This is a genomic window from Parafrankia soli (assembly GCF_001854695.1).
In the GTDB taxonomy this organism is placed as follows: Bacteria; Actinomycetota; Actinomycetes; order Frankiales; family Frankiaceae; genus Parafrankia; species Parafrankia soli.
Window position 1 is genome coordinate 57,672 of record NZ_MAXA01000058.1, and the last position, 84,364, is coordinate 142,035.

General features: G+C 73.0%; 78 protein-coding genes and 2 pseudogenes (1 of these 80 running past the window's edge). 44 read left to right on the forward strand and 36 right to left on the reverse strand.

Going from position 1 to position 84,364, the window contains the following annotated elements:
* A protein-coding gene (locus tag BBK14_RS07095) for a TetR/AcrR family transcriptional regulator (RefSeq protein WP_275078452.1) crosses the window boundary here: on the forward strand, positions 1-518 show its 3' portion. Its footprint begins 334 nt before the window's first position; only the last 518 of its 852 coding nucleotides appear in the window; its start codon lies off the left edge, out of view; its stop codon occupies positions 516-518.
* A 45-nt stretch (positions 519-563) separates the two neighbouring features.
* On the opposite strand, the gene BBK14_RS39720 is transcribed toward BBK14_RS07095, so the two are convergent.
* Positions 564-788 (reverse strand): hypothetical protein, encoded by a 225-nt coding sequence (locus BBK14_RS39720; RefSeq protein ID WP_241831248.1) that lies wholly within the window; start codon positions 786-788, stop codon positions 564-566.
* A gap of 13 nt (positions 789-801) precedes the next feature.
* Between BBK14_RS39720 and BBK14_RS39725 the strand changes: the two genes are divergently transcribed.
* From BBK14_RS39725 to hpnH, 9 genes are all read left to right on the forward strand, one after another.
* The gene (locus BBK14_RS39725; RefSeq protein WP_241831249.1) at positions 802-1,155 is read left to right on the forward strand and encodes a DUF192 domain-containing protein; all 354 of its coding nucleotides are present in this window, start codon (positions 802-804) and stop codon (positions 1,153-1,155) included.
* Positions 1,156-1,667: 512 nt separating this feature from the next.
* A complete protein-coding gene (locus BBK14_RS07105) occupies positions 1,668-2,396 on the forward strand; it encodes an SDR family NAD(P)-dependent oxidoreductase (RefSeq protein ID WP_083390780.1) in 729 nt (242 codons plus the stop codon).
* Between the two features lie 689 nt (positions 2,397-3,085).
* Complete coding sequence (hpnC, locus tag BBK14_RS07110; protein WP_071060381.1) at positions 3,086-4,231, forward strand: squalene synthase HpnC; 1,146 nt, start codon at positions 3,086-3,088, stop codon at positions 4,229-4,231.
* Positions 4,228-5,130 carry a presqualene diphosphate synthase HpnD gene (gene hpnD, locus BBK14_RS07115; RefSeq protein WP_071060382.1) on the forward strand — a complete coding sequence of 301 codons (903 nt, stop codon included), beginning with the start codon at positions 4,228-4,230 and terminating at the stop codon, positions 5,128-5,130. Before hpnC ends, hpnD begins: the two co-directional genes overlap by 4 nt.
* The gene (gene hpnE / locus BBK14_RS07120; protein WP_071060383.1) at positions 5,127-6,815 is read left to right on the forward strand and encodes a hydroxysqualene dehydroxylase HpnE; all 1,689 of its coding nucleotides are present in this window, start codon (positions 5,127-5,129) and stop codon (positions 6,813-6,815) included. The genes hpnD and hpnE overlap by 4 nt, the downstream gene beginning before the upstream one ends.
* Positions 6,812-7,828, forward strand: a complete 1,017-nt coding sequence (locus BBK14_RS07125; RefSeq protein WP_020463166.1) for a polyprenyl synthetase family protein — start codon at positions 6,812-6,814, stop codon at positions 7,826-7,828. Before hpnE ends, BBK14_RS07125 begins: the two co-directional genes overlap by 4 nt.
* 85 nt (positions 7,829-7,913) lie before the next feature.
* Positions 7,914-10,115, forward strand: a complete 2,202-nt coding sequence (locus tag BBK14_RS07130; protein ID WP_071060384.1) for a terpene cyclase/mutase family protein — start codon at positions 7,914-7,916, stop codon at positions 10,113-10,115.
* Positions 10,112-11,968: a 4-hydroxy-3-methylbut-2-enyl diphosphate reductase gene (gene ispH / locus BBK14_RS07135; RefSeq protein WP_071060385.1), complete on the forward strand. Its 1,857-nt coding sequence runs from the start codon at positions 10,112-10,114 to the stop codon at positions 11,966-11,968. Before BBK14_RS07130 ends, ispH begins: the two co-directional genes overlap by 4 nt.
* 555 nt (positions 11,969-12,523) lie before the next feature.
* Positions 12,524-13,531: an adenosyl-hopene transferase HpnH gene (gene hpnH, locus BBK14_RS07140; protein ID WP_018503788.1), complete on the forward strand. Its 1,008-nt coding sequence runs from the start codon at positions 12,524-12,526 to the stop codon at positions 13,529-13,531.
* 234 nt (positions 13,532-13,765) lie between these two features.
* Here the strand turns inward: hpnH and BBK14_RS07145 are convergent, their stop codons facing one another.
* From BBK14_RS07145 to BBK14_RS07160, 4 genes are all read right to left on the reverse strand, one after another.
* Positions 13,766-14,434, reverse strand: a complete 669-nt coding sequence (locus BBK14_RS07145) for a TetR/AcrR family transcriptional regulator (protein ID WP_020463162.1) — start codon at positions 14,432-14,434, stop codon at positions 13,766-13,768.
* Positions 14,435-14,441: 7 nt separating this feature from the next.
* Positions 14,442-16,181: an MDR family MFS transporter gene (locus BBK14_RS07150; protein WP_071060386.1), complete on the reverse strand. Its 1,740-nt coding sequence runs from the start codon at positions 16,179-16,181 to the stop codon at positions 14,442-14,444.
* 200 nt (positions 16,182-16,381) lie between these two features.
* Positions 16,382-17,026 (reverse strand): class F sortase, encoded by a 645-nt coding sequence (locus tag BBK14_RS07155; protein ID WP_241831250.1) that lies wholly within the window; start codon positions 17,024-17,026, stop codon positions 16,382-16,384.
* An 80-nt stretch (positions 17,027-17,106) separates the two neighbouring features.
* Positions 17,107-17,694: a hypothetical protein gene (locus tag BBK14_RS07160; protein WP_071060387.1), complete on the reverse strand. Its 588-nt coding sequence runs from the start codon at positions 17,692-17,694 to the stop codon at positions 17,107-17,109.
* A gap of 169 nt (positions 17,695-17,863) precedes the next feature.
* On the opposite strand from BBK14_RS07160, the gene BBK14_RS07165 reads away from it, so the two are divergent.
* The 4 genes and pseudogenes from BBK14_RS07165 to BBK14_RS07180 all read left to right on the forward strand — a co-directional run.
* On the forward strand, positions 17,864-18,388 hold the full coding sequence (locus BBK14_RS07165; RefSeq protein ID WP_071060388.1) for a hypothetical protein: 525 nt from the start codon (positions 17,864-17,866) through the stop codon (positions 18,386-18,388).
* A gap of 59 nt (positions 18,389-18,447) precedes the next feature.
* Complete coding sequence (locus tag BBK14_RS07170; RefSeq protein WP_071060389.1) at positions 18,448-19,932, forward strand: sensor histidine kinase; 1,485 nt, start codon at positions 18,448-18,450, stop codon at positions 19,930-19,932.
* A gap of 1 nt (position 19,933) precedes the next feature.
* Entirely contained in the window at positions 19,934-20,596 is a 663-nt protein-coding gene (locus BBK14_RS07175; RefSeq protein ID WP_020463156.1) for a response regulator transcription factor, read from the forward strand.
* A 115-nt stretch (positions 20,597-20,711) separates the two neighbouring features.
* Positions 20,712-21,800, forward strand: a pseudogene (locus BBK14_RS07180) (glycosyltransferase); the annotation flags it as partial.
* A gap of 57 nt (positions 21,801-21,857) precedes the next feature.
* Here the strand turns inward: BBK14_RS07180 and BBK14_RS39730 are convergent.
* Positions 21,858-22,709: an urease accessory protein UreD gene (locus BBK14_RS39730; RefSeq protein WP_241831251.1), complete on the reverse strand. Its 852-nt coding sequence runs from the start codon at positions 22,707-22,709 to the stop codon at positions 21,858-21,860.
* 23 nt (positions 22,710-22,732) lie between these two features.
* Entirely contained in the window at positions 22,733-23,470 is a 738-nt protein-coding gene (gene ureG / locus BBK14_RS07185; protein ID WP_020463153.1) for an urease accessory protein UreG, read from the reverse strand.
* 183 nt (positions 23,471-23,653) lie between these two features.
* Between ureG and BBK14_RS07190 the strand changes: the two genes are divergently transcribed.
* Together BBK14_RS07190 and BBK14_RS07195 are read left to right on the forward strand one after the other, a co-directional pair.
* Positions 23,654-24,880, forward strand: a complete 1,227-nt coding sequence (locus tag BBK14_RS07190; protein ID WP_241831253.1) for a TlpA disulfide reductase family protein — start codon at positions 23,654-23,656, stop codon at positions 24,878-24,880.
* Positions 24,877-25,497 (forward strand): TetR/AcrR family transcriptional regulator, encoded by a 621-nt coding sequence (locus BBK14_RS07195; RefSeq protein WP_071060391.1) that lies wholly within the window; start codon positions 24,877-24,879, stop codon positions 25,495-25,497. Before BBK14_RS07190 ends, BBK14_RS07195 begins: the two co-directional genes overlap by 4 nt.
* A 13-nt stretch (positions 25,498-25,510) precedes the next feature.
* Here the strand turns inward: BBK14_RS07195 and BBK14_RS07200 are convergent, their stop codons facing one another.
* Positions 25,511-26,206 (reverse strand): urease accessory protein UreF, encoded by a 696-nt coding sequence (locus BBK14_RS07200; RefSeq protein ID WP_071060392.1) that lies wholly within the window; start codon positions 26,204-26,206, stop codon positions 25,511-25,513.
* Between the two features lie 245 nt (positions 26,207-26,451).
* Here BBK14_RS07200 and BBK14_RS07205 point away from each other — a divergent pair, with 245 nt between their 5' ends.
* Positions 26,452-26,712: a hypothetical protein gene (locus BBK14_RS07205; protein WP_071060393.1), complete on the forward strand. Its 261-nt coding sequence runs from the start codon at positions 26,452-26,454 to the stop codon at positions 26,710-26,712.
* Positions 26,713-26,818: 106 nt separating this feature from the next.
* Positions 26,819-27,736, forward strand: a complete 918-nt coding sequence (locus tag BBK14_RS07210; RefSeq protein ID WP_071060394.1) for a phytanoyl-CoA dioxygenase family protein — start codon at positions 26,819-26,821, stop codon at positions 27,734-27,736.
* On the opposite strand, the gene BBK14_RS07215 is transcribed toward BBK14_RS07210, so the two are convergent.
* From BBK14_RS07215 to BBK14_RS07230, 4 genes are all read right to left on the reverse strand, one after another.
* Positions 27,717-28,061 carry a cell division protein SepF gene (locus BBK14_RS07215; RefSeq protein ID WP_071060395.1) on the reverse strand — a complete coding sequence of 115 codons (345 nt, stop codon included), beginning with the start codon at positions 28,059-28,061 and terminating at the stop codon, positions 27,717-27,719. The two genes, BBK14_RS07210 and BBK14_RS07215, sit on opposite strands and share 20 nt — an antisense overlap.
* 202 nt (positions 28,062-28,263) lie before the next feature.
* The gene (locus tag BBK14_RS07220; protein ID WP_071060396.1) at positions 28,264-29,991 is read right to left on the reverse strand and encodes an urease subunit alpha; all 1,728 of its coding nucleotides are present in this window, start codon (positions 29,989-29,991) and stop codon (positions 28,264-28,266) included.
* The gene (locus tag BBK14_RS07225; RefSeq protein ID WP_071060462.1) at positions 29,988-30,329 is read right to left on the reverse strand and encodes an urease subunit beta; all 342 of its coding nucleotides are present in this window, start codon (positions 30,327-30,329) and stop codon (positions 29,988-29,990) included. The genes BBK14_RS07220 and BBK14_RS07225 overlap by 4 nt, the downstream gene beginning before the upstream one ends.
* A gap of 14 nt (positions 30,330-30,343) precedes the next feature.
* A complete protein-coding gene (locus BBK14_RS07230; protein WP_026239939.1) occupies positions 30,344-30,646 on the reverse strand; it encodes an urease subunit gamma in 303 nt (100 codons plus the stop codon).
* A 477-nt stretch (positions 30,647-31,123) separates the two neighbouring features.
* Between BBK14_RS07230 and BBK14_RS07235 the strand changes: the two genes are divergently transcribed.
* The 5 genes from BBK14_RS07235 (at position 31,124) to BBK14_RS07255 (ending at position 36,830) form a co-directional block, all read left to right on the forward strand.
* Positions 31,124-32,152, forward strand: coding sequence for an ABC transporter substrate-binding protein (locus BBK14_RS07235; RefSeq protein WP_071060397.1), 1,029 nt, complete (start codon positions 31,124-31,126; stop codon positions 32,150-32,152).
* Positions 32,149-33,015 (forward strand): ABC transporter ATP-binding protein, encoded by an 867-nt coding sequence (locus BBK14_RS07240; RefSeq protein WP_071060398.1) that lies wholly within the window; start codon positions 32,149-32,151, stop codon positions 33,013-33,015. The genes BBK14_RS07235 and BBK14_RS07240 overlap by 4 nt, the downstream gene beginning before the upstream one ends.
* A complete protein-coding gene (locus BBK14_RS07245) occupies positions 33,012-33,776 on the forward strand; it encodes an ABC transporter permease (RefSeq protein ID WP_071060399.1) in 765 nt (254 codons plus the stop codon). Before BBK14_RS07240 ends, BBK14_RS07245 begins: the two co-directional genes overlap by 4 nt.
* A complete protein-coding gene (locus BBK14_RS07250; protein ID WP_071060400.1) occupies positions 33,773-34,627 on the forward strand; it encodes an ABC transporter permease in 855 nt (284 codons plus the stop codon). The genes BBK14_RS07245 and BBK14_RS07250 overlap by 4 nt, the downstream gene beginning before the upstream one ends.
* A gap of 280 nt (positions 34,628-34,907) precedes the next feature.
* On the forward strand, positions 34,908-36,830 hold the full coding sequence (locus tag BBK14_RS07255; RefSeq protein ID WP_071060401.1) for an adenine deaminase C-terminal domain-containing protein: 1,923 nt from the start codon (positions 34,908-34,910) through the stop codon (positions 36,828-36,830).
* Positions 36,831-36,838: 8 nt separating this feature from the next.
* Here BBK14_RS07255 and BBK14_RS07260 read toward each other — a convergent pair whose 3' ends face one another.
* Both BBK14_RS07260 and BBK14_RS07265 read right to left on the reverse strand, forming a co-directional pair.
* Positions 36,839-38,122, reverse strand: coding sequence for an ATP-binding protein (locus tag BBK14_RS07260; protein WP_071060465.1), 1,284 nt, complete (start codon positions 38,120-38,122; stop codon positions 36,839-36,841).
* Between the two features lie 56 nt (positions 38,123-38,178).
* Positions 38,179-39,240 (reverse strand): aromatic ring-hydroxylating oxygenase subunit alpha, encoded by a 1,062-nt coding sequence (locus BBK14_RS07265; RefSeq protein WP_071060402.1) that lies wholly within the window; start codon positions 39,238-39,240, stop codon positions 38,179-38,181.
* Between the two features lie 293 nt (positions 39,241-39,533).
* Here BBK14_RS07265 and BBK14_RS07270 point away from each other — a divergent pair, with 293 nt between their 5' ends.
* The 6 genes from BBK14_RS07270 (at position 39,534) to uraH (ending at position 46,830) form a co-directional block, all read left to right on the forward strand.
* Positions 39,534-40,433 (forward strand): FAD binding domain-containing protein, encoded by a 900-nt coding sequence (locus tag BBK14_RS07270; RefSeq protein ID WP_071060403.1) that lies wholly within the window; start codon positions 39,534-39,536, stop codon positions 40,431-40,433.
* The gene (locus BBK14_RS07275) at positions 40,430-40,954 is read left to right on the forward strand and encodes a (2Fe-2S)-binding protein (RefSeq protein ID WP_071060404.1); all 525 of its coding nucleotides are present in this window, start codon (positions 40,430-40,432) and stop codon (positions 40,952-40,954) included. Before BBK14_RS07270 ends, BBK14_RS07275 begins: the two co-directional genes overlap by 4 nt.
* Positions 40,951-43,323: a xanthine dehydrogenase subunit D gene (gene pucD / locus BBK14_RS07280; RefSeq protein WP_071060467.1), complete on the forward strand. Its 2,373-nt coding sequence runs from the start codon at positions 40,951-40,953 to the stop codon at positions 43,321-43,323. The genes BBK14_RS07275 and pucD overlap by 4 nt, the downstream gene beginning before the upstream one ends.
* A 4-nt stretch (positions 43,324-43,327) precedes the next feature.
* The gene (gene allB, locus BBK14_RS07285; protein ID WP_071060405.1) at positions 43,328-44,755 is read left to right on the forward strand and encodes an allantoinase AllB; all 1,428 of its coding nucleotides are present in this window, start codon (positions 43,328-43,330) and stop codon (positions 44,753-44,755) included.
* A 105-nt stretch (positions 44,756-44,860) separates the two neighbouring features.
* Positions 44,861-46,423, forward strand: coding sequence for an allantoicase (locus tag BBK14_RS07290; RefSeq protein ID WP_071060406.1), 1,563 nt, complete (start codon positions 44,861-44,863; stop codon positions 46,421-46,423).
* 80 nt (positions 46,424-46,503) lie between these two features.
* Positions 46,504-46,830, forward strand: a complete 327-nt coding sequence (gene uraH / locus BBK14_RS07295; RefSeq protein WP_020463131.1) for a hydroxyisourate hydrolase — start codon at positions 46,504-46,506, stop codon at positions 46,828-46,830.
* 33 nt (positions 46,831-46,863) lie between these two features.
* On the opposite strand, the gene BBK14_RS07300 is transcribed toward uraH, so the two are convergent.
* From BBK14_RS07300 to BBK14_RS39735, 4 genes and pseudogenes are all read right to left on the reverse strand, one after another.
* Entirely contained in the window at positions 46,864-48,120 is a 1,257-nt protein-coding gene (locus tag BBK14_RS07300; protein ID WP_241831255.1) for a DUF6986 family protein, read from the reverse strand.
* A gap of 466 nt (positions 48,121-48,586) precedes the next feature.
* Positions 48,587-49,914: pseudogene (tnpB, locus tag BBK14_RS07305) on the reverse strand (IS607 family element RNA-guided endonuclease TnpB).
* Complete coding sequence (locus BBK14_RS07310) at positions 49,911-50,483, reverse strand: IS607 family transposase (protein WP_071060408.1); 573 nt, start codon at positions 50,481-50,483, stop codon at positions 49,911-49,913. The pseudogene tnpB and the gene BBK14_RS07310 overlap by 4 nt, the downstream one beginning before the upstream one ends.
* A 998-nt stretch (positions 50,484-51,481) precedes the next feature.
* On the reverse strand, positions 51,482-51,697 hold the full coding sequence (locus BBK14_RS39735) for a hypothetical protein (protein WP_241831256.1): 216 nt from the start codon (positions 51,695-51,697) through the stop codon (positions 51,482-51,484).
* On the opposite strand from BBK14_RS39735, the gene BBK14_RS39740 reads away from it, so the two are divergent.
* On the forward strand, positions 51,692-52,027 hold the full coding sequence (locus tag BBK14_RS39740; protein ID WP_241831258.1) for a DUF222 domain-containing protein: 336 nt from the start codon (positions 51,692-51,694) through the stop codon (positions 52,025-52,027). The genes BBK14_RS39735 and BBK14_RS39740 overlap by 6 nt on opposite strands.
* Positions 52,028-52,087: 60 nt before the next feature.
* Here the strand turns inward: BBK14_RS39740 and BBK14_RS07320 are convergent, their stop codons facing one another.
* On the reverse strand, positions 52,088-53,509 hold the full coding sequence (locus BBK14_RS07320; protein ID WP_071060409.1) for an 8-oxoguanine deaminase: 1,422 nt from the start codon (positions 53,507-53,509) through the stop codon (positions 52,088-52,090).
* A 155-nt stretch (positions 53,510-53,664) separates the two neighbouring features.
* On the opposite strand from BBK14_RS07320, the gene BBK14_RS07325 reads away from it, so the two are divergent.
* Complete coding sequence (locus BBK14_RS07325; protein WP_071060469.1) at positions 53,665-54,609, forward strand: TrmH family RNA methyltransferase; 945 nt, start codon at positions 53,665-53,667, stop codon at positions 54,607-54,609.
* 7 nt (positions 54,610-54,616) lie between these two features.
* Here the strand turns inward: BBK14_RS07325 and BBK14_RS07330 are convergent, their stop codons facing one another.
* On the reverse strand, positions 54,617-54,991 hold the full coding sequence (locus BBK14_RS07330; protein WP_071060410.1) for a DUF2752 domain-containing protein: 375 nt from the start codon (positions 54,989-54,991) through the stop codon (positions 54,617-54,619).
* 369 nt (positions 54,992-55,360) lie between these two features.
* Between BBK14_RS07330 and speB the strand changes: the two genes are divergently transcribed.
* Positions 55,361-56,470 carry an agmatinase gene (gene speB, locus BBK14_RS07335; RefSeq protein ID WP_071060411.1) on the forward strand — a complete coding sequence of 370 codons (1,110 nt, stop codon included), beginning with the start codon at positions 55,361-55,363 and terminating at the stop codon, positions 56,468-56,470.
* Positions 56,471-56,472: 2 nt separating this feature from the next.
* On the opposite strand, the gene BBK14_RS07340 is transcribed toward speB, so the two are convergent.
* The gene (locus BBK14_RS07340) at positions 56,473-57,126 is read right to left on the reverse strand and encodes an ABC transporter ATP-binding protein (RefSeq protein ID WP_241831260.1); all 654 of its coding nucleotides are present in this window, start codon (positions 57,124-57,126) and stop codon (positions 56,473-56,475) included.
* Between the two features lie 323 nt (positions 57,127-57,449).
* On the reverse strand, positions 57,450-57,923 hold the full coding sequence (locus BBK14_RS07345) for a hypothetical protein (RefSeq protein WP_020463123.1): 474 nt from the start codon (positions 57,921-57,923) through the stop codon (positions 57,450-57,452).
* Between the two features lie 215 nt (positions 57,924-58,138).
* Between BBK14_RS07345 and BBK14_RS07350 the strand changes: the two genes are divergently transcribed.
* Both BBK14_RS07350 and BBK14_RS07355 read left to right on the forward strand, forming a co-directional pair.
* Complete coding sequence (locus BBK14_RS07350) at positions 58,139-59,551, forward strand: hypothetical protein (RefSeq protein WP_071060413.1); 1,413 nt, start codon at positions 58,139-58,141, stop codon at positions 59,549-59,551.
* 114 nt (positions 59,552-59,665) lie between these two features.
* Positions 59,666-61,009, forward strand: a complete 1,344-nt coding sequence (locus BBK14_RS07355) for an ABC transporter substrate-binding protein (protein WP_071060471.1) — start codon at positions 59,666-59,668, stop codon at positions 61,007-61,009.
* An 86-nt stretch (positions 61,010-61,095) separates the two neighbouring features.
* On the opposite strand, the gene BBK14_RS07360 is transcribed toward BBK14_RS07355, so the two are convergent.
* The 8 genes from BBK14_RS07360 to BBK14_RS07395 all read right to left on the reverse strand — a co-directional run bounded on the left by BBK14_RS07360 (position 61,096) and on the right by BBK14_RS07395 (position 69,574).
* Positions 61,096-62,025 (reverse strand): ABC transporter ATP-binding protein, encoded by a 930-nt coding sequence (locus tag BBK14_RS07360; protein ID WP_083390782.1) that lies wholly within the window; start codon positions 62,023-62,025, stop codon positions 61,096-61,098.
* A 40-nt stretch (positions 62,026-62,065) separates the two neighbouring features.
* A complete protein-coding gene (locus BBK14_RS07365; RefSeq protein ID WP_071060414.1) occupies positions 62,066-62,917 on the reverse strand; it encodes an ABC transporter ATP-binding protein in 852 nt (283 codons plus the stop codon).
* Complete coding sequence (locus BBK14_RS07370) at positions 62,914-65,139, reverse strand: ABC transporter permease (protein WP_071060415.1); 2,226 nt, start codon at positions 65,137-65,139, stop codon at positions 62,914-62,916. Before BBK14_RS07370 ends, BBK14_RS07365 begins: the two co-directional genes overlap by 4 nt.
* Positions 65,140-65,223: 84 nt before the next feature.
* Complete coding sequence (locus tag BBK14_RS07375) at positions 65,224-65,661, reverse strand: hypothetical protein (protein WP_020463117.1); 438 nt, start codon at positions 65,659-65,661, stop codon at positions 65,224-65,226.
* A gap of 379 nt (positions 65,662-66,040) precedes the next feature.
* The gene (locus BBK14_RS07380; RefSeq protein WP_071060416.1) at positions 66,041-66,427 is read right to left on the reverse strand and encodes a hypothetical protein; all 387 of its coding nucleotides are present in this window, start codon (positions 66,425-66,427) and stop codon (positions 66,041-66,043) included.
* Between the two features lie 206 nt (positions 66,428-66,633).
* The gene (locus BBK14_RS07385; protein ID WP_071060417.1) at positions 66,634-67,623 is read right to left on the reverse strand and encodes an NAD-dependent epimerase/dehydratase family protein; all 990 of its coding nucleotides are present in this window, start codon (positions 67,621-67,623) and stop codon (positions 66,634-66,636) included.
* Between the two features lie 10 nt (positions 67,624-67,633).
* Positions 67,634-69,106, reverse strand: a complete 1,473-nt coding sequence (locus BBK14_RS07390) for a helix-turn-helix domain-containing protein (protein ID WP_020463114.1) — start codon at positions 69,104-69,106, stop codon at positions 67,634-67,636.
* A 273-nt stretch (positions 69,107-69,379) separates the two neighbouring features.
* Positions 69,380-69,574, reverse strand: coding sequence for a hypothetical protein (locus tag BBK14_RS07395; protein ID WP_018504245.1), 195 nt, complete (start codon positions 69,572-69,574; stop codon positions 69,380-69,382).
* 554 nt (positions 69,575-70,128) lie between these two features.
* Between BBK14_RS07395 and BBK14_RS07400 the strand changes: the two genes are divergently transcribed.
* The 7 genes from BBK14_RS07400 to BBK14_RS07430 all read left to right on the forward strand — a co-directional run bounded on the left by BBK14_RS07400 (position 70,129) and on the right by BBK14_RS07430 (position 76,130).
* Positions 70,129-71,511, forward strand: a complete 1,383-nt coding sequence (locus tag BBK14_RS07400; protein ID WP_071060473.1) for a nicotinate phosphoribosyltransferase — start codon at positions 70,129-70,131, stop codon at positions 71,509-71,511.
* Positions 71,512-71,611: 100 nt separating this feature from the next.
* On the forward strand, positions 71,612-72,358 hold the full coding sequence (locus tag BBK14_RS07405) for an NUDIX hydrolase (protein WP_083390784.1): 747 nt from the start codon (positions 71,612-71,614) through the stop codon (positions 72,356-72,358).
* A gap of 671 nt (positions 72,359-73,029) precedes the next feature.
* On the forward strand, positions 73,030-73,320 hold the full coding sequence (clpS, locus tag BBK14_RS07410; protein ID WP_071060418.1) for an ATP-dependent Clp protease adapter ClpS: 291 nt from the start codon (positions 73,030-73,032) through the stop codon (positions 73,318-73,320).
* A gap of 50 nt (positions 73,321-73,370) precedes the next feature.
* Positions 73,371-73,904: a DUF2017 domain-containing protein gene (locus tag BBK14_RS07415; protein WP_071060419.1), complete on the forward strand. Its 534-nt coding sequence runs from the start codon at positions 73,371-73,373 to the stop codon at positions 73,902-73,904.
* Between the two features lie 150 nt (positions 73,905-74,054).
* On the forward strand, positions 74,055-74,459 hold the full coding sequence (locus BBK14_RS07420; protein WP_041256606.1) for a M67 family metallopeptidase: 405 nt from the start codon (positions 74,055-74,057) through the stop codon (positions 74,457-74,459).
* A gap of 272 nt (positions 74,460-74,731) precedes the next feature.
* A complete protein-coding gene (locus BBK14_RS07425) occupies positions 74,732-75,160 on the forward strand; it encodes a MoaD/ThiS family protein (protein ID WP_071060420.1) in 429 nt (142 codons plus the stop codon).
* A gap of 22 nt (positions 75,161-75,182) precedes the next feature.
* A complete protein-coding gene (locus BBK14_RS07430) occupies positions 75,183-76,130 on the forward strand; it encodes a PLP-dependent cysteine synthase family protein (RefSeq protein WP_071060421.1) in 948 nt (315 codons plus the stop codon).
* A 108-nt stretch (positions 76,131-76,238) separates the two neighbouring features.
* On the opposite strand, the gene rdgB is transcribed toward BBK14_RS07430, so the two are convergent.
* The 4 genes from rdgB to murI form a co-directional block, all read right to left on the reverse strand.
* Positions 76,239-76,868, reverse strand: coding sequence for an RdgB/HAM1 family non-canonical purine NTP pyrophosphatase (gene rdgB / locus BBK14_RS07435; RefSeq protein WP_020463106.1), 630 nt, complete (start codon positions 76,866-76,868; stop codon positions 76,239-76,241).
* Positions 76,869-76,873: 5 nt separating this feature from the next.
* Positions 76,874-77,656 carry a ribonuclease PH gene (rph, locus tag BBK14_RS07440; protein WP_071060425.1) on the reverse strand — a complete coding sequence of 261 codons (783 nt, stop codon included), beginning with the start codon at positions 77,654-77,656 and terminating at the stop codon, positions 76,874-76,876.
* Between the two features lie 80 nt (positions 77,657-77,736).
* Positions 77,737-78,483, reverse strand: a complete 747-nt coding sequence (locus tag BBK14_RS07445) for an MBL fold metallo-hydrolase (RefSeq protein ID WP_071060429.1) — start codon at positions 78,481-78,483, stop codon at positions 77,737-77,739.
* Complete coding sequence (gene murI, locus BBK14_RS07450) at positions 78,480-79,310, reverse strand: glutamate racemase (protein WP_071060432.1); 831 nt, start codon at positions 79,308-79,310, stop codon at positions 78,480-78,482. The genes BBK14_RS07445 and murI overlap by 4 nt, the downstream gene beginning before the upstream one ends.
* Before the next feature lie 713 nt (positions 79,311-80,023).
* Here murI and BBK14_RS07455 point away from each other — a divergent pair.
* On the forward strand, positions 80,024-80,485 hold the full coding sequence (locus BBK14_RS07455) for a hypothetical protein (protein WP_083390785.1): 462 nt from the start codon (positions 80,024-80,026) through the stop codon (positions 80,483-80,485).
* Positions 80,486-80,595: 110 nt separating this feature from the next.
* Here BBK14_RS07455 and BBK14_RS07460 read toward each other — a convergent pair whose 3' ends face one another.
* Complete coding sequence (locus tag BBK14_RS07460) at positions 80,596-81,816, reverse strand: transcriptional regulator (protein WP_071060433.1); 1,221 nt, start codon at positions 81,814-81,816, stop codon at positions 80,596-80,598.
* Positions 81,817-82,090: 274 nt separating this feature from the next.
* A complete protein-coding gene (locus tag BBK14_RS07465) occupies positions 82,091-82,945 on the reverse strand; it encodes a TIGR03619 family F420-dependent LLM class oxidoreductase (protein WP_071060435.1) in 855 nt (284 codons plus the stop codon).
* 70 nt (positions 82,946-83,015) lie between these two features.
* On the opposite strand from BBK14_RS07465, the gene BBK14_RS07470 reads away from it, so the two are divergent.
* Complete coding sequence (locus BBK14_RS07470) at positions 83,016-83,921, forward strand: VOC family protein (RefSeq protein ID WP_071060438.1); 906 nt, start codon at positions 83,016-83,018, stop codon at positions 83,919-83,921.
* A gap of 119 nt (positions 83,922-84,040) precedes the next feature.
* Positions 84,041-84,364, forward strand: a 324-nt coding sequence (locus tag BBK14_RS07475) for a DUF4277 domain-containing protein (protein ID WP_241831261.1), incomplete at its 3' end; no start/stop codon positions are given.

An 84,364-nucleotide genomic window follows, 5' to 3' on the forward strand; every position in this document is an offset into this window, starting at 1 on the left:
ACATCACCTCCCAGCAGGAGGTGATCGTCCGGGCGATCGCCGGGCCGGATCCCACCCCGGCTCGGATGCTGCGGGCCCGCTGCGCGGTCGGGTGCATCCAGAGCGGGGTCCTCGGCACCGCCGTCGAGCGGGTCCGGGGCGCCGCGGGCGGGCCCGAGGCCGCCGGTGCCGGGCGTGCCACCAGCGTCACCACCACCGGCGTGGGGATCGCGCGTGGCATCCGGGCCCTGAGCAGCTTTACTGGATGCGGCGGCGCGGCTGTTCCGGACGGCGCGGCGGACCCGGCATCGCAGCCGGGCACTCCCGCGGCGGACGGCATCCAGACAGTCGGCGACGCCCGCCCGGTGCGCACCGCGACTGACACCCGTGCACGAGACAGGGGTGTCCGCGCTCCGGGCGGCGTCGGTGCGCTGTCCCCACTCGCGCCGCTGCTGCCGACAGAACTTCAGCGTGTGATCGTGGAGGCTGCTCTTGCCGCGCTCGGATCCGAGCAGCCCGTGGACCCGCCCGCGCGGTGACGGGAGGCGGGACGACGCGCCCGGAGGGCACGTCGTCCCCCCGCGTCACAACCCCGGCGGGACGTCGGCCGGCGGAAGATCGGCCGGCGGGACGTCGGCTGGCCGGATGTCGGCCGGACGACAGGCGGCCGGTGTGCTGGCGGTGGTCGCCCTGGCGGCCTCCGTGGCGGCGTGCGCCGGGCTCACGGGTGCCGGGAGCGTGCCGGTGCCCGAGCCCCCCGGGGTGGCTGCCCGGAACGCGGCGGGCGCGGGAGCACCGGGGGCGGTCACCGAGACCGTCACCGTGCGGGTTCGCGACCGGACGGTCACGGCAGAAGTCGCCGACAGTGACGACGAGCGGCGCCGTGGCCTGATGTATCGAACCTGGCTTCCGCCCGACCACGGCATGATCTTTGATTTTGGCGGTGAGACGACGTCCGGCTTCTACATGTTCCGGACGTTGCTGCCTCTTTCGATCATGTTTGTCCGAGACGGTAGGGTTGTCAGCGTGCGGGAGATGACGCCGTGTTCGGGCGACGATCCGTCGGCCTGCCCGGTCTACTATCCGGGCGGGGCATACACACACGCAGTGGAGGCACCGGCACACACCTTCGCCGGAGTCGCCATCGGTGATCCGGTGGCGATCGGTTCGGACTGACGGCAGGGTGTAGCCGATGGTCGGCAGATGTGGTGGCTCCCGCGGGCGTGAGCTACGTCTCGATGTCCGGTAGATGTCAATGCTGTGTCATTCCACGCCGAAAACCAGGGTGGAATTGACTGGTGGCTTCGGTGAGGTGAATCCGCATCTGGTCTGCCGCTGGTCTCAGGAATGTGTGGTAAGGGAGCAAGGTCCGATGTCGTCCATCTGACGATGGACGACCCGGCCTCGGGACGATGAAATGGTGGAGCCGCTCGAAGCGAGCCGGCGGTGGGCGGGAGCGCAGGTCTGATCCCGTCACACGTGGAACGCCGATGGTGGAGGGCGACATAAACGGAAGCAGTAGGTGACGTGAAACCTGTGCCGGAACGGGACCACGGGGGGGACCGTGTGACCCGAGGTGGTGGGCCGTGAACACCCGGCCCCGCGCAGCTGCCCGCGAGGGGGGCCTGACCGTCGTGTCCAGCGGTGCGCGATCCGCCTCGCCGGGGGGATGGCCGCCACGGACAGCCGTGGTGACCGGAGCCAGCTCCGGCATCGGCCGGGAGGCGGCGCTCCTGCTCGCCGACCAGAATTGCCGATCGCTCCTGGTCGGGCGGAACGGCCCGGCCCTGGACGAGGTGGCGGCCGCTACGCAGGGCCATCGGATCGCCGTGGACCTCGCACGTCCCGGCTCCGAGGTCACGGTGGCCTCCCGCGCCGCGGAGCTGCTCGGCGACGTGGACCTGGTGATCTGCTCGGCGGGCCTGGGGGCCGCGGGGCCGTTCGACGTGATGCCCCCGTCCGCCATCAATGATCTCGTCGCCGTGAACATCCTGGCCCCGATGATGCTGGTCCGGGCGATGCTGCCGGCGATGCTCGACCGCGGGGAGGGGCGAATCCTCCTGGTCGGCAGTGTCGCCGGTGCGCTCGGCGTGCGGGGTGAGGTCGTGTACTCGGCGACGAAGGCGGCGATGATCGGCTTCGCTGATGCGCTTCGCTCCGAAGTATCCGGACGTGGCATCAGCGTGACGTTGTGTTTACCGGGAGTGGTCGACACTCCCTTCTTCCACCGGCGTGGCGCACCGTATGTGCGCCGGTGGCCGCGTCCCATCCCGGCCGGTCTGGTGGCGCAGCGCATGATCGCTGCCGCCGGTCGGGGAGACGCCGAAGTATGGGTGCCACGGTGGTTGTCCGCGGCCGCGCGCGTGCACGGCGCGGCTCCTTCTCTGTACCGCCGCCTGGCCGGTGTCTTCGGATGAGCCCGAGGCCGGCCCGGGAGGTGAGTGAGCAGGTCGACTACTGAGTCGCCGCCGGTGGCACCCCCACCGGCGGCGAGGCGGCAGCCGCGGCGCGGCCCGTCGCCGCCGTCTCACCGGCGGCGGGGGCGGGTCCGTCCGCGGACCGGGAGGTGTGTCCGTTGCCCCGGGCACCCGACTCCGGGAATGCCGCCCGCCGCGCCCCTGACCATGGCGTGCTCTGCCCGGGTGGACCACCGCTCGGGTTCGCGCTCCGCCTGACCGACATGCTGACCAGGTCGCCGTCGAACACAACCTGGGAGGTCCCCGGAGGTGCCTGTCGAGTGGCTCGTCGCGTCGTCACCTGATCGAGTGGGTGCGTCGGCGGCGGGGAGCCGGCGGCGGGATCCGGAGCGGAGCCGGGATGGGCCACCGAACCGGGTGACCCGGTCACGCTACCGAGACCGGACTCCGTCACAACGACCGGGCTCCGCCATCGGGACCGGGCCTTCTCCGGCCCTCGCGGCGGCAACCCGGCCGGTGCCCATCCGGCCGGTGCCCGCCCGGTCACCGGAGGCGGCTGGCGGCGACACGGCGCGTACCGGCGGCAGCACGCGCCATGACCGGCACGTGCCACCACCGCACGGACGACGCACACGACGCACACCGCACCGCGCACCCGGAGCGCAGACCGCCACGTTAAGGAGAGGCGTATGACCGCAATCGACGCCCGAACCGGCCCACCGCGACCGTCTGCCCACCCCGGCACGACCGACCTCACCACGCCCACCGAGCAGGTGTTGCTGGCCGCGCCCGCCGAGAACTTCCCGGTCGCCTCGCGGCTGCTGCCCGCCGCGACCCGGGATCACCTCAACGCGCTGTACGTCTTCGGACGTCTCGTTGACGACATCGGTGACGAGGCCCCCGGCGACCGTCTGGCGCTGCTCGACGAGCTTGCCGCCGACCTTGAGCTGATCTGGTCGGGCGGCGAGCCGAAGCTGCCCGTCCACCGTCGGCTCGCGCACACCGTGCGGGCCTGCGACCTGCCGGCCGAGCCGTTCCGGCGGCTCGTGCAGGCCAACCGGCAGGACCAGATCGTCACCAGGTACGACACCTACGAGGACCTCGTGCAGTACTGCACCCTCTCGGCGGATCCGATCGGCCGCATGGTGCTCGGGGTGTTCGGTCTGGCGACTCCGGCGCGGATCGCGCTGTCCGACCGCATCTGTACCGCGCTGCAGCTCGCGGAGCACTTCCAGGACGTCGCCGAGGACCTCGCGGCCGGCCGGATCTATGTGCCGCTGGAGGACCTGGAGGCGTTCGGGGTGACCGAGACCGACCTGGCCGCGCCGGTCGCCTCGCCCGCGGTGCGGCACCTGATGGCCTTCGAAGTGGCCCGGGCCCGGACCTTGCTGGACCAGGGGGCACCGCTGGTGAACCTGGTCGGTGGCCGGCTGAGACTGGCGATGGCCGGATTCGTGGGGGGCGGCCGGGCCGCGCTCGACGCGATCCGCCGTGCCGACTACGACATGCTCGGCGGCGCGCCCAAGGCCCCCAAGCCCCGGATGGCGGCCTTCGCCGCGGCCGCGTGGGCCCGGTCGCTGGTGCCCGGGCAGGCCGCGGCCGCCCGTGCCGCCGGCACCGCCGTCACTGCTTCAAGCACCACCGCTCCCAGCACCACTGCTCCCAGCACCACCGCTCCCGGTGCCGCCGCTGCTGGCGGCACCGGTTCCAGCGGCCCTGTTCCCAGCGGCACCATTCCCACCACCATCCCCGGCAGGGGCGCCGCGGTGGCGAGTACCGTCCCGGCTCCGGCGCCCGCCGGATCCGACGTCGACGTCCCGGAGGGTGCCAGATGAGCGCGGGTGTCCCGGGCAGCTCCACCGTCGCCGAGGCCTACGCCTCCTGCGAGGCGTTKACGCGGGAGGCCGCGCGGAACTTCAGCTACGGCATCCGCCTGCTGCCGGCCGAGAAGCGGGGCGCGCTGTCCGCGGTGTACGCCCTGGCGCGTCGCCTCGACGACATCGGCGACGGCGACCTGCCGGATGAGGAGAAGCTCGCCGGCCTGGAGAAGGTCCGCGCCGACGTCCGCGCGCTGGACATCAACAGCTCCGACCCGGTGATGGTGGCGCTCGCGGACACCGCCCGCCGCTTCCCCGTCCCGATGGAAGCCTTCATCGAGCTCGCCGACGGGGTCGAGAGCGACGTCCACGGGGTCCCCTACGAGACGTTCGACGACATGGTCGGGTACTGCCGGCTGGTGGCGGGCACCATCGGCCGGCTCTCGCTGGGCATCTTCGGCGTGGACGGGTCGGCCGGCGACGCCCGCTCGGCCGAGATCGCCGACGCGCTCGGCGTGGCGCTCCAGCAGACCAACATCCTGCGCGACGTCCGCGAAGATCTCCTCAACGGCCGCATCTACCTGCCCTCGACGGAGTTGGAGAAGGCCGGCGTCACCCTGGTGGTGAGCCCGGCCGGGCGCCTCGGTGGGCCGGAGGACGCACTGGTGGACTACCTGCGCGACTGCGCCGCGCGCGCCGACGAGTGGTACACACGGGGCCTGGCGCTGCTCGGCCTGCTCGACCGGCGCAGCGCCGCCTGCTGCGGTGCCATGGCCGGGATCTACCTGCGCCTGAACCGGCGCATCCGGCAGGACCCCACCGCGGTCCTGGAACGCCGGCTGTCACTGCCGGGCTGGGAGAAGGCGGTCGTGGCCGCCCGCAGCCTCGCCGGCAGATCGGAGGCGAGAGCGGCATGAGCGCCGGGGGGGACACACGGCTGGGTCACCGGCCGGGAGATCGGGCCGGGACCGGTGCGGCGGCGCGGGGACGGCGGGTGGTCGTCATCGGCGGCGGCCTCGCCGGTATCGCCGCCGCGCTGGTCGCGGCGGACGAGGGCGCCGAGGCGGTGCTGCTGGAGGCCCGGCCGCGTCTGGGCGGGGCGACGACCTCGTTCCAGCGCAAGTTCCAGGACGGCACGCTGTGGATCGACACCGGTCAGCACGTGTTCATGCGGTGCTGCACCGCCTACCGCGGGTTGCTGGCCCGGCTGGGGGTGACGCACCTCACCACGCTGCAGCCGCGGCTGGACGTCGAGGTGCTGATCGCCGGCTCGCTGACCCGGACCAGGCTGCGCCGGACCAGGGTGCCGTTGCCGGCTCCGCTGCACCTCGCCCCGGCCCTGCTGGGGTATCGGGCGATCCCGCCCGCCGACCGGATCCGCGCGGCGCTGGCGGCCTTCCGTATCGGCCGCCTCGACCAGCGCGACCCCTCGGTGGACGGCGACTCCTTCGGCGGCTGGCTCGGTCGGCACGGCCAGAGCGCCGCGGCCACCGAGGCCCTCTGGGAGCTGCTGACCGTCGCGACCCTCAACGCGCCGGCGTCCGAGGCTTCACTCGGCCTGGCCGCCAAGGTGGTCCGCACCGGCCTGCTCGACGGGGCCGATGCGGGTGACCTGGGCTGGCCCGAGGCCCCGTTGCAGCAACTGCACGGCGACGCGGCGGTGCGGGCACTGGAGACGGCGGGCGGCACGGTCCGCACGGCGACCAAGGTCCGGGCCATCACCCGGTCGGCAGCCGGCTGGGAGGTCACTCTGGACGGCGGCGAGGTCCTGGTCGCGGACGGGGTGGTGCTGGCGGTTCCGCCGCCGGCCGCCGCCGGCCTGCTGCCCGAGGGCTCCGGCGTCGACCCGGCGAAGCTGCGCGAGCTCGGCGTCTCGCCCATCATCAACGTACACATGATCTTCGATCGGCCGGTGCTCGACGGTCCGATGCTCGCGGTCGTCGGCTCACCCATCCAGTGGATCTTCGACCGGACGGTCTCCTCCGGCCTGGCCGAGGTGGGCCCGCCCGGGGCGCAGTACCTTGCGCTGTCGCAGTCGGCGGCGGAGGAATGGGTCGACCAGCCCGCGAACGACCTGCGAAAGCTGTTCGTCGAGGAGATGCGTCGGTTGTTCCCGGCCGCCCGGGCCGCCGAGCTGCTCGAGGTGTTCGTGACCAGGGAGCGCACCGCGACCTTCCGGCAGGCGCCCGGTTCGCTCGGGTTGCGCCCGGGTCAGGCGACCAGCCTGCCCGGGTTCGCGCTGGCCGGCACGTGGACGGACACCGGGTGGCCGGCGACCATGGAAGGCGCTGTGCGTAGCGGGATCGCTGCGGCCCGTGAGACGCTCGCCGGCATGGGGGTAGCTGGAAGCGCACTGTCTGTGGTCGGTCACGGTCCGCCCGGGCAACGCGGCGAGTCGCGCGGCGAGGCACCGACCCGTTCTGGGGACATCGAAGGTCTCACCCCGGCCTCCGCCGTCGCGACGGAGGCAGGCACCGTGGACGTGCGGACGGTCAGCGCCGCGGCGACAGCGGCTGAACCGGCGGCGCCACACACAGCGACGCCACACACAGCGACGGCCCAGACAGAGACGTCTAAGTCCACGGGGGGATTCCCGGTATGACCACAACGGTTCCGGAAGCGATCGAGCGCGGGCGCGCCCTGGCGGTGCCCGCGCTGCGCGCCACGGTGGACCGGCTCCACCCCCGGCTGCGCCACGTCGTCGCCTACCACCGCGGCTGGGTGGACGCGGCCGGTGAGCCGGTGCCCGGCAACGGCGGCAAGCTCGTCCGGCCCGCGCTCGCCCTGCTCTCCGCCGAGGCGGCCGGCGCCCCGGCCGAGGTCGGCCTGCCGGCCGCGGTCGCGGTCGAGCTGGTGCACGACTTCTCGCTGCTGCACGACGACCTGATGGACGGCGACCGCGAGCGCCGCCACCGGGCCACCGCCTGGACGGTCTTCGGCGCCGACGGAGCCATCCTCGCCGGCGACGCGCTGCTCGGCCTCGCCACCCAGGTCCTGCTCGAGGTCGAGGGAGAGCCCGGCCGCCGCGCCGCGGTGATCCTCGGCGCCGGCGTCCAGGACCTGGTCCGCGGGCAGGCCGAGGACCTCCTCTTCGAGAGCCGCTCGGACGTCTCGGTGGCCGAGACGCTGCACATGGAGGACGGCAAGACCGGTGCCCTGCTGGCCTGCTCGGCCTCCCTCGGCGCGGTCCTCGCCGGCGCGCCCGACGAGGTGGTCGACGGCCTCGCCGAGTACGGCTCGCGGCTGGGCACCGCCTTCCAGCTCATCGACGACCTGCTCGGCATCTGGGGCGACCCGGCGGTGACCGGCAAGCCGGTGCTCAACGACCTGCGCTCGCGGAAGAAGTCGGTGCCGGTGGTCGTCGCGCTCGAGGCGGGCGGAGACGACGCCGACGAGCTGCGGGCCTTCCTCACCGAGGAGGGTGAGGCCTCCGAGGACGACCTGCACCGCATCGCGGCCCTGGTCGAGCGGGCCGGTGGCCGCGACTGGACCACGGCCGAGGCGGACCGCCAGCTCAAGGCGTGTGAGAACGCGCTGCGTTCGATCTCGATCCCGGCGTCGGCCGAGGCGGAGCTGCTGGCGATGGCGCGGTTCGTGACCGAACGAGATCGCTGAGGGGGAGCGAGGTGGCAGTACCCGCCCGCCGGTCGCCCGGCGGTCATCCGCACGATCAGTACATATACGACGAGGGGAGTCGTCGATGAGCCTGACCTCGGACCAGTCCTCGGCTGCCCCGACGGCCGCGGCGCAGAGCCCGAAGATCCCGAACCCGTCGGTGGCACGGCCGTCGGTGGACGCCGGGTCCTTCGAGACCGCCGGCGCAGTGCGAACCGACTCGCTGTCGATCGACTCGGTGCCGACCGGCACGGTGTCGACCGGCACGCCGGTCGACCCGGTGGTGGGCGCGATGCGCCGTGGCCGCGACCATCTGCTCTCCCTGCAGGCTGAGGAGGGCTGGTGGAAGGGCGAGCTGGAGACCAACGTCACCATGGACGCCGAGGACCTCATGCTTCGGCAGTTCCTTGGCATCCTGACCCCGTCGACGGCCACTGAGACCGGACGCTGGATCCGTTCCCAACAGCTCTCCGACGGCGGCTGGGCCACCTTCTACGGCGGCCCGTCCGACCTTTCGACCACCATCGAGGCCTACGTCGCGCTGCGGCTCGCCGGGGACGACCCGGACGCCCCGCACATGCGCTCCGCCGCCGAGTGGGTGCGCTCCGCGGGCGGCATCGCCGCGTCCCGGGTGTTCACCCGGATCTGGCTGGCGCTGTTCGGCGAGTGGTCCTGGGACGACGTCCCGGTGCTGCCGGCGGAGATGACCTTCCTTCCGCCGTGGTTCCCGCTGAACATCTACGACTTCGCCTGCTGGGCTCGCCAGACCGTGGTGGCGCTGACGATCGTCGGTTCGCTGCGGCCGGTGCGTTCGTTCGGGTTCACCCTGGACGAGCTGCGAGTCCCGGCGCCCAAGGCGGCCAGGGCGCCGCTGCGGAGCTGGGCCGGTGCGTTCGAGCGGCTCGACTCCGTGCTGCACCGCTACGAGAAGCGGCCCTTCCAGCCGCTGCGCCGGCTCGCGCTGCGCCGCGCCGCCGAATGGGTGATCGCCCGCCAGGAGGCGGACGGCTGCTGGGGTGGCATCCAGCCGCCGATGGTCTACTCGATCATGGCCCTGCACCTCATGGGCTACCCCCTGAACCACCCGGTGATCTCGATGGCGTTCCGCGCCCTCGACCGGTTCACGATCCGCGAGGAGACACCGGAGGGCACGGTGCGCCGTATCGAGGCGTGCCAGTCGCCGGTCTGGGACACGGCGCTGGCCGTCGTCGCGCTCGCGGACGCCGGTCTGGGCGGTGACCACCCGGCTATGGTCCGGGCCGGTCGCTGGCTCGCCGACGAGGAGGTGCGCGTCGCCGGTGACTGGGCGGTGCGCCGTCCCACCCTCGCGCCGGGCGGCTGGGCGTTCGAGTTCGACAACGACTTCTACCCGGACGTCGACGACACCGCCGAGGTGGTCATCGCCATCCGCCGCCTGCTCGGCGACGGTCACGGCCCGGTGGACCACTCCGACGGCTCCGGCCCCGGCTCGGCCGCGGCCACCGCGGCCTCCGCCGCGGCGGAGGCCGCGGTGGCCGCGGCCGGCACGATCGCCGCCGCGGACCCGGAGCTCGCCGCCCGGCTGCGCGCCGCCGCGGAGCGGGGCGTCGACTGGTCGGTGGGCATGCGCTCGTCGAACGGTGCCTGGGCGGCGTTCGACGCCGACAACGTGCGCACCCTGGTCACGAAGATCCCGTTCTGCGACTTCGGTGAGGTGGTCGACCCACCGTCGGCGGACGTCACCGCGCACATGGTCGAGATGCTCGCCCTGCTGGGTCGCTCCGACCACCCGATCACCCAGCGCGGGGTCCGCTGGCTGCTGGACAACCAGGAGGCCGGCGGGTCGTGGTTCGGCCGCTGGGGCGTGAACCACGTCTACGGCACCGGCGCGGTCGTGCCCGCGCTGATCTCCGCGGGTGTCAGCGCGGAGCACCCGGCGATCGTCTCCTCGATGCACTGGCTCGTCGAGCACCAGACGCCGGAGGGCGGCTGGGGCGAGGACCTGCGCTCCTACCGCGACGACGAGTGGATCGGGCGCGGCGAGCCGACGGCCTCGCAGACCGCCTGGGCGCTGCTGGCGCTGCTGGCCGCCGAACCGGCGTCCGGGACCGCCGAGTGGGAGGCGGTCGAACGCGGCGTGCGCTGGCTCTGCGACACCCAGCGCCCCGACGGCACCTGGGACGAGCCGCAGTTCACCGGCACGGGCTTCCCCTGGGACTTCTCCATCAACTATCACCTGTACCGGCTGGTCTTTCCCGTGACGGCACTCGGTCGGTACGTGACCCTCACCGGCAGGTCGACGTCATGAGCATCCCGGCAGCAGACAACGGGGGCGACGCCGACCACGGCGGTTCGCCCACCGTTACCCCGCGCGACGCCACGGTGCCCGCGGGCATGGCGCCGAGGGCGGCCATCCCCGAGCAGGCCGGCGCGGTGCCGCCGGCCGGCGGGCCGTCGCGGGCCGGTTCGGCGCTGCCGTCGGTCGGGTCGCGGCGGGGGGCGGCTTCGGCCGCGAGCCCGCTGGTGACCCGGGCGGTGCCTGCGGCGGTGAGCCCGGCCCCGAACGGGGCCGTGGCCGCGGCCCGGGTACGCACGGTGAGCGCGAAGGGGTCGCCGGTCCAGCCGGCGCCCCGCACCCCGCGTCTCGTCGTCGCCGCCCCGCTGCGTCTCGAGGGATTCGCGATCGGCCGGGCCGACCTGCCGCCCGGCACCGTGATCGTGCGGACCGGGATGGGCCCGGACAAGGCGCACCGCGCGAACCGCGTGGTCCGCGATGCCCGGCCGGACGCGGTGGCCGTCGTCGGTCTCGCCGGTGGGCTCACCGTCGAGACGAAGCCCGGCGACGTGGTCGTCGCGAGCGAGGTGCGCCTCGCCGACGGCACGGTGACGGGGACCTGCCCGACCGCCCCGCTGCTGGCCGGTGAACTGCGCCGTGCCGGCCTCCGGGTGCACGTCGGACCGGTCGTGTCGGTAGCCCAGGTGGCGGTCGGATCGGCCCGCGCCGAGCTGGCCGCGACCGGTGCCATCGCCGTGGACATGGAGTCCGCCGCCCTCGCCCCCGGTGCTGGCACCCGCCCGTTCGCGGTGATCCGGGTGATCGTGGACACCCCCGACCAGCCGCTGGGCCGGATTGACCTGGTCCGGCGCGGGGTGGCCGGGCTGCGCACGATCAACCAGCTCGGCCCGGCGATCCGCGCGTGGGTGGAGGCGGTCAGCAGCCGTCGGCTGCTCCTCGCCGAGCCGCGCGCCTTCTGCGCCGGGGTCGAGCGCGCCATCGAGGTGGTCGAACGGGCGCTGGAGATCCACGGCGCACCGGTCTACGTCCGCAAGCAGATCGTGCACAACACCCACGTCGTGGCCGACCTGGCCAGCCGCGGCGCGGTCTTCGTCGAGGAGTTGGACGAGGTCCCGCCCGGCGCGACCGTGGTCTTCTCCGCGCACGGGGTCGCCCCCGCGATCTGGGACGAGGCGGGCGAGCGCGACCTGGCGGTCATCGACGCCACCTGCCCGCTGGTGGAGAAGGTGCATGCCGAGGCACGGCGGTTCACCGCGCGCGGTGACACCGTCCTGCTCATCGGGCACTCCGGCCACGAGGAGGTGGACGGGACGCTCGGCGAGGCACCGGGGCGGATCCAACTGGTCGAGTCCGCCGCCGCGGTCGAGGACCTCGAGGTCACCGACCCGGAGCGGGTCACCTACCTCATGCAGACCACGCTCGCCGTGGACGAGGCCGAGGAGGTCGTCGACGCGCTGCGCGACCGCTTCCCGGCCGTCGTCGGCCCCGGCTCGGCCGACATCTGCTACGCGACGTCCAACCGGCAGAACGCGGTTCGCCGGGTGGCCGCCGAGGCGGAGCTCGTCCTGGTCGTCGGGTCGGAGAACAGCTCGAACTCGCGCCGGCTGGTCGAGGTCAGCGAGCGGGACGGCGTCGCCGCGCACCTCGTCGAGAGCGTCGAGGACGTCCAGCTCGACTGGCTCAAGGGGGTGCGGACCGTCGGCATCTCCGCCGGGGCCTCCGCGCCGCCGCTGCTCGTCGAGGAGCTGACGGCGGCACTGTCGGGGCTGGGGTCGGCGTCGGTGTCGGTCCGTTCCGTGGGCTCGGAGTCGATCTCCTTCCACCTGCCGAAGGAGGTCCGTCGACCGCTCTCCGAACGGAGATGACGCGCGGTCAGGCAGGCACGCGTCAGTTCCAGCGCCGACGGCCCGGGTTCATCGGAACCCGGGCCGCCGGCGTTGTCGGCCGGTTCCTGACATCGGGCGCGCCGTGCGGTCAATTCCTGACATCGCCACGGGGCGGACGGCCCGTTCGGGTATGTGCCCGGCCGTGTACGTGTCGCGTAAATGTCAGCCCGGAGAGTGGACCGCCGGCGCCGGAAGCCACTCATCCGGCGACCCACCGGGAACGGCCCGCTGCCTCCTCCGGGATTAGCGGACCGGGTGCCGGAGCCAATTCGCGCAGGGTGACCAGAGCCCGGTAAATGCCCTGGTCATGGTCACCGCCAGTAGCGCGTTCGAGATCMCCGGTCTATGGCCGGTGTTCGCCGTGTCGGCTGCCGGACTTCTCGAGGACACACTCGCCGGGACTGTCCCCTGTTTGCCCGCGGTGTGTGCCAGAACTCATTCGCTGATCCACATGCAGCCTGTACGTACACACTGTATGGTCTTCCCAAGACCTCGGGTCGCCTCTGAGCGGCCGACGAAAGGGGGGCGTGAGCCGTGGCTGTCGCCTGGCGGTACTCACTCCGCGTTGGAACGTATCTGGCGAAGCAGAAGCTGCTCCGCCGGAAGCACTTTCCGCTCGTTCTGGAGCTCGAACCACTGTTCGCCTGCAACCTGTCCTGCACGGGTTGTGGCAAGATCCAGCACCCCGCATCCGTCCTCAAGCAGCGGATGAGCGTCGAGGACGCGCTCGCCGCAGTCGAGGAGTGTGGCGCGCCCGTCGTCGCGATCGCGGGCGGCGAGCCGTTGATGCACCCTCAGATGCATGAGATCGTCAACGCCCTCGTGAAGCGCAAGAAGTTCGTCATCCTCTGCACCAACGGGCTGCTGCTCCGTAAGAAGCTGAAGAACTTCACTCCGTCGCCGTACTTCACCTTCGTGCTGCACATCGACGGGCTGAAGGAGCGTCACGACGCGATCGTCGAGAAGCCTGGCACGTTCGACGAGTGCATCGAGGCCTTCAAGGCGGCCAAGGCCGCGGGCTTCCAGGTCGGCAGCAACTCGACCTTCTTCAACAACGACAGCCCGCAGGATGTCATCGACATCATCAACTTCCTGAACGACGACCTCAAGGTCGACCAGATCCAGCTCTCGCCGGGCTACGCCTACGAGAAGGCTCCTGACCAGGAGCACTTCCTCGCGGTCGAGGAGACCCGGCAGATGTTCTCGAAGGTGTTCGGCGACGGTCGGCGCAAGAAGTGGCGCCTCAACCACTCGCCGGTCTTCCTGGACTTCCTCGAGGGCAAGAAGGAGCTCTCCTGCACCGCGTGGGGGATTCCGAGCTACTCGCTGTTCGGCTGGCAGAAGCCCTGCTACCTGATGTCGGACGGGTACGTGACGTCCTACAAGGAGCTCGTCGAGACGACGGACTGGGACGCCTACGGTCGCGGCAAGGACCCGCGTTGCGCCAACTGCATGGCGCACTGCGGCTACGAGACGTCCGCCGTGCTGGCGACGATGGGCTCGCTCAAGGAGTCCATCCGGGCCGCGCGGATGGGTGCCTGACACCCAGATCGGCGCGTTGACGACAACGCCGCCCCGACCCGGAAACGGGTCGGGGCGGCGTTTGTCGTTCTCCGTACCCGAGGCCAACCGCACCCGATGCCGAACTGCGGTGCTGTCCCGCGGGGCCGTCGTGCTGTCCCGCGGGACGTGCCCGCGGGACAGCGGTAGGCGGCCGGGTGTCTTCGTAGCGGCCGCCGGATCTCGGCGGTCCGTCGTGCTGTCGCAGTCGGTCAGTCAGTCGGACGCGGGAGGAGCGCCGGCGCTGACGGCGGGCTGGTCGGCCAGGTCGCCGCCGCGCCGGCCCAGGCCGCGCAGGAGACGGTCGAGCACGATCCCGACATCGGTGCGGGCCCGGTCGGGATCCGCCGCCCGCGCGGTGTACAGGCTCGCCTCGGACAGCAGCGCCGCGACGAGCCTGGTCAGCGGTGCCACCGGCAGCGGGTCGATGCGGCCCTCGGCCACCGCCCGCTCGAGCCATTCCGAGAGCAGGCGGTAGCCGTGCTGCTCGACGAGCTGGTCCCAGGCGTCGTTGCCGAGGACAGCCGGGCCGTCGATGAGCACGATGCGCTGGAAGTCGCTGTCGGTGGTGGAGATGTCCAGCAGCGACTGGAAGCCCGTGCGCAGCTGCGTCCAGGCGTCGCTGGGCAGCTCCGCGCCGCGGGCCAGCTCACCCGCGACCAGCTGCTCCGCGACCTCCATCGCGACCTGCTCCATGACCGTGCGGAACAGGTCAGCCTTGTCGCGGAAGTGATGGTAAAGAGCTCCCCGGGTGACCCGCGCGTCCGCGACGATCTCTTCGGTGCCGGTCGCGGCATAGCCCTGTTCGGCGAACCGGCGCCTTGCCGCGGCCAGCAGTGCCTGTCGGGTATCGGCCGTCTGTTCGGGCCGACGGCTGCGTGTCACCCCTTGATTATGGTGCAGGTTCGGCCGAGACACCGGCGGCTGCCCGCCACGCGGTCCGTTCCACATCCTCGTCGAGGTCCGTCACGGCCCCTCCGGGGTGGGCGCGCTCGGGCGTTACACGCTCGCCGCCCGCAACCCCCGCGCTGGAACGCAGCCGTGTGGCCGGCACGAACAGCACCGCTACCAGCGCGAGCAGCGCGAGTGGCGCGCTGGCGAGGAACACGTCGGACACTCCGAGCCCGTACGCGTGGTGCACGACGTCGGCGACCGGGCCGGGCAGCGCTGTGGGATCGGGCACGGAGCGGCCGTCCCCAAGAGTGTCGGCCGGCAGGCCGTGCGAGCGCAGTCCGGAGACGGACGACACGCTGACGCGATGGGCGAGTAGCGCGCCGAGTGCCGCGACGCCGCTCGTCCCGCCGACGCTGCGGAAGAACGCCACCGTGGAGCTGGTCACCCCGAGATCGGCGGCGTCGGCGGAGTTCTGCGCGGCGAGCACCAGGTTCTGCTGGGTCATGCCCAGTCCGGCTCCCACCAGGCTCGCGAACACCGACACCGCGACGAGGTTCGTGTGCTCACTGATTGTGCTCAGCAGGACGAGGCCCGTCCCGATCAGGATCGTGCCGGCGATCAGGTAGCGCTTCCAGTAGCCGGTGCGGCTGATGGCACCTCCCACCACCAGCGACGAGACGGCCAGGCCGCCCACCATCGGCACCGTGAGCAGCCCCGACAGCACCGGGCTCTCCCCACGGCCGAGCTGGAAGTACTGGCTGAACAACAGATTCGCGCTGTACATGACGGTGCCGAGGCAGGCGCTCGCGGCCACGGCCAGCACGATCGTCCGGTTACGGAACAGCCGCAGCGGGACGATCGGCTCGGTGGCGCGCGTCTCGACCCAGACGGCCACGGCGAGCAGCGTCAGCCCCCCGCCGAGCAGCAGTGCTGTCTGCGCGGACGCCCACGGGAAGCTCGACCCCGCCAGCGACGTCCAGATCAGCAGAGCGCTCACGCCGGCGGCGATCAGGGTCGCGCCCGCGTAGTCGATGGAGATCTCGCGGCGCACCGTGGGCAGCCGCAGCGTCCGCTGGAGAATGACGAACGCGACGATGGCGATCGGCAGGCTCAGGTAGAAGCAGCCGCGCCAGCCCAGCCCCGGAATGTCGACGATCACGCCGCCGATGAGCGGGCCGCTGACGGTCGACACGGCGAAGGTCGCGCCCAGGTAGCCGTTGTAGCGCCCGCGTTCACGCGGCGCGATCATCGCGGCTATCGCGATCTGGACCAGCGCCGACAGCCCGCCGACGCCGACGCCCTGCACCACGCGGAACGCGATGAGCATGCTCGTGGACGTCGACAGCCCGGCCAGGAGGGATCCGCCCACGAAGATCCCGAGGGCTGTCTGGACCAGCACCTTACGGTTGAACAGGTCCGCCAGCTTGCCCCAGATCGGCGTGGTGGCGGTCATCGCCAGCAGCGTCGCCGTGATCATCCAGGTGTAGCTGGTCGAGCTGCCGTGCAGGTCGGAGACGATCCTGGGCAGCGCGTTCGTCACGATGGTGGAGGAGATCATCGATACGAACAGGGCCAGCAGCAGGCCGGAGAGGGCCCGCATGGTCTCGCGGTGGGTCAGGCCTGCCGGGCTGGCCCGGCGCTGGCGCCGCTCCTCGGGTGAGTCACGGTCCGATCCCGGCGCGCGGTGGGTCATGGCGTGCGGTTGGCCGCCCGGCGGCAAGCCGGGGGGTGGCGTCATCGAGGTCGACGTGGCCTGCTCCCCTGTTGACTGGTTCGCCTGTTGATTGGTTGTTACAACTAAGTTTTAGTAAAGCATGGGGTGAGGGGTGCTGGGGAGTGACCCGCGCCGATTTTCCCCCGCAGGGGTGTGAGCTTGCGCTCCCGGGGCTGGTCGGGAGCGGGCGACATCGGGCCGCCCGACTCCCGGCCGGCCGCTCGTCAGGCCAGGTCGGCGAACACCACGACGTTGTCCCGGTAGCTGGAACGGGCCTGGTCGAAGACACCCCCGCAGGTGATGAGCCGCAGCGCGGGCGCCCCCGTGGAGCCGTAGACGTCGGCGGCGGGCACCGCGTCCTTCGGGAAGCGGGCCAGCCTGCGCACCACGAAGGCCACGGACGACCCGTCCGCTCGCTCGACCTCCACCCGGTCCCCGGGGGCGAGGTCCCGCAGGCGGAAGAAGACCGCCGGGCCCGTCCTCGAGTCCACGTGGCCGGCGATCACCGCGGTGCCCGTCTCGCCCGGTTCGGGACCCGCGGCGTTCCACCCGGTCTCGCTGAACCCGTCCGGTGCCCGCAGCCGCCCGCCACCGTCGAGGGACAACGGCACGACGGGCGCCGAGACGGCAATGGCCGGGATCCGGACCCGTACCGGGTCGGCGGCCTGGACCGAACCCGCGCCCGTGCCGGCCGCGGTGCCCGTGCCGGCTCCGGTGCCCGTGCCCACGGTGGAGGACGTCACCGCCGGCGGCGCCGACCGGTCGGCGGCCGCGGGCGGGGTCACCGGCGCCGCGGCCGGCCGGTCCGGTCGCGGCCCGCAGGACACCGACCAGGGGAGCAGCAGCACGAGGGCCGCGGCCGGCAGCAACGCGCGCCGCCCACGCCGCCCGGACGGCCCGGTCCCGCCCCGGGTCTCGATCCGGTGTCCGTCCCCGGCCCGGGCCCCGGTCAGCTCTCGGCCCGAGCCCGGCGCCGCCGCGCGCCGAGACCGGTCAGCACGCCGAGACCGGCCAGTGCCCCGATGCCGGTGCCGCCCGCGGCGAGCGCGAGCCCGGGCCCCCGCCCACTCTCGTCCCGGGCCGCGGCGGCCTGGCCCGCCCCGCCGGCCCCCGTGTCGATCCCGCCGACGGGAAGGGCGGAGTCGTCGTCCCGGGCCGCCGCGGCCTCACAGCGCCGGCGCAGCTCGATCAGCTCCTCGCGGGTCACCGTCGCCGGCAGGTGCTCGCAGTCGGGGACGGGCGCCCCCGGCACCGAGGAGGCACCCGGCCGCGTGGGATCGGGCACGGCGGACGGCGCCACCGGGTCAGCGGGGACCGGCGCGGGTGTCTCGGACGGCGCGGGTGCCGCGGACGGCGTGGACTGTGCCGGTGTCGGCACGGCCGGGGTGCTGGCCGCGGACGCTGTGCCGGTGGCGCCGGCGCCGACGAGCGCGGCGGCCAGCCCGACCGCGCCCAGCAGCCTGGACCCGGGCGCCGCGGTGCGGCGGGTGGCGGCCTGGCGTCCCCGCGCCGCGTGATCGTGAGCGGTGTGACCCATGGAGTTGTGACCTCGCTTCGGTGCCTGCGCGCCGCGGCGAGCCCGCGGCGCGCAAGCGACACTCGTCGCCGATCGTGGGCTCGCGGTGAGACGCGGGTGAGACCCTTCTCATCGGCCGCGGAGCCCGGCCCGCGCCGGGAGCCGGAGACCCCCGTTAGCCTTAGTCCCCGTGAGGCCCATCCGGCGGGACCGGCGGCACCGGCGGACCACCCCCGCCCGTGTCATCTCCGCGGACGTCGTCCGCCGGCTGCTCGTCGCCGTCCCCGGTGTCGTGCTGGCGGTGGTCGTCGCGGCCGCGATCGCCGCGCCCGGGTTCGGGGTCGCCGTGACCGGCGGCAGCCTGCCGCCGCCGCCCGACCTCGGCGGACCGATCCTCCTGCCGGCGGGCGTCTCGGCATCGCCCAGCCCGCCGTCCGCGATGCCCGTTCCCACCGAGCCCGCGCCGCGTGTCGAGAGCGACCTGGCCACCCGGCGCCGGCTCGAGGCCATGGTCGAGGCCGGCCGGCTCACGCCTGGGGCGGAGTGGTTCGTCGACCCCACCGGGGTCCCCGCGGTGACGTACCGCCCGCTGCCGGCGGACGTACCGAGCGCGGCCCCCGCGCAGGCCGCGGAGCCGGACCCGACCCCAGGGCGCGAGCCGGTGACCACCGAGGTCTCGTCGGTACCCGCGCCGGCGCCGGCGCCGGCGAGATGAGGAGATTCTCATCCAGCGCACATGCGTGCCGGGGGATCCGTCGACCAGGCTGGTAGGTCGTGAGGCTGTCCCGGACGCGCCGCGTCGTGCGCCATGTCGCGACCYCCGCACGCCTGCACATCCTCGGATGGCAGGTGCTGCTGGTGGGGGTCGCGCTCGCCGGGTCGGTGCTGGTCTCGCGCGAGGTACTCCTGGCCCGGGTGGACGAGCGGGTCGACCGCGGCCTGGCCCGCCAGGTCGCCGAGCTGCGCCGCCTCGCGACCGCCAGCGTCGACCCGCGGACGTCCCGGCCCTTCTCCGACGTGCGCGAGCTGCTCGAGGCGCACCTGGAGCGCACCATCCCGGGGTCCAACGAGACCATGCTCGCGCTCGTCGACGGCCGGCCGTTCCGGCGCAGCGCCGAGGAGCCTGTCTACCGGCTGGACAACGACCCGCGGGTGGTCGCGGCTTTCGTCGTGGGCCCGCAGCCGCGGTACGGGACGATCACGACGCCGGCGGGGGAGGTGCGGTTCGCCACCGTCCCGGTCCAGGTGGCGGGGGCACCGGAGCGGGGCGTGTTCGCCGCCGCTGTCTTCGCGGACCGGGAGCGGGCCGAGGTGCAGGAGGTGGTCCGGGTGCTGGCGATCGCCGGGTTCGCGGCCCTGGCTCTGGCCGGTGCAGGCGGATGGCTGGTGGCCGGCCGCGTGCTCGCGCCGGTGCGGGAGCTGCGCCGCACCGCCCAGGCCATCAGCGACACGGACTTCTCCCGGCGCATCCCCGTGGCGGGCCGCGACGAGATCGCCGAGCTGGCGCGCACCTTCAACAGCATGCTGGACCGCCTGGAGGACGCCTTCGCGACCCAGCGCGCGTTCGTCGACGACGCCGGCCACGAGCTGCGCACGCCCATCACGATCATCAGTGGGCACCTTGAGCTGCTCTCCGACGATCCGGCGGAGCGGACCGAGACCGTGGCCCTGGTCACCGACGAACTGGACCGGATGAGCCGGATGGTCGACGACCTGCTGACCCTGGCGAAGGCCCGGCAGCCCGACTTCCTCCGGGTCGCCGATGTCGATCTCGTCGCGTTCACCGACGACCTGATGGCGCGGGTCGGCGCGCTGGCGCCGCGGCGGTGGCGGCTGGCCGAGGTCGGCTCGGGCACGGCCATGATGGACCGGCACCGGATCACGCAGGCACTGGTCCAGCTCGCGCAGAACGCCGTGCAGCACACGGGCGTGGGTGATGAGGTGCGCCTCGGCTGCCGGCCGCGCGCCGGCGTGGTCCGCTTCTGGGTCGCCGACTCTGGTCCAGGGGTCGCCCCCGAGGACCGGGACCGGATCTTCGAGCGGTTCGCCCGTGGCCGGCCGGGCCGCGGGACGTCCGAGGGTGCCGGGCTCGGCCTGGCGATCGTGCGGGCGATCGCGGTGGCGCACGGCGGTGACGTCCAGGTCCTCGGCGGGCCTGGCGAGGGCGCGACCTTCGAGCTGGCGGTACCCCGCCGTGGCCCCTCCGGCACGGGACGGCCCGGTGCCGTGGTCGGTGTCGTGGTCGGGGGGCGGGACTGAGATGGCCAACCGGGTGCTGATCGCCGAGGACGAGTACCGGATCGCCTCGTTCATCGAGAAGGGCCTGCGCGCGAACGGGTTCCTGCCGGTCTGCGTCGGCGACGGCGCGTCCGCGCTCGAGGTCGCCCTGCGGGGCGAGGTCGACCTGATCGTCCTCGACCTCGGCCTGCCCGACATGGACGGCTTCTCCGTCCTGCGGCGGCTGCGCGGAGCCGGGGTGGACGTGCCGGTGGTCGTCCTGACGGCGCGCGACGGCGTGCGTGACACCGTGGCCGCCCTCGAGGGCGGTGCCGACGACTACATGTCCAAGCCGTTCCGGTTCGAGGAGCTGCTGGCGCGCATCCGGCTGCGGCTGCGGGCGGACCGGGCGCCCGAGGCGACCGTCCTGCGGGTCCGGGGGGTCAGCCTCGACCTGCGTACCCGCCGGGCCCAGGTGGGCGGCCGGACGGTCGACCTGACGGCCCGGGAGTTCGTGCTCGCGGAGACGTTCCTGCGCCACCCCGGCCAGGTACTGGCCCGCGAACAGCTGCTCTCCGCGGTCTGGGGTTACGACTACGACCCGGGCAGTAACGTCGTGGACGTCTACGTCGGATATCTACGCCGCAAGATCGGCGCGGACTGTATAACCACCGTACGTGGGATGGGATATCGGCTGGAAGCCTGACGGACCCGGCTCGCCGCATCCTGCCACATTAGTCGGGCGGGTACCCCTCGATTCTTTCTTCGGATACCGGCGGCGCCGGCTGTGTGGCATCCTCCCTGGCGTGCTTCCACTGCTGGTGATTGCGCTGATCTCGCTCGCGTCCTGGATTTTCCTGGCGCTGTTCCGAGGATTCTTCTGGCGGACCGATCAAAGGCTGCCCGCCGGCGACGGACCGCCACCGGAACAGTGGCCGGCGGTAGTCGCCGTGGTCCCCGCGCGTGACGAGGCGGACGTCCTTCCCGACACGCTTCCCTCACTGCTCGCGCAGGACTATCCCGGGTGCCTGAGCATCATTCTGGTGGATGACGCCAGTACCGACGGGACGGGCGAGCTGGCCCGGGAGCTGGCGGCGCGGGCGGCGGCGGCCCGTCCCGAGGCGGCGGTGGCGCTCACCGTCATCGGGTCGAGCGAGCCGCCGGCCGGCTGGACGGGCAAGCTCTGGGCGCTGCGGCACGGCATCGCCGCGGCCGGCGCGCCCGAGTTCCTGCTGCTGACCGACGCCGACATCGCGCACGATCCGAGCTCGGTGCGCGAGCTCGTCCGGGCGGCGACGGCCCGCCGGCTTGATCTCGTTTCGCAGATGGCGCGGCTGCGGGTCAACACCGGATGGGAACGCCTCATCGTGCCATCCTTCGTCTACTTCTTCGCGATGCTCTACCCGTTCCGGTGGTCCAACGACCCGGACTCGCGGGTCGCCGCCGCCGCCGGGGGATGCTCGCTCGTCCGCCGCCGGGCGCTCGCCGACGCCGGTGGGCTGGACGCCATCCGGGACGCGGTGATCGACGACGTCGCGCTGGCCCGCGTGATCAAGAAGTCCGGCGGGCGGACCTGGCTCGGGCTCGCCGACCACGTCTCCAGCCACCGGCCGTACCCGCGGCTGGCGGACCTGTGGCACATGGTGGCGCGCACCGCCTACGCGCAGTTGTTCTGGTCGCCGCTGCTACTCGTGGGCACGGTTCTCGGGCTCGGCCTGGTTTTCGTCGCCCCGGTCGTCGCGACCATCGCCGGCATCGCCGCCGGAAACGTGGCGGTGGCCGCCGCCGGGCTGCTCGCCTGGTCGGTCATGATCACGACGTTCGGACCGATGCTGCGGTACTACGACCAGCCCGTGCTCTCCTCGCTCGCGCTGCCGTTCACCGCGGCCCTCTACCTGGCCATGACCATGGACTCGGCCCGGCGGCACCGCGCCGGCCGGGGCGCCGCCTGGAAGGGGCGCACCTACTCAGCTCCCGCCGGGAAGCGGGTCGGCCAGGGAGCCGGTCAGGACGCCGGCCAGGGAGTCGAGACGGCGGCGCAGGGCGAGGGCGTCGTCCGCCAGCGCGCAGACGAGGACCCCCGGTCCGGACAGGGGCATCAGGGCGACACTGTCCCCTACCGCGGCGGTGACCGGCTCGAGACCGGTCGCCGGCCCGGCGACCAGGACTGACCCGACGGCACGGGCGCCGGCGAGTACCGCCGGCCCGGCCACCCCCGGGACGTGCGGGCCCAGCCGCAGCTCCTGGTGCAGCAGCGGCCGTCTCCGCGGCCCGGGGGCGGGATCGGGGGCGGCGTCGGTGGTGGGCGCCGGGCCCGGTGCCTGGTCGACGTCCACCCGGAGGGAGGTCTCGAGGTCGCCGCCCGGCTCGCCGAAGCGGCCAAGGATGATCTCCTCGCGGTACCGCAGCCGCGCGTCCGCCGCCAGGATGATCTCGGTGGTCATCCGGTGGCGGGCTCCCCGGGCGACGACCGTCGGCTCCGGGAGGAACGACAGCGTCGCGGCCGGCCCCACCTGGGCCCGCAGCGCGAACGTCGACGGCCCGGCGCCGTGGCCGGGCAGGGCCACGGTCGCGGCCACCGACCGCACCACCAGGTGCGCCCCGGCGCCGACGACGATGTCCAGGCCCAGGTCGTCGCCGGCGAGCGGGCCACCCGCACCACCCACAAGGTGGACCACCACGACGCGCCCCGACCCGCCGGTGCGCCGCGGCAGCACGGGCACCGCCGCGCGCAGCTCGGTGATCCTGGCCGTCCCGCCGCCGTCCAGCTCGACCTGGAGCGCGGCGCGCGCCCGAACGGTCGTGCGGGACGGCGCCACGTGCGGGCTGACCGCGGACGAGCTCACTGCGGGCGGGCGGGCGACGGCAGCTGGGCGAGGACCCAGTCGGCGACGTCCGAGGCTCCCGCGTCGGAGCGGAGGCTGGTGAACAGCACCGGGCGGTCGGCGCGCCCGCCGCGCATCGCGGCCGCGTCCCGGGCCATCACGGCCAGGTCGGCGCCGACGAGCGGAGCGAGATCGGTCTTGTTGACGACCAGCAGGTCGCTGCCGGCCACGCCCGGCCCGCCCTTGCGGGGCACCTTGTCGCCGCCGGCGACGTCGATGACGAAGATCTGCCGGTCGACGAGGCCGTAGCTGAACGTCGCGGTCAGGTTGTCGCCACCGCTCTCGACCAGGATGAGGTCGAGCCGGCCGAGGTCGGACTCGAGATCCTCGACCGCGTCGAGGTTGGCGGTGATGTCGTCGCGGATCGCCGTGTGCGGGCAGCATCCCGTCTCCACCGCGCGGATGCGCCCCGGGTCGAGGACCCCGGCCGAGCGCAGGAAGTCGGCGTCCTCGGTGGTGTAGATGTCGTTCGTCACCACGCCGAGCCTGATCCGCCCGGCCAGCGCCCGGCACAGCGCGGCCACCAGGGCCGTCTTCCCGCTTCCCACCGGGCCGCCGACCCCCACCCGCAGGGCCCGGTCGGTGGGCGCCGGCCCGGCGGGCGTGCCCGGCGGGCTCTGCCAGCGCGGGCCCGCGCCCCCGGACGCGGCCGGCGCGCCCCCGCCGCCGAGAGGCCGATCGTGTTCCAGGTGCACCGGTCGCTCCTCGTCTCGCTGGGTCTTGCTGGTCGGCGCTGGTCTGTGCTGATCGGCGCAGTCACGCGCGCCCCGGGCTGGCACCACAGCCCGGCCTGCGCAGCGTAGCCCCGTGCTGCGACAGTATGGAAACGGAAGATCGATAACGTTGTTTTTTATTGGGAACGGCGTTACGATCGATGGGTGGACGAGATCGAGACAGTGGATGTGACGGTTCTGGAGGCCGGGCGAACGAGCCTGCTGCACGCGCGGGTCGAGCCCGGTGGCCCGGGCCGGTCGGGGCGGGTGCTCGTCCGCCCGGCCGAGGGCGGCGGGCTGCTCGGGTGGCGCCTGCGGCCACAGGGGTGGTGCCGCGGCGACGTCTGCATCCCCGCGTCCGTCGCCGCGCGGCGGCTCGGCGCGGGGGAGCGGGGGCTCGGCGCGGAGGACTGGATCGACATCGCCGAGTTCGCCGGGCTGACCGGGCGGCTCGCCATGGTCGACGCGGTGCGGGGGGTGGCCGCGCTCGGCCCGGCGGCGGCCAGCCACGAGCTGCGCGGCCTGCTCGACGGCGGAGCCCCCGACGCCGGTGTCGCGCCTGACGCCGGTGTCGCGCCTGACGTGGCGCTGCCCGACCTGGAGGGCAGGCTGACCGCGCTGTCGGACCTGCGGGGGCGCAAGGTCGCCGTCGTCGCCTGGGCGTCCTGGTGCGGCTGCCGCTACGACCTGCCGGCCTGGGCGGCCCAGCACGACGAGCTCGCCGATCAGGGGTTCACCCTGGTCACGGTCGCGCTGGACACGGACCCGGCGGCCGCCAGGGAGTGGATCGACGCCGCCGGCGGAAACCATCCCGCGTTGATCGACACCGACGGGGTGCTGGCCGGGCGCTACAACCTGACCAACGTCCCGACCGTGTTCTGGATCGACGAGGCCGGCCGCCTCGTCCGGCCGCCCGACACGCAGACCGCGACGGACACCTTCCGGTCCATGAACGGCATCGACTCCGCCCGCGCGCTCGCGGCGCTGCGCAGATGGGTGACGACCGGGCGACCGGGGCTCGGCGCCGAGGACGTCCGTCGGCACCTGCGCCCGCCGTCCGATGACGACCAGCGCGCCCGGCTGGCCGCCGCCATCGGGATCCATCTGTACCGCGCCGGCCAGATCGAGGCAGCGGCGGTCTACCTCGAGAAGGCGGGTCGGCTGGCGCCCCACCAGGTGGCGATCCGGCGCGGGACGATGCGGCTGCGCGGCGCCGACCCGTTCGGCCAGGAGTACTTCGACCTGCGGGCCGAGCTGGAGGCGAACGGCGTCCCGATCTACCGCCCGCTCCCGGACTGGCAGGCGGAGGAGACCGGCGCCGCACCGCCCCCGCCCGTCGAAGCGGCCGGGTCGGGTTGCGGTGACGGCCGGCGCCCGCGGGTGGACCGGTGAGCGTCGCGGACGGCGCCGTCCGCCGTTCCCGTGCCGTGGCGGGGGAGGCGCTGCGGCGTGAGGCGATCGAGGCGGCCGCCGAGCTGCTGGTCAGCGCCGGCCCGCAGGCGCTGACGATGCGGCGTGTCGCCACGGCGATCGGCGCGTCGACCACCGTGCTCTACACGGTCTTCGGCGGCAAGGACGGCGTGGCCGACGCGCTCTACCGGGAGGGGTTCGAGCGGCTGCGGGCCCGGCTCGAGGCCGTCGTGGCAGCCGACCCGCTCGTCCGCCTGCACGAGCTGGCCCACGCCTACCGGCGCAGCGCGCTCACCGACCGGTCGTTCTACGCCGTCATGTTCGAGCGGGCCGTGCCCGGTTACGAGCCCGGCCCGGAGTCGCTGGAGGTGGCGCGCGCGAGCCTGGCCGTCCTCGTCGACGCGGTGCGTGACGCGATGGCCGCCGGGCTGCTCGGCGGCGACGATCCGGAGCCGGTCGCCCGTCTCCTGCACGCCGCCGCCCACGGCGCGGTCAGCCTGGAGATCTCCGGTCATCTGGAGGGCGAGGGCGCCCTGCGCTGCTTCCGGGAGCTGACCGCGGCGGCCTTCGCCGCCAGCGCGCGGCCCGCCGCCCGCTGACCCGGTGGCTCCATCAGGAGGTGAACATCCGGACCTCGGCGGTGCGGTGCCGTTCGGCCAGCAGGTCCAGCTGGGGCGCGCTCCCGGCGGGCAGGCGTTCCGGGGCGCGCAGCGCCGACGCCGTGTCGGCGGCCGCCGCGATGCGGTCGACCTCGGCGGCGATCTCGGCGAGGACACCGGTGACGGCCAGCGGGTCGAGCCCGAGCAGGCGGACGGCCGCCGTCGCCGGGCCGTTGACGGACGCGTGGGCGGCCGCCAGCGCCGCGTCCCGCGGCTCGAGCCCGGCCGCGGCGGCGACGATGCCGAGCGCCACACAGTGGTGTGGCGCCGCCGGATGCGCCGGGACCGCCCAGGCCGCGCGGGCCACCCGCATCAGGGTACGGCCCTGCGCGCGGCTGGCGGCCCGCTGGGCGGGCGAGGGCGTGCGGGCGTCGACCTCGGCCTCGAAGACGGCGAGGACGTCCGCCGCCAGCTCGGTAGCGGGGCCGGCCGTACGGACCGACCGGCACACCGCCGCCGCGAAGGACGCGGCGAGCAGCCCGGACGTCGCGAGGCGGCCGCGAAGGAACTCGGCGAGGTCCCTGAGCCCGGTGATGCTCCCGTCGAGCACGGCGGCCTCGACGCCTCCGGAGTGGGCATGCCCGCCGGCGGGTAGACGCCCGTCGGCCAGGAGCAGCAGCGCTGCCCGTGCCTCCACGTGACCTGTCATTGGTGGGTCCGCGTCCATCCACCTATCTTTGCCCACCACGCCCTGTGCCCCCGGCCCGGGCCGCCGGTCCGGATCGCGCGCGCCGTCGCAATCGACCGCCGGACCGGGTCCGGCAGCAGGTCACGTCGGCGACAGATCCACCATCGTGAGCTCCCGGATATGGCAGCGTTTGCGGCCGTCGCCGCGGAGCCGGCGGCAAGCCTGAAGTGCGGCCGGCAGCGGTCCGGCCGCGTCGGAGATGGGGGATGACCGTGTCTGTTCTGAGCTCGGGGCGACCCGCGCGGCTCGGGGGCATCCGCGCCCGAGTCGCGCTCACCCTGGTCACGGTCCTGGGACTGTCCTCAGGACTGGCCGCCTGCTCGGACCGCCCGCCGAAGCCGAGCTGCCGGGCCGGCTACGTGGCCGAATGGGATGATGACGACCACGAGTGGGAGTGCGAGCGGCGGACGTCGAGCTCGAGCGGCACCGCCGGCGGCTCCAGCTCGCACCGGTCCGGTCGTCGCTGACCACGCCGTCAGGCATCCGCTCACATCGTCAGGCACCTGGCCACACCGCCAGTCATCCGCCCGACAATCTGTCCGGCACCGTCCGACGTGCCGCTGGAGGCAATCGATGGGATCGTCCGTGCTCACACCGTTCGCCGAGCTGGGGGCCTTTCGGCCCACGGACGCCGCCCCGCCGGTGGCGGCCGTCGGGCTCGATCCGGGCCAGCTCGATCTGGACAAGATCGTGGCGTTCTACCGGCGGTACGGGTTCGTGATCCTCCGCGGCGTTCTGGGCGAGCCGCTCACCACCCAGATCGAGACCGAGTGCGCCGCCGCCCAGGCCGGTGTGCTCTCCGGTGCTCTTCCCGCCCGCCACGGCTCCACCCAGTACCTCGACGACGCCGGCAAGGCCGCGCGCTTCGTCAACTACGTCGAGCACGTCGAGGAGCTCGCGCCGTCCGTGCGCGCGGCGGCGGCCCATCCGGTGCTGGTGGACGTCGTCCGTAACCTGATCGGTCCCGGGGCGGGCCCCGGAATCTGGCTGAACGACTCGGACAAGGCCGGCATCATCTACCAGGACGCCCGCCCGGGCCGCGAGTCCGGCTACAGCCGCATCGGGTGGCACTCCGACTGGCAGGCGATGCCCAGCCTGGACGTCTGGCCCGGGCTGGCGTTCACCATCCACATCGACGCGACGAGCCCGGCGAACGGCTTCCTGCGGATGGTGCCCGGCAGCCACCAGTGGGCCACACCCGCCCCGTACCGCAACATCAACGGTGTGGCCGTCCCGGCCGACGCCCGCCCGGCCGGCGGGTACACCGACACGCCGCCGCCGTTCGAGATGCCGCTCGGGTTCGAGAAGGTCCCCGGCGAGATCGCGGTGTACGCCGACCGGGGCGACGTCCTGCTCCACGACGCCTACACCTGGCACGCGGCGGCACGGGCGACCGACGACTCGGCTGTGCGCCGGCACGTGCGCGGCTCGTACTTCGCCGGGGACGAGTCGTCCTACCGCCCGCAGTTCGTCAAGAACGCCGCACGCTGATGCCGGGCGCGGTGCTGTGGCCGCGCCCGAGGTACGTCTCCCGCAGGTGGTGGACGTCCTCGGCGGGCAGCTCCACGCCCGCCGGTACGACGAGGTAGGCGTGCGGGGCGATCCGTTCGATGTGCCCGGCCAGGGCGTAGACGGCGCCGGCGGCGAAGTCGAGGAACCGGCGTTCCAGGGTCTCGCCGCCGTGCTCGAGGTCCACCAGCATGGGAATGCCGTCGCGCAGGCGGTCCACCGGCTGGGAGAAGTCGTTGTAGTTGGTCGGCGCGACGATGGGCACGGTGGCCCGGGCCCGGGCTTTTCGGGGCGTGGTCGCGTCCATCGGGGTGCCTTTCGTGAGCCGGGCCAGGGGCGGCACAGCACATGATTCCCGACCGGCCCCGCGTTCCGGCGGCGACACGCCGAGACGGGACCACTACAGGCTGCGGGCACGGCGGCGGCTGTGGGTCAAGCCCCCGGAGGTCCGAAAACCCGGCCGCGCGCCATCCCCGGCGGGCGCCGCCGGCCCTGGATGAGAGGCACGATCAGAAGAGGAAGTACCGCTGGGCCATGGGCAGCTCGGCGGCCGGAGCCGCCTCCACCGCCTCGCCGTCGATGCGCACGGTGAAGGTGTCCGGGTCGACGCGGATGTCCGGCGTCGCGGTGTTCTCCGGCAGGTCCGCCTTGCCCCGCCGGCGGACGTCCGCCGTGGCGACCATCGGCTTCGCCAGGCCCAGCCGCTCGTCGAGGCCGTCCTGCAGCGCCGCGGGCGCGACGAACATCAGCGAACTCGCCGCGGCCGGGCCGGGGGCGGCGCCGAACATGGGCCGCGGCAGCACCGGCTGCGGGGTCGGGATCGAGGCGTTCGCGTCGCCCATCGCCGCCCACGCGATGAAACCGCCCTTGAGGACCAGCGACGGCCGCACCCCGAAGAAGGCCGGCTCGTAGAGCACCAGGTCGGCCAGCTTCCCGGCCTCCACCGACCCGATCTCGGCGTCCAGGCCGTGCGCCACCGCCGGGCAGATCGTGTACTTGGCGACGTACCGCCGGGCCCGGTTGTTGTCGGCGACCGTGTCGCCGGGCAGCGCGCCGCGGCGGCGTTTCATGACGTGCGCGGTCTGCCAGGTCCGCGTGACGACCTCGCCGATGCGGCCCATCGCCTGCGAGTCCGAGCCGATCATCGAGATCGCGCCCAGGTCGTGCAGGATGTCCTCGGCCGCGATCGTGGACGGCCGGATGCGGCTCTCCGCGAACGCCAGGTCCTCGGGCACCGACGGGTTCAGATGGTGGCAGACCATCAGCATGTCGAGGTGCTCGTCGAGGGTGTTGACCGTGTGCGGCCGGGTGGGGTTCGTCGACGACGGCAGGATGTTCGGGAACGACGCGACGGTGATGATGTCCGGCGCGTGCCCGCCGCCGGCACCCTCGGTGTGGTAGGCGTGGATCGCCCGGCCGGCGATCGCGGCGAGGGTGTCCTCGACGAATCCGGCCTCGTTGAGGGTGTCGGAATGCAGCGCCACCTGCACCCCCGAGGCATCGGCGACACGCAGGCAGGCGTCGATGGCCGCCGGGGTGGTGCCCCAGTCCTCGTGCAGCTTGAAGCCGGCCGCGCCGGCGCGCAGCTGTTCCCACATCGCGTCCTCGCTGACCGTGTTGCCCTTGCCGAGCAGGGCGACGTTGACCGGCCAGCCGTCCATCGCGGACATCATCCGGTGCAGGTTCCACGGCGACGCGGTGACGGTCGTCGCCTTGGTGCCCTCCGCCGGCCCGGTGCCGCCGCCGATGAGCGTGGTGACGCCCGTGCCGAGGGCCTCGGGGACCTGCTGCGGGCAGATGAAGTGGACGTGGGTGTCGACCGCGCCCGCGGTGAGGATCTTCCCGTTGCCCGCGATGATCTCGGTGCCGGGGCCGATCACCAGATCCGGGTGGACGCCGTCCATGGTGTCGGGGTTGCCGGCCTTGCCCAGCGCGCTGATCCGTCCGTCCCGGATGCCGACATCGGCCTTGACGACTCCCCAGTGGTCGAGCACGACCGCACCGGTGATCACCAGGTCGGGTGCGCCCTGCGCGCGGGTGGCGCGGGCCTGGCCCATCGACTCGCGGATGACCTTGCCGCCGCCGAACACCGCCTCGTCGCCGGTGGCCGTGCCGCCCGGGCCGCGGCTGAGGTCGTCGGTGACCTCGATGAACAGGTCGGTGTCCGCGAGGCGGATCCGGTCGCCCACCGTCGGCCCGTACAGGGTGGCGTACCGGGACCGCTCCAGCTCACTCACTCCCCGCTCCCCTTACGGTCACCGCGGCCACCGTCGAGCGGGCCGGCCCACTCCGGGCGCAGCCCCGGGACGACCCGGGCGCCGGCCAGGGCGACCAGCTCGACCTCGCGCTCGACCCCGGGCTCGAACCGGACGGCGGTGCCCGCCGCGACGGCCAGCCGGTAGCCCCAGGCGGCCTCGCGGTCGAAGTCGAGAGCCGGGTTCGCGGCGGCGAAGTGGTAGTGCGACCCGACCTGGACGGGCCGGTCGCCCGTGTTGCGCACGACCAGCACCCGGGTCGGCCGGCCCGGGTTCAGCCGCACCGTGCCGGGCGCGGTGACGATCTCGCCGGGGATCAAGGGATCGCCGGGGATCAAGGGATCGGCTGGTGGACGGTGACGAGCTTCGTGCCGTCCGGGAAGGTGGCCTCGACCTGGACCTCGGCCAGCATCTCCGGCACGCCCTCCATGACGTCGTCGCGGGTCAGCACGCCCCGCCCGGCCGCCATGAGATCGGCGACGGTACGCCCGTCCCGCGCGCCCTCGAGCAGGAACGAGGTGAGCAGCGCGGTCGCCTCCGGATAGTTGAGGCGCAGCCCGCGTGCGCGGCGTTCCCGGGCCAGTCCGGCCGCCACATGGATGAGCAGGCGTTCCTGTTCATGCGGGCTCAGCAGCACGAGCGCGAAGCCTACACGCACCCGCCCGCCGGCCCGAACCACCCGCGCCCCGGCCGCGTGCCAGCCCTGTCGACGTCCCTTCGCGCCCACTTCGTGCCGTCTTCGCGCGGGGCCCGGCCGCCGGTTTGCGGACATCGTCATTTCGACCGGCCGGTGCGCCCGCCCCCCGGTTTCCCTTTTCGCCGGTGTTTCCCGCCGGTGCCGCCGAGATGGCGTCGGTGATCTCCCCGTGTTCGGATTCGGTGGCCCGGATCGTGAAATGGCCCGATGTCCCGGGAACCGTTGGTCCCGATGCCTGGTAACTGGTTGTTCACGTGACCGCGATAGGTCCGATACTCCTGCTTTCTAGCGTCGTGGAACCGCCTGGCAGGTCGGATGGGAACGGCTGAACGGGGTGTCGCGGGCGCGTTCGATGGGGGTTCGGTGGCAACAGGCAGCAGCACGGGTTTCGACAGACGCGGGTTCCTGCGCGGGGGAATGGGGGCGACGGCCGGGGCGGCGCTGCTCGCGCTCGGCAGCGGCGGCCTGCTCGCCGCGTGCGGCGATGACAGCAGTGACGGCGGCTCGTCCGGCAGCGGTTTCGGTGTCCTCGACATCCGCTTTTCCTGGATCAAGAACACCGAGTTCGCCGGTGCCTACATCGCGGATCAGAAGGGCTACTACAAGGCGGCCGGCTTCTCCGGCGTCAACATGATCGCCGGCGGCCCGTCCGCGACGCCACAGGACACCGACGTCGCGACCGGCAAGGCGTTCATCGGTATCTCCGCCCCCGACATCACCGGCAACGCCATCCTCAACGGCGCACCGATCAAGATCGTTGGCGCGCAGTACCAGAAGAACCCGTTCGCGATCGTCTCCATGGCGGACAAGCCCATCGCCGGCCCCCAGGAGATGATCGGCAAGAGGATTGGCGTGCAGGCGACCAATGAGAGTGTGTGGACGGCGTTCCTCAAGGCGAACAAGATCGACCCGAAGTCGATCGAAAAGGTGCCGGTCGAGTTCGACCMGCTCCCGCTCACCACGGGCACCGTGGACGGCTGGTTCTCCTTCGTCACGAACGAACCGAACCTGCTGCGCGTCAAGGGTTTCGAGGTGACGACCTTCCTGCTCGCAGACCACAACTACCCGTTGGTCTCCGAGACCTACATGGTCCGTACCGAGTCCATCGACAAGGAACGGGACAAGATCAAGGCCGCACTCACCGCCGAGATCCGCGGATGGAAGGACTCGCTGGCCGATCCCGCGCTCGGCGCGCACCTGGCGGCGACCGTCTACGGAAAGGACCTCGGCCTGGACGAGGAGGAGCAGACCCTGGGGAGCAAGGACCAGAACGCTCTCATCCTCACCGCCGACACGAAGGCGAACGGCCTGTTCACGGTCACCGACAAGCTTGTCGAGGAGAACATYGACACCCTCGGGATCGCGGGCGTGAGCATCACCGCCGAGGAGCTGTTCGACCTGTCCATCATCAAGGAGCTCTACGAGGAGAAGCCTGATCTCGTATGACGACATCGGCCACGCCCACACCGGAACCCGCCTCTGCCCCGACCCCGCCGACCCCGCCGACCCCGCCGGCCGCGCCCGACGGGTCCGGTGTGAGCGTGACCGGGCTCGGCAGGGAGTTCCGCATGGGCCGCGGTCGCGTCGTGGCCCTCGACGACGTCAACCTCGCGACGGCGGAGGGCTCGTTCCTGACCCTGATCGGCCCCTCGGGCTGCGGCAAGTCCACCGTGCTGCGGATCCTGGCGGACCTGGACGCCCCGACGGCCGGGACGGCGCTGGTGCACGGCGAGGCGCCGTCGGTGGCCCGCCGGGCGCACCACCTCGGCATCGCCTTCCAGGACGCCGCCCTGCTGCCCTGGCGGTCGGTCGAGGCGAACATCCGGCTGCCGCTGGAGGTCAGCGGCCTGAAGGCCGAACGCAAGGTCATCAGCGACCTGATCGCTCTCGTCGGGCTGACCGGCTTCGAGCGGGCCCGGCCCGCGCAGCTCTCCGGCGGCATGCGCCAGCGGGTCGCGATCGCCCGCGCCCTCGTCGTGCAGCCCAAGGTGCTGCTGCTCGACGAGCCGTTCGGCGCCCTCGACGACATGACCCGCCAGCGCCTGAACTTCGAGCTGCTGCGCATCTGGAGTGAACGCTCGACGACCACCGTCCTGGTGACCCACTCGATCCCCGAGGCGGTCATCCTCTCCGACACCGTCGCGGTGATGACCGCCCGCCCCGGGCGCATCGCGGCGCGCGTCGACATCGACCTGCCGCGCCCGCGCACCCCGGAGATGCTGCGCACCGCCCGGTTCCACGAGCTGCACGACGAGCTGTCCACGCTCCTGTTCGCCGGTACCGGCCCGACGGCAGGGGAGGCCGGATGACCCGGCCCGCGTGGCTCGGCGGGACGATCGGCGTCGTCGGCCTGGTCGCCGTGTGGTGGCTGCTCGCCGTCACGCTGCTCGACCGCGGAAGCGTCGTGCCCACGCCCTGGGAGGTCGTTCGTGCCCTGGGGGACGACCATCGCCTGCTCTGGACGTCCGCCCGGTCGACCGTGTCGATCGCGGCCCAGGGCTGGCTCGTCGGCAACGGCCTGGCGATCGGCCTCGCGGTGCTGTTCTTCGGCGTCCCCGTCGTCGAGCGGGTGCTGCTCCAGATCGGGGTGGCCTCCTACTGCCTGCCGATCATCGCGATCGGCCCGATCCTGACCACGGTCTTCGACGGCAGCACGCCGCAGAAGGCACTGGCCGGGATCTCGGTGTTCTTCACGACGCTGGTCGGCACCCTGCTCGGCCTGCGCGCGGCCGACCCGGCCAGCCTCGACGTGATCCGGGCCAGCGGCGGCGGCGTCGTCCACCAGATGCGCTACGTCCGGCTGCGCGCAGCCCTGCCGAGCACCTTCGCGGCGCTGCAGATCGCCGCGCCGGCCGCGATCCTGGGTGCGATCATCGGTGAGTTCCTCGGCGCCGACCGCGGCCTCGGGATCGCCATGGTCAACTCGCAGCAGGCGCTGGAGGTGCCGCGCACCTGGGCGCTGGCCCTGGTCGCCTCCGCCATCGCCGGTCTCGGCTACGCCCTGACCGCGCTGTTGGCCCGGCTGCTGACGCCCTGGGCCCCCCGCGGTAACCCTGGAGGCGCCCGATGAGCACCGTGACGCCGGACACCGCATCGTCCGGCGGCCGTGGCAGCCGGGTGGCGGGGGCGATTGCCGCGCGGGCCGGGCGGACCCTGCTCTCGGTCGTCGCGTCCACCGCGGTGATCGTCGGGCTCTGGTACGCCTTCATCGAGGTCTTCGACCTCAACGCCCTCGTCGCCAAGGACCCCGGGGCGGTCTGGAAGTACCTGTTCACCGAGCCGGACGCCGCCCAGAACCGTTCCGTCATCCTGGACGGCCTGTGGCACACCCTCGGCGACGCCGCGGTCGGCTACGTCGCCGGCACCCTCGCCGCGCTCGGCGTGGCCGTCGCGTTCGTGCTGAACCGCGCGGTCGAGCAGTCGCTGATGCCGGTGGCGATGATGCTGCGCTCGGTGCCCCTGGTCGCGATGACACCGCTGCTCACCCTCGTCTTCGGCCGCGGCCTGCTGGCGGTCTCGGTGATCGCCGGGATCGTCGTGTTCTTCCCGTCCCTGGTGAACCTGGTGTTCGGGCTGCGCTCCGGGCCCGCGGCCGCCGCCGACCTCGTCGTCGCCCACGGCGGCGGGCCGTTCACGGTGCTGCGCAAGGTGGCGCTCCCGAGCTCCCTGCCCGCGCTGTTCGTCTCGGCGCGCATCTCGGTACCTGGCGCGATCATCGGCGCGCTGCTCGCGGAATGGTTGGCCACCGGCAAGGGCCTGGGCTACTTCATGCAACGCGCGCAACAGACGTTCGACTACGGCGGGGTGTGGGCCTCGGTGGTCGTGATCACCGCCGCCAGTGTCGCGGTCTACGCCCTGGTGGGCCTCGCCGAGGCCGTCGTGCTCGCCCGGTACGGGCCCGACCCGACCCGGCGCGGGTGAGCGGCGTGGCACCCCGCGGCGGGCAGCCGGCGGCCGTCCGAGTGCGCAACCGCAGGTCACGGGCTGTGATGTGGCGCACCTGGCACTGCTTGCTTCCTGACACCCCACCACGCGACGTGTCGCTCCCGTACGAGAATGCGGTTGTACAGCAATGCGTCGGAACGTGCGGGTGTGGTCGCGTCGTGGCGGGGTCGAGGTCGGCCCGGCCGCTGCGGGGCTCACTGCGCGGGTCCGTGGCCGGGCGGTCGGCGGCGTCGACCGGTGAGTTCCGGAGGGCGTCATGACCGCTGAGCGGGACGTCGACCGTACGGTCGACGCCGTCCCCTCCCACGCGCTCCCGGCCGCACCCGTGCCGGTGACACCAGGGCCGGCCGCGCCGGGGGTGGTGCCTGCCGGGCCGTTGCGGTCGCTTCCGCCGCTCGCCGCGCCCGCGGTGGCGCGGGTGCCCGGCCGCCGCCGGGCGACGCCCGTCCCCGGCCGCGCCGGCGCCGCGCGCGGCAGCCGGGCCCCCCGCCCGGTGACGGTGCCCACTCCGCTGCGCGAGCCCCTCACCCCCACCCCGGACGAGCTCGAGCGGCTGCGCGACATCGCCACCGGCCGCGCCGAGGCCGACTTCGCGATCCGCGGCGGGGTGGTCTTCGTCGTCCAGACCGGCGAGATGATGCGGCGCGACATTCTCATCGCCGGCCGCTACATCGCCGCGGTGACCCGGCCGAGCGCCGTGGGCGCCCGCCGCAGCCTGGACGCGGCCGGCCGGTTCGTGCTCCCGGCCTACGTCGACGCCCGCGCGTCGGTCGAGCGGACGCTGCTCGGCCCGGGGGAGCTCGCCCGGCTCGTCGTCCCGCGCGGCACGGTGACGGTGCTGACCGACCTCGCCGAGATCGAGCAGATCCACGGCCTACGCGGCCGCTCGCTCGTGCTGCGCACCGGCACACCGCTGCGTGTCCTGCCCCGCGGCCCCGCCGGCACCCGCGACGGGCTCGCCGGCCCGTCCCGTCCCACCGCGCCGCACGAGGGCAGCGCGCCCTACGACACCACCGGGCCCTATGAAGCGACCACGCCGTACGAGGCCACCGCGCCGCACCAGGCCGCCGTCGAGGCCGTGGACGTCGCGCGTGCCGTCCCCCGGCAGGTGAGCCCGCTGACGGGGGTGCCCGGCCCGTTCATCGGGAGCGCCGGGCCCGTCGCGTTCCTGCCGGGCGCCGCCCATCTCGTCGGCGGGCCCGCCGACGAGATGCCGCCGGTGGGTGGCGGTCTGATCTCCGATCACCTCGACGACCGGGTACGGGAGGAGATCCGAGCGGGCGGCGCCGCCGTCCGTGTCGTCCGGGACGCCACCCTCACCCCCGCGCGCGCCTTCGGCCTCGACCACGTGCTCGGCTCGATCGCTCCGGCCCGGCTCGCCGACCTGCAGATCGTGCAGGACCTGACCGCGCGGCTCCCCCCGGACGTCGTGGTGGCCGGTGGGCGGATCGCGGCCGAGCGCGGCCGCGCGCTGTTCGACAACTTCGACGTGGCCCCGATGTGGGCGTCATCCTCGGTGCGCCTGCCCGCCGGCCTCTACACCGGTTCGTTCACCTCACCCTGCATGCACTGGAGCGGCCGGCGCGACACCCGACTCACCATCGTCGACGTGCGGGCCCCCGCCGTCGCCACCAGCCCGGCGGCCCCGATCGGGGTTTCGAGGGTCTCGGCGTCCTCGGTCGGGCTCGGGCCGCTCGGCGCGGGCGGGGAGCCGCCGCGGGTGACCGTCACCCGGGTGGAACCGACCCTGCGTGACGGTGTCGTCGTCGCCGACCCGTCCCGAGACCTGCTCAAGTCGGCGGTGCTCGACCGGTCCGGCCGGGCCGACCGCGTGCGGGTCGGGATGGTTCGCGGCCTCGGGCTCACCCGGGGGGCGCTGGGAACGACCGCCGGGGCCGCCCCCGGCGACGTGGTGATCGTCGGTGCCGGCGACGCGGACATGCTGACCGCGGCCCGGGCGCTGGAGGGGATGGGGGGCGGGTTCGTCGTCGTCGAGCGCGGCTGGGTGCTGGCCGCCTGCCCGCTGCCGGTGGCGGGCCTGATGAGCGACGCCCCCTGGGAGGCGGTGCTCGGCCAGCTCGCGGCCGTCGACACCGCGGCCCGCGACCTCGGCTGCCGGCTCGCCTCGCCGCTTCGTCTGATCGCCCAGCTCGGTAGGGAGCTGTACGTCCGGCCCTGACGCGGTGGTCAGCCGTCCGAGACGCGCCGCGCCGGCAGCGCCGGGCCGCCCTCCGGGATGGCCCAGCCCCGCAGCGCGGGGTGCGCCGCGGCTGCCGACCCTCGCGGCGCGCCTGCGCTGGCCGTCGCGGAGCCGCGCGGCGCGTCCGCGGCCGCCGTCGTGGACCCGGCGCGTTCGCCGCGCCCCGCGGGGCGCGGCGAACGCGCGTGCAGCTGGCTCGCGTCATCCCGCAGCGCGCGGCGTACCTGGGCGGACGGCACCCAGATCCGCACGCCGCCTCCGCTGGCGACGTCCATCAGGCCGTCGTGAACCATGTCCGTCAGGTGCCGGCGTGCCCGGTCCTTGTCGGTGCCGAGCAGCTCGGCGACGTCGGCCGTCCGCAGCGTGCGCCCGCCCAGCCCGGCGGTGAGAACCAGCAGGTCCGGCAGCGCCAGCGGACGTCCGCCGTACTCCCGGCCGACGGCGAACAGCGCGAACGCGAGATCCGCGGGTTGCCTGGGCAACACGGCGACCACGGTGTCGGCGGTCGAGCCGGTGTGGTCCGGCGCGGCCAGGCCGTTGCGGAGCTGGGCGGCGTGCGCCCGGCGGATCCCCCGTCCGGAGCGGTCGGTGATCCCCGCCCGGCGGAACGCGTCCGCCAGCAGCGGGCTGCGCGGCCGCGGGGGCCGCGCGAGCAGCCGAGCGGCGGGGTCGCGCACCGCGTCGGCGTAGCCACCGGGGCTGGAGATCTCGACGCCCTCACCGGTCCACTGCACGTGGACGGCACCGGGCGCGGTGTAGTCGCGGTGGACGAAGGCGTTGGCGAGCAGCTCGCGGAACGCCTGCTCGGCGTAGGCGGGCACGCCGGTGCGCACCAGCTCGTAACGGATCTCGCGCTCGGGATTGCGGGCCCGGAAACGGGCCAGCAGCTCCTCGGCGAGACGCAGCAGCGGCCAGCGGAAGAAGTCGTTCATCCCGTCCGTGGGCTCGCCGGTCTCCGGCCCGATGACCTGGATGGCGGCCTCGTGGTTCGGCACGTGCGCCCGCAGCGCCTCGGGCTGCCCGAACAGCAGCACCGCCCCCGCGCAGAGGTGGGTGCGGCCGTCCTCGACCAGCGCGACGCCCAGTGACCGCGCGATCTGCTCGTCCGACATCGCGGCGAGCGTGCTGTCGCCGCGGCCCCCGGCGGCACCGACCAGCCGGCGCAACCGGTCGAACTCGCGCGGGTCAAGGTCGTCCCAGCTCGCCGCCGAGACGCTCGCGGCGAAGTCGGCCACTGTCACGTCGGCCCCCTTCATGTCGGCCACTGTCACGTCGGCCACCTGCCTGATCACATGGTAGGTCGGTGCCGTCGTCCGCCGTGCCGGCTTCAGTGTCGGATATCCGCTGCCCTGGTGGGAGAGCTGCGGGCTGCCCTGGCGACGACAGCGGCCAGCACCCGGCGCAGCGCCACGCCAGCCGCGTCCGCGCGGATGCTGACCTCCGCGGCCGTCCCCCCGTCCCCGGAGATCAGCGGGAGTCCGTCGATGGTGAAGCGCTCCTGCAGGGCGAGGTCCTCGTCGAGCACCGCCTGCTCGAAGCGGACGGCCTCGGCCAGCCGGGCGGGATCACCGTCCAGGTCGTCGCGCAGGATGCGGGTGTAGACGCGGGTCGCGGCGGCGTCCTCGGGCTGCAGGCAGAACAGGATCGTGTTGGTGATCCCGGCGTCGGGGTACTCCAGCCGCAGCCGCAGCATGAACGGCGGGCGGTACACGTACGTCGACGTGCGGCGTTGGATGAGCGGGCGGAGCCCGGCCGCGACCCCCGGATCCTCCGGGTTGGCGACCTCCTGGTCCATCCGGACCAGGAAGCCGTCGCCGTCGGCGTCCACCCGGTACGGCGCGACGACGGTCTCCTCGCCGGCGCCGATGGTGGCGGCGTGCACGAACGGGAAGTGCGCGGTGTCGAGGAAGTTGTCGGCGAGCAGGCCGGCGCAGGCCGTCGTGCGCGCGGCGGGCAGCCAGGCGTCGTCGAACCCGTCCTCGGCCGCCTCCGGCAGCTCGATGATGTCGGCGAACGGCTCCGCGGGCGCGATCCACACCAGCCCGTGCCGCTCGGTCACCCCCCACGGCGGGATGGCGCGGGCCCGCCGCGGCGCCGGTATCCCCGGGCCGAGCGCCGGTACCGCGGTGCACTCCCCGGACGCGACGAACCGCCATCCGTGGTAGCCGCAGATGATCTCGTGGCCCTCGACCCGTCCCGCCGACAGCGGGGCGAGCCGGTGCGGGCACCGGTCGGCGAAGGCCGCCACCTGGTCGTCGAGCCGGGCCAGCACCCACGGCTCGCCGAGCAGCCGGACGGCGATCGGCTCGTCGGCGAGCTCGGACGACCGGGCGACCGGGTGCCAGCCGTGCCGCAGCGCCGGGTCGGTGTTGGTCAGGCGACCGGTCATCGAGTTTGCCTCCCGGCGGTCAGATCTCCCGCTCCGGTATCCGTCCCTGTCTTCGCTCCGGTCTCGGCTCCGGTCGACTCCGGTCGGCTCCGGTTCTCGGCGCCATCCCATCACCGAAGCGATCCGGGGTTTCGGGCGGGCGTCCGATGTGTGTCACTCCGTGACATTTCGAGGGGTGGTCGTCGTCCGTGCGTACCGAGTCGCCTCCGGCGACTCTCAACAGTGAACACAAAGATACGTAGAGCAGTGTTCGTTGAACATCGACGTAACGTCCCACCACTATCGTCGGGCCCATGACGACGCCCGGCGGTCCGTCCACCGCTCTGCACCGGCCCGGGACGGTCGGCGAGGCCGTCGCCGCCCTCGCCGCCGAGGCTCGGGCGGGCCGGCCGGTCGAGCTGCTGGCCGGCGGCACCGATCTGGTGCCCGCGCTGCGCACCGGGACGCGCCCGCCGGCGGCGATCGTCGCGCTGCGCCGGGTGCTGGAGCTGCGGGTGCGCGGGGCAGGCGCGGACACCCTCACGATCGGCGCCGGGGTCACCTACACCGAGCTGGCCGGATGGTCACTCTCGCCCGGCCTGGCGGCGACGTCCCGGGTGGTCGGGTCCGTCCAGATCCGCAACTGCGGGACGGTCGGCGGGGCGCTCGGCTCCGCCAACCCGCGCGGCGACCTCCTCACCTTCCTCACCGCGGCCCAGGCCGAGGTACTGCTCACCTCCGAGGACGGGTCGCGTGCCGCGGGCCTGGACGACTTCCTGAGCGCCGGCCGCCTGCCGGGCGAGCTGGTGACGGCGGTCCGGGTGCCCCGCCCGAGCGGCCCGCAGACCTACCTCAAGATCGGTGGCCGGCAGGCCGCGTTCCCGTCGCTGGTGTCCTGCGCGTTGCTCGTCGACCGGGTCCGCGAGCGGGTCTGCTGCGCCGTGGGCGGCGTGGCTGCCCGGCCGTGGCGGGTGGCCGAGGCCGAGCGGCTGGCCGCCGCCGACGTCGACTGGTCCACCGGGACGGCCCCGGCCGCCCTGGCACGGCGCTTCGGTGAGCTGGCCGCGGCCGGTGTCCGCGCGGCGTCGCCGCTGGGAGAGGACCCGCGCCATCCCCTGGAGTACCGGGTGCACGCGGCCGGCGTGCTGGCCGCCCGGGCCTTCGCTCGATGCCTCACGGCCCGGTCGGCGCCGCGGCGTGAGAGCGCCCCGTGAGCGGCGGCGTGCCTGGCCCCCTGGGCGGGGAGCRCCGGCTTTCCTACCACCTGAGCATCGACGGCGCCCGGCGCGCCGTTACCGGGGCGCGGCTCGAGGAGTCGCTGCTGACGGTCCTGCGGGAGCGGCTCGACGTCACCTCCGTGAAGGACGCCTGCGAGCAGGGCCGGTGCGGGGCCTGCTCGGTGCTGCTGGACGGCCGGCTGGTCACGGCCTGCACCGTCCTCGCCGCCGACGCCGCCGACGCCCGCGTGGTCACCGTGGCCGGGCTGGGCCCGGGTGGGCCGGCCGCCGCGGTGCGCGCCGCCTTCGTCGCGCACGGGGCGGTCCAGTGCGGCTTCTGCACCCCAGGCCTGGTCGTGGCGGTCACCGACCTGCTCGCCCGCCGACCGGGCGCCGACGAGGATGAGATTCAGGAGACACTGGCGGGCAACATCTGCCGGTGCACCGGGTACGGCCGCATCCTCGCGGCGGTCCGCGCCGTCCAGGCGGGGCGGGGCGGCCCGCCCGGGTGGGCATGACCGGCCGGGCGCGAGGCGTCGGGGGGTCGGTGCTCCGTCCCGACGGGTTGGCCAAGGCCGGCGGGACGTTCGTCTACGCCGGCGACCTCAGCGCCCCCGGCATGCTGCACGCCCGGACCCTGCGCTCGCCCCACCCGCGGGCGCGCATCCGGCGGGTCGACACCGCCGCGGCCCTGCGCATCCCGGGAGTCGCCGCGGTGGTGACGGCGGTGGACGTCCCCGGTGTGGCGACCTACGGCCTCATCGTGGCCGACCAGCCGGTCTTCGCCGCCACCGAGACCCGTTACGCCGGCGAGCCGGTCGCCGCCGTCGCCGCGGTCGACGCGCCGACCGCCCGGCGCGCGCTGGCGGCCGTCGAGGTCGAGTACGAGCCGCTGCCGCCCCTCGTCGATCCCGAGGTGGCCGCCGGGCCGGGTGCCGAACCGCTCCACCCGGACGGCAACGTGTTCCGTGAGATCACCCTGAGACACGGCGATCCCGACGCCGTCGGCCCGGTGGTCGTCGAGGACAGCTACCTCGTCGGCATGCAGGACCAGGCCTTCCTCGCGCCGGAGGCGGCGCTGGTCGTGCCGGCCGCCGACGGGGGCGTCGACATGTGGCTGGCCACCCAGTGGCTGCACTCCGACCGCGAACAGATCGCCGCCTGCCTGGGGCTGCCCGAGGAGCTGGTCCGGCTCGAGCTCGCCGGCGTCGGCGGCGCGTTCGGCGGCCGCGAGGACGTCACGCTGCAGGTCCACGGCGCGCTGCTCGCCCGGGCCACCGGGACGCCGGTCCGCATCGCCTACGACCGGGTCGAGTCCTTCCTGGGCCATCCGCATCGCCATCCCGCCCGGATGTGGTTCCGCCACACCGCGACCGAGGCGGGTGACCTGGTCAGCGTGCACGCGCGGATCATCATGGACGGCGGGGCGTACGCGTCGTCGTCCCCCGCGGTGATCGCCAACGCCGTCACGCACGCCGCCGGGCCGTACCGGGTGCCGAACGCGCGGCTGGACGGGCTCGTCGTGCGCACCAACAACCCGCCGTGCGGGGCGATGCGCGGGTTCGGGGTCCCGCAGGTCACGATCGGACACGAGGCGCAGATGGACCGGCTCGCGGACCGCCTCCGGATGGACCCGGTCGGGCTGCGGGTGCGCAACGCACTGCAGCCCGGCGACGTCCTGCCCACCGGTCAGGTCCTCGGGCCGCCGCTGCCGGCGCGGGAGGCGATCGAGGCGGTCGCGGCGCGCCCGCTGCCGGCGGCGCTCACCGCCGCCTCGCCGGTGACGGCCCGTCCCGGGGGGCGCGGCGCGCACGCGGACCTCGCCCGCGTCCGCCGCGGCGTCGGATACGCCCTGGCCTACAAGAACCTTCTGTTCTCCGAGGGCTTCGACGACTCCTCCACCGCGCGGGCGCGGCTCGAGCTTGACGCGGACGGCCGGCCGGTCGCCACGATCCACAGTGCGTGTGCCGAGGTCGGGCAGGGGTTCGTCACGGTCGCCGGGCAGATCGCGCGGACCGAGCTCGGTGTCGACGAGGTCGTGCTGCGCCCCGCCGACACCGGGGTGGGCAGCGCCGGGTCGACGAGCGCGTCCCGCCAGACCTGGATGAGTGGCGGCGCCGTGCGCGGTGCGTGCGTGGCGGTGGTCGACCGGCTGCTGGCCCGGGTGGCGCGTCGGCTGGGCCTGCCGCCGGAGGTCGTCGAGGCGCCCCGGCGCGCCCTGGTGATCACCGGGGGCGAGATCGTCGGTGCCGAGACGGGGACCCGGCTCACGCTGGCCGAGGCGCTCGCCGAGGGACCGGTCGAAGCCGAGCACACCTTCCACCACCGGCGCACGACCGCCCTGGACGCGCACGGCCAGGGTGATCCGCACGTGGCCTTCGCCGCGGCGGCGCACCGGGCCGTGGTGGACGTCGACCTCGACCTCGGGCTCGTCCGCGTCGTGTCGATGGCGCTCGCGCAGGACTGCGGCACCGTGCTGAACCCGCTGTCGCTGCGCGGGCAGGTCGAGGGTGGCACCGCCCAGGGACTCGGCCTGGCCGTGATGGAGGAGCTGGTGACCGTGGACGGCGTGGTGACCAACCCGACGCTGCACGACTACCTGCTGCCCACCACGGCGGACGTCCCCGCGCTGGACTTCGTGGCACTCACCTACCCGCAGCCGGACGCGCCTTACGGGGTGAAGGGCGTCGGGGAGACCCCGACCTGCACGGCGACCGCCGCGGTCCTCGCCGCCGTCCGGGCGGCGGTCGGGCGGGACCTGCGCCGGGTACCGGTCCGCCCGGGGGACCTCGTCGATCTCGCGGATCCGGTCGATCCGCTGGGCGGTGCTCCGTATCTGGGGAATAAGGCGGCCTGGGGGCAGCCTGGGGAGATGGAACGCGGATGAGCGGATGAGTGGTGGGCAGGCCGGTGCCGCGACGCCGCCGGACGCCGTCGAGGTGATCCGGTCGCGTCGGGTCGTACTGCCCGACGGCGAGCGCCCCGCGGCCGTCCACGTCGTCGACGGTCGGATCACCGCGGTCACCGCGCCGGGCGAGGTGCCATCCGGCGTCGCCGTCACCGATCTCGGCGACCTCGTGCTCATGCCCGGCGTAGTCGACACGCATGTCCACGTCAACGAGCCCGGCCGGACCGAGTGGGAGGGCTTCGCCAGCGCCACCCGGGCCGCGGCGGCCGGCGGCGTGACGACGATCATCGACATGCCGCTGAACTCGATCCCCCCCACCACCTCGCTGGACGCGCTGGCCGCCAAGCGGGCGGCGGCCGAGGGCCGGGTCGCCGTCGACGTCGGTTTCTGGGGCGGGATCATCGGCGCCGACGCCCGCCGGCTCGACGACCTCGCCGCGCTGCACGACGCCGGAGTGTTCGGGTTCAAGGCGTTCCTGGCACCCTCAGGGGTCGAGGAGTTCCCGCACGTGAGCCTCGACGTGCTCGCCGCCGCCTCCCGGCACACCGCCCGGATGGACGCCCTCACCGTCGTCCACGCCGAGTCGCCCTCCGTGCTCGCCGAGGCGCCTGAGGCGGCCGGCCGCACGTTCACCAGCTGGCTGCGCTCCCGCCCGCCGGCCGCCGAGAAGGCCGCGGTGGCCTCGCTCGCGGCGCTCACCGCCTCGACGGGCGCGCGTTTGCACGTCCTGCACCTGGCGGCGGCCCAGGCGCTCGACGACGTCGTCTCCGCCCGCGAGGCCGGCCTGCCCATGACCGTCGAGACCTGCCCGCACTACCTGACCTTCACCGCCGAGGAGGTCCCCGACGGCGCGACCGTCTTCAAGTGCGCGCCGCCCATCCGGGAACGCGCGAACCTGGACCGGCTCTGGGACGGCCTGGCCGCCGGCCTGTTCGCCGGCGTCGTCACCGACCACTCGCCAGCCACCCCGGCGCTGAAATCCGTCGAGACCGGTGACTTCGGGACGGCCTGGGGTGGCATCGCCTCCGTCCAGCTGGGCCTGGCCGCGGTGTGGACCCAGGCACGCCGCCGCGGGCACGGCCTCGTCGACGTCGTCCGGTGGATGTGCTCCGGCCCCGCCGACCTGGTCGGGCTGGGTACCTCGGGGCTGGGTACCTCGGGACTGGGCACCGGCGGGGCGGGCTCCGTGCCGAACGGCACCAAGGGACGCATCGCCGTCGGCGCCGACGCCGACCTTGTGATCTTCGACCCTGACGCCACGTTCGTCGTCGAGCCGTCCCTGCTGCACCACCGCCATCCGCTCACGCCCTACGCTGGGCGAACGCTTGACGGCCTCGTTCTGGCGACCTACCTGCGGGGCCGGCGGGCGGACGGCGACCGGCCCGCACGCGGCCGGCTGCTCGCCCGATGACCCACCAGCCACGCCCCAGCCCGTCCCGGCGCGCAGCCCGTTTCCGGCCGCCCGCCCCGTCCGCCCGGCCCGCCCCGTCCGCCCGAGCAGAAGGAGCCCGCACGGATGACCGACGCGCCCGACCTGACGAACCTTGTCGACCTCGCCGCCGCCCGGTTCGGCGGGTCCGTCGTCGCCGTCAATGACGAGTTCTTCGCGCTCGCCGAGCGCATGCTCCTGGCGGAGGCACCGATAGTCCGTCCGGGGGTGTTCACCGAGCGCGGCCAGTGGACCGACGGCTGGGAGACCCGCCGCCGCCGCGACCTGCCCGCGGCGGACTGGGCGATCGTCCGCCTCGGCGCCCCCGGCATCGTGCACGCGGTGACCGTGGACACGACCCATTTCACCGGCAACGCCCCGGAGTCGGTCGAGCTGCACGGCGCCACCCTTGCCGGCTACCCGTCCGCCGAGGAGGTCGCCGAGGACTCGGTCACCTGGGTGCCCCTCGTCGCCCGCACGCCAGTCGCCGCGGACGCCGTCAACGTCCTGCCCGTGTCGGCGGAGGGCCGGCTCCGGATCAGTCACCTGCGGCTGACCATCCACCCGGACGGGGGAGTCGCCCGGCTGCGGGTGCACGGCGTCGTCGTGCCCGACCCGCGGCTGCTCGACCGGGTCACCTCCGACCTGGCCGCCGCCTACCTGGGCGGTGTCGTCGTCGCCGCCAGCGACATGCACTACGGCGACCGGCACAACCTGAACGCCTCCGGCGACGCCCGGGCGATGGGGGAGGGCTGGGAGACCCGCCGCCGCCGCGGGCCGGGGCATGACTGGGCGGTGGTGCGGCTGGCCACCGAGGGGACCGTGGTGCGGGCCGAGGTCGACACCCGCCACTTCCGCGGCAACGCGCCGCGCGCCGTCGCGCTGTGGGCGGCGAACGCACCCACGACCRGCGACGACGACCTGGCCACGGACGCCCTGCCGGCGATCACCGACTGGCGGCCGCTGCTGCCGCGCACCCGGGTCCAGCCGAACACCCGGCACCTGTTCGACCTGGAGGTGCCAGTTGAGGCCACGCACGTGCGGGTGGACGCGATCCCGGACGGCGGTCTCGCCCGGCTGCGGCTGGTCGGCGCGCCGACCGAGGCGGGACGCGAGTCGCTGGCCATGCGCTGGTTCGACTCCCTGACGCCTGCCGCGGCCCGTGAGGAGCTGCTGGCCTGCTGCGGTTCCGAGGACTGGGCGGACGCCGTCGCGGCCCTCCGGCCCTTCGGCACGCTCGCCACGCTGCTGCCCGCCGCCGAGCAGGAGTGGTGGAACCTGCCCGAAACCGCCTGGCTGGAGGCGTTCACCGCGCATCCCCGGATCGGGGAGCGCCCGACACCCGCGCCGACGCCGCCGACGTCCTCGCGGGCCACCGTCGTCTCCCTCGACGCCCCCCGACGGGAGCAGGCCGCTCTGGACCAGGCGAGCGAGGATGTCCGCGCGGCCTTCGCCGAGGGGAACGCCGAGTACGAGGACCGCTTCGGGTTCATCTTCCTCGTTCGCGCGGCGGGGCGTGGCGCGCAGGAGATGCTGGAGCTGCTCCGGGAGAGGATGGCGAACGACCCCAGGACCGAGCTGCGGGTGGCGGCCGGCCAGCAGGCGGAGATCACCGCGCTGCGGCTGCGCCATCTGATCACCGGCGCCTGACACCTGGTTCCCGGTCGTGGCGAAGCGACGAGTGGGTCGCCGGCGGGCATCCCGGCGGCGAGCCGGGGAGGGCGACGCGAGTGAGCTTGTCGACCCATGTGCTGGACACCGCCTCTGGGAAGCCAGCCGCCGGCGTGCCGGTGCGCCTTGAACGGGCCGCGGTCACCCTCGACGGCGCGACCAAGGGCTGGCGCCCAGTCGCCCAGGCGGTGACCGATGACGACGGGCGCGTCGGCGACCTGCCCGCGGACCGCGCCGGCGCCTGGCGCCTCGTGTTCGACACCACGGGGCATTCGGCCTTCTACCCCGAGGTGGCGATCGTCTTCGTCATCCGGGAACCGGCCGACCACCATCACGTGCCCCTTCTACTCGCGCCGTACGGCTACTCCACCTACCGCGGCAGCTGACCCGGCCCGGCCTGACCCGCCCGGTCCGGCGGGTCAGCGCGGGACCTGCGGAGGTCGGCCTCCGAGGCGGGCGACCGTCTCCTCGTCCAGACCGGCGGCCCGCAGCCGCGCGTCGTCGACCAGGCGGGCGTCCACCGCGCGCAGGACGTGCCCGGCGAGGGCACGCGCGGTCGCCGGCTCGTCGGCGACCGATCCCGACGTGCGGGCGGCTGCGTAGTCCGCCAGCCGCCGCAGGGCGTCGGGCAGTCCGGTGAGCAGGCAGCCCGCCACCGCCGCGTGCCGGCTGACGAGCTGGCCGGGATGCAGATCCCACCCCTGGTAGAGGCCTCTCGACCAAGCCCGGCGGACCAGCCCGGCATGCCGGCGCCACGCGGAGCGCACGTCGGAGGCCCGGCCCACCGGCAGCACGTTGGACGAGCCGTCGGCCACGCGGATCCCGGTGCCCGCGGCGGCCAACTGCATCAGCGCCGTGGCGAGCTCGACCCCCGGATGATCGTTGGCCTGGTACTCGGCGGCGATTCCGAGTGCCGCGGAATAGTCGTAGGTGCCCACGTGTAGCCCGGTCAGACGTCCCGGCGCGGCACCGACCAGCGCCGGCAGGCTCAGGACCGCGGCGGGCGTCTCGACCTGGATCTCCAGCGCGACCGGCGGGATGCCGAGCTGCCGTTCCAGCTCGGCGAGGACCTCGCTGAACACGATCACCTGTTCGGGCGCGCTCACCTTCGGCAGGGTCACGACGAGGCCGGGTGGCGGGCCGTCCTCACCACCATCACCGGCGAGGGTGGTGAGGAACAGATCGAGGCTGCGCAGCCCCCGGGCCCGCACGGCGGCGTCCAGCGACTTCGGGCGCAGCCCGTAGGAGGCCGGCAGCGCGCCGGCCGCCGCCGCGGTGCGCAGGGCCTGCGCCGCCTGCACGGCGTCGGCGTCCTCGACCTCGTCCGGGCGGGTCCCGTACCCGTCCTCGAGATCGACCCGCAGATCCTGGATCGGCTCGACGGTCAGCGCCTGCACGACGTGCGCGTACACGGCGGCGGCGATCGCCGGGTCGGAGTCACCCGCGGTCGCCGCGGCCAGGGCATCCGGATCCGGAGCATGGTGGCGCAGCGCCTCCCGGGCGGCTTCGCCCCACTCGAGAACGACGTCCGGGTGCAGCCGGTCGGCGGGCAGATAACAGGTGTGGACGGGCTGGCGGGTGCCCGGATCGCCGGGGAAGCGGGCGGTCAGATCGGCGTCGAGCGGGGCGAGGTCCACGGTGAGCGCGGCAATGGCGTCGTCGGACAGCGTCGGCACGACTCCAGTGTCAGGCCAGTGACCGGGTGTCGTCCCCATCACGCGTGTCAGAGATGCCGAGCCGAGCCGTCCGCCGATTGCAGGCGGCCCGGCCCACCTGCTCTGGCTTGCAACTGCGTCGTGCCCAGTGGCTCCCGCCGCCAGCGCCGCCGCCGGCGCGTTTGGCACCGATCGGGGGATTCGGCGCACTGCGCCGACGGCGGCTGTCTGTGTGGCGGCTCCGTGAACGGCCGATGGATCCCGGCCGGCCGACGGACCGCCGTGCAAGCGGTCATCATGCGTCTGAGCTGCAGCTTTCCGTTCAGGAGCGTACTGYGGAGGGGCCAGGTACCACCAACCGGCCCGGACACAGTCGACTGGTGCGAGTCGACGCTCCCCGACGATCGTGTCGAATCCGTCCGAGAACGTCGGTGGGGCGCTCTCGACGCGCAGCCGTTGCGGATCGATGAGCGATAGCGCTCGCCGTTCACGCCGCCGGCACTTGCGCGCCGGCACTCCTGGTCTGACCGGCCTTGGCCGTGCCAGGTTCCCGCTTCCCAGCCACCTGCCCGCTCGTGCGGGTCTTATGGTCGGCTCCACGGGCGTTTACGGTCTCCGACGTACTGGCGGCGACCTGGTGTCTGAGGTTGATCGCGGCGTTGTRGTCGCGGTCGGCCACCAGCCCGCAGGCCTGGCAGCGGAACGTGCGGTCCGACAGTGTCAGGCTTGGGTTTCGCCAGCCGCAGCCGGAACAGGTCTTCGAGCTGGGGTACCAGCGGTCCGCGACGTGCAGCCGCGAACCGTACCAGCGGGTCTTGTAGTCGAGTTGCCAGCGGATCTCACCCATCCCGACGTCCGAGACGGCGCGGGCGAGCCGCCGGTTGCGGACCATCCCGGCGACGTGCAGATCCTCGACCACGATCACGTCGTGGGACCGGGCGAGCCGTGTCGTGAGCTTGTGCAGCCCGTCGCGGCGCTGGTTCGCGACCCGGGCATGGATCGTCGCGAGCCCGGCGGCGCGCTGCCGGCGCCCAGCGCTGCCCGGCTTCGACCGGGCATAGGCCCGCGACGCGCGGCGCAGTTTCCGCAGCGCGGCGGCGTGCCGTTTCGGGTTCGCCACCGTCTCGCCGGTGGAGAGGACCGCGAGGTGTTTCACGCCCAGGTCGACGCCGACCGTGCCGCCCGTCCGCTGACGGCGGGTCGGCCGTTCGGAAACGTCCCGGTCGGCCTCGACGGTGAACGCCACGAACCAGCGGCCAGCCGTCCGGGACACCGTCGCGCCACCCAGGCGCGCCCGGCCATCCGCCAGCCGCGCCGTGAGCGCGCCCATCGGCTCGCCGACCTTGACCCGGCCGATCCGGGGCAGTTTCACGTACAGATCGGTCGCGGGGCCGTAGGCGCCGGTGGTGTAGCGGAACGAGTCGCGGGCTTTCCCCCGCTTCTTGAACCGGGGAAAACCGACCCGGCGGCCGTTGCGCTTTCCCTTCCGGGAGTCGGTGAAGTTCTTCAACCCGCGGGCCAACTGGTCCAGCCCGGCCGAGTACGCCTCCTTCGAGCACTCGTCCCACCACGGGGCGACCTCCCGCTTGGCGGCGTTCCAGGCAAGCCGCAACGCGGGCAGCGTCCACGGCACCGGGGTGAGCAGGTCCCCGATCAGGCCGTGGACTTCTCCGCGTCGCGCTGCGCGAACACGGCCTTCACCCGGGCCAGGCCCCAGTTGTAGGCGAACCGGGCCGCCCCCGCGTGGCGACGCAGGTTCGCGGCCTGGGCGTCGTTCGGGTCGAGCGCGAACCGGTACGCCTGCAACGTCCTCATCCGGCCGCCTCAGTGGCGGCGGCGACCGCGCGGCGGGCTCGGTCCGCGGCGGCGCGGGGGCCGTACAACCGGGCGCACATCGAGGTCAGGATCTCGGTGATGTCGCGGACCAGGTCGTCATCGACCTCGGCTGGGTCCACGACGAGTAGGCGGCGGCCGTTCGCGGCGAGAGCGGCCTCGACGTACTCGGCGCCGAAGCGGGCGAACCTGTCGCGATGCTCGACGACGATCGTCGTCGCTGCGGGGTCGCGGAGCAGCCCGAGGAACGTCCGCCGATGCCCGTTCAACGCCGACCCGACCTCGGTCACAACCCTGKCGACAGGCAGCCCCTGCCCGGTGGCCCAGCCGGTGACGCGGGCGACCTGCCGGTCGAGATCAGGCTTCTGGTCTGCGGACGACACCCTGGCGTACACGACCACCGTGCCTGACGTAGCCGGGCGGTCGGGCTCGCCGACGAGGATCAGGCCACCGACCTTGCGTGCCGGGACCGGGAGCTTGCCGGCGTGGAACCAGCGCTGGGCGGTCACGTACGCCACACCCTGCGACTCTGCCCACTCCTTGAGGTTCACATGACAACTATAGCAATCTGGAGAGAGCTAACGAGTGCCAGTTGGGCAACAGTTACTACCCCCCACCCGTGCCTCCTGAGGCCCTCGCGGCGTTCGTGTTCGGGGGCACGCTCACGATCACGAGCCGAATGGGTGTGGGCCCGACTGCCCCGGGACCGCCACCGCGATCCGGTCGTAGACGCAGATCACATTGGCAGGACCGTTCTGGCTGCTGGCAGGGCCTACGACTCGGCTGCCGATCAACGCGGCTACGTGCGTCATGATTCCTACACCGATTCCTGGTTCTCTCTCATGACCCTCTAACGCACATTGTGACAGCGGGCTTAGCTCAATATCGATATCAGTGCCATCTTTTGTTGATTCATTCGCGTGTCAACCTTGACGGTGTGAGGCTGATTCGCTAACGGTTTATGTCTATTTGGCGCACTCGTTGATAAGTGGTTAACGGTGTCGTGGTAGTACGCCGACTCTCGGCTGCCGATGCTCGTGCGGCTGCAATCTCTTATGTGTATCGATGGGACCGATCGCGGAAGAGGTGAGTCGGCTGTTCCGTGTCGTGGTCACTTTACCTCTTCTCGTGCTTGATGTGTCGAGGAGTGTAAGTGTCTGGGTGAATGTGGACTTGGTGTGGTCTCGTCTGGTTCGTRCTTGTCGGGGTGGCGCACACACCTTTATGGTCGAACGTGTGTTCGATCTGATTGTGGGGTGGGTGTCTGCGCCATGAATGCTGTGCGGAGTGTGAAGGTCGACGACGGCGGTTCCGGCCCGGTCGACTCCTCGGAGCAGGAGGGGGTGTTCGAGGGGCGGGTGCGTGGGCTGCTGGGTCAGATCGGTGCGGCGGTCCGGTCGATAGCGGCGGGGAACGCGGACCTGCTGGGGTTGTTGGCGCAGTTCGCCGACCTGCGGCCCCCGGCGGCCGGTCGGGAGGTTCTGTTCGACGAGTTCGCTCCGGAGGATGTCGCGGCGGTGCTGGGGGTGTCCTCGCAGGCCGCGGCGGGTCAGATGCTGTTCGCGTGCACGGTGGCGCGCCGGCTGCACGCCGCGGTGGAGGCGTTGAAGGCCGGGGTGCTGGACGTGCAGCGGCTGCGCTCGTTGGAGAACGCGGTCCGTCCGCTCGACGGTCCGCTCGCGGCGCAGGTCGAGGCCCGGGTGCTGGCCGGGGGTGCGCGGCCGACCCGGGGGCGTTCACGGATGCGTGCCGTCGTGCCGTGCACACGGTCGACCCGGCCGGCGCGGCCGAACGCGCGCGGGCCCGGAAGAAGGAACGGCGGGTGTGGGTCTCGCCAGGGGAGGACGGGACGAGTTGCCTGTCGGCGGTGCTGCCCGCCGACGAGGCGACCGCCTGCTACCAGCGTGTCGACCAGATCGCCCAGGGGATCGCCGCGCACCGAGGCGGTGGGGACAGTCGTAGTCGTGACCAGATCCGCGCGGATGTCCTCGTCGATCTCCTGTGTGGGCGGGTCGCGCATGCGGTGCCGCACCCAGAACCGGAACCGGAACCGGACTATGAGGTTCCGCGGTCAGGTGCGGAGCACCCGGGTTGATCTCAACGGGCGGAGATTTCGGTGTTGGGGCGTCGAACTGCCTTCTACGGGCCAGAATGCTCAAAGTGATTTTGCCGCCCCGACGCTGCCGCCGCCGGTATTGATGGGAACGGTCGGATCGATGCCCGCATCGTCGAACGCCGCCTGGATGCCGCCGGCGATCCGGCGGTGCCGGACGAGCATCTCGTCGAGATCAGGATGAACCGGCACTCCGTTCTCCACCACCAGCCTGCCGGCCACGATCGTGTGCCGGGCCGCTGTGGGCCCGCAACGCAGCCAGGCGTCGATCGGATCGGAGAGCGCTCCCGCGTACGCGACCCCGTCCAACGGCCAGACGACGAGGTCGCCGACAGACCCGACGGAGAGCTCACCGATCTCACCGGTCCTGCCGAGACAGCCTGCGCCGCCCCGGGTGGCGATCTCCAGTGCGTCCCGGGCGGACATCGCCGCGGCGCCGTGTCGCAGCCGGCCCAACAGCATGGCGGTACGAGCCTCCAACCACAGCGAGGCGGAGTCGGCGGATGACGACCCGTCGCAGCCCAGGCCGACCGGGGCGCCGGCCGAGCGGAGCTCGGCCACGGGCGCGAGGCCGCCGCCGAGAATCATGTTGCTGCTCGGGCAGTGGGCCACCCCTGTGCCCCACCTGCCGAGCTGCTCGACCTCCTCGTCATTGGGGCAGATGCAGTGCGCGACCCACGCCCGGTCGCCGCCCCAGCCAACCTCCGCGAACTGGTCGATCGGACGCCGTCCGAACACCGCCAGGCAGTAGTCGTCCTCCTCGGGGTCCTCGGCGAGATGCGTGTGTAGCCGGACGTCCAAGGACTCGGCCAGTTCCGCGGTGGCCCGCATGAGTTCCGGACTGACGGAGAACGGCGAACAGGGGGCCAGGGCAATCCGCACCATCGCGCCGTGGGACGGGTCGTGATGCTGGGCCACAAGCCGGGCGGAGTCGGCGAGGATCTCATCCGCGTCCTGGACGACAGAGTCAGGAGGGAGCCCGCCGTCCTTGACCGAAAGCGACATCGAGCCGCGGGTCGGGTGGAACCGCATGCCGAGGGTCCGGGCTGCCGCGATCTCGGCGGAGATGAGATCGCCGCCACCGCGCGGGTGCACGTAGAGGTGGTCTGTTGATGTCGTGCAGCCGCCGAGTGCCAGTTCGGTCAGGCCCACGTAGGCCGAGGTGTGGACGGCCTCCTCGTCCAGCCGTGACCAGAGTGGATAGAGCGTGGTCAGCCAGGTGAAAAGGGTGCCGCCGAGTGCCGGAGCGAAGGAACGGGTGAGGTTCTGGTAGATGTGATGATGTGTGTTCACCAGGCCCGGCGTTATGAGACAGCCGTCGGCACGCAGGGTCCGGGTCGCGGTCGGGGGTGTCTCCGCCGGGCCGCCGAGGGAGCTGACGAGGCCGTCGGTGATTGCTACCCAGCCGCCTGGGATCTCTCGGCGGTCGGCATCGACCGTGGCGACAAGCTCCGCGCCGATCACCAGGAGATCGACAGGAAGATGATCCGGGCGTTGCCCCGCCGTTGCGTCGCCAGCCGCGGCCGTGCCGCTTGGCCTGGCTGGGCCGCCTGGGCTGCTGGTCACGGAGCCGGATGCGGTCATAGGTGCTGATTCTGCTGTTCCGGCGTTACACACGGATGACATGTGGGGCGGGTGGCGTGTTGGACGGGTCCGGCGTGCTTGAGGAGCGCGAGCGGCGGATCGTGGCGATCGACGACCCTGCCGATCCCCGGGTTGAGGACTATGTGGCGCTGACCGACGTGGCGCTGCGCCGGCGGCGTGAACCCGCGGAGGGGTTGTTCATCGCGGAGGGCGAGAGGGTGATCGACCGCGCGCTACGGGCGGGATACCGGCCGCGCTCGGTTCTGGTCTCGCCGGCGCGGCTGGGGGGAGTTCCGGAGCGTTTCTGGTCCACGCCGACGCACGGCGAGTGCGGCGGGCATCGCGAATCTGCCGGGGATGACGAGCACAACGGTCGCGAGCGGCCGGACCACCATGAGGCGCCGGTCTATGTTGCGGGGCCAGCCGTGCTTGCGCAGATCACCGGCTTTGAGGTGCACCGGGGTGCGCTGGCGTCGATGTGCCGTCGTCCGCTGCTCAACCCCGTGGAACTGCTCCGCGTCGCGAGGCGCGTGCTGGTCTGTGAGGACCTGGTCAGCCACACCAATCTCGGCGCGATCTTCCGGTCGGCGGCCGGGCTCGGCATGGACGCGGTCATGCTGAGCCCGCGGTGCGCGGATCCGCTCTACCGGCGCTCCGTGCGGGTGTCGATGGGCGAGGTCTTCGCGGTTCCCTACGCCCGGCTTGATCCGTGGCCGGGAGCGTTGTCCCTGCTCGGTGAGGCTGGGTTCGAGGTGCTCGCGCTGACGCCCGCGTCCGACGCTGACGAACTGGCGCTCGCAACGGCCGGTCCCGGTGATCGCGTCGCTCTGTTACTGGGGACGGAAGGCCAGGGCCTGACCAGCGAGGTCCTGGCCACGGCGACCCGGCGGGTTCGGATTCCGATGGCCCACGGCGTGGATTCGCTGAAYGTGGCGGCGACGGCGGCAATCGCCTGTTATGTGTTGGGCGTCCGCCCGTGACGACCGCTCAGGCCGACGACGCCAGCCAGCTTCCCACCGGCCCGGGAAGATTCCTGACGGCCCAGAAGACGGCGATCAACGCAGGCAACAGCGGCAACAGGCGGGGCGGGAGGCTGGGAACCCGACGGCGCCATCCCGCGCACCGTGCCATCGCGATCAGCCAGCCGAGGGCGAGACCGGGCGCGGCGAGGACGAAGAACAGGTTGTGGTCGGCGGCGGCGATCGGATGGCCGTGCAGGAGCTGGTGCAGTCCGCGTAGAGTCCCGCAGCCTGGGCAGTCCCAGGTTGTGAGGGCCCGGAAGGGGCAGCTCGGATAGTGCCCCGGCTCGGCCGGGTCGACCAGGTAGACGCGGACGCACACGCCGACCGCCAACGCGCCCACGGCGCTGAACCCCGCCAGCCGCGCCCGAGGTGACCGGTTCAGGTGCGGCGCTAACGGCCTTCCGGGTCGGTACCGACGGCCGACCGTGAGGGCCGGTTCGGATCGAGCCGGGTTGGACGGGGCCTGCGCGGCGGGCCTTGGTGCGGACGGCGCCGGTGTGGAGGGCGCTGACGCGGAGCGCCTCGCTCTGATGGAGCGTGGCGCGCGGGTTCCCACCAGCCGAGCGTAGACGAGGGCACACTTCTCCGGCGCACCGTCGCCGGCCGTTGCGGCGGCCCCGTTGACGTCCGCGGAGGATGCTGGAGGCAGGCGGCGTCGGGAGTGGTCGGGAGTGGCAGCGGCAGCCGGGTGCGGCGGCGGAGCGGAGTGATGTGCATGGCACAGGCCGGTGATCGGGACGTGGCACGCGGGCGGGGGAGCGCCGGTCCGGTGCCGCCGTACGCGGCGCGGGCCGCGGGAGCGGACGATCCCGGCGCGGACGCCCCGGGATACTCCGGCCTGGCGACCTTCGCCGGTCTGCCCTGGATGCCGGGAATCGACGATCTTCGGGCGCGCCGGCCCGATGTCGCTGTGGTCGGGGCTCCGTTCGACATCGCGACCACGCACCGGCCGGGCGCGCGTTTCGGCCCGCGGGCGCTGCGCGCTCAGGCGTACAACCCTGGCACATATCATCTTGATCTTGGTATAGAGATCTTCGACTGGCTGGACGTCGTTGACGCGGGGGACGCGCACTGCCCGCACGGGCTGACCGAGGCCTCACATCGCAACATCCGGGCGAAGGTCGGCGACGTCGCGCGGCTCGGCGTCATCCCAGTGATCATCGGGGGGGACCACTCGATCACCTGGCCGGCGGCGAGCGGGGTCGCCGAGGCGGTGGGCTGGGGTGAGGTCGGCCTGCTGCACTTCGACGCCCACGCCGACACGGCCGACATCATCGACGGGAACCTGGCCTCGCACGGGACGCCCATGCGGCGGCTCATCGAGTCGGGGGCGGTGCGCGGGCGCAACTTCGTCCAGGTGGGGCTGCGCGGGTACTGGCCTCCGCCGGACGTGTTCGCGTGGATGCGCGAGCAGGGTATGCGCTGGCACCTGATGCACGAGATCTGGGAGCGGGGGAGCCGAGAGGTGGTCGCCGAGGCGATCGCGCAGGCGGTGGACGGCTGCCGCGCGCTCTACCTGTCGGTCGACATCGACGTCCTCGACCCGGGGTTCGCGCCTGGGACGGGCACCCCCGAGCCGGGCGGCATGAACCCGGCCGACCTGCTGCGGGCCGTGCGGCAGATCGCGCTGGACACGCCGATCGTCGCCGCGGACATCGTCGAGGTCTCGCCTCCGTACGACCACGCGGAGACGACGGTGAACAGCGCGCACCGGGTCGCGATGGAGATTTTCGCGGCGTTGGCGCATCGTCGCCGTAGCGCGGCCGGTGGGACGGCGGACCTTCCCGCGGGGCTCCCGGAGATGAAAGCTGGGTCTTGAACTCAGGCGGCTGTCGGTTCCTGGTGGAGTTCACCGGCCGTGCCTACCTGGAGGATCCGTCCGCCGCGCATCACGGCCAGGCGGTCGGACAGCGCCAGGGCCTCCTCCCGGTCGACGGTGGCGTGCAGCACGGTCACCCCGACCTGTCGTTGCAACGCCTTGAGCTCGTCGCGCAGGGCGCGGCGCAGCCGTTCGTCCTGGGAGCCGAGGGGGTCGTCCAGCAGCAGCACCCTGGGGCGCAGCACCAGTGCCCGGGCCAGCACGACCCGTTGCTGTTGCTCGGCGGAGAGCTGGGGCGGGCGGCGGCGGGCGTACTCCGACATCTGGACGACGGCGAGGGCGGAGCGGACCCGCGCCGAGGTCTCGGCCCGGCCCGGCATGGTGACGCCCCGCGCGTGCCGCAGGCCGAAGGCGACGTTCGCGGCGACGTCCAGGAAGGGGAACAGGGCGTAGCCGCCGAAGACCGCGCTGACGGGGCGGCGGTGGGCCGGCATGTCGGCGAGGTCCTCGCCGTCATGACGAACATGCCCGGACGACGGTTCGTCGAGTCCCGAGATCAGCCGGAGGGCCGTGGTCTTGCCGCATCCGGACGGACCGAGAAGGCAGAAGTACTCGCCCGCCCGGACCGTCAGATCGACGCCGTCAACGGCAGCCACGTCCCCGAACCGTCGGCTCAGCCCGACCATTTCGATCTGTCCGCCCCGACGACCACTGTCCGCCATGCTCACCCCCAGATCTCCCGGCCCGCCGTGGTGCGTACCGGGCGGGAACGACAGTCTCACCCCGGCGTGGGATGCGACCGGCCGCCCCGTAATCCACGGGATGTCGAGCGCCTGCGGATGGAGTGCTGTTGGGCGGCAGGTGATTGATCGGGGGTGGCGCGGCGCGGGAACGTCCTCCGGGTAACGAGCTTGGGAACATCCGGGCGGTATCGGCGTGTGAACGGACGTCCGGAACGTCGATGCGGTAACGCCCGGGCTCAGGAACGGGGATCGAGGTGGAGCGCGTCCTCTTCCGCGGTGCGTCGCCACGCCTCGTGGTCGGTCGGCGTGTGCGCGCGATGGGCGCCGTCGGTGCTCTCCACGACCTGATCGAGCCCCGAGTCGTCGAACTCGGAATCGCCGGATGGTCCATCGGGGTAGATATCGGGACCGTCTGCCGAGCCGGAGCCGTTCCTTTCGGCCTCGGCGTAGGGATCCGGGTCCGGGATCTCGGCGGCGAGCTGCCGGTCGAAGGACGAGGCGCGTTCTTCCCGCGGGGTGATCGGATTGCTGATCAGCCTACTCGGCCGGTCCGGTGGATCCCAGCTGTCGTCGAGGGGATCGAGTCCGGCGTCCGTGGATCCGAGGTCGTCGCTGTCGGTGATCTCGGCTCGTTCCAGCGGGCTGTTGCCGTCCATGGGATCGCGGACGTCCCGGTCGGGCTGTTCGGGGTCCGAGGCGGGCCATGTCATCGCTGCCTCCTGTTCCGGCGTGAACGGCCGAGTTGTTCCGTGAACGGCTGCTCCATGAACGGCGGAGCGTGGGTGGCCGGTCGCCACCCGCACAGTCTCTGACCATGGCCCTTCCCGGGAGCGAGTGGGCTAACCGGGTCATCCGACGAGTAGCCCGGCCGGTCGCCCACCCCCGCTGACGGAAGCCGCGGCAATACCGTATAGCGTCCCCAAATGTGGCTACTGTTGCTGAGCGGATTCTCGGGCAGCTCGCGCGCATTCCCGACGGTCTGGACGACGGCAGTCTGGCCGCGGCGATCAGCGCCAATCGCGCAACGGTGAACCAGGTGTGCCGCCGGCTCGCTGCGCAGGGCCGGTTGGACCGATCGCCGGGTCCTGGCGGGCTGATCGTCAATCGTCTCGTGGACGTCCCCGAGAATGCCGCGACACCCGAGCGAACCGGCCCGCCCACACCCGCGCCGGAGCCCGCCCCGCCCCTCGATCCGCCGAACCCCGCGCCGGCCGCGGTCGCCGCCGCCGATCCGCCTGCCGAGCCCGAGCCGGTCATGGACGTCGCGGCACCGGCAGCCGTGACCGAGACGCCAGGCCCGGTGGCGGCCGCGGCGGAGCCTGACGTCGAGGTGCCGTCGACGGAGCCGCCTGTGGCCGAAGCTCCGCTGGCCGTGTCGCCGGTGACCGTGCCGCCGGTGACCGAAGCCGTGGTGCCGACGGCATCCGCGGAATTGGCGGAGCCAGTGGTCCCCGCGGAGCCGGCGCCGGCCGAAGCCTCAGCGGTCGACGCGGACGGGGCGGCCTCGAACGAGGCGGCCTTGAACGAGGCGGCCTCGGATGAAGCCGACGCTGTCGAGGTCCACGCTGCGCAGGTTGAGGCTGTTGAGGTCGAGGCAGCCGCTGAAGAAGTCGGTGCTGTCGAGGCTCACGACGCCGACGCCGACGCCGACGCCGACGCCGACGCCGAGGTCGCCGAGGTCGCGGTCGATGCTGCCGCCGAGGCGGAGGTCACAGGTCCGGCTGAAGTGGTCGCGGCGGTGGTGACCATACCGGTGATGATCGACGAGGTCGCGCCGGTTGTCGAGGTCACCGAGCCGGTGGTTGCCCGTCCCGTCGAGCTCGGAGCGCACGCGACCGGTCTCACCGCGGCCGACGGCGCGCCCGTCGCGAACGACGCGCCCGTCACAGGCCTGAACGGTGCCACAGACGTGATCGCGGCGGGCGCCGTGGCACGGGACGAGGATCCCGTCGCGGCGCTGGGTAAGGCGATGGCGGCGCTGGACGAGGCGGTCGCGGCGATCACCAGCGTGGCGGCAGCCGCGGTGCCGTCGCCACGCGTGGCCCAGACGGAGCCCGAGATCCTCGCTTTCGCCACCCCGTCCACCGGAGACGCGCAGGCTTCATCGCCGCGGACTGATCGTTCGCGGCCTGACATGGCGGCGGGTCCTGGCCTTGCCGCCGGGGACGCGCCCGTGGACGACCGGTCCGCGCATGCCGTCCAGGAACCCGCCGCGGCCGATCCCGCGGCGGGGGAGAACCCGTCGTCCGGAGCGGATCCGGTGGCACAGGCCGGCCCGACCGCGCCCGCGGTTCGGCGAACGTGGTGGCGCCGGCTGTTCGTGCGCGGCACCGGATGACAAGCAGTTTGCTGCCGGTGGCGACATGTTCGCTGTCGGTAGCCTGACGCGCGGGGTCCGTGCGGAGCTCGTTGTGCGCGAGCGTCATCCACCAATCATGAGGAGTGCATGTTCATGCGAGCGAGATCGCTCGTCGCTGCCGTCGTGCTGTCGTCGTTGGCTCTTGTTGCCTGCGGTAGCCGCGCGAGTGATTCCGGTTCGTCCGACAACGCGCCGACCGGTGGCACGTCGACCAACACCGCATCCGACACCGGGGTGTCGCCGACCGAGATCAAGGTGGGTGTCATCGCGGGGCTGAGTAGCGGCCTCGGCCCTGACACGTTCTCCGCCTCGCTCTACGGCGCGACCGCCTACTTCGAGGCGCTCAACGCGCGCGGCGGGATCAACGGTCGCAAGATCGACGTGGTCGACTGCGACGACAAGGGCTCCGGCGACGGCAACGTCGCCTGCGTGCGCCAGCTGATCGACGACGACGAGGTGTTCGCGCTCGCCGGGGTGACGGCCTTCGACTACGCCGGCGCCCAGTACGTGAACTCGAAGGGTGTGCCGGACATCGGCGGCCAGCCGGTGTCCGCGGCGTACGACCAGTACCCGCACCTGTACTCGATCTACGGCAGCTACTACCCGCGGGACGGCCGCCGGCCGGGCTTCGACGGGACGCTGTACGCGGGCACCGAGAACTACCGCTGGTTCAAGGAGAAGCTCGGCGCCCGGGTGGCCRGTGTCGTCTACTACAACGTCGCCCCGTCACAGCGCTACGCGACCTCGATCGCCGACGGCCTGCGCGCCGAGGGTTACGAGGTCATCGAGGAACAGATCAACCTCGGCGCGCCGAACTGGGACGCCGCCGTGCAGGACATGAAGCGGCGCGGCGCCCAGGTCGTCTTCGACGCGATGGACGACGGTGGCAACAGCCAGCTCTGCCAGGCGATGCAGCGCCAGGACCTGACCGTGCAGGCGAAGGTGACCACCGCGCAGGGCATGGCGGGCAACATCGCGCAGATCTACGCGAACTCGCCGCAGTGCCGGAACACCATCTTCGCGACCAGCACGTCGGCGACCTTCTCCGACGAGTCGATCCCCGCGGTCAAGGCGTTCCGGGACGCGGTGGCGGCGCACGTGCCGGCGGACCGCGTCGCGAAGATGAACCAGTGGATGCTCGAGGGCTACGCCTCGGCGCAGTGGCTGGGCGACGCGATGGAGTCCTGCGGGGCGGATCTGACCCGTGCGTGCGTCGAGAAGTTCATGAACCGCTCCGAGCCCTACGACGGTGACGGGCTGCTCATCCCGCGCGGCTTCAGCAAGCTGGCCCAGGCGCCGGCGGAGTCGAAGAACTGCGTGAACGTCGCCCGCTGGCAGGATTCGGCGAACGGCGGCAAGGGCGGTTGGGTCACCCAGAGCGGTGCCTTGAACAGCACCTGCTTCACGGTGCGCAACCTGCCGTACCCGGCGGCCTGACGCCGGCCGGGGCCGTCCGGAAGCACTCCGGACGGCCCCGGACCCGCACCCGGAGAGCCGGCAGAACCGGCAGGGTCGGAAGAGGATCAGGCGCCGGCGGCGAGCAGTTCGCTCGCGCCGAGTTCCGCCGGTGTGCCGGCGAAGGTGACCTCACCACGGTGCAGCACGTACACCATGTCGGCGAGGGCGAGCGCCTCCTCGGTGTACTGGTCGGCCAGGATCACGGTCGTGCCGGCGTCGGCGACCGTGCCCAGCCAGGCGAACAGCTCGCTGGCGACCTTCGGGGACAGGCCGAGCGACAGCTCGTCCACCATGAGCACGGACGGGCGCGCCAGCAGGGCGCGGGCCAGCGCCAGCATCCGGCGCTCACCGCCCGACATCGATCCGGCCCGCTGGCCCAGCCGCTCCCGGAGCCGGGGGAAGGCATCCAGAGCGGGCGAGATGTCCGGGTTCCCGCTCGCCTCGGCGATGATCTGCAGGTTGTCGCGGACGGACAGCGTCGCGAACACGGCGCGCTCGTCCGGGACCAGCATCAGCCCGCGCCGCGCCCGGTTCACCGTGGTCATCTTCGTGATCTGCTCGTCGCGCCAGGAGAGCGTGCCGCTGCGCAGGGGGATGAGCCCGGCGATGACCCGCAGGGTCGTGCTCTTGCCCGCGCCGTTCGCGCCGAGCAGCGCCGTTACCGCGCCAGAGGGAATCGCCATGGTGATGCCGTGCAGCACCTCGATGGTCCGGTACCCGGCCCGTGCGTTCTCCAGCCTCAGCTCGACGGCCGGCAGCTCACCGTCAGCCGGCAGCTCACCGTCAGCCGGCAGCTCACCGTCAGCCGGCAGCTCACCGTCAGCCGGCAGCTCACCGTCAGCCGGCAGCTCACCCGCGTCGGCCTGCTGTCCGATGCCGGCGGACGGGCCGGACTGCGGGCCGCGCTGCGCGGGCGGGCCGGCGGGCTCGAACCGGCCGACGCCGCCGAGCTGCCCGTGTTGCCCGTACCGGTCGGGGTCGCTGTGGGAGGTCACCGGTTCTCCAGGAGGGCGCGGTAGTGGTGCGGCGGGCGGATCATCGCCCGGCCGAAGACATGGCCTGGGAGCCGGCCGCCGGCGAACCGGCCGCGGCGACGCCCGGCCCGAGGGAGGTCGTCGCCTGCGAGGTCAGCGGCCCCTGCGCCAGGTACACCGAGCGGACGGTCGGGTCGTCGCGCACCGTCTCCGGTGCGCCCTCGGCGACCACGCGGCCGCCGACCATCGCGTAGACCCGGTCGACGACGCGGAACACCAGGTCCACGTCGTGGTCGACGAGCAGGATCGCCACGCCGTCGTCGGCGATCCGGCGGACCAGCACCGACAGCTTCTCGGTCTCGGCGGCGTCGAGCCCGCTCGCCGGCTCGTCCAGCAGCAGCACGTCGGGACGGGCGCACAGCGCGCGGGCGAACTCGACGAGCCGCAGCGCGCCAGTGGGCAGCGTTCCGGCGACGGTCCCGCGGATGTCCTCGAGCCCGAGTGAGCCCAGGACCTCCTCGACGACCCCGAGCGCATTCCCCCGGCCGCGTGAGCCCATCCCGAGCAGGCCGCCCGCGTAGTCGCGGCGCCGGTTCTCCGCGGCGACGAGCAGGTTGTCGGCGACGGTGAGGCTCGGGAACAGCGAGGGCACCTGGAAGGTCTGCACCAGGCCGCGCCGGGAGCGGGCGTCCGGGCGCATCTTGGTGATGTCGCGCCGGCCGAGGTGCACGCGGCCCTCGTCGGGCTGCTCGACGCCGGTGAGCAGGCTGAACAGGGTGGACTTGCCGGCGCCGTTCGGGCCGATGAGGCCGGTGACCTGGCCGCTGGGCACGTCCATGTCGACATGCTCGACGGCCGTCAGCCCGCCGTAGCGGCGGACCAGGCCACGGGCCCGCAGATCGTCGCGGCTCATGACGCGCCTCTCTCGACCGGGTATCCGGGCAGGTGCGGTCGGTGCCCGACCAGCTCCCGGCCGTCTGTGGAGTCGTCCGCCGCCGTGCGGGCGCTCGGCAGCGCGTCCAGGCTCAGCCCGGTGCGGGCGGCGTGTGCGGCGACCGCGCTCAGCAGCGCCGCGCCGAAGGCGGTCGGTGCCGGTGCTCCCGGCGGCAGCACGATCCGCAGCTCGCCGAGAGCCGCTCCGCCGCCGGCGCCCGGGACACCGGGCACGTGGCCCGCGGCGCCGCCCGCGGCGAGACGGGCGCTGGCATGGCGGGTGGGCTGCGGCGCGGGGACGAACTCGTCGGCCAGCGTGCGGGCGACCAGCGCGAAGCCGGCCCGGACCGCGGACGCGAGGCCGCCGGGCATCCAGCCCAGCGCCAGGGCGAGGATGCCGACCGCGAGGATCGACGAGCCGGCCGGGGCCAGCACGTCGATGGTGACGATGAACGCCGCCGCGATGATCGCCCCGGCGGCGCTGTCGGCACCGAAGACGATCACGGCGGTGAACCACAGCAGGCTCTGCAGCGGCGCGAAGTCGTCCGCCGCGAACGAGGAGGAGCTGAAGGTCAACAGCCCGCCGCCGAGGCCGGCCACGACCGAGGAGACGGTGAACGCGAGCAGTTTGAGGTTGCGGACGTCCACCCCGACCGCCGCGGCGCCCTCGGTGTGGTCGCGGACGGCGAGCAGGGCCCGGCCGAGCCGGCCGTGGTGCAGGTTGCGCACAACCAGCAGGCCGACGGCCAGGCAGACCAGCTCGAAGATGTAGAAGGCCTCGTCGGTCAGTTCGGAGCCGAAGAACGTCAGCGGGTCGACGTACAGTCCGGTCGCGAAGGTCGGCTGCTCGAAGACGAAGCGGCTCACGACCGCGCCGACCGCGAAGGTCGTCAGCGCGAGGGTCAGCCCGCGCCGACGGATCGCCGGCCATCCGGTGATCAGCCCGATCGGCGCGACCAGCAGCGCGCCCAGGAACATCGCCCACATGCCGGGGATCGCCGGGATGCCGAACAGGTCGCCGTTGGCGAGCTTGAGGGTGAGCAGGGCGCCCAGGCCCGCGTAGCCGGCGACGCCGAGGGAGAGCTGGCCGCTGTAGCCGGTGAGGATCACCAACGAGAGGAAGATCAGGGCCAGGGCGGGCACCATGAACGCCGAGCGCAGGTCGGCCGGGGCGAAGGTCAGCGGGGCCAGCAGCAGCGCCGCGCCGCCGAGCTTGCCGAGGATGTCGCGCCGGGCGTCGTGCCGGCTGACCGGGCCGGCGGGGGGAGCGCCCCGGCTGGAGAAGCTCCCGGTCGAGCCGGAGTCGCCGTTGCCCAGCTCGCGCAGCTTGGGTACCACGAGCAGCAGCACCAGCAGCGCGAAGATGAACAGGTTGGACTGCAGAACGATGAGGATCTGGCCGGCGTCGCCCTCGAGGGTGAACTGCTTGAGCTCGCTCTGCAGGACGGCGATGCCCAGCGCGGTCAGCACCGCCACCGGCATGCTCGACAGCCGGGCGGCCACGACGACGGCGAACGTCTCCAGGACGAGCAGCGTCAGCCCGTACGGGTTGAGCTGGAACCGGGGCGCCAGCAGGATGCCGGTGAGGCCGGCCATCGTGGTGCCCAGCGCCCACCCGGCCGCGGCGACCCGGTCGGCGGGCACGCCGGAGAGCTCGGCGAGCTGGCGGTCGTCGACGACGGCCCGGATCTGGCGGCCGAACTTCGTCTTCGCCGCGATGAGCCCGAGCACGATGCAGAACGCGACGACCATGGCCAGCTCGGCCAGGGCGTCGACGCCGATGCGGGTGTCACCGAAGATCGTGACCGACTCGTTCGGGAAGATGCTCGGCGCGTCGCTGCGGGAGCCCAGGCCCCAGATGCCGGCCGTCATGCCGAGCGTGAGGACCAGGACGCCGAGGCTCGCGACCAGCGACTCGGCGGCGGAGGCGCGTCGACGGGCGAGCGGGCGGAACACGAGCCGTTCGAGTAGAAGCCCGATGCCGGGGGAGAGGATGCCGAGGGCGATCACCGCGGCCAGCCAGATCGGCAGGTCCCACTCGACGACCATCTCGCGGAACACGTACGCGACCAGGGTCGCGATTCCGCCCTGCGCGAGGTTGAGAACGCCGTTGGTGCGGTAGGTGACCAGCAGCCCGATGCCGGAGAGGGCCGCGATGGCCCCGATGGAGATGCCGGCGAGAGCAAGATCGATACTGGTCATCCGGTCACCCCGGGAAGGGTGTCGACGGTGCCCATGGTGTCGGTGCCCATGGTTTCAGTGCCCATGGTGTCGCCCCGGGCCCGCTCAGTACCGCTGGCCGGGCGCGGCGGTGCTGATCTCGGTGGCGCCGGTGTGGTTCGACATGGCGGGCTGACCGGGGTGGCCGCCTGCGCCGGTGTGCTCCCCGTTCGCCGCGCCGCTGGCGGCGGCCGCGATGATCAGCGTGTGCAGGTCGTCGACCTGGCCGGCGAGCCGGTTCTGCGCGGCCTGCGTCGCGTCGACCCGGTCGGCGATCAGCAGGGCGCTGCCCACAAGGACGAGCGCAAGCCCGCCGAAACCGCCGGACACGACGTACGGCAGCTGGTAGGCCACGTCGGTCTCCTTGGAGACCCCCAGGTAGCACCCCAGTAGCAGGACTCCGCCCGCCGCCGCGACCACCCACCCCCGCAGCGCTCGCACGACATCGACGACGAGGCGCGACGTAGGTCGCGCTCCGGCGGCGGCTGCGGTCTGCTCGTCCACTTCGTCTCCCCCAAGGAGCGTGTCGGCTGTGCCCGTCGCCATGACGCGCCGCGGGGCACGTCCAGCGTGCCTCGCTGTGAATCCCCGACGACAGCCGCCAGATTAGTGCGCGGAGCTCACCAGGTGGAGTGTCAGGTTGGGCGAGGGCAGTTCCCGGCCAGGTGTTGGCGGGCACGCGGCATCCGCGCGGATACCACCCTGGGAGGATATGTCCCGCTTCAATCCGCCTTATCGAGGCCTACCCACCAGACATCTGTCGGCAACCGGTCACCGCCCGTCCGGTGTTTTTTCCGGGCGGACGGCGACCCATGCGTGACCGTTGGTGGAGATGGCCCGAAAGTGCCGGCCGGGGACCGGGCTGGTGTGAGCCCGGTGAGCCTCAGCCCTCGGCGAGACCGGCCTCAGCGAGACCGGCCTCGGCGAGCTCGCTGTCGGCGGGCTCGCTGGGCTGGCGCGGGAGCGGCGGCGCGAACACCGGGGTGGCCGCCGCCGAGCACGGCCCCCCGGCGAGCACGTCGCCACCGGTCAGGTCGTCGTCGAGCAGGCCGCCGCCGAGGGCGCCACCGCCTATCGGGCCGTCGAGCGGCTCGCAGCGGTCCGCCCACACCCGGCGCCGGCCGGTGGTCGACCTGTCCTCGACCTGAAGCGGCGTGGGCACGCCGTTCAGCATCGCCTGCAGGTGCGCCCATTCGTGCGCCAGGTCCCAGGTCGCGAACGACCCGAGGTGCTCACCCTCGTAGTCGTAGACATGGAAGGGACGGCTCACCTGCTCCCCTCTCCGGCCGGGGACGGCCCGTAGCCCGGACCGTCCTCTCCCGCTCGCGGTCACGTAACTCCCTGCGCTGCGGCCGGTGCCTGGACCGGCATCGGCCGGGCTTCGGCCGCAGTCATCGTGTCACGCCGGCCCGGAGCCGATCGGGCATACCGGCGAAAGCCCCGCCGAAATCGCTGACGGTCCGACGGACACCGCCGTCACGAGACGATCGGGACGTCGCCGCGCCGCGCCGCGACCGGCTCGGGCACCGCCGTCGAGCGCCAGGCATCCGCGACGATCTTCTCGATGGTCGAGGACGGAGAGGTCCAGCCCAGGTCGGCCCGGATCCGGCGGCTGTCGGCGATGAGCGCTCTGGGTTCGGGCACCGGGGGCAGGGTCACCCGCGGCACGTCCCGGCCCGTCACGCTCTCCACCGTCCGCAGCACGTCGGTGACGCTCACGCCGAGGCCGCTGCCGACGTTGTAGACGGTGCAGCGGCCCGGCACGGTCGCCCGCAGCGCGGTCAGGTACGCCCGCGCCATGTCGACGACGTGGACGTACTCGCGGATCGACGCGCCGTCACCGTTCACCCGGAAGGCGTCGCGCCGGCCCGTTGCGACGCCGAGCGCGGCCGGGATGATCCGGCTGCTGTCCCGGTCGGCGTGCGAGCCGACCGCCCCCGCGACGTTGAACGAGCGCAGCACGACGGCGCCCAGCCGCCCGGTGGCGGCCTGGTAGGCCACCGCCTGCTCCGCGGCGAGTTTCGAGGCGCCGTAGGGATTCGTCGGCGCGGGTGCGCGTGTCTCCGGGATCGGTGAGGTACCCGTGTCCCCGTAGACGGCGCAGCTCGAGCCGAAGACGAACCGCGGGGCCACCCCGGTGGCCCGGGTGCCCGCGTCGAGGGCCGCCAGCAGGTTGGTCGTGCCCGTGACGTTCGCCGCGAAGTACCGCAGCGGCGTCTCGCGGGACTCCCGCACCCTGGTCAGAGCGGCGAGGTGGCACACCCCGTCGAACCCGCGGCTGACGCCCGCCGCGGCGAGCTGGCGTGGTTCGAGCAGGTCGGCCTGGACCACCTCGATCACCCTCGACAGCCTCGTCCGGGCCGTCGCGTCCCGGACGAGCGCGGTCACCTGGTGGCCGGCGGCCGAGAGCAGGTCGGCGGTGACGCCGCCGACGAACCCGGACGCGCCGGTGACGAGGATGCGCACAGCGGCCTGATCAGACCGATGCCCGCATGCGCAACCCGGGCAGGAGGGTCTCCCGGTGGCGCCAGGCGAGCTCCAGGCAGGCGGCGGCGGAGGGAGCGAGCGGCTCGGTGTCGACGAGCCGGCGCAGGGAGGCCTGGGTGAACGGGATCCCCTCGTGCGCCTGCCGGCCCGGCCCCGTCGAGACGACCGACCCCTCGGCGTTCGTCCGGACCATGTCGGCGAACAGCGTGTCGAACGTGTCGGCCTCCACGACCAGGACGGTGAGGATCTCGCCGAACAGGGTGAGCGCGTCGAGGCCCATGCCGAAGCAGAAGACCCGCAGCGTGCCCGCGCGGCGCGCCTGCTCGAAGGAGCGGAACGGCTCGTCGGTGTCGTAGTCGATCGGCCGGGACGAGCTGCCGTCGTGCTCGGCGTTACCCAGCAGTTCCTCGCTGAGCTCGCGCATGACGTTGCGCCACAGGTCGAAGTCGGCCTCGTGGTGGAACGGGGTGATCCCGGACGGCTGGAACACCCCCGCGGGCAGCACGTGGTACACCCCGCCCGCCGTCGCCACCGAGCCGGCGCTGCGCCGGTGCAGGACGAAGCTGGCGCTGCCCCGGTCGAGCCGGATCGTCAGGGTGTTGATGGAGGGCAGCGCGACCCGCCCGGCGAGGTCGAACGGATCGCCGATGCGGCGCCGGAACGGCAGCGCGGGCCAGGCGAGCTCGCCGCCCATCATCGCCGCCGCGGTCTCGTGCGCCACGGTCTCGCAGACGTCGACGGCGTCGAAGTAGGTGGTGTGGCCGAAGGTGAGGGTAGGGGGGGCACCCTCGGCCTCGGCGACGTCCAGCAGCCGGAAGCTGAGCCGGTTCTCGAACAGGGTCGGCCGGTCGAGGTCGCGCATCGCCCGGGTGTAGCGCTGGTAACGCGACTGCGCGCCGCCGTCGCCGACCAGCGGGCGGGTGGCGTCGGCCTCCGGCTCGGCGCCGGTGATCGCCGGCTCGCCCGCCGACTGCTCCCAGCGCAGGCCGATGTCGTTGATGTCCACCGGGGTGTCCCACACCCAGCCGGGACGGGCCAGCAGCCCGTTGCCGAGACGGTAGGCCTCCGGGTAGAGCCGGGCCGCGGCGCGGGCCAGGCTGATCCGGTGGTGGTTCAGGTGGTCCCGGGTCAGCCGCCAGGCGCGCTGGCTGCCGGCGACCTTCTCGACCGCGGAGCCGCGCGGTGGCTCACGACGCCGGTCGGCCAGACCGCCCGGGGCGAGTCCGACGTCCTCGGGTGACAGACCGAGGTTGCGCGCGATGTGGCGCAGCGTGGAGATGTCGTGGATCGCCCGCCGCCCGCTCTCGACCTTCGACACATAGGACTGGTCGAAGCCGAGGAGATCGGCGAGTTGCTGCTGGGTCAGGCCATGGGCCTGCCGGTACGCCCGTAGCAGCGATCCAATTCCAACGCTTGTTGGAGTTGGTCGCGGGGGGGTCCACAGCCAGGTTTGTCCAGTCACCCGCTGTCCTCTCGTCCGGCGTCGGAGTAACGCGAAGTGAGCATAACGAGTCGGGCATCTAGGAGCGCACACACATAAATCGAACTGTGTCTATTAGCCGAGTTTTATAGCTGACCGCGACGCCGTATGTACTTGCTGTCAATGGCTCGGGGACATGGCGAACTCGTAGCGCGACGTTCCGCCGTCTCGGCGGGCGTCCGCCGGGAAATCTCGGGGGAGCACATCTTGGCCACCGGGGGCACTTCTTGCCGCCCCCGAATCGCTCGTCGGCGATCACCGGTTCGGGATCCCGTCCGCCAGATCAAGGAAGACGACCACGACGATCAACGCAAAGACCCAGCGCAGCAGGCCCATTCGCCCCCACACGTCGCGGAGCAGGCCGCGCCCTGCGCGCCCGCCGATCACCAGAAGCGCAAGCAGCGCGCCGCCGACGACAACGAGGAAAACCCCGGCATAGCTACGATCCACGCCCAGGACGATCTCATGGTCGAGGGGTTCTCGGGACAGTAACGGGGTGGGTACTCGCGATGTCGCGCGTAACGGGCGGATTCCGTGTCCTGGCGTCGATCACGGAGCCCCTGCTCGGGCGTTTTTGATTACGCTGAGTAAGTATGAGGCGTGATGTGAATCACATAGCCTCTTAGGTGTTCGGGGCCGCTCTCAGGCATACCCACCTGCCCACCGGGGTACACAAGGCCCCGCACTCGGCAGCCCGGGTCAGCCGCTCGACGGCGTAGGGGTGCTCGCCCGGCCGGCCGCACCGCCATCGGCCCGGCCACGCACCCGAGGACTACCCGACCCCCTGCCGGCGGACCACCCCGCCGGGCCTGATGGACTACCCCGCGGCCACTCAGAGGGCTACCCCACCCTCGTCCCTAGGCCCCGCGCACGTTCCTGCCCGTCACGTGCCGCCACCCGCCCCCGCGACCGCCGCCACCCGGGCCGTGACCGGCCACCCGCCGCGGCCCGCGGGTTCGTCCGATGTGGTGCACCGGAAGCCTGTCGTCCCTACCCTGTTCCGGATGTCCACGGCGCTTCTGACCGATCACTACGAGTTGACCATGCTGCGGGCGGCTCTGCGCTCCGGCGCGGCCGAACGCAGAGCGGTCTTCGAGGTCTTCACCCGGTCCCTGCCCGCCGGCCGTCGCTTCGGAGTCATGGCCGGCACCGGGCGCCTGCTCGCCGCGCTCGCCGACTTCCGGTTCGGCCCGGCCGAGATCGACCACCTGTCCGCGACCGGCGTCGTGGATCCCGACACGGCCGACTGGCTGGCCTCCTACCAGTTCCGCGGCGACGTCGACGGGTTCGCCGAGGGCGAGCCCTTCCTGCCCGACACCCCCGTCCTCGTGGTGGAGGGCACGTTCGCCGAGTGCGTCCTGCTGGAGACCCTCGTCCTGTCGGTGCTCAACCACGACAGCGCCATCGCCGCCGCCGGCAGCCGCATGGTCGCCGCCGCCGGCGACCGGCCGTGCATAGAGATGGGTGGCCGGCGCACCCACGAGCAGGCCGCGGTCGCCGCCGCGCGGGCCGCCTGCCTCGTCGGCTTCACCGCGACGTCCAACCTGGAGGCGGCGCGCCGCTACGGCGTGCCCAGCGCAGGCACGAGCGCGCACGCCTTCACCCTCGCGCACCACGACGAGGCGGCGGCGTTCGCGGCCCAGGTCGCGGCACTCGGCGCCGGCACGACCCTGCTGGTGGACACCTACGACATCCCGACCGGGATCGCCAACGCCGTGGCCGCGGCGGGCAGCGAGCTCGGGGCGATCCGCATCGACAGCGGGGACCTCGCCGGCGGCGCCCGGGCGGCCCGCACCCAGCTCGACCAGCTCGGCGCCGAGTCCACCCGGATCATCGTCACCGGCGACCTCGACGAGCACTCGATCGCCCGCCTGGCCTCGGCCCCCGTCGACGGCTACGGCGTGGGCACCAGCCTGGTGACCGGGTCGGGCGCACCCACCGCCGGCTTCGTCTACAAACTCGTCGAGGTCGACGGTGAGCCGGTCGTCAAGACTTCTGTGGGCAAGCGCAGCCGCGGCGGGCGCAAGGACGTCCTGCGCCGCCTGGGCCCGGACGGACTGGCCGTCGCCGACCTGGTCATCCCCAGAGCACCCCTCGACCGCTCCGCCGCCCCGCGGCCCGCCGCCGGTGCGTCCGCTGCCCGCGTACCTGGCGGAGAGGCGCTGGACGGGGCTGTGGGTCGCCGGGACCGTCATCTCCTCGTCCCCCTGATGCGTGGCGGCCAGCTCGTCGCGGACACGCTCGTCGGCGCGGCCGGAGTCGCCCGGGCCCGGGAGCACCACCGGCTCGCCCTGGAGTCCCTACCGGCCGGCGCGCGCGAGGTCTCCTTCGGACGTCCATGCCTGCCGGTCGTGGTCGCAGCGGCGGAGCCGCGGACCTCCTTCTGACCGGTGAAGCCGCGGGCACCGCGGACAGGGGCGCGCCGGCACGCCTGTCGGGGAGAGGGGTGCCGGCGCGGGTGCCGGCGCGGACGGCCAGACTTGACCGGTGGCCTCCGTCTCGTCGGCGAACGTGACGTCCGGCGCGACTGGCGGCGACCAGGCCCGGATACCGGCCGTCGCCGTCAGCGTCGACGTCGTCCTGCTGACCCTGCGCGCCGGACGGCTGTGCGTCCTTGTCATCCAGCGCGACAGTGAGCCGTTCCGCGGTTGCTGGGCGCTGCCCGGCGGCTTCGTCGGCCCGGACGAGGACCTCGACTCCTCCGCGCTGCGCCAGCTCGCCGAGGAGACCGGGGTGACCACCGCCGGCCACCTCGAGCAGCTGCGCACCTACGGCTGCCCGACCCGGGACCCGCGGACCCGGGTCGTCAGCGTCGCCTACCTGGCCCTGCTGCCGAACCTCCCGCAGCCCACCGCGAGCGGGGACGGACCGCAGGCCCGCTGGTGGCCGGTCGAGGACCTGGGCTCCCCGGACGGTCCTACCCTGGCCTTCGACCATCCGCAGATCGTCTCGGACGGAGTCGAGCGGGCGCGCGGCAAACTCGAGTACACGTCGCTGGCGGCCGCCTTCTGCGAGGAGCCGTTCACCCTGGCCGACCTGCGCCGGGTGTACGAGGCTGCCTGGGGCGTGGTCCTGGACCCGCCCAACTTCCGGCGCAAGGTGCTCTCCACCCCGGGCTTCGTCGTCGCGGTCGGCCAGCGGGCCTCCCCACGCGGCGGCGGCCGCCCAGCCGAGCTCTACCGCCTCGGCTCCGCGACCGCCCTACACCCCCCGCTACTCCGCCGCTCGGTCTAGACGCCCACCAACAGCCGATCCAGTCGGTTCCGGCGCCTTCGGGGTCGCCGGAGCTCCCTGTCCTGGCGTGCATGAGGGTCCGGGCTTGCGGGCCGGGTGTTTCCCCGGGACCTGGCATCAGGAGGTTCGCGACCCGGGCTCATCGCCGGGGTCTCGCATCGCCGGGGTGTTCGCGGGCCGGGTGCTCCGCCCTGTTTGCTCTCCGTCTCCGCGCGTTTGCTCCGGTCTCAGGGTGAGTCCGTCGCTCCGAGTGGTTCATGCTCCGACTGAGGTGGTCGCTCCGCACGGTCCGCGGACCGTCCGCGCTGTTTGCTTCACGACGGGGATCGCGACCCGCCGTGCCCGGACTCCAGCCCTCCGAACTGTTCCCTCAGAGCGGCGCCTGCCGGGCGATGCCGCGCCGGGCGCCCGGGCCACGGGGACCGGCCGCGCCGCGCTGGGGGTGGGGGGTGGGTGCGCGGCGACTGTCGGTATCGGGGCGGGCTGGGCTGGCGGTGCTGCGTGGCGGTGATCACGGGTGTCGGGCGGGGTCGGGCCTGCGGCGCGGGCCTGGTGCGGCCGGGACCACGGTGTCCGTCGTTCCGGAGATCACAGCGGTGTCCGTTGTGACCGTGCGCGACGCAGGGCCGGTCCCCGTGAAGTCCCGATCGGGAGGCGTAACAATAGACGTCGTGTCCGTCACTGCCGTGTCTCCGATTGACGTCGAGGACGTCGAGGACTCCCCCGAAGACGATCGCCTCTGGGTGACCATCGTCTGGAACGACCCGATCAACCTCATGTCCTATGTGACGTACGTCTTCCGCAAGCTCTTCGGGTACAGCGAGCGGAAGGCGACCAAGCTCATGCTCGACGTCCATCACAAGGGGCGGGCGACGGTGGCGTCCGGCACCCGGGAGGAGATGGAGGCCGCGGCGGAGCGGCTGCACACCTACGGCCTGTGGGCCACCATCGCCCAGGACTGAACGTCGCGGGCTGAACGTGATCGGGAGCGGATGATCGGGAGCGGAGGCGTGTGAACGGGTTCCGGCGCACCAGGGCCGGGATCGAGCTGCGGCTGCCCCGGCTCGAGTCGTCCCTGCTCACCGAGCTGTTGGGTCAGGTCGACGCGTTGCTGGAGGCGCCGCCGGTCGACGATCCGCTGGAGGCGCTTGTCGGGCTGCGCGACACCGCCCCGCCGCCCCCGGAGGATCCCGCGGTCGCGCGGCTGCTGCCCGACCCCTACCCGGACGACCCGCTGGCCTCCGGGGACTTCCGGCGCCGGCGCACCGACGAGGCCCTGGCCCGTAAGCGTGACGCGGCCCGGCGCGTGCTGGCGGCCGTGCCGGCGCCCGGTGCCGTCCTGGTGCTCGACGAGGACGCGGCGCAGGACTGGCTGACCGTCCTCAACGACCTGCGGCTGGTGCTCGGCACGCGGCTCGGTCTCACCGACGACGAGTCGACCGCCGAGCTGGAGAATCTCACGCCCGAGGATCCGCGCCGGCCGATCGCCGCGGTCTACGCGTTCCTGACCGAGCTGCTCGACGAGCTCACCCGGGCGCTGCTCTAGGCCGAGCCAGGCCGGCCCGGGGCGGATCGGTGCATCCGGTCCCGAAGTGGGGCGGTTCCCCGGCGCCGTAACCTGGTGCGAGCCGGTCGTGGTCAGGTCTGTGTTCACATGGACGCCCGATCCGGCCCGTTCGCGTCGTACGGTTGTCGCGTGCTGCGCATCGACCGAACCCACTACGAGGCGATCGTCGCCCATGCCCGCCGCGACCATCCCGACGAGGCGTGCGGCGTCATCGCCGGGCCCGAGGGCTCGGATCGGCCGGAGCGTCACATCCCGATGGTCAACGCCGCACGCTCACCCACCTTCTACGAGTTCGACCCGGCCGAGCAGATCAAGGTGTGGAACGAGATGTTCGACCGCGACGAGGATCCGGTCGTGATCTACCACTCCCACACCGCCACGGAGGCGTACCCGTCGCGCACCGACATCTCCATCGCGGGGTACCCCGAGGCGCACTACGTCCTCGCCTCGACGCGGGATCCGGAGACGATCGAGTTCCGCTCCTTCCGGATCGCGGACGGTGAGGTCACCGAGGAACCCGTGGAAATCCTCTGACGCCCATGTGACGTTCTCATAGAGCGGCGGCGACGGACGCGCGTGGTGGGATGCCTGTGAGCGAAGGGCATCCGGTCGCGCGAGCCCGTGACCTGCCGGGCGGCACCGACGGCCCCGCGGAACCGACGCCTGCGGACCGACGCCCGCAGCACCGACGGCCTGCAGTACCGATGGCCTGCAGCACCGATGACGCAGTACCGATGCAGTACCACCGCCCACGCCGGGCGGCGCGCCGCGGCGGACCCGCCGGCGGCACCAGAGGAAGGAGCACCATGGCAGTCCAGGTCCGTGTGCCGACGATCCTGCGCAGCTACACGGGAGGCGCCAAGCTGGTCGAGGGCACGGGCGACACGCTCGCGGCGCTCTTCCACGACCTCGACTCCCGGCACCCCGGGCTGCGCGGGCGGCTGATCTCCGGCGAGGGTGACGGCGAGCTCCACCGCTTCGTCAACATCTACGTCAACGACGAGGACGTCCGCTTCCTGGGCAGCCTCGACGCCAAGCTCAGCGACGGCGACAATGTGACTATTCTCCCCGCCGTCGCCGGTGGCTCCGCCACCGTACCGGCGACTTTGGGCGAGGTGACTATTCTCCCCGCCGTCGCCGGTGGCTCCGCCACCGTTGACTCCGCTGCCGACGACCTAGCCGGCGGCTGCGCTCGGGTGCCGATCTCGTCCGGCATGGCTACCCGGCTCTTCTGATCAGGGCGGCAGGTCCCTACTCATGCGTTACGACTCCCTGGTGGACTCGGTAGGCCGAACCCCGCTGGTCGGACTGCCTCGGTTGTCTCCCTCTGCGGAGGTCCGACTCTGGGCGAAGCTGGAACAGGACAACCCCACCGGTTCGATCAAGGACCGGGCGGCACTGTGGATGATCGCGGACGGGGAGAAGCGAGGACTGCTCACCCCGGGCGCGACCGTCCTCGAGCCCACGTCCGGCAACACCGGGATCTCGTTGGCGATGGTCTGCAGCCAGAAGGGGTACCGGCTGGTCTGCGTGATGCCGGAGAACACCTCCGTGGAGCGCCGCCAGCTGCTCCAGATGTGGGGGGCCGAGATCGTCTCGTCCCCGGCGGCCGGCGGCTCGAACGAGGCGGTCGCGGTGGCCAAGCGGCTCGCGGCGGAGAACCCCGACTGGGTGATGCTCTACCAGTACGGCAACCCGGCGAACGCGCAGGCGCACTACGAGACGACCGGCCCGGAGATCCTGGAGGACCTGCCGGGTATCACCCATTTCGTGGCGGGGCTCGGCACCACCGGGACGCTGATGGGTACCGGTCGCTACCTGCGGGAGCACAAGCCCGACGTCGTGATCGTCGCGGCCGAGCCGCGGTACGGCGAGCTCGTCTACGGGCTGCGCAACATCGACGAGGGCTTCGTCCCGGAACTCTACGATGCCTCGGTGCTGACCTCGCGGTACTCGGTCGGCCCCCGGGACGCGCTGCGCCGCACGCGTGAGCTCGTCCAGCAGGAGGGGATCTTCGCCGGGATCTCGACGGGGGCGATCCTGCACGCCGCCCTCGCGCAGGCCGACCGCGCGGTGCGGGAGGGACGGCGGGCCGACATCGCCTTCATCGTCTGCGACGGTGGTTGGAAGTACCTGTCGACCGGTGCGTACGCCGGCACGCTCGCCGAGGCCGAGGCCGCGCTCGAGGGACAGCTCTGGGCCTGAGCGCGTAGCCGCGAGCCCAGCCCCGCCCCGTTCTGGCCCATCGGCGCGGGGCGGTGCCGGCGTGCGACCGCGGCGCCGGGCCGCCCGGGGCCGCGGTCGCACGCCGTTTCAGCGTGGAGGCGGCGCCAGCGTGCCGATGAACGCGGCGAGGCTGCGTAGCGCCCGGCCCCGGTGGCTGATCAGGTCCTTCTCGTCCGCTGTGAGCTCGGCGTTGGTCCGGGTCGAGCCTTCGGCGACGAACAACGGGTCGTAGCCGAAGCCCCCCGTGCCCCGTGCCCGGGTGAGCAGCCGCCCCCGCAGGGTGCCGTAGACGACGTGCTCGACGCCGTCCGGGGTGACCAGCGCCGCGGCGCACACGAACGCCGCGCCGCGCCGCTCCTCGTCGACGTCGTCGAGCTGGGCCAGCAGCAGGGCGTTGTTGGCGGCGTCCCGGTCGGCCCGGCTTCCGTCACGGATCCCGGACCAGCGCGCCGAGCGCACCCCGGGCATCCCGGCGAGCTCGTCCACGGTGAGCCCGGAGTCGTCGGCGATCGCCGCGAGACCCGTCGCGGCCACGGCGGCGCGTGCCTTGATGAGGGCGTTCTCGGCGAAGGTCGAACCTGTCTCGGGCACCTCGGGGCCGTCGGGCAGCGCGACGACGTCGACGTCCAGCCCGGTCGCGGCGAGGATGCGGCCCAGCTCGGCCAGTTTCGCCTCGTTGCGGCTGGCGAGCACGACCTGGCGCGGCACCGCGCTCACCGAGCTCACCGTGACCCCGTGCCCTTCCCGCCACTGCCCCTGCCGGCAGTGGCGCGTTCCGGGGCGGGCGGGCCGGCGGCCGGCGGGGCGGCCAGCGCGGCGTTCTGGATCTCGGTCAGGCGGGTGCAGCCGGTCACGGCGAGGTCGAGCAGCTCGTCGAGCGTCGACCGTTCGAACGGGGTGCCCTCGGCCGTCCCCTGGACCTCGACGAAGCCACCCGCGCCGGTGCGGACGACGTTCATGTCCGTGTCGGCGGTCGAGTCCTCGGTGTAGGCGAGGTCGAGCATGGGCACGCCGCCGACCACGCCGACGCTGACCGCGCAGACACTGGTGACGATCGCCGCGGGACGTCCCAGCCACCGGCAGGCGTCGGCGAGCGCCACGTAGGCGCCGGTGATCGCGGCGGTGCGGGTGCCGCCGTCGGCGAGCAGCACGTCGCAGTCGATGGCGATGGTGTTCTCGCCGAGGGCCTTCAGGTCGATCGCGGCCCGCAGGCTGCGCCCGATCAGCCGGGAGATCTCGTGGGTCCGCCCGCCGATCCGCCCGCGGACGGACTCCCGGTCGTTGCGGGTGTGCGTGGCTCGCGGCAGCATCGAGTACTCGGCCGTCACCCAGCCCAGGCCGCTGCCCTTGCGCCACCGGGGCACCCCCTCGGTGACGGAGGCCGCGCACAGCACCCTGGTCCGGCCGGCGGAGATCAGCGCCGACCCCTCCGCGTGCTCCTGCCAGCCCCGCTCGATCGTCACGTCGCGGAGCTGGTCCGTGGTTCTGCCATCGACTCTGATCACGGGAGGAGACCCTATCGGCGCAGGCCGGCCGGGGTTGCGTCGGACGGCCCGCGAGCGTGCTCAGACGTGTTCAGACGTGGTCAGATCTCGTAGGAGGTGCCGGTGCTCGCGAGCGTCAGATCGCCGTCGAACGCGTCCGCGGCCTCGCCGTGGGTGCGTTCCACGTTGCCCCAGGGCACGAGGTGGGTCAGCACCAGCCGCCCGACACCGGCGCGGGTCGCGTGCTCACCGGCGTCCTTGCCGGTCAGGTGCAGGTCGGGCGGGTTGTCCTCGCCGTCGAGGAACGACGCCTCGCACAGGAACAGGTCGCTGTCGTGGGCCAGCCGGACGAGCCGGTCGCACACCCCGGTGTCGCCGGAGTAGGTGAGCGTCTTCCCGCCGGCCGTCACCCGCACCCCGTAGGCCTCGATCGGGTGCGCGACCCGGGCCAGGTCGATGGCGAACGGCCCGACGTGCAGGCGGCCGGGACCGATCGTGCGGAAGTCGTAGATGTCGGCCAGGGAGTCGTCCGGCCAGCGCTCGAACGCGCCGCACAGCCGCTCCTGGGTGTTGATCGGCCCGTACACCGGGAGCTTGGGCGGCATCCCCTCCGGGTGGTAGCGCCGGGCGTAGGACGTCGCGACCAGGTCGAGGCAGTGGTCGCCGTGCAGGTGGCTCAGCAGCACCGCGTCGACGTCCCGGATGTCGCAGTGCCGTTGCAGCTCACCCATGGAGCCGTTGCCGGCGTCCAGGACGAGCCGGAAGCCCTCGTCCTCGATCAGGTAGGAGGAGCAGGCCGAAGCGGGGCCTGGGTAGGTGCCGGAACAGCCCAGGATCGTCAGTTTCATCGTCCCACCGCCTGTGCCTGCCGGGGGGCCGCCGCCGGGGCGATGCTCACCGCCGTGATCTCGGGGCCCAGGAAACGGCGGCCCACCCGCGCGAACGCGGYGGGATCACCGGTGGTCAGGAAGCGATGCGCCGGGGGCGGCAGGTCGGGGTCGCGGAAGAGGCCGTCGCGGGCGAGCACCCGGTAGGTGTCCTTGGCCGTCTCCTCGGCGCTGCTCACCAGTGTGACGCCCTCTCCCATGACGAGACCGATGACGCCGGTCAACAGTGGATAGTGGGTGCATCCGAGAATCACTGTGTCCACGTCGGCTTCCTGCAACGGTGCCAGATACGCCTCGGTGAGTCCCAGCAACTGCCGGCCGGACGTGATGCCGCGCTCGACGAAGTCGACGAAGGYCGGGCACGCCACGCTAACCAGCTCGGTGCCCGCAGCCGCCGCGAAGGCGTCCTCGTAGGCCCGGCTGGTGATCGTGGCGACCGTTCCGATGACTCCCACTCGACCACTCCGTGTTGCCGCGACGGCACGGCGGGTCGCGGGCACGATGACCTCGACCACCGGTACGTCGTAGCGTTCCCGGGCATCGCGCAGGCATGCCGCGCTCGCGGAATTGCATGCGATGACGAGAAGTTTCACACCAGCGGAGACGAGTTCGTCCAGTGCGGCGAGGGCGTACCGGCGTACCTCGGCGATCGGCCGCGGCCCGTAGGGGGCGTGCGCGGTGTCGCCGATGTAGAGCAGCGACTCTCCTGGCAGCTGGTCCAGGATCGCGCGCGCAACGGTGAGACCGCCGACTCCACTGTCGAACACCCCGATGGGCGCGCCGCTCATGAGCGATGAGACTAAGCCGGAAACCTGCTGCTCACCCTGTGGCTGTCATCACGAAACCAATGTCCGATCCCGGACTGACGTCTCGTCGCGGACATGCCCGCCGCCGCGGGACGGCCTTCGCATCCCCGGCATTCCGCCAGGCCGCGTCGGCCCGGCAGTGCCTCGCCGGACAGCGTAAGGACGAACCGTTCGACGTGTCATCGTGACCGATCTCTCCGGGACGGCAGCTGCCCGTCTCCAAACCTCTCCTGATGGTCGCCCGGCGCGTTCAGGTGGGTACTCCATACGGGGACAGGGGCAGCAAACAGGGTGTAGTCTAGAACTGCCTGTAATCGATCAGTGACTAAAAGCTATCGAGCAGGTAGGTTGAGGACGCGACTGAGGTGTCCGGGTCGTTCCAATCCGTCCCCGGCCCGTGACACCCCAGTCGCATCCTCGATCATGCCCCGGTACCCCCGAGAGTGGTGGTCGGCCGCTGCGGCGGCCAACACGGCGGCCTGGGCCCGTGTGGTCGCTGAGCTGCGGGTCGGGCACGGCCGGCCCGTGGCGGGGTGGCCGGTCGGCCCGGTGCGAGGCGGCCGGTCGGCCCACTGTCCGTGGACCTGGCGATTTTGGTCCGTAGTGCCGCTGACCTGCGGCGCCGTCTCTCGGTGGCACTGTCGGCTTGGCGTCGATCCACCCCACCGGCCCCGTCCGAGGCGTAGGAAGGCATCGTGGCGCGGTTGAGGGTGGCGGCGGTCGGTGTTTTCGGCATCGCCCTCGGGGGGATGTTGATGCATGCCGTCCCGATGCCGTCGGCATGGGTGTGGTTGGTCGCAATGATCTTCGTCGTCGTCCTGGGGGTCAACATCACTGCCTGGCTTGTGGTCCCGCGGGTCATCGGATCCGTCGTCGCGTCCATCCGTCCGCTTCCGGCCGGCGGGGGCTCGTTCGACCGCGACCGCGACGCGGAGTGGTCGTCGTCCTCGGAGTGGCAGCCGGAGGCGTGGTCGTCGAGCTGGGACTACGCCGGCGGGGACGGCCCCGACGCGGGTGACGGCGACGGTGACGGTGCCGACGAGGACTGGTCCGTCGGACGTCCCGGCAGCGGGCAGGGACGCCGGCGCGTGCGTGGGCATGACGGCTCCTCGTCGACCGGCGGCGCCTCGTACGGCTTCGGCGTGTCCAGTTGGTGAGCTGCCAGTCCAGCTGGTGAGGCGGGCCCGGCCCGGTGGACGGTCAGCTCCGCGCCCACCCGGCGATCCGAGCGCCCGGCCGGCCTCGGCGCGCCGGCCCAGCGGCGGAGTCAGCCCAGCAGGTGGCGCCGGTGGCGCCAGGCGAGAGCGATGAGGGCGGCGCCGGCGGCCTGCATCGGTTCGTGGTGGACCAGCCGATCAACGGTCCGCTCGGTGAAGGGGATCCCCGGGGTCCGGCGTTCTGGTCGCGGGCCGGTGGCGGTGCCGGCGCGGTCGGGCTCAGGGACGGCTGGCCTGGAGGCGTCCAACCGCGCGAGGTTCTCGCCCTCCGCGTTCGTGCCGACGAGGCCGGCGAACAGCTCGTCGAAGGCCGGCGCGTCGAAGACCGCGACGGTGAGAAGGTCGGTGGCGAAGGTCAGCGGGTCCACCCCGAGCCCGAGCACGGACACCCGCACCGCGCCCGCCTGCCGGGCCGCGGCCAGCTCCGCCGCGAACGGCCAGCGCCCGTAGTCGATGGGCCGCGTGTCGCTGCCGTACTCCTCGGCCGTGCCCAGCAGCTCCTCGGAGTACTCGCGGGTGATCGACCGCCACAGGTCGAAGTCGTTGCGGATGTTCCACTCCGCCGGCCCGGAGGGCTGGAACACCCCGACCGGCACCACCTGCAGCAGACCACCGGCGTGACCCACCTTCGCCGGGTCCCGGCGGTGGAGGAGCACGGTCGCCGTCCCCGTCCGGCGGTCCCAGCGGATCGTCAGGGTGCTGATGGCCATGCTCGCCGGCCGCCGGTGAAGCTCCCAGGGCATGCCCACCGCCCGCCGCACAGGAAGACCCTCCGCGCCCTGCGTGGCGGCCGCGTACTCGTGCGCGCAGGCCTCGCCGACGTCGAGCCCGTCGAAATAGCTGCCGAGCCCGAACGACAGGGTGCCGCGCGCCCCCGGCAGTGACAGGTCGGCGTCGCACAGCCGGTAGGTGGGGAGATCGACGAACAGCGCCGGCCGGTCCAGGTGGGCCACCGCCGCCGCGTAGCCGCCGTAACGGCTGCCATCCGCGCGCAGCGGCCGGACGCCCTCACTCACCGGCTCCCGCCCGGTCAGCCCGCCGGGCTGCTCCCGACCCGGGTCGAGATCGATCACCACCGAGTCGATCGGCACCGGCTCCGGCGGGATCCACCCCGGTGCCGCCAGCAGCGGCGTGCCGGCGACCCGCGCGTCCGGCGGGTACTCCCGTGCCGCCAGGACGGCGAGCGGGTGCCGCCGCCGTTTCAGCTCGCCCCGGACCCGCAGCCACTCCCGCTCGTCCGCCGTCATGCCGCCGGAAGCTCCCTCGGACATCCGCCTCACCCGTCCCTCACGCCTCCACGTCCCGGCCAGCCGTCCAGCCCCGTTCCCGGGAACCTTTCCGGTGGCGGCTGATGACAATGAGAGCGCCGTCAGCCCGTGGCGAACCCGTCAGACGACCGGCCGCACGTGCCTCGCGCAGGCGCCGCCTCGCCCGGGGGTCCCGTTCGGGTATCTCGTCCGAAGCAAGTTGTCCCGGCGGTATATGGAGAGGCTGCGACAACTCACTTCGCCGCGCGGCGGCCAGCCCCGCCCGTCCGTCGCCGGGTCAGTCGGTGTCCTGGAGCGGGCCGAGGACCTCGTCGGCGAATCGTCGCATCCCGTCGATCGCCTCGCGGGAACGGGTCCACGGCCGGACGATCAGGCGGGTGACGCCGGCCTCGGCGTAGGGCGCGACGTCGGACGGACGGCTCACCTCGCCGTTGAACGTGACCTCGACGGGGGTGGTGCGCCCCGCGCGCTCGGCCAGCTCAACGAGTCGGGCCAGCGAGCCGGGCAGGTCGGCGAACTTGTGGTTCATCGGCATCCAGCCGGTACCGACGGTCGCGGCGCGGCGCAGCGCCGCCGGCCCGTCCCCACCGATGTGCAGCGCCGGGCCCGGCCGCTGGACCGGCTTCGGCTCGAACGCGACCGCCCCGAAGTCGAAGAACTCGCCGTGGTGCTCGACGACGTCCTCGCTCCACAGCCGACGGCACACCTCGATGGCCTCGTCCACCCGCGGGCCGCGACGGTCGAAGTCAAGGCCGACCGCCTCCCACTCCGAGCGCAGCCAGCTCGCGCCGATCCCGAGCGCGAGCCGCCCGCCGGAGAGAATGTCCACGGTCGTCGCCGCCCGCGCCGTCACGAACGGATGCCGCAGGCCGATGTTGTAGACGTTCGTGCCGAGCAGGATCCGCGTCGTCCGCGCCGCCAGGTGGCTGAGAAGCGCCAGCGCGTCGAAGATCGGGACGTTGGACGGGATCGGCGGATGATCCGAGCCCTGGTGCGGGCTGCCCGCCGAGGCGATCGGCACGACGAGATGCTCAGGTACCCAGATCGACTCGTACCCGAGCCGATCGGCCTCCTCCGTGACCTCGTTCCATAACCGGGGATTGACCCCGCCGAGGTGCAGTCCGAACTTCATCGGGGCAGACTACGCCCTGTCAGCGCAGAGACGCCCGGACACGGGAAGACCGGGAAGAAGGCAACGACCTGTGACACGGGCCGACAGCCCCTTGGACCACTGGGAACCCGCAAGCCTGACCGAAACGGCTTCGATCTTCGCCGCCTTTCCTGCCCCGTGGTGGATCGCCGGCGGATACGCGATCGAACTCGCGGTAGGTCACCAGTTCCGCGGGCACTCCGACATCGACGTCGCCGTGCTCCGCCGGGACCAGCTGGCCGTCCAGCGGGTCCTGGCCGGGTGGGAATGGTGGGCCGCCGATCCTCCCGGCGCACTACGGCGCTGGGAGCCGGGCGAGACGCTGCCGTTCGGCATCCACGACATCTGGTGCAGGCGAACTCCCGATGGGCCGTGGCGGATCCAGGTCATGCTGGAGGAAGCCGCCGGGACGGACTGGGTGTCGCGGCGTGATCCCCGGATCCGGCGTCCGGTCTCCTCGCTCGGACACGCCGGCCCCACGGGCATCCCCTATATCGCGCCGGAGGTGCAGCTCCTTTACAAGTCCCAGGCGTCACGCCCGAAAGACGAGACTGACTTCGCTGCCGTGCTTCCGCTGCTGGCAACAGATCGGCGACGATGGCTCAGCGACGCACTCGCCGCCACCCACCCCTGGCAGCGGCGGCTCTCCCCGGACGCAAAGATAGATCTGATCGTCCTGTACTGCTCCGACCTCTCCGCCTGTCACGAGTTCTACCAAGATCTCGGTCTGGAGTTCAGGCGGGAGCGTCATGGGACCGGCCCCGACCACTACGCCGCCACCTTCGCCGACGGAGCTGTTCTCGAGCTCTACCCGGCAGGAGCCCGGGGGCCGACGGGACGGGTCCGGATCGGACTCACGGTACGGCGAGCGGACCTGGGTGATACGCAACTCACGCCGGGCCGTCATGTGCTCCAGGACCCGGAAGGCCACGCGGTCGACGTCCAGGTAGTGGGCTGAGTCGTCGTCGCCCCTGTACTCCGCACGTTCGTGCGGTGTCCTGAACGTGTGACTCTTTGATCTTGTGGTGTGTTGATCGCCCTGGTGTGTAGGGCTTCCGGTCTGGGACGGTTCGTCGTGTGCTGGCTGCCGCGGATCTGCTCTACGGGCCCCCGAGCGTGGAGAAGTTCCTGGGCCCGCTGCCGGTGGTCTGTGACCTGCTGGCACGCCTCGACCTGGTCGGCATCATCGACCGGCTCTGCCCGATCCAGGAGAAGAAGGCCCGCTACACCCACGGCCAGGTCATAGCCGCGCTGGTCGCCAACCGGCTGTCCTCCCCGACGCCGCTGGTCCGGGTCCAGCGCTGGGCCGAGAAGTGGGCGGTCGCGGAGATCTTCGGGATCGAGCCGGACGCGCTCAACGACGACCGGTGCGGCCGGGCCCTGGAGGCCCTGGCCGAGCAG

Bases quoted from the DNA above. Each gene is read 5' to 3' on its own strand.
- hpnC (WP_071060381.1), top strand. From the start codon at position 3,086: ATGACCGCAATCGACGCCCGAACCGGCCCACCGCGACCGTCTGCCCAC.
- hpnE (WP_071060383.1), top strand. From the start codon at position 5,127: ATGAGCGCCGGGGGGGACACACGGCTGGGTCACCGGCCGGGAGATCGG.
- BBK14_RS07125 (WP_020463166.1), top strand. From the start codon at position 6,812: ATGACCACAACGGTTCCGGAAGCGATCGAGCGCGGGCGCGCCCTGGCG.
- BBK14_RS07130 (WP_071060384.1), top strand. From the start codon at position 7,914: ATGAGCCTGACCTCGGACCAGTCCTCGGCTGCCCCGACGGCCGCGGCG.
- ispH (WP_071060385.1), top strand. From the start codon at position 10,112: ATGAGCATCCCGGCAGCAGACAACGGGGGCGACGCCGACCACGGCGGT.
- BBK14_RS07150 (WP_071060386.1), bottom strand. From the start codon at position 16,181: ATGACGCCACCCCCCGGCTTGCCGCCGGGCGGCCAACCGCACGCCATG.
- BBK14_RS07160 (WP_071060387.1), bottom strand. From the start codon at position 17,694: ATGGGTCACACCGCTCACGATCACGCGGCGCGGGGACGCCAGGCCGCC.
- BBK14_RS07175 (WP_020463156.1), top strand. From the start codon at position 19,934: ATGGCCAACCGGGTGCTGATCGCCGAGGACGAGTACCGGATCGCCTCG.
- BBK14_RS07200 (WP_071060392.1), bottom strand. From the start codon at position 26,206: ATGACAGGTCACGTGGAGGCACGGGCAGCGCTGCTGCTCCTGGCCGAC.
- BBK14_RS07205 (WP_071060393.1), top strand. From the start codon at position 26,452: ATGACCGTGTCTGTTCTGAGCTCGGGGCGACCCGCGCGGCTCGGGGGC.
- BBK14_RS07210 (WP_071060394.1), top strand. From the start codon at position 26,819: ATGGGATCGTCCGTGCTCACACCGTTCGCCGAGCTGGGGGCCTTTCGG.
- BBK14_RS07215 (WP_071060395.1), bottom strand. From the start codon at position 28,061: ATGGACGCGACCACGCCCCGAAAAGCCCGGGCCCGGGCCACCGTGCCC.
- BBK14_RS07240 (WP_071060398.1), top strand. From the start codon at position 32,149: ATGACGACATCGGCCACGCCCACACCGGAACCCGCCTCTGCCCCGACC.
- BBK14_RS07245 (WP_071060399.1), top strand. From the start codon at position 33,012: ATGACCCGGCCCGCGTGGCTCGGCGGGACGATCGGCGTCGTCGGCCTG.
- BBK14_RS07250 (WP_071060400.1), top strand. From the start codon at position 33,773: ATGAGCACCGTGACGCCGGACACCGCATCGTCCGGCGGCCGTGGCAGC.
- BBK14_RS07255 (WP_071060401.1), top strand. From the start codon at position 34,908: ATGACCGCTGAGCGGGACGTCGACCGTACGGTCGACGCCGTCCCCTCC.
- BBK14_RS07265 (WP_071060402.1), bottom strand. From the start codon at position 39,240: ATGACCGGTCGCCTGACCAACACCGACCCGGCGCTGCGGCACGGCTGG.
- BBK14_RS07270 (WP_071060403.1), top strand. From the start codon at position 39,534: ATGACGACGCCCGGCGGTCCGTCCACCGCTCTGCACCGGCCCGGGACG.
- pucD (WP_071060467.1), top strand. From the start codon at position 40,951: ATGACCGGCCGGGCGCGAGGCGTCGGGGGGTCGGTGCTCCGTCCCGAC.
- allB (WP_071060405.1), top strand. From the start codon at position 43,328: ATGAGTGGTGGGCAGGCCGGTGCCGCGACGCCGCCGGACGCCGTCGAG.
- speB (WP_071060411.1), top strand. From the start codon at position 55,361: ATGTGCATGGCACAGGCCGGTGATCGGGACGTGGCACGCGGGCGGGGG.
- BBK14_RS07345 (WP_020463123.1), bottom strand. From the start codon at position 57,923: ATGACATGGCCCGCCTCGGACCCCGAACAGCCCGACCGGGACGTCCGC.
- BBK14_RS07365 (WP_071060414.1), bottom strand. From the start codon at position 62,917: ATGAGCCGCGACGATCTGCGGGCCCGTGGCCTGGTCCGCCGCTACGGC.
- BBK14_RS07370 (WP_071060415.1), bottom strand. From the start codon at position 65,139: ATGACCAGTATCGATCTTGCTCTCGCCGGCATCTCCATCGGGGCCATC.
- BBK14_RS07400 (WP_071060473.1), top strand. From the start codon at position 70,129: ATGTCCACGGCGCTTCTGACCGATCACTACGAGTTGACCATGCTGCGG.
- BBK14_RS07425 (WP_071060420.1), top strand. From the start codon at position 74,732: ATGGCAGTCCAGGTCCGTGTGCCGACGATCCTGCGCAGCTACACGGGA.
- BBK14_RS07430 (WP_071060421.1), top strand. From the start codon at position 75,183: ATGCGTTACGACTCCCTGGTGGACTCGGTAGGCCGAACCCCGCTGGTC.
- BBK14_RS07445 (WP_071060429.1), bottom strand. From the start codon at position 78,483: ATGAAACTGACGATCCTGGGCTGTTCCGGCACCTACCCAGGCCCCGCT.
- BBK14_RS07460 (WP_071060433.1), bottom strand. From the start codon at position 81,816: ATGTCCGAGGGAGCTTCCGGCGGCATGACGGCGGACGAGCGGGAGTGG.
- BBK14_RS07465 (WP_071060435.1), bottom strand. From the start codon at position 82,945: ATGAAGTTCGGACTGCACCTCGGCGGGGTCAATCCCCGGTTATGGAAC.